Source organism: Pseudomonas fragi, from assembly GCF_025426255.1.
Classification (GTDB): domain Bacteria; phylum Pseudomonadota; class Gammaproteobacteria; order Pseudomonadales; family Pseudomonadaceae; genus Aquipseudomonas; species Aquipseudomonas kulmbachensis.
In genome coordinates this window covers 398,201-513,543 of the sequence record NZ_CP104861.1, presented here as the reverse complement: position 1 = coordinate 513,543, position 115,343 = coordinate 398,201, and the positions used below count along the sequence as shown (strand labels likewise).

The following is a 115,343-nucleotide window of genomic DNA, read 5'->3' as shown; positions in this document are numbered from 1 at the left end:
CGAACGACCCGAGTAGTCAACACGCTTACCGAGCAAGTTCTGACGGAAACGACCTTGCTTACCCTTGATCATGTCAGCCAAGGATTTCAGAGGGCGCTTGTTCGAACCGGTAATAGCGCGACCACGACGGCCGTTGTCGAGCAGTGCGTCGACCGCTTCTTGCAACATACGCTTTTCGTTGCGCACGATGATGTCCGGAGCGGACAGATCAAGCAGGCGCTTCAAGCGGTTGTTACGGTTGATCACTCGACGATACAGATCGTTGAGGTCGGAAGTCGCGAAACGACCACCATCCAACGGAACCAAAGGACGCAGATCCGGCGGCAGAACCGGCAGAACGGTCAGAACCATCCACTCAGGAAGGTTGCCGGAACCCAGGAAGGCTTCCATCAACTTCAAGCGCTTGGACAGTTTCTTGATTTTGGTTTCGGAGTTGGTTTGCGGAATCTCTTCGCGCAGACGGCCAATCTCGTGTTCCAGGTCGATAGCGTGCAGCAGTTCACGGACAGCTTCGGCACCCATACGGGCATCGAAATCGTCGCCGAACTCTTCCAGCGCTTCGAAATACTGCTCATCGTTCAGCAGCTGACCTTTTTCCAGAGTGGTCATGCCTGGATCGATAACGACATAGCTCTCGAAGTAGAGAACGCGTTCGATATCACGCAGGGTCATGTCCATCAGCAAACCGATACGGGACGGCAGCGATTTCAGGAACCAGATGTGTGCAACTGGCGAAGCCAGCTCGATGTGAGCCATGCGCTCGCGACGGACCTTGGCCAGTGCGACTTCAACGCCACACTTCTCACAGATCACACCACGGTGCTTCAAGCGCTTGTACTTACCGCACAGGCACTCGTAATCCTTTACCGGGCCAAAGATCTTGGCGCAGAACAGGCCGTCACGCTCAGGTTTGAACGTACGGTAGTTGATGGTTTCCGGCTTTTTAACTTCACCGAACGACCACGAACGGATCATCTCAGGCGATGCCAATCCAATACGGATGGCGTCGAACTCTTCGACTTGACCCTGGTTTTTCAGCAAATTCAGTAGGTCTTTCAAGGCCTTTCCTCCTGGCGGAGCAGAGAGCGGGCTAAACAGCCCCGCTCTCGATTCGCGTCACGTGTTATTCGGTTTCCAGATCGATATCGATGCCGAGGGAACGAATTTCTTTGATCAACACGTTGAAGGACTCGGGCATGCCCGGCTCCATACGGTGATCGCCGTCCACGATGTTTTTGTACATCTTGGTACGACCGTTCACATCGTCCGACTTCACTGTGAGCATTTCTTGCAGAGTGTATGCCGCGCCGTAGGCTTCCAGCGCCCAGACCTCCATCTCCCCGAAACGCTGACCACCGAACTGTGCCTTACCACCCAGCGGCTGCTGGGTAACCAGGCTGTAAGAACCGGTAGAACGAGCGTGCATCTTGTCGTCTACCAAGTGGTTCAGCTTCAGCATGTACATGTAGCCAACGGTAACCGGACGCTCGAACTTGTTGCCGGTACGGCCGTCAGTCAGTTCCATCTGGCCGCTGTCCGGCAGATCTGCCAAGCGCAGCATTGCCTTGATTTCGCTTTCTTTGGCGCCGTCGAACACCGGAGTAGCCATCGGCACACCGCCGCGAAGGTTCTTCGCCAGATCAAGAATTTCCTGATCGGAGAAGTCGTCCAGGCTTTCTTGACGACCGCCAATTTCGTTGTAGATCTCATGCAGGAACTTACGCAGGTCAGCGACCTTACGTTGCTCTTCAATCATGAGGTTGATCTTCTCGCCCAAACCTTTGGCTGCGAGGCCCAGGTGAGTTTCGAGAATCTGACCAACGTTCATACGCGAAGGTACGCCCAACGGGTTGAGGACCACATCAACCGGGGTGCCATTGGCATCGTACGGCATGTCTTCAACCGGCATGATCACGGAGACCACACCTTTGTTACCGTGACGACCAGCCATCTTGTCACCCGGCTGGATGCGACGACGGATTGCCAGGTAAACCTTGACGATTTTCAGCACGCCTGGAGCCAGGTCATCGCCCTGCTGCAGTTTGCGCTTCTTGTCTTCGAACTTGTCGTCCAGCAGACGACGGCGATCGATGATGTAAGCCTGAGCCTTTTCAAGCTGCTCGTTCAGAGCATCTTCAGCCATGCGCAGTTTGAACCACTGACCATGCTCAAGACCGTCCAGGATTTCATTAGTGATTTCCTGACCTTTCTTCAGACCAGCTCCACCTTCGGCGATACGGCCAACCAGTGCAGAGCGCAGACGTTCGAAAGTGGCGCCTTCAACGATACGGAACTCTTCGTTCAGATCCTTGCGGATCTCGTCCAGCTGGGTCTTCTCGATCGACAGGGCACGAGCATCACGCTCTACGCCGTCACGAGTGAAGACCTGCACGTCGATAACAGTACCTTTGGTACCGGTAGGTACACGCAGGGAAGTGTCTTTAACGTCGCTGGCTTTTTCACCGAAGATTGCACGCAACAGCTTCTCTTCTGGCGTCAGTTGAGTCTCGCCTTTCGGAGTGACCTTACCAACCAGAATGTCGCCAGCGCCAACTTCAGCACCTACATAAACGATACCGGCTTCGTCCAGTTTGTTCAGTGCAGCTTCACCCACGTTAGGGATGTCTGCAGTGATCTCTTCAGGCCCAAGCTTGGTGTCACGTGCCACACAGGTCAGTTCCTGAATGTGGATCGTGGTAAAGCGATCTTCTTGAACAACTCGTTCCGACAAGCAGATGGAGTCTTCGAAGTTGTAACCGTTCCAGGCCATGAACGCGATGCGCATGTTCTGACCCAAAGCCAGTTCACCCATATCGGTGGACGGGCCATCAGCCATGATGTCGCTGCGCTGAACACGATCACCCTTGCGAACCAGCGGACGCTGGTTAATGCAGGTGTTCTGGTTGGAGCGGGTGTACTTGGTCAGGTTGTAGATGTCGACACCGGCTTCGCCAGTTTCAACTTCGTCATCAGCAACACGAACCACAATACGGCTGGCATCAACAGAGTCGATCACGCCGCCACGACGAGCTACGACGCAAACGCCGGAGTCACGAGCTACGTTACGCTCCATGCCAGTACCAACCAGCGGCTTGTCAGCACGCAGAGTAGGTACAGCTTGACGCTGCATGTTGGAACCCATCAACGCACGGTTGGCGTCATCGTGTTCCAGGAACGGGATCAGCGACGCTGCAACCGAAACAACCTGCTTCGGCGAAACGTCCATCAAGGTGACGTCTTCCGGCGCCTTGACGGTGAATTCGTTCAAGTGACGAACAGCTACCAATTCGTCGATCAGCACTTTCTTGTCGTTCATCGTGGCCGAAGCCTGAGCGATCACGTGATCAGCTTCTTCGATGGCAGACAGGAAAACGATCTCGTCGGTAACCAGTGCGTCTTTCACTACACGGTACGGGCTCTCGAGGAAGCCGTACTGGTTGGTGCGCGCATAGGCTGCCAAGGAGTTGATCAGACCAATGTTCGGACCTTCCGGCGTCTCAATCGGGCAAACACGGCCGTAGTGAGTCGGGTGTACGTCACGAACTTCGAAGCCTGCACGCTCACGCGTCAGACCGCCCGGGCCCAGTGCAGAAACACGGCGCTTGTGGGTGATCTCGGACAACGGGTTGTTCTGGTCCATGAACTGAGACAGCTGGCTCGAACCGAAGAACTCTTTCACCGCTGCAGCCACTGGCTTGGCGTTGATCAAGTCTTGCGGCATCAGGCCTTCGCTTTCAGCCATCGACAGACGCTCTTTGACCGCACGCTCAACACGTACCAGGCCAACGCGGAACTGGTTCTCGGCCATTTCGCCTACACAGCGAACACGACGGTTACCCAAGTGGTCGATGTCATCGACGATGCCTTTACCGTTACGGATGTCGACCAGAGTCTTCAGTACGGCAACGATGTCTTCTTTGCACAACACGCCCGAACCTTCGATCTCGGTACGACCGATACGACGGTTGAACTTCATCCGGCCGACCGCAGACAGGTCATAGCGCTCAGGGCTGAAGAACAGGTTGTTGAACAGAGTCTCGGCAGCGTCTTTGGTTGGCGGCTCGCCTGGACGCATCATGCGATAGATTTCGACCAGCGCTTCCAATTGGTTGCTGGTGGAGTCGATCTTCAGAGTGTCGGAAACGAACGGACCGCAGTCGATATCGTTGGTGTACAACGTTTCGATGCGAACAACCTGACCCTTGGCAATTTTTGCCAGGATTTCAGTGGTCAGCTCGGTGTTGCACTCAGCAATGATTTCGCCGGTAGCCGGATGCACGATAGCCTTGGCCGTTGTGCGACCCAGGACATAGTCCAGAGGCATAACGAGCTCTTTGATACCGGCTTTTTCCAGCTGGTTGATGTGGCGAGCAGTAATACGACGACCCTGCTCAACAATCACCTTGCCTTTGTCATCGACGATATCGATGGCCGCGATTTCACCGCGCAGACGATGCGGAACCAGCTCCAGGCTGATGCTCTCACCCTGAACGTGGAACACGTTGGTGGTGTAGAACGCGTCCAGCACTTGCTCAGTGGTATAACCCAGCGCACGCAGCAGTACCGATGCAGGCAGCTTGCGACGACGGTCAATACGCACGAACACGCAGTCTTTCGGATCGAACTCGAAGTCCAACCACGAACCGCGGTAAGGAATGATACGCGCAGAATAAAGCAGCTTACCGGAGCTGTGCGTCTTGCCGCGGTCGTGGTCAAAGAACACGCCCGGGGAACGGTGCAGCTGGGAAACAATTACACGCTCGGTACCGTTGATTACGAAGGTACCGTTTTCAGTCATCAGGGGGATTTCACCCATGTAGACTTCTTGCTCTTTGATGTCCTTGATCGCTTTGTTCGACGATTCTTTGTCGAAAATGATCAGACGAACTTTTACCCGCAAAGGTACGGCGTACGTTACGCCACGCAACACGCATTCTTTGACATCAAACGCCGGCTCGCCCAAGCGATAACCGACGTACTCCAGCGCAGCATTGCCGGAGTAGCTGATGATCGGGAAAACGGATTTGAAGGCCGCATGCAGGCCCACGTCGCGGAACTGATCTTTAGTCGCTCCCGCCTGCAAGAATTCACGATACGAATCCAGCTGGATTGCCAAGAGATACGGCACATCCATGACGTCCGGCAACTTGCTAAAGTCCTTGCGGATACGTTTTTTCTCAGTATATGAGTAAGCCATCAGCGTTCCCCAGCTTGGTCACCTGCTTGTTTGGCCCCTCCCGACGGGAGCAGCCAGAAAATCGTGCAAACCCCTTGGTTTGCTCCACCGCACAGGGTGGTTACAGCACGTTAGAGGCGCCGACCTAGTCGGCTGCCAATAACGGAAAAAGGCCGGTGGCAAGAGCCACCAGCCATCAGCCTCGGCTTAACGCCCGGGCTGGAGACGCAAGGTCGATGCTTACTTCAGCTCGACTTTAGCGCCTGCTTCTTCCAAGGTAGCCTTGGCTTTGTCAGCTGCGTCTTTCGCAACAGCTTCCAGAACAACGCTAGGAGCGCTGTCTACAACTGCCTTGGCTTCTTTCAAGCCCAGACCAGTCAGCTCGCGAACTGCCTTGATCACGTTAACTTTCTTCTCGCCAGCTTCCAGCAGCATGACGTTGAATTCAGTTTGCTCTTCAACAACAGCAGCGGCAGCAGCAGGACCAGCAGAAGCAGCAGCAGCGGAAACGCCGAATGCTTCTTCCATTGCCTTGATCAGCTCAACGATTTCCAGAACGGATTTCGAACCGATTGCGTCGATGATTTCTTGAGTAGTCAGAGACATGACTATAAATTCCTGTATTGGGGTGACAGCCTAGGCGGCTATCGAAATAAACAATAAACGCTGAAAGGAGTCGCTCAGCCTTAGGCTGCAGCAGCTTCTTTCTGGTCGCGAAGGGCCGCCAGAGTACGAGCCAATTTGCTGGTTGCGCCTTGAATCACGCTCATCAGCTGAGAAATTGCTTCGTCACGGGTCGGCAGACTTGCCAGTACGTCGATCTGATTAGCTGCGAGGAACTTGCCCTCGAACGCAGCTGCCTTGATCTCGAACTTATCCTGACCTTTAGCGAACTCTTTGAACAAACGGGCAGCAGCGCCTGGATGTTCGTTGGAGAATGCGATCAAGGTCGGGCCTGTGAACACGTCGTTGAGAACACTGTATTCAGTGTCAGCAACAGCGCGCTTGAGCAGGGTGTTACGTACAACACGTACGTAAACGCCAGCTTCACGAGCCTCTTTACGGAGTCCGGTCATAGCGCCTACTGTCACACCGCGGGCATCAGCCACAACAGCGGACAGGGCAACTTTGGCAGCCTCGTTGACTTCAGCGACGATGGCCTTCTTGTCTTCGAGTTTAATTGCCACGGGTTTAACTCCTGCTTGTTACCGTTTCATCTGGCCGAAGCCGGATGTCGTTTTGGTGTCTGATTCGGTAAGGAACCGGGAGCACCATCTGCGTAGGCTTAAGGTTTAAGGCTTGCGCCGCCTACGGTCTTGGATAGCCCCCGCCAGGCAGGGACCCCAATCTTTCATTGACGCGTTAAAACGCGCCAATTTGTCTTACGCGTCCAAAGAACCTTGGTCGATGACCAAGCCTGGGCCCATAGTGGTGCTCAGGGTAACGCGCTTAACATAAATACCTTTCGAAGAAGCTGGCTTGATACGCTTCAAATCAGCGATCAGGGCTTCAACGTTTTCCTTCAGCTTGACGGCGTCGAAACCGACCTTGCCAACGGAAGTGTGGATGATACCGTTTTTGTCAGTGCGATAACGAACCTGACCAGCCTTCGCGTTCTTAACAGCGGTGGCTACGTCTGGAGTTACAGTACCAACCTTAGGGTTAGGCATCAGACCACGTGGGCCGAGGATCTGACCCAACTGACCTACAACACGCATTGCGTCCGGGGAGGCAATAACTACGTCATAGTTCAGGTCGCCGCCTTTCATTTCGGCAGCCAGGTCGTCCATACCAACGCGATCAGCACCGGCAGCCAAAGCAGCTTCAGCAGCTGGACCCTGAGTGAACACAGCAACACGTACAGTCTTGCCAGTGCCGTGTGGCAGCACAGTAGCGCTACGAACAACCTGGTCAGATTTACGTGGGTCTACGCCCAGGTTAACGGCGATGTCAAAAGACTCGCTGAATTTTACAGTCGACAGCTCAGCCAGCAAAGCAGCAGCGTCTACAAAGTTGTAAGACTTGCCAGCTTCAATTTTACCGGCGATTGCCTTTTGACGCTTAGTCAGCTTAGCCATTACACACCCTCCACGTTAAGGCCCATGCTACGAGCAGAACCGGCGATAGTACGCACGGCTGCTTCCATATCAGCTGCAGTCAGATCCGCGTTTTTGGTTTTCGCGATTTCTTCCAGCTGAGCACGAGTTACTGTGCCAACCTTAACGGTGTTTGGACGAGCGGAACCGCTAGTCAGACCAGCAGCCTTCTTCAGCAGAACCGAAGCAGGGGTCGACTTGGTTTCGAACGTGAAGCTACGGTCGCTGTATACAGTGATGATCACTGGAGTCGGCAGGCCTGGCTCAATACCCTGAGTACGGGCGTTGAAAGCTTTGCAGAATTCCATGATGTTCACGCCGTGCTGACCCAGAGCCGGGCCTACGGGTGGACTTGGGTTGGCCTGAGCGGCCTTCACTTGCAGCTTGATGTAAGCGGTAATCTTCTTAGCCATGAGGCACTCCAATTACGGGTTCAAGCGCCTAAAGAGGCTCCCCGGTTACTTGCGCGTTTATCCCAGTGACGACAAAACCCCACAGCCTAGGCCATGGGGTTGGGATGCGTGTTTAACTAGACCTTCTCGACCTGGCTAAACTCTAGCTCTACCGGAGTAGAGCGACCGAAAATGAGCACCGCCACTTGAATGCGGCTCTTTTCGTAGTTAACTTCTTCGACTGTACCGTTAAAATCAGCAAACGGACCGTCGGTAACACGGACAACTTCGCCCGGTTCGAATAGTGTTTTTGGCTTGGGCTTGTCGCTACCATCAGCAACACGACGCAGAATTGCTTCTGCCTCTTTATCAGTGATCGGAGCCGGTTTGTCGGCAGTCCCACCAATGAAGCCCATTACGCGCGGAGTGTCCTTGACCAAGTGCCAAGTACCTTCGCTCATATCCATCTGAACCAGCACATAACCAGGGAAGAACTTGCGCTCGCTTTTGCGTTTCTGGCCATTACGCATTTCAACCACTTCTTCAGTGGGAACCAGAATTTCGCCGAAGCCTTCTTCCATGCCTGCCAGCTTAATACGCTCAATCAAAGAGCGCATAACATGCTTTTCGTAACCCGAATAAGCATGCACTACGTACCAACGCTTAGCCACGGGACACCCTTAGCCAACAATCAAGGAAACGAGCCAACCGAGCAGGGAATCTAAACCCCACAACAGCAACGCCATAACAAGAACAACAGCCACCACGATCAACGTGGTCTGCGTAGTTTCTTGGCGAGTTGGCCATACGACTTTACGAATCTCAGTACGAGCTTCCTTTACCAGGACAGCGAACGACTTGCCTTTTGCCGTCTGCAAGCCTACATAGGCAGCAACAGCAGCAATCACAAGAAGTGCAATGACACGATACAGGATCGGCGAACCAGAATAATACTGATTCCCAACAACGCCAACCACCACAAGAGCAACCACTACAAGCCACTTGAGGAGATCGAAGCGAGAGCCTTGAACTTCAGCCTTGGGAGTCATCTAAGAGGATCCTGTGAAAAGAAAGCCAGACGCAATGAGCGAATCTGGCAGGTCAGGAGGGAATCGAACCCCCAACCTACGGTTTTGGAGACCGTCGCTCTGCCAATTGAGCTACTGACCTAAAACATTATCGAGCCGCCGATTATGCCGACACGAGAGAGACTTTTCAACAACCTATGCAATTACTTTTGCAATCAACCCTATCAAAGCAGAAAATTGCAGCGAGTAGCAGAATGCGAGCTACCTGCACCGTAACAACCAACCAGGGCAGCAACACCCAAAACAGGTATCACCAGCAAACACCCAGACAGGTTATGCACCTGTTAAAACAAAGGCAGATATTTTCATATCTGCCTTGTTATATGGAGCTCTTGAGCGGATTTGAACCGCTGACCTCACCCTTACCAAGGGTGTGCTCTACCAACTGAGCTACAAGAGCAAAACACATCGCACAAACAGCGAGACTGGAGCGGGTGGCGGGAATCGAACCCGCATCATTAGCTTGGAAGGCTAAGGTTCTACCACTAAACTACACCCGCAAATCTTGCTGTTCTTGCTTAAATATGGTGGAGGGAGAAGGATTCGAACCTTCGAAGTCGTAGACGTCAGATTTACAGTCTGATCCCTTTGGCCGCTCGGGAACCCCTCCAGAGCTAGGCAGAATTCTATATCATTCTAGCCTTATGTCAACCACTTTCTTCAATTAAATCAGGAAGTTAGCAACTTGACTCGCTTCACACCTAGTAGCCTGTTTGGCGTTCACTGTGGAGCGGGCGCCATTCTATGCAAACTATCGGGTACCTGCAAGCCCTCACAGCGCATTTTTTTGTAATTTAACCCATTGAATTCATTGGCAAGGTTACGCAGAGCCGTTTCAGTCACCGCCGCGCTGCTTTGCGACGTGATTTTGAGTACATATCCCACCAAATCATTACGCTCAGCTTCAGCCGGCAGGGACTGCATACCCATATCAGAAAGCCTGCGCTGCACTCTTCGCAAGAGATCCTCACCGGATATACCACTCAGATAGAAGCACTCCACACCGTCCACATGCGCTCCCTGCACATCACTGCCAGCCACCTGAGGCCGAGCCTCACTGAGCAGCCGTATACCTTGCTGACTCCCCTTATACAAAGACAAGGAAACAACCTCCTTGGCCCTAAGCGGCGCCTCTTGCTGATGCCATACGTAATAAAAAATATTCAGAACAACCAGCAGCAGAAACAGCCAACGCATAGGAACCTCAAGGAAGGGGACAAACTACCGCCAAACCGACAAATACAAGGTCTTGAACCAAACGCGCATCAGGCACCATATCCCTCACCAGGCTTGCATCACCACCCGTGAGAAAAACCTCAAAATCCTGCCCCCAATACTCACGCGCCAACTCCAGTTGAGTCAAAACAAATCCCCTCATCATGAGCAAGCAACCACGCTCTACAGCCTCAACCGTCGTACGGCCCGGGGTGCGCTGGAGCAATGCCTGTTCCGCCGACAAGTTGTCATATCTGATTCGCCGGGTGTGCGTGCGCAACTGGTCGCGCATCAATGGCATTCCTGGGCATATAAAACCACCTAGATGCTGTCCGTCGGATGTAACAAAATCTGCCGTTACCGCCGTACCGAAATCCAGAACCAGACACGCACTTTTCGCCAACTCAAAAGCACCAACCACAGCCAGCCAGCGATCCAGGCCCAGCAGGGCAAACTCCTCATATCCGTTGCGAACCCCGGCAACAGCCTTGGCTGGCTTTGCGCACTCCACCGCAACACCAAACGTTGCGGCAATCGATGCGACTAGACTTGATGTTTCATCATCACTACGCACACTAACCAGCCGGCAATGCGTCAAACACAGTGCAGGAGCAGCCAATATTGCGGCTACCAGCCCCGCATCAGAATCAACAACCCCGCCACTCACGACAACTGCGCCATCGAGAGCACGCCACTTAATAAAGCTATTACCGCAGTCCATCTCAAGAATCATGGCGCAACCTCAGACTAAGCTCGCCGCCACTGAACACTTTCTCCTCACCCTCAACTCTCATACGTAGCGCACCCTGCTGATCAATACCCAAGACTGTACCGTCCACTCGGTGCACTCCAGCAATCAAGGATACTTCACGACCTTGCCACAAATGATTTTGCTCCCACTCCGCCTGTATAGCCGAAAAACCCGAGACTTCATGGCGCTTGAGATACATGAGCAGACTATCGTTTAGCCGCGAAACCAATACATTCCGGTTTACCGCAGCCCCGGACTCCAGAAAAACAGAAGTCCACGCCTGATCAACCTCACTGGCCACTCTCATGTTGACGTTGATGCCTATACCAAGAACCACATGACATACGTCGGCCGGATCTCCGACGAGCTCAAGCAAGATGCCGGCAATTTTCTTATTGCCCACCAGGACATCATTTGGCCACTTGAGACCTACGCCTGAAACACCAACATCCCTGAGCGCATTCAGCACTGCCAGGCCAACCACTAGACTGAGCCCCTCGAGCTGACGCATCCCCCCGTCCATCCGAAGAACCAGGCTGTAGTAAATATTCTCTGCGAAAGGGCTCACCCACTTACGGCCCCGACGACCTCTCCCCGCAGTTTGCCGCTCAGCCAGAACCACAAAGGGCGCAGTTACACCACGGTCAACCGCGCGCAGAGCCTCAGCATTAGTGGAATCTAACGAGTGATGAATTGAGACAGGCCAAGGACTGGCGGCCAATTGATCCTGCTCAAGGAGCTCAAGCGGTGCAGCCAGCTGATAGCCACGACCACGAACCTTATGAATTGATAAATTCAAGTCGGACTCCAGGTGCTGGAGCTGCTTCCATATAGCACTGCGACTAACGCCAAGCGCAGCCCCAAGTGCTTGCCCTGAATGGAATCGACCGTCTCTTAAGAGTTTCAACAACGTCAGCATGCAAGTATCGCCTCACAATGAGGCACGCATAATAGCCATGAGCAGTGCGATTGCATAGAAACCCTGTGGCTCCTTGCAAACCAGAACACGACTAAAGCGAAACCTTGATAATCAGAGCGCAGCGCTAGCCGCAACTTTTCTCGGCCCAAAAACAAACCCCCTGTCTGCGTGAGCAGACAGGGGGTTTGGAATTTAATCTTGACGATGACCTACTCTCACATGGGGAAACCCCACACTACCATCGGCGATGCATCGTTTCACTACTGAGTTCGGGATGGGATCAGGTGGTTCCAATGCTCTATGGTCGTCAAGAAATTCGGTAGCCAGGTCGTTTGCCTTTCGGCTTACGCTCCAGCGAATGGGTATGTAATAGAGTGGTGTTTTGTGAGTCGCAAACTTTCGGTTTGTATCGTCTTCACACACCGCAACTTGCAGGCTCTTGTATTCAAGGGCGCAAATTGCTTGGGTGTTATATGGTCAAGCCTCACGGGCAATTAGTATTGGTTAGCTCAACGCCTCACAGCGCTTACACACCCAACCTATCAACGTCGTAGTCTTCGACGGCCCTTTAGGGAACTCAAGGTTCCAGTGAGATCTCATCTTGAGGCAAGTTTCCCGCTTAGATGCTTTCAGCGGTTATCTTTCCCGAACATAGCTACCCGGCAATGCCACTGGCGTGACAACCGGAACACCAGAGGTTCGTCCACTCCGGTCCTCTCGTACTAGGAGCAGCCCCTCTCAAATCTCAAACGTCCACGGCAGATAGGGACCGAACTGTCTCACGACGTTCTAAACCCAGCTCGCGTACCACTTTAAATGGCGAACAGCCATACCCTTGGGACCGGCTTCAGCCCCAGGATGTGATGAGCCGACATCGAGGTGCCAAACACCGCCGTCGATATGAACTCTTGGGCGGTATCAGCCTGTTATCCCCGGAGTACCTTTTATCCGTTGAGCGATGGCCCTTCCATACAGAACCACCGGATCACTAAGACCTACTTTCGTACCTGCTCGACGTGTCTGTCTCGCAGTCAAGCGCGCTTTTGCCTTTATACTCTACGACCGATTTCCGACCGGTCTGAGCGCACCTTCGTACTCCTCCGTTACTCTTTAGGAGGAGACCGCCCCAGTCAAACTACCCACCATACACTGTCCTCGATCCGGATAACGGACCTGAGTTAGAACCTCAAAGTTGCCAGGGTGGTATTTCAAGGTTGGCTCCATGCAGACTGGCGTCCACACTTCAAAGCCTCCCACCTATCCTACACAAGCAAATTCAAAGTCCAGTGCAAAGCTATAGTAAAGGTTCACGGGGTCTTTCCGTCTAGCCGCGGATACACTGCATCTTCACAGCGATTTCAATTTCACTGAGTCTCGGGTGGAGACAGCGCCGCCATCGTTACGCCATTCGTGCAGGTCGGAACTTACCCGACAAGGAATTTCGCTACCTTAGGACCGTTATAGTTACGGCCGCCGTTTACCGGGGCTTCGATCAAGAGCTTCGCGTTAGCTAACCCCATCAATTAACCTTCCGGCACCGGGCAGGCGTCACACCCTATACGTCCACTTTCGTGTTTGCAGAGTGCTGTGTTTTTAATAAACAGTCGCAGCGGCCTGGTATCTTCGACCGGCGTGGGCTTACGCAGTAAATGCTTCACCCTCACCGGCGCACCTTCTCCCGAAGTTACGGTGCCATTTTGCCTAGTTCCTTCACCCGAGTTCTCTCAAGCGCCTTGGTATTCTCTACCCAACCACCTGTGTCGGTTTGGGGTACGGTTCCTGGTTACCTGAAGCTTAGAAGCTTTTCTTGGAAGCATGGCATCAACCACTTCGTTAACTAAAAGTTAACTCGTCATCAGCTCTCGGCCTTAGAATCCCGGATTTACCTAAGATTCCAGCCTACCACCTTAAACTTGGACAACCAACGCCAAGCTGGCCTAGCCTTCTCCGTCCCTCCATCGCAATAACCAGAAGTACAGGAATATTAACCTGTTTTCCATCGACTACGCTTTTCAGCCTCGCCTTAGGGACCGACTAACCCTGCGTCGATTAACGTTGCGCAGGAAACCTTGGTCTTTCGGCGTGGGTGTTTTTCACACCCATTATCGTTACTCATGTCAGCATTCGCACTTCTGATACCTCCAGCAAGCTTCTCAACTCACCTTCACAGGCTTACAGAACGCTCCTCTACCGCATCACCTAAGTGATACCCGTAGCTTCGGTGTATGGTTTGAGCCCCGTTAAATCTTCCGCGCAGGCCGACTCGACTAGTGAGCTATTACGCTTTCTTTAAAGGGTGGCTGCTTCTAAGCCAACCTCCTAGCTGTCTAAGCCTTCCCACATCGTTTCCCACTTAACCATAACTTTGGGACCTTAGCTGACGGTCTGGGTTGTTTCCCTTTTCACGACGGACGTTAGCACCCGCCGTGTGTCTCCCATGCTCGGCACTTGTAGGTATTCGGAGTTTGCATCGGTTTGGTAAGTCGGGATGACCCCCTAGCCGAAACAGTGCTCTACCCCCTACAGTGATACATGAGGCGCTACCTAAATAGCTTTCGAGGAGAACCAGCTATCTCCGAGCTTGATTAGCCTTTCACTCCGATCCACAGGTCATCCGCTAACTTTTCAACGGTAGTCGGTTCGGTCCTCCAGTTAGTGTTACCCAACCTTCAACCTGCCCATGGATAGATCGCCCGGTTTCGGGTCTATTCCCAGCGACTAGACGCCCTATTAAGACTCGCTTTCGCTACGCCTCCCCTATTCGGTTAAGCTTGCCACTGAAAATAAGTCGCTGACCCATTATACAAAAGGTACGCAGTCACCCAACAAAGTAGGCTCCCACTGCTTGTACGCATACGGTTTCAGGATCTATTTCACTCCCCTCTCCGGGGTTCTTTTCGCCTTTCCCTCACGGTACTAGTTCACTATCGGTCAGTCAGTAGTATTTAGCCTTGGAGGATGGTCCCCCCATATTCAGACAAAGTTTCTCGTGCTCCGTCCTACTCGATTTCACTGCAAAGATGTTTTCGCGTACAGGGCTATCACCCACTATGGCCGCACTTTCCAGAGCGTTCCGCTAACATCAATACAGCTTAAGGGCTGGTCCCCGTTCGCTCGCCACTACTAAGGGAATCTCGGTTGATTTCTTTTCCTCAGGGTACTTAGATGTTTCAGTTCCCCTGGTTCGCTTCTTAAGCCTATGTATTCAGCTTAAGATACCTAACTTATGTTAGGTGGGTTCCCCCATTCAGACATCTCCGGATCAAAGTCTGTTTGCCGACTCCCCGAAGCTTTTCGCAGGCTACCACGTCTTTCATCGCCTCTGACTGCCAAGGCATCCACCGTATGCGCTTCTTCACTTGACCATATAACCCCAAGCAATCTGGTTATACTATGAAGACGACATTCGCCGAAAATTCGCATGTTCAATTAAGAACTTATTCACAAATTTTACCTTAGCCTGAATAAACACCAGTGAAAGTGTTATCCAGTCTAACTTTCTATTACATACCCAAATTTTTAAAGAACGATCTAATCAAAAGATCAGAAATCAACATTCACTCTCTTTCGAGAAAATGTTCATTTCTAAGCTTTACGATAGAGAAGCCGTACAACTTAAGTGGCTTCTACCGTCTTTTACAGTGAATCAAGCAATTCGTGTGGGAACTTATGGAGCAGCTGATGTCGTCGATTAAGGAGGTGATCCAGCCGCAGGTTCCCCTACGGCTACCTTGTTACGACTTCACCCCAGTCATGAATCACACCGTGGTAACCGTCCTCCCGAGGGTTAGACTAGCTACTTCTGGTGCAACCCACTCCCATGGTGTGACGGGCGGTGTGTACAAGGCCCGGGAACGTATTCACCGTGACATTCTGATTCACGATTACTAGCGATTCCGACTTCACGCAGTCGAGTTGCAGACTGCGATCCGGACTACGATCGGTTTTATGGGATTAGCTCCACCTCGCGGCTTGGCAACCCTTTGTACCGACCATTGTAGCACGTGTGTAGCCCAGGCCGTAAGGGCCATGATGACTTGACGTCATCCCCACCTTCCTCCGGTTTGTCACCGGCAGTCTCCTTAGAGTGCCCACCATTACGTGCTGGTAACTAAGGACAAGGGTTGCGCTCGTTACGGGACTTAACCCAACATCTCACGACACGAGCTGACGACAGCCATGCAGCACCTGTCTCAATGTTCCCGAAGGCACCAATCTATCTCTAGAAAGTTCATTGGATGTCAAGGCCTGGTAAGGTTCTTCGCGTTGCTTCGAATTAAACCACATGCTCCACCGCTTGTGCGGGCCCCCGTCAATTCATTTGAGTTTTAACCTTGCGGCCGTACTCCCCAGGCGGTCAACTTAATGCGTTAGCTGCGCCACTAAGAGTTCAAGACTCCCAACGGCTAGTTGACATCGTTTACGGCGTGGACTACCAGGGTATCTAATCCTGTTTGCTCCCCACGCTTTCGCACCTCAGTGTCAGTATCAGTCCAGGTAGTCGCCTTCGCCACTGGTGTTCCTTCCTATATCTACGCATTTCACCGCTACACAGGAAATTCCACTACCCTCTACCATACTCTAGCTTGCCAGTTTTGGATGCAGTTCCCAGGTTGAGCCCGGGGATTTCACATTCAACTTAACAAACCACCTACGCGCGCTTTACGCCCAGTAATTCCGATTAACGCTTGCACCCTCTGTATTACCGCGGCTGCTGGCACAGAGTTAGCCGGTGCTTATTCTGTCGGTAACGTCAAGACAGTCACGTATTAGGTAACTGCCCTTCCTCCCAACTTAAAGTGCTTTACAATCCGAAGACCTTCTTCACACACGCGGCATGGCTGGATCAGGCTTTCGCCCATTGTCCAATATTCCCCACTGCTGCCTCCCGTAGGAGTCTGGACCGTGTCTCAGTTCCAGTGTGACTGATCATCCTCTCAGACCAGTTACGGATCGTAGCCTTGGTGAGCCATTACCTCACCAACTAGCTAATCCGACCTAGGCTCATCTGATAGCGCAAGGCCCGAAGGTCCCCTGCTTTCTCCCGTAGGACGTATGCGGTATTAGCGTCCGTTTCCGAACGTTATCCCCCACTATCAGGCAGATTCCTAGGTATTACTCACCCGTCCGCCGCTCTCAAGAGAAGCAAGCTTCTCTCTACCGCTCGACTTGCATGTGTTAGGCCTGCCGCCAGCGTTCAATCTGAGCCATGATCAAACTCTTCAGTTCAAACATCTTTGGGTTTTTAAGAAACCCTAAACTTGGCTCAGCAATCGTTGGTTACATCTTTGATTTCTCGCGGAGTAACTTGTGATGCTGATAATCTTGTTGACTATCAGTCTGACTCCACAAGCACCCACACGAATTGCTTGATTCAGTTGTTAAAGAGCGGTTGGTTAGCTTTCGCTGAACCGAGGCGCGCATTCTACAGCAGCCTCTGTTGCTGTCAAGCGGTTATTTTAAGATGTTTTCAAAGTTTCCTTTGTAACATCAACCACTTGCGCTTTCGATCTCTCGTTAGCGGGAGGCGAATTCTACAGCGTTACACGCTGCTGTCAACACCTCATTTCCTGCTTCGATGACTTGAAGCTGACACTGCCGAAAACCAATCCAACTCATTGAAACCCAAGGAGTTTTCCGTTTCGACTGCGCCGGAAGTGGGCGCATTATAGGCTAATAAAATGCGCCGTCCAGCACTAACATCCGGTTTATTCAGCTTTTAGCGTGATTCGTGCAAAAGCCTTCTTCCCGGCCTGGCAAACGTGAGTGGAACCCAGTGCATATATATAGGTGCGATCAACCACCTCACCATCTATACGCACACCACCCGAACCAAGCAGATCTCGCGCCACCGCAGAGTTCTTCACCAAGCCCGCCTTATTAAGGACAGCTGCAATAGGCATGTCTTCAGCAGCCGTCAGTTCGATCTCTGGCAGATCTTCTGGCAGCTCGCCATCTTTCATCCGGTTACCGGCACCACGATGAGCATTAGCTGCTGCCTCTTCACCATGGAAACGAGCAACAATTTCTTCAGCCAGCTTGATCTTGATATCGCGCGGATTAGCCCCCGCCTCGACCTCAGCCTTGAAAGCAATGATTTCGTCCATCGAGCGAAAGCTCAACAGCTCGAAGTAACGCCACATCAATACATCAGGAATAGACACCAGCTTGCTGTACATCACCCCCGGCGCTTCCTGGATACCCACATAGTTACCCAGGGACTTGGACATCTTCTTGACACCATCCAACCCTTCAAGCAGAGGCATCGTCACAATGCACTGCGCTTCCTGACCGTAGCCACGCTGCAGCTCACGCCCCATCAGCAAGTTGAACTTCTGATCAGTACCACCCAACTCAACGTCGGCCTTCAATGCGACCGAGTCATACCCTTGCACCAACGGATAAAGAAACTCATGGATAGCGATAGGCTGATTAGTGGTGTAGCGCTTATCAAAGTCATCGCGCTCAAGCATGCGAGCAACGGTGTATTGGGACGTCAGACGAATGAAATCGGCAGGACCCATTTGATCCATCCAGGTGGAGTTGAATGCCACCTCGGTTTTCGCCGGATCAAGGATCTTGAACACCTGAGTCTTATAAGTCTCCGCGTTCGCAAGGACCTGCTCGCGCGTCAACGGTGGACGCGTTGCACTCTTGCCGCTCGGATCACCGATCATCCCGGTGAAGTCACCTATAAGGAAGATCACGTGATGGCCCAGTTCCTGGAACTGGCGCAGCTTATTGATGAGCACGGTATGACCCAAGTGCAGATCGGGCGCCGTCGGGTCGAATCCGGCCTTGATACGCAACGGCTGGCCGCGCTTGAGTTTCTCGACCAATTCAGACTCGACCAGTACCTCTTCGGCACCCCGCTTTATTAGCGCTAGCTGCTCTTCAACCGACTTCATATCAGACCCGTAAGGCTCAAATTCAAAGGGAACCAACGATACAAGATCAGGGACTAATTACAAGTTCTGGCCGGCATACGGCTGATATACGCGCGCGAATAGCTCGCGGACTTGCTTCAAGGGCGATTTGGTTATATTTTATACAGTTATTTCATATTCATTGTGCCAGTCATCTTTTCCAATTCATCCTTTATCTCAAAGTCAAAATCATCTATGACCAGTCAACCGCCTAAAGCGCCACCGCTTTATCCGAAGACCCACCTGCTTGCAGCAAGTGGTATCGCCGCTCTCTTAAGCTTGGCCTTGCTGGTATTTCCTTCCAGCGAAGTAGAAGCCAAAAGAACGACTCTGAATCTGGAGTTGGAAACCCCTGCTGAACAACTGACACAAGATCAAGACGCTTCAGAGCTCGTCCAAGCCACAAATGAAGCGAGCCCACCACCATTTGCCCAGATTGAACAGCAGGACAGCGCCCCTGTAGAAACGGCCAAAATCGAGCCACCAAAGGCTCCCAGCCACCGCGAAGTCATCGTCAGCAAGGGTGATACGCTCTCGACCTTGTTCCAGAAGGTTGGCCTGCCTGCGACCTCCGTACATGAAGTACTGGCCAGCGACAAACAAGCCAAGCAGTTCAGCCAGCTCAAGCACGGCCAGAAGCTCGAATTTGAAATGAGCCCCGACGGCCAGCAGTTGAACAAATTGCACAGCCAGGTCAGCGATCTTGAGACGATCACCCTCAACAGAAGCGCCAAAGGCTATACCTTTCGCCGGGTCACCACCCAACCAACCATGCGTTCGGCGTATGTACACGGCGTTATCAGCAGCTCGCTTTCTGTCTCCGGCCAGCGTGCAGGCCTGCCACACAGCATGACGATGGACATGGCCAAAGTGTTTGGTTACGACATCGACTTCGCTCAGGATATTCGCCCAGGCGACCAATTCGAAGTGGTCTACGAGCAGAAAGTGGTCAACGGCAAAGCTGTTGGCACGGGCAATATCCTCTCGGCTCGCTTCACTAACCGCGGTAAAACCTTTACCGCCGTGCGTTACACCAGCAAGCAGGGCATTACCAATTACTACACCGCTGATGGCAACAGCATGCGCAAGGCATTTATCCGTACACCGGTAGACTTCGCCCGCATCAGCTCGCGCTTCTCCTCGGGCCGCAAGCACCCGATCCTGAACAAGATCCGCGCCCACAAAGGCGTGGATTACGCAGCACCGCGCGGCACACCAATCAAGGCAACCGGTGACGGCAAAGTACTCTTGGCTGGCCGTCGCGGCGGCTATGGCAACACCGTCATCATTCAACACGGCAATACCTATCGCACGCTTTACGGGCACATGCAGGGCTTCGCCAAAGGCGTTAAAACTGGCGGTTCGGTCAAGCAAGGCCAAGTGATTGGCTACATCGGTACAACCGGCCTTTCGACCGGCCCGCACCTGCACTACGAGTTCCAGGTCAATGGCGTACACGTTGATCCATTGGGCCAGAAGCTGCCGATGGCCGACCCGATTGCCAAAGCCGAGCGCACTCGCTTCCTGCAACAAAGCCAGCCATTGATGGCCCGCATGAACCAGGAAAAGGCCACCCTCCTGGCCTCGAGCAAGCGCTAAGTCATGGCCCTCTATATAGGTGTGATGTCCGGAACCAGCCTCGACGGTATGGACATCGCCCTTGTTGAGCTGGGGCCGAGCATCACCTTGCTCGCCACCCATTACACCCCCATGCCAGAAGCCTTGCGAAGTGAGCTGCTTGGCTTGTGCGCGAGCGGCCCGGACGAAGTGGCACGCTGTGCAATCGCAGAGAACCATTGGGTCGAGCTGGCTGCACAGGGGGTTAACGCACTCCTCGCGCAGCAACAACTCTCCCCGACAGATATCCGCGCTATCGGCAGTCATGGCCAGACCATACGCCACGAACCCGCCCGGGGCTTTACCGTACAGATCGGCAATCCGGCTCTGCTGGCCGAACTAACCAGCATCTGTGTCGTAGGTGACTTTCGTCGTCGCGATGTGGCTGCCGGAGGCCAGGGTGCACCCTTGGTTCCCGCTTTCCACGAAGCCTTGTTCACGAATGAAATCGGAAACAGGGCAGTGCTGAACGTAGGCGGATTCAGCAATCTAAGCCTGATAACACCTACTGCTCCTGTTGCAGGATTCGATTGTGGCCCAGGAAATGTCCTGCTGGATGCCTGGATACAAGAGCAGCGCGGCGAACTGTACGACCGCAGCGGTCAGTGGGCCGCCAGCGGCAAGATTGAGCCACTGCTGCTCAACGCCCTGCTCAGCGATCCTTTCTTCCAGACCAAGGGCCCAAAAAGCACAGGGCGTGAGGTTTTCAATCTGGCGTGGCTGAAACAGCACCTGTTCCGCCTGCCAACCTTCCCAGCAGAAGATGTTCAGGCAACCCTGCTGGAGCTCACCGCGCAGACCATCGTGCAGTCACTGCGCGCTGCTCAGCCACATACTGATGAACTGCTGGTATGTGGTGGCGGCGCCCACAATGCGGCGCTGATGGCCCGCCTGGCAGACTTGCTGGCGCCAGCCAAGGTAAGCAGCACCCAAGCCAAGGGCGTTGATCCCGACTGGGTTGAAGCAATGGCCTTTGCATGGCTTGCGCACTGTTGCCTGGAAAGCATCCCCACCAACCGCCCCAGCGTCACGGGCGCACGCGGTTTGCGCGTATTGGGCGCCATCTACCCTGCCTGACAAAGTGCAGACAGCAAAACGCCGCGAATCTACGCGGCGTTGAGTTTGAAGCTTTTACAACACAATCAGATCGAGAACGATGATCCGCAACCACAGGTTGTGGTGGCATTCGGGTTCTTGATCACAAAGCGCGAGCCTTCCAGACCTTCCTGATAATCCACCTCGGCGCCCGCCAGGTACTGGAAGCTCATTGGATCGACCACCAGGCTAACGCCTTCGCGCTCAACAAGGGTGTCGTCATCGGCCACTTCTTCATCGAAGGTGAAACCATACTGAAAACCGGAACAACCGCCGCCCGTAACGAATACGCGCAACTTCAAACGATCATTACCCTCTTCATCGACCAGGCTCTTCACCTTGTGCGCAGCACCTTCGGTGAATTGCAAAGCCATGGGGGTGAAGGATTCGACGCTCATGCTGACTATCTCCCGGCGTTATGCCGCCATAATGCGTGATAACGCGCATTATCCGCTTCTCCTAGAAAAGCGGTCAACTATTTGAGGGTAGCGGCAAGCGATCAGCTACAAGCCGCAAGTGAAAAGCTCGCTACTTGCAGCTTATAGCTTGAAACCTGCAGCTGCTTTTAAGGCAGCATCCCTGCGTGCGACAAGCCCAGGCGCTCGTCCAGACCGAACATGATGTTCATGTTCTGCACTGCTTGGCCAGAAGCGCCCTTGACCAGGTTGTCGATGACCGACAACACCACAACCAGGTCGCCGTCCTGCGGCCGATGCACGGCAATACGGCACACGTTGGCGCCGCGTACGCTACGGGTTTCCGGATGGCTGCCCGCTGGCATCACATCCACGAAAGGCTCGTTGGCGTAACGCTTCTCGAACAGTGCCTGCAAATCGACAGAACGATCGACCACGGCCGCATACAACGTGGAGTGAATGCCGCGAATCATCGGTGTCAGATGCGGCACGAAGGTCAGACCCACGTCTTTGCCGGCAGCACGACGCAAACCTTGGCGAATCTCTGGCAGATGACGATGACCTTTAACTGCATACGCCTTCATGCTTTCTGACGTTTCGGCATACAACGAGCCCACGCTTGCACCACGACCGGCGCCGCTCACACCCGACTTGCAGTCCGCGATCAATTGCGCGGTATCAGCCAGGCCCGCTTCCAGCAAAGGAATAAAGCCCAGTTGTGTTGCCGTTGGATAGCAACCCGGCACAGCAATCAGCCGCGCCTGTTTGATTTGCTCACGATTGACTTCCGGCAAGCCGTAAACGGCCTCCCCCAGCAATTCTGGCGCACCATGGGGCTGGCCGTACCACTTGGCCCACTCATCAGCATCCTGCAGCCGGAAATCAGCCGAGAGGTCGATAACCTTGGTACCTGCAGCCAGCAACTCGCCAGCCAACGCATGGGCTACACCGTGTGGTGTTGCGAAAAACACTACATCGCACGCGGCCAGCGTTTGTGTGTCCGGCACGCTGAAGGCCAGACCATCGTAGTGACCGCGCAGGTTGGGATACATATCGGCAACTGGCAGGCCAGCCTCGGATCGAGAAGTGATGACAACCACTTCAGCCTGCGGATGCTGTGCCAGCAAACGCAGCAATTCGACCCCGGTGTAACCCGTGCCGCCGACAATACCGACCTTGACCATAACCTGCCCTCAACGAAACCACTGGAAAGCCTTCGATAATAGGGACACCACGCCCCTGCGACAACCGCCAAGGTGACTCCCGGACGCTCTACTACTACTATTTGATCTACCGTGAACCTGGGAATAACTAAAAATGCTTTATCTATGGCTCAAAGCCTTCCACATCATCAGCATCGTCTGCTGGTTTGCTGGCCTTTTTTACCTTCCGCGCCTCTTTGTTTACCACGCACAAAGCGAAGATTCCGTTAGCAAAGAACGATTCATCATCATGGAGCGCAAGCTGTATCGCGGCATCATGGGCCCGGCAATGATCGCATCCCTGATTTTCGGGGGCTGGTTGCTCATGCTCAACCCTGGCTTTCTCAGCCAAGGATGGATGCACGTCAAACTGACGCTGGTCTTTCTGCTCATCGGTTATCACCACATGTGTGGCGCGCAGCTAAAACGCTTCGCTCGTGGTGAAAACAAGCGCACTCACGTGTTCTATCGCTGGTTCAACGAAGTGCCCGTGGTGTTCTTGCTGGCTATCGTAATTCTGGTGGTGGTCAAACCGTTTTAAACTCACTTCCTGAAGATCCGAGGTTATCCAATGTCACTGCCCGCCCTGCTTGAACAACGCTTGCGCCTGCCGGTAGTTGCCGCCCCCATGTTTCTGATTTCCAACCCTCAACTTGTCCTGGCCTGCTGTCGTAACGGGGTTGTTGGCAGTTTTCCTGCGCTCAACCAACGCGAGAGCAGCGGATTCAAGGCATGGCTTGAAGAAATAGAAGCAGGGCTCGCCACATTGGATAACCCTGCGCCCTACGCCGTAAACCTGATTGTGCACAACAGCAATCCACGGTTGCAGGCAGATCTGGCGATCTGCATTGAACACAAGGTGCCAATCGTCATCACCAGCCTTGGGGCAGTCAAAGAGCTGGTGGATGCCGTCCACAGCTATGGCGGCCTGGTGTTCCACGATGTCACCACCCGGCGTCATGCAGAAAAAGCCGCAGAAGCCGGAGTCGATGGTCTGATTGCCGTCGCCGCTGGTGCTGGCGGCCATGCCGGCACCTGGAGCCCTTTTGCCCTGCTGGCCGAAATTCGTCAGTTCTTCGACAAAACCGTGCTGCTGTCTGGCTGCCTGAACCACGGCCACGAGATTCTGGCGGCACAAGTTCTGGGGGCAGACCTTGCCTACCTCGGCACACGCTTTATCGCTACCCAAGAGAGCCATGCTCCTGACGCCTACAAAGATATGCTGCTGACATCCCGCGCCGCCGATATCATCCACACCCCAGCGGTATCAGGTGTACCCGCCAGTTTTATGCGCCAAAGCCTTGAAAACGCAGGTTTCGACCTCGCCGCACTCCAGGGTAAAAGCGAAACGGGGGCAGGCAATAAACTCAAGCCGCTTACCGATGAAGCCAAAGCATGGAAAACGGTATGGTCTGCCGGGCAAGGTGTCGGGGATATTCACGATCTGCCAACTATCGATCAATTGATCGCGCGCCTGGATGAGGAATACCGCAAGGCGCAAGACCTCACCTCAAGGCTCTCGCAACATTGGCCGCACCACTGACATTGCCAAGCCCGCCATTTTCGGCGGGCTTTTGTTAAACATATCCGGACAAGGATGCCACCATGCCCGAGCTTAGCCTGGACAAAATCCCTCAAGAACCCTATGCGGCACTGGACCCTGTAGGGTTCAGCGGCCGCATCGGGCGTTTAAGGCTGCTGGCCTGGAGCATGGTACTCACCGTCATCGCCATGGTGACGTCGCTTCTGGTTCTGCTCGCAGTCAAGGTGTCGCCCACCCTTGGCATTACCTGCGGGGCTACACTCTCGATGGTCTATTTCATCCTTGGCCTGAGAATGGGTGCCCAGCGTTTGCACGACCTCAATTGGTCCGCCTGGATGCTGTTGCTGCATCTGGTGCCCGTGGCCAACCTGGTTCTGTCCCTGATGATGCTATTGATGCCTGGCACTCCCGGCCCCAATAAATATGGTCCCCCGCCGCCACCGAACAGCCGGGCGGTCAACGTCATCGCCTCGATCACCATCTTTTTGATTGGTCTGAGCATCTGCGCAATGATCGCCCTCTTTGCTTTGGGCCTGTTGACTGCGTTGATCAACGCAGTCAACAGCAACAGCCTGTAGACTGCCCGCCTTAATGAACGCGTTAACGCCAGGGACATCATTGTCACCGGACTGTACCGTTGCAATGGAGAACAGCATGACCCGTTACGCTTTAATCACTGGCGCCTCCAGCGGCATTGGCCTGGCCCTGGCTGAAGCCCTTGCCCGACGCGGGCGCAGTTTGATTTTGGTGGCCCGCCAGCGGGATGCTCTGGAAACCATTGCACTTGAACTGACCCAGCGTTTTGGGGTTGAGGTTTTGTTCCGCGCCTGCGATTTGGGCGAACCCCTGCGTTTGTCAGGTTTCTTGCTGGAGCTAGAAGAAGGTGACCGCCAGATCGACTTGCTGGTCAATTGCGCAGGCATCGGCACCTGCGGCCCTTTTCTGGCTCACGACTGGAGCGCCGAGCAAGACCTGATTGAACTCAACGTTCTGGCACTCACCCGCTTGTGCCATGCCATCGGCAACATGATGGCAGTTCAGGGCGGCGGGCAAATCCTCAATGTGTCCTCGATCGCAGCTTTCCAGCCCGGGCCGTGGCTCAGCACCTACTTTGCCAGCAAGGCGTATGTGCTGCACTTTTCCGAAGGTTTGCGCGAAGAAGTGAAAAAAACCGGCATCAAGGTCTCGGTCCTTTGCCCTGGCATTACCCGAACCGGCTTTTTCGATGCGGCTAAAATGAACACCGACGCCATCAAGCAAAACGCCAGAGCCCTGAGCCCCGAAGAAGTTGCGCTCTACACCGTGCGCGCCCTCGACAAAAACAAGGCGATCATCATTCCGGGTCGACGCAACCGCTGGCTAACGCGTCTCCCACGAGTCTTCTCGCGCTGGATGACGCGGAAAATTGCCGCCTCAGTCAACAAATCCTACTGCCCTCGTTAACGAGACTGGGCGTAACTCACCACCCTGAGTACACTCAGACCGGACTTCACTCACGGAGACACAGCTTTGGATACTCTGTTCACCAAGATCATCAACCGTGAAATACCCGCAAAGATCATTTACGAAGATGATCAAGTGCTCGCCTTTCACGATATAGCCCCACAAGCTCCGATCCATTTTCTGGTCATTCCGAAAAAACCGATACGCACGCTTAACGACTTGACCGAAGAAGACAAACCTCTGGCAGGCCATATCCTGTTCACAGCGCAACGTCTGGCCAAAGAACTGGGTTGCGAAGACGGTTTCCGCGTAGTGATGAACTGCAATGAAAAGGGTGGCCAAACGGTCTACCACATTCACATGCACGTTTTAGGTCAACGCCAGATGAACTGGCCACCGGGCTGATTGGCCAACGATTCTGCCGTGGGAGCTGCAGAGCTCCCACATTCACCCATGATCCAACGCAAACTCCGCCCGCCTGATTGGGGTAAACTGACCACCGTGATTTTTTCCGGAGGTAAGCATGACTACCCAACGTCACTACTCGCCGATTGACCGTCTTCTGTTACAAGCCGATACCGCCTTGCGCACACTGCTGCCTTTCAGCGGTATGCCTCATCGGCCGTCGCCTGCCATCGTCAAACCTGAAAACCCGTTAGACGCCCAGGCCACTCGCCATGTAGCCGGGCTGATGCGTATCAACCATACCGGCGAAGTCTGTGCCCAAGCCTTGTATCAGGGCCAGGCCCTGACTGCCAAGCTGCCCCATGTGCGCGAAGCGATGGAACATGCCGCTGAAGAAGAAATCGACCACCTGGCCTGGTGCGAGCAGCGCATCCGTCAGTTGGGTAGCCACCCAAGCGTACTGAACCCGTTGTTTTACGGGATGTCGTTTGGCATCGGCGCGGCAGCAGGGCTGATCAGCGACAAAGTCAGTCTGGGGTTCGTGGCGGCGACCGAAGATCAAGTGTGCAAACACCTGAACGAACATCTTGAGCAACTGCCGGCTGAAGACGAGAAGTCTCGGGCAATTCTCGAGCAAATGCGTATCGACGAAGAACAACACGCAGAGTCGGCGCTCAATGCAGGCGGCTACCGCTTCCCTGCCCCGGTCAAATTTGGCATGAGCCTGATGGCCAAAGTCATGACCAAAAGCACGTACCGCATCTGATCGCAGCCTCTAACTTTGGGCAGCTACAGTTTGTAGCGGTACTTTGCGCATAAAAAGGGCTGAACTCAGGCCCTTTTTTATGCTGCAACCGTAATGGCGACTCGCTCAGCCCAACTCGATGATTTCGTAGTCGTGGCTAATCGCAACACCTGCAGCGCCCAGCATGATGGATGCCGAGCAATACTTCTCGGCCGACAGCTCGATGGCGCGCTTGACCTGAGCTTCTTTCAAACCTCGGCCCTTGACCACAAAGTGCAGATGGATCTTGGTGAACACCTTTGGATCTTCGGTGGCGCGCTCTGCTTCCAGGAACGCCTCGCAGCTCTCAACCGCCTGACGCGATTTTTTGAGTATGCTGACAACGTCAAAGTTGCTGCACCCACCGAGCCCCAACAACAGCATTTCCATCGGGCGTACGCCCAGATTGCGACCACCACTTTCAGGCGGACCATCCATCACAACGACGTGGCCGCTGCCTGATTCGCCCAGAAACATGGCTTCGCCAGCCCATTGAATGCGTGCCTTCATCGCCCAGACTCCACTGTTTTAAAAGGGGCGCCAGCTTAGCACAGGGCCAGAAACTGATAACTCGCCACACTGAAGCGTTTCTCTGGCATCCGGCGGGGAAAATTCTGCAAACCCAGCAGAACCTGTCTGGTAAGCTGGCGCCAAATCGCTGGCGCCAGCCAGCAAGCGCTCTATATAAAAATAGATCTAACCCTTACTGTGCAAGCTTTTCGGGATACAACCATGGTTGCTCTTTCTCCCATACCCAAAATCAAGAACCTCGACAAGTTTTTGACTTTTTGCCAGCGCAAACGTTATCCGGCCAAGAGCAATATCATCTGCGCAGGCGAGTCCTCACACACACTGTTCTTCATTATCAAAGGTTCGGTAACGGTTTTGATTGAAGACGAGGACGGTCGTGAAATGATCATTGCCTACCTCAATAGCGGAGACTTTATTGGCGAGCTGGGTCTGTTTGAACAACCGGGACAGGAACAGACACGCAGCGCATGGGTTCGGGCCAAGACCGAGTGCGAATTAGCAGAGATCAGCTATTCAAAATTCAGAGAATACACACAGCAAGAGCCAGAAATTCTTTACGCGCTAAGTGGCCAAATCGCTCAACGCCTGCGCAACACCACGCGCAAGGTCGGCGACCTGGCGTTCTTTGATGTCACGGGAAGAGTTGCTCGCTGCCTGCTTGAGCTGTGCAAACAACCTGACGCCATGACCCACCCTGACGGCATGCAAATCAAGATTACCCGTCAGGAAATCGGCAGGATTGTCGGCTGTTCGCGAGAGATGGTTGGCCGCGTACTAAAAGGTCTGGAAGAACAGAACCTGGTGAACGTCAAAGGCAAGACCATGGTGGTGTTCGGTACACGTTAAGGCTTGAGCAAGGGCGCCAGGATCTGTTGATAGCTGGCACTCAGGCGCTCAAAGAAGTCGGGGGCAACAAACGCTTCGTGCAAGGCAATGTGGCTGTCAGCCAAGCAGCGTTGCTCAAGATCGCACAGTTGATTGAAACGATTGACCGCAGCCACCATCGACTCACGCTCGTTATCGACCAGCAATGCACCGTGCACCAGGCCGACAGGTCGCTGCCCACCTTGGCTCTGTCGCCAGCGCTGAGCAGTTCCGACCAGCTTGCGAGCATTGAGATTGACGTTGAAACGACCATCACAAAACGCGCCCTCAACCTCACCCAAAGACGCAGCACCACCCAAGTGAGTCAACAAATCGCAAATGGGCTCGCACAAGCGTCGATACGCGGTTTCGATACGCCCATGGTCACCTTCACTGCGCAAAGGCGCGTAGACCAGAGCGATATTGATCGTCGACGCAGACTGAGGAACCGGCTCGCCACCCGTTTCACGTAACAGAATAGGCCAGCCGCTGGCTGCCAACTCGACACTGGCCTGCTCAAAACCCGGCAAGCGACTCAAGCGGCGCGGCATGACCAACGCCCGATCCGTGGGTTGCCAGAACAGCACTCCAGCCTCCAACTCCCCGGCACAAACCGAGGCCAGCAAATCCTGCTCGGCCTTGAGGCCTGCTTCGACAGTGAGTTGTTTGACCAGCGGCATAAGATTCCTTCCAAACGCAGAACAACAATGACGGTGGGAGCGAGCTTGCTCGCGATGGCATCACCGCATTTACCTGACAGATCGCGTTGCCTGCATCGCGAGCAAGCTCGCTCCCACAGGAAGTTTTGCAGGTCAGTCCAGTGTCGAACCCGTCACCGGTACAACCCGCTCAGGGAAGAACAAGCGCTGCAGTTCGGTACCTGGATTCTCGGCGCGCATAAAAGCTTCGCCAACCAGGAACGAATACACCTCGCTGATTTCCATCAGTTCGACATCCGCACGATTAAGAATCCCGCTTTCGGTAATCACCAAACGGTCACGAGGAACACGTGGCAACAGATCCAGCGTGGTCTCCAGGCTGACTTCAAACGTGTGCAGGTTACGGTTGTTGATCCCCACCAAAGGCGTATCGAGGGTTTTAAGTGCGCGTTCAAGCTCATCGCCATCATGCACTTCAACCAACACATCAAGCCCTACGCTTTTGGCAACGGCAGCCAGTTCGGCCATTTTCACGTCGTCCAGAGCGGACACGATCAACAGCACGCAGTCGGCACCCAACGCACGGGCTTCGACGATTTGATACGGATCGATCATGAAGTCCTTGCGAATTACCGGCAAGGTACAGGCCGCGCGTGCCTGTTGCAGGTACGCATCGGCGCCTTGAAAGTAGTCGATATCGGTCAGCACGGACAAACAGGTCGCGCCGCCCGTTTGATAGCTCTTGGCAATTTCGGCAGGCACGAAGTGCTCGCGAATCACACCCTTGCTGGGTGAAGCCTTTTTAATTTCGGCAATTACCGCGGGCTGTTTCTTCTTGGCTTGTGCCAACAAGGCATTGGCAAAGCCGCGAACCGGATCAGCCTGAGCAGCCAGACGTTCGAGTTCTGCCAGGCTCACGCGAGCACTGCGCTCGGCAACCTCCTGAACTTTACGCGCCAGAATATTCTCCAGAACGGTTGGCACACTCATGCTTCATTCTCCTGCTTGAAAATCGCGGTAAATGCGCCCAGCTCTTCGAGCTTCTCTCGGGCCAACCCGGTGTGCAGCGCGTCATGGGCCAATTCCACACCTTCTTTAAGAGTGTAGGCAAGGTCAGCGGCATACAGTGCAGCACCCGCATTGAGAACAATCATTTCAGCGGCTTTCTGGCCCGCTTCAGTTTTGCGACGACCCAAGGCATCGCGGATCAACTCCAGCGATTGCTCCGGACTGTCGACCACCAGGCCAAACAGGCTTTGGCTCTTGATGCCCAGGTCTTCAGGCTGGACCCAATATTCCTTGATTTCACCTTTATGCAACTCCGCCACATAGGTCGGCGCTGCCAGGCTGAACTCATCCAGGCCGTCTTGCGAATGCACCACCAGCACATGCTTGCTGCCCAGACGCTGCAACACTTCAGCCAAAGGCCGGCACAGTGCCTGATTGAAAACACCCACTACTTGATGCAACACACCAGCCGGATTCGTAAGCGGGCCAAGCATATTGAACAGGGTTCGCAGGCCAAGGTCGCGACGCGGAATGGCTGCGTGTTTCATGGCGCCATGATGACACTGGGCGAACATGAAACCGATACCTACGCTGTCGATGCAACGGCCTACTTGTGCAGGGGTCAGGTTCAGATATACACCCGCTGCTTCGAGCAAGTCCGCACTGCCGCTCTTGCCAGATACCGCACGGTTACCGTGCTTGGCCACGGTGCAGCCTGCAGCCGCAATCACCAGAGCCGAAGCTGTGGATACGTTGAAGATATTCGCGCCGTCACCACCGGTGCCGACAATATCGACCACGCCATCGAGGGTTTTGAGCTCTACCTTGTCTGCCAATTCGCGCATTACGGTCACGGCACCGACGATTTCGTCGATGCTTTCGCTCTTCATGCGCATGCCCATCATGAACGCGCCAATCTGCGCCTCGGTGCATTGACCGGTCATGATGTCGCGCATTACATCGCGCATTTCATCGGTGCTCAGATCGAGATGACCGACGATACGGTTCAGGGCTGTCTTGATATCCATTTGAAGTCCTTAGCGCGTGCCGCCGGTTTGTTTAAGAAAGTTGGCAAACAGTTCATGACCTTGTTCGGTCAGGATCGATTCAGGGTGAAATTGCACCCCTTCAATGTTCAGCGTCTTGTGGCGTAAGCCCATGATCTCGTCGACCGTGCCATCTTCAAGCCGAGTCCAGGCGGTCAGCTCAAGACAGTCAGGCAGGGTTTCGCGCTTGACCACCAGCGAGTGATAACGGGTCACGGTCAACGGGTTGTTCAAGCCCTGGAACACCCCAGTATCGAGGTGATACACCGGGCTGGTCTTACCGTGCATCACTTGTCGGGCGCGAACCACATCACCGCCAAAAGCCTGGCCGATGGACTGATGGCCCAGGCACACGCCCAGAATTGGCAGCTTGCCTGCAAAGTGTTTGATCGCTTCGAGGGAGATACCCGCCTCGTTCGGTGTACACGGGCCGGGCGAGACCACAATACGCTCAGGCTTGAGCGCTTCGATCTGGGCCACGGTCAGTTCGTCATTGCGCACCACCTTGACCTCGGCACCCAATTCGCCGAGGTACTGCACAACGTTGTAAGTAAAAGAGTCGTAATTATCGATCATCAGCAACATGTTGCTAAACCTCTGAATTCACTGACATTCAAAACTGTTTTCAGAACTCTATGCCCGCAGTTTCAGTTGCTGGTTTGAACACACCAACCGAGGGGGAGCCATTCAGGAAAACGCAGGGGGCAGGTCCGGCGGGGCCGGCAGAGAAATATTAGGCGCGCCAACGCCAACGGCCTTGGGCCTTAACAACTCGCATAAAGAGTTTGCTGATGATCAACACAGGAAGGGTCTCATTTCTACGTCATGGCACAGTAACGTAGCCTCGCGACAGGTGCAACATGGGGTAGCGAATACAGGGGAAAACAACCATTAAGTACTTTGTGACTTTGTTTTACACGAAACAATTAATACAGATCGTTTTGTTAATGTCCGCGCTCTTAACAATAAAAAGGGTCGTCCCATGCGCAGGCTTTCACTACTTATCCCTCTGGCGGGATGCATTTTGTCCATCGTCAGCGAACGCGCCATAGCGGCCCCAACTCCCTACTCCACCATGATCGTGTTCGGCGACAGCCTGAGCGATTCGGGGCAATTTCCAGGTGTAGGCAGTGGCATGCGTTTCACCAATCACACCGGGCCCACGTACAAGGAATACAGCGGCGAGGAGTATGTTGCCGTAGCGCCCATGCGGCTGGGCGCAAAACTGGGTATTGCACCCGGTGATCTGGGCCCGTCCACATCGATGACAAATTCCGTCACAGGCTCGCCCGATGGCAATAACTGGGCGGTCGGTGGTTACCGCACGGACCAGATACTCAATTCCGTCACAACTGTTTCAAAAGTCACCGTCCCTGATGACTGGTTTTTAATTGGCGGTTCCGTACTGCGCAGCAAGCCTGGTTACCTTGTGGAGAACAACTTCAAGGCTGACCCCAAGGCGCTGTACTTCATTTCCGGTGGCGGTAATGACTTCATTCAAGGAAAGGTCACCAGTCCCGCTGAAGCAGGCAAAACCGCACAAAGGCTGGCTGCAAGCACCTACGCCCTGCAACAGGCCGGGGCACGCTACATCATGGTCTGGCTGCTGCCCGACCTGGGCCTGACCCCGGCCATTTACGGCACATCTGCCCAAGCGGGTACCAGCTACCTCAGCACCATGTTCAACCATGAGTTGGTACAGCAACTCGAACAGATAGACGCCGAAATCATCCCTCTCAATATCCCGCTGTTGCTGCGTGAAGCCGTTGCCGATCCTGCCCGTTATGGCTTGGCACTTGGACAGGACCTTATCGGTACTTGCTTCAACGGTGATGAATGTGCGGAAAACCCGAAGTACGGCCTCAACAGCTCAACTCCCAACCCGGGCAAACTGCTGTTCAACGACAAGGTGCACCCCACCGAGGTGGGTCAGCAGTTAATTGCCGACTACGCCTATTCATTGCTTGCCGTCCCTTGGGAACTGACTTTGTTACCCGTCATGGCTCAAGGCACGCTAAACGCCCATCAAGACCAACTGCGCAATCAATGGGCTGGCGACAACGGTCAATGGCAAGCCATTGGCCAATGGAGATCCATGGTTGCTGGTGGTGGGCAGCGCCTGGAAATCGACGGACAGGACACCTCCGTGAGTGCAGATGGCAGAGGCTATAACGTCAATATCGGCACCAGCTACAGGGCAGATGAAAACTGGCGTTTTGGAGTAGCAGGCGGGTTTTATCGGCAACACCTGGAAGCAGGCGCCAATGAATCGGATTACAAACTCAATAGCTATCTGGGCAGTGTGTTTGCGCAATACCAACACAATCATTGGTGGGGTGATGCCGCGCTGACGTTGGGAAGGCTGGATTACGACAGCCTAAAGCGAAAATTCGCGTTTGGCATAGGTGAAGGCATGGAGCAAGGGCAAGCTAACGGGCACCTTCGGGCGCTAAGTACTCGCTTGGGTTATGACATCGCACCGGCCTCAGACCTGTGGCACCTGTCGCCTTTTATCAGCGCCGAATATTCGCGGGTGGAGGTTAATCGCTATGAAGAAAAGGGGCGACGTTCGACTGCATTGAACTACGAAGAGCAGACGCTTGTTTCAAATCGCCTTGGTGCGGGTTTGCTCGCCAGTTACCAGGCCACCCCTCAGACGCTGTTGTTTGGCGAAGCCGCCCATGAACATGAGTTCCAGGACCAGACCCAACGCCTGAACATCGCGCTTAACAGCCTGCCCAATAATCGTTTCAAGCTCGAAGGCTATACACCGCCAAGTAACCTTGCCCGTTTGAGCCTGGGGGTCAGCCACAAACTGACCTCCGACCTTATGCTGCGGGCGGCTTATAACGCGAGAAAGAGTGACGGGGTTATGCAGCAGGGGGTGAATGTCGGGGTTAGCCTGAACTTCTAAAATCTCGAGGGCGGGCGTGTGGGAGCGAGCTTGCTCGCTCCCACAAGGGGACGCAATCAATCCCGTGGGGTTTGTTCGGCCAGGGCAACAGCACGGAACATTGCGCGGCGTTTGTTGAGGGTTTCTTCCCACTCAAGGGCCGGGACCGAGTCAGCGACAATGCCGCCACCAGCCTGCACATGCAATTCACCGTCCTTGATCACTGCGGTACGGATCGCAATGGCCGTGTCCATATTGCCGTTCCAGGCAAAATAACCGACCGCGCCGCCATACACACCACGCTTGACCGGCTCCAGTTCATCGATGATCTCCATCGCGCGGATTTTCGGTGCACCGGACAACGTACCCGCTGGCAAAATCGCCCGCAGTGCGTCCATCGCTGTCAGTCCGCTTTTGAGCTGGCCGGTGACGTTGGACACAATGTGCATCACGTTGGAGTAACGCTCGATCACCATCTTCTCGGTGAGCTTGACCGAGCCGATTTCTGACACGCGGCCCGTGTCGTTACGCCCCAGGTCAATCAGCATCAGGTGCTCGGCGATTTCCTTGTCATCACTGAGCAGGTCCTCTTCGAGCGCCAGATCGGCCTCTTCAGTCGCACCCCGAGGGCGCGTCCCGGCAATCGGGCGTACGGTGATCAGGTTGTCTTCAACCCGTACCAGCACTTCAGGCGAACTGCCCACCACGTGGAAGTCACCAAAATTGAAGAAGTACATATACGGCGTTGGGTTGAAGCAGCGCAGCGCACGATACAAATCGATCGGCGCGGCCTTGAAGTCGATAGACATGCGCTGCGACGGCACCACTTGCATGCAATCGCCTGCGAGGATGTAGTCTTTGATCGTGTCGACGGCTTTTTCGTAGTCGTCCTGGGTGAAGCTGGAACGGAACACTGGATCAGCCGCTTGCTGCGCAGTGAAGTCCAGACCTCGGCGCGGCGTAATCGGTTGACGCAGTTGCTCTAGCAGCGCCTCAAGCCGGGCCTGACCCTCTTCATAAGCGTCAGGCCGCGCCGGATCGACCAGCACGATGGCGTGCATCTTGCCAGCCAGGTTATCGAATACCACAACAGCGTCGGACACCATCAGCAGAATGTCCGGCACGCCCAGCGGATCAGGGTTCGGGCACTTGCCCAGACGCTTTTCCACGTAACGCACGCAGTCATAACCGAAATACCCTACCAGGCCACCGTTGAAACGCGGCAAACCGGCAATGGTCGGCACGTTGTAACGAGCCTTGAACTCCTCAACGAAGGTCAACGGATCTTCAGCTTCGAGGGACTCGATCTCGACACCATCGTGGGTCACGCTGACCTGATGATCATGCACACGCAGCACCGTGCGGCATGGCAAGCCGATGATCGAGTAACGGCCCCACTTCTCGCCGCCCTGCACCGATTCCAGCAAATAGGAATTGGGCTGATCGGCCAGCTTCAGATAGATCGACAGCGGTGTGTCGAAGTCGGCCAGGGTTTCGCGTGCAAGGGGGATACGGTTGTAGCCAGCAGCGGCCAAACGCAGGAATTCTTCGCGGATCATGAGGTGCCTCGTGGTCTGAGGGTAAAACGGTCAGGTATGCAAACGTGCCGGCTATGCGGCCAGATTCAAGTCAGGCGCGCCAACGCCAGCGGGCCAGGGCCTTGATAACTTTCATCCAGAGTTTGCGAGTGACCACCACGATGGAATCTCTTCGAGAGGGGGAAACAGAATTGCCCAACGTTATCTCAGGCGCAGAATCTAAGCAACCGGCTATCAGCTCTTGCAGGTTGCCAATCACCATATCCGGTGATTCTTCTTCAATCGGTCGGCCGTGGTTGTAGCCATAACTCAGGGCTACGCAGCGCACACCTGCGGCCTTCGCCGCCAGCACGTCATTCCGCGAATCGCCGATAAACATTGATTGCGCAGGAGTGGTGCCAGCCATCTTCATCACAAACAGCAACGCGGCAGGGTCGGGTTTTTTCTGTGGCATGGTGTCGCCACCGACAATCCAGCGAAAAAACCGCCCCAGCTTCAGCTCATCCAACAAGGGCGCTACGAAGCGCTCCGGCTTGTTGGTGATCAGGGCCATTTCAACGCCCTGTTTTTGCAGCCACTTGAGGCTTTCGCGTACACCGGGATAAACCTTGGTATGTTCATGGCCACCATCGTAGGCCTCCATGAAAATCTCCAGCGCCAGTTCGGCCTCAGTGTCGTCAACACCGCTGCCTTCCATGTTGCCGGCCAAGGCACGGCGCACCAGCATGGGCGCACCGTTGCCGATCCACAGCCGCACGTTCTCAATCCCGGCGGGCGGGCGACCCAACTTGAGCAGCATGGCCTCCACGGCGACGGCCAAATCCGGTACTGAGTCAATCAGGGTGCCATCCAGATCGAACATCACCAGCTTTGGCAGCCGCCCCTGAAGTAGCTGCTCAAAACGGCTCATGGACGGGCCAACGCTAGCTCGGCACGCATTTTTTGAATGACTTCTTCATAGTTTGGCGTGTTGAAAATCGCAGAACCGGCGACAAAGGTGTCAGCACCGGCTTCGGCGATTTCACGGATATTGCCAACGTTCACGCCACCGTCGATTTCCAGGCGAATCTCGCGCCCGGATGCATCGATCAGTGCACGGGCTTCACGCAGTTTATCCAGCGTGCCGGGGATGAATTTTTGCCCGCCGAAGCCTGGGTTTACGCTCATCAGCAAGATCATGTCGACCTTGTCCATCACGTACTTGAGCACATCCAGCGGGGTCGCCGGATTAAACACCAGACCTGCCTTGCAGCCGCCTTCGCGGATCAGTTGCAGGGAGCGGTCGATGTGCTGCGTCGCTTCGGGGTGGAAGGTGATGTAGGTCGCGCCAGCTTCGATAAAGTCGCCGATGATCCGGTCGACCGGGCTAACCATCAGGTGCGCATCGATGGGAGCGGTGATGCCGTACTTGCGCAAGGCAGCGCAGACCATCGGGCCGATGGTCAGGTTGGGTACGTAATGATTGTCCATGACATCGAAGTGAACGATATCAGCACCCGCGGCGAGTACGTTGTCCACTTCTTCGCCAAGACGGGCGAAATCGGCGGAAAGAATCGATGGGGCAATAGCGAAGGGCTGCATGACGCACCTTTTAGTGGGCTAAACACGGTGGCGCGCATTGTATACCGCCCACCGTGACGCGCGCACCGCCTTGCCACGATGATTGGCCATATGCCATGCGTAGCAGCTGCCGAAGGAACGAGGCTGCGTTCGGTTGCGCAGCGACCGCAAATTCTCAATCCCCGTTTACCTGACCCACCGCAATTTCAGGTTTTGCGACGGCTACGCCGTCGAACGCAGCCTCGTTCCTTCGGCAGCTGCTACGCCGGGTGCAATATCCGGTTAAAGGTTGGCTTTGTTACTTGCCGATGGCTGATCTAGCGTTAGTAATCATCAAACCGGAGGGCAAAGGATTGCCAGTTTTAAACAACGCATGCCGCCTGCGTATAGGCCGCTACTCAGAACCGGGTGGTATCTATCTGCTCACCACTGTCACCGACCAACGGCGGCCAGTATTCAATGACTTTCACCTAGGCCGCCTCGTAGTCAACCAGCTCCGGCACGCTCACGACGAAGGCGTCGTCAACTCAATTGCCTGGGTAGTCATGCCCGACCATTGCCATTGGCTGGTCGAGCTACGTCATAAATCGCTGAGCGAGCTGATGTGCCGCATAAAATCACGCAGTAGCGTGGCAGTTAACCACGCAAGCCAATCCAATGGCCGACTGTGGCAAAAAGGCTATTACGACAGGGCACTACGCCATGAAGAGGACCTTAAGGCCGCAGCCCGCTACATCATCAGAAACCCGATCCGTGCACAGCTGGCCACACGGATCGGCGATTACCCCTTGTGGGATGCCTGCTGGTTCTAGGCCTGCGCCGTACGCAGCTTTTCACTGCGCCCACGCAACCACTCAAGGGTCAGCAACAACACCACCGAAAAAGCGATCAGCAAGGTTGCCGCAGCAGCAATGGTCGGGCTGAGGTTTTCGCGGATGCCGCTGAACATCTGCCGTGGCAGGGTCGCCTGCTCGGGCCCGGCCAAAAACAGCGTGACCACCACTTCATCAAACGAGGTGGCGAAGGCAAACAGCGCACCCGAAATAACCCCCGGTGCAATCAACGGCAAGGTCACCCGGCGAAAGGCAGTCAACGGCGATGCACCCAAACTGGCCGCCGCCCGTACCAGATTGTGATTAAAACCCTGCAAGGTTGCTGACACGGTAATGATCACAAACGGCACGCCCAACACCGCGTGCACCACAATCAACGAGATGTAGCTGTTACCCAACCCCAGCGGGGCAAAAAACAGGTAACTGGCCACACCGATAATCACCACCGGCACCACCATCGGCGAGATCACCAACGCCATCACCAATGCTTTGCCGGGGAAGTCACCACGGGTCAGACCAATTGCCGCCAGCGTGCCGAACACCATCGCCAGCACCGTGGCCGCCGGGGCCACGATCACACTGTTTCTCAGGGCACGCATCCATTCGGCCGAAGCAAAGAAGTCCTGATACCAGTGCAGCGAAAACCCCTGCAGCGGATACACCAGGAAACTGCCCGAGTTGAATGACAACGGAATAATCACCAGTACCGGCAAAATCAAAAACAACAGGATCAGCCCGCAAAGAATGCGCAAGCTGTAGAACCAGACCCGCTCAACGGGTGACATGTATGGGCTCAGCATGGCGTTCTCCTTAACTCAAGCGCAGGCGGCTGGCGCCTACCAACCAGTTGTACATCAGGTACAGCACCACGGTAGCCAGCAACAACAAACCACCCAATGCTGTCGCCATACCCCAGTTGATGCTGGTGTTGGTGTAAAACGCCACGAAGTAGCTGACCATCTGGTCGTTCGGGCTACCGAGCAAGGCAGGGGTGATGTAGTAGCCAATGGCGATAATGAACACCAGCAAACAACCCGCCCCTACACCGGCGTAAGTCTGCGGGAAATACACCCGCCAGAAGCTGGCAAACGGATGGCAGCCAAGTGAGATCGCTGCACGCATATAGGTAGGCGATATACCTTTCATCACGCTGTAAATCGGCAGAATCATGAACGGCAACAGAATGTGCACCATTGAGATGTAAACCCCGGTGCGGTTGAACACCAACTCCAGCGGCTTGTCGATCAGCCCCATGCTAATCAGCGCGCTATTGATCAGCCCGCCCGATTGCAGCAACACAATCCAGGACGCAACCCGCACCAGCACCGACGTCCAGAACGGCAACAGCACCAAAATCATCAGCAGGTTGCTTTGCCGGGTCGGCAGGTTGGCCAGCAAGTACGCCAACGGGTAGGCCAGCACCAGACAAATGCAGGTAATCACAAAGCCCATCCAGAAAGTACGGGCGAAGATGTCCAGATAGATCGACTGATCCGGCGTGGCCTGGGCAATTTCACCCAGGTCGTCGATACGGTGATCCACAGCCGCCAGCAGATAAAACGGGGTCACGCTGGAAGTATTGCGCTTGATCGCCTGCCAGTAAGCCGGGTCGCCCCAACGCTCATCAATGACTTCCATCGCATCTTTGTAGGACTCAGGGGCCGCTTTGAATGGCAGCGCCTTGGCGGTTTTCATCAGCAGGCTGCGATAGCCGGCCAATTCCATATTCAGACGCTTGGACAAATCGCCCAAGACTTGATTCTTGCGCGCTTGGGCCAGGTCTTCACTCAGTGCCTGATAAACCGGTTCCGCTGGTAAACCCTTGCCATCCCACCCGGCAACAGCCACGACGGTGCGGGGCAAGCCTTCGACCACTTCCGGGTTACCCACGCTTTTGTAGAGCAGGGCCGCAATCGGCACCAGAAACACCAGCAGCAGAAATATCACCAGGGGCGCAATCAGCGCCTGCGCCTTCCAGCGGTTAATCCGCTCGGCATGTGCCAGGCGTTTCTTCAAGGTGGGGCTGGAGACCTCGTTCAGGGGAACGGCGACGGCCATGGCGAACTCCGAAAATCTTTAAACGATGGCGGCGCGACCCAGTGGGTCGCACCGCATGTCAACGCTGCTTACTTGGCAGCCCAGGCGTTGAAGCGTTGTTCCAGTTGCTCACCGTTATCAGCCCAGAAGCTGACGTCGATCTGCACCTGGTTAGCGATGTTTTGCGGGGCTGTAGGCATATCGGCCTGCACCTCTTTAGGCAGCAGTGGCATCGCTTCCTTGTTGGCCGGACCGTAAGCGATGTTCTGCGAGTACACACTCTGCTGTTGTGGCATCAGCGTGAACGCCATGAACTTCTTGGCGGCGTCCGCCTTGGCTTTGCCCAACCCTTTAGGAATGGCCCATGCATCGAAATCGTAAATGCCGCCATTCCAGACGATCTTCAGATTGCTTTCTTTCTGCACGGCAGCGATGCGACCGTTGTAGGCCGAGCTCATTACCACATCGCCAGAGGCCAGGTACTGGGGTGGCTGTGCGCCCGCTTCCCACCACTGAATGTTCGGCTTGAGTTCATCGAGTTTTTTGAAGGCACGGTTCTGACCGTCTTTGCTCGCCAGCACGGTGTATACATCCTTGGGCGCGACACCGTCGGCCATCAAGGCGAATTCCAGGGTGTACTTGGCGCCTTTACGCAGCCCGCGTTTACCCGGGAAGGTTTTGGTGTCCCAGAAATCGGCCCAACTGGTCGGCGCGGTTTTCAGCTTGTCGGCGTTGTAGGCCAGCACGGTAGACCACACGAAGAAGCCAGCTCCGCAGGATTGAATCGCGCCTTTGACGTATTGCTCGGGATTGCCGAACAGTGCCGGGTCCAGAGGCTCGAACATGTCCTCGTCGCAACCGCGGGACAGTTCCGGGGATTCCACTTCTACCAGATCCCAGGAGATGCTTTTGGTGTCGACCATGGCCTTGATCTTGGCCATTTCACCGTTGTATTCCCCGGCGATGATCTTGCCTTCGCCCTTGGCTTCCCAAGGGGCATAAAACGCTTTGACTTGAGCCGCCTTGTTCGCGCCGCCAAACGACACCACGGTCAGATCGGTTGCGGCCAGAGCATTGGCCGCGAACATCAGGCCCAGACTTAAGGCCGTGAATTTGAAGGATGTATGCATTGTTGTTCTCCGCTGTGCAGGGTTGGTGAAGCCGGGGCGATCAATTCGCCTCTAAGAGAGGGTCCAGCGCACGTACATGTTCGACCTGCCAGCCCAATGGCACGACGTCACCGACGGCCAGGGTGGGGTCCAGCTCGGCAATCGGCTGTTTCACAAAAAAATCGTTCATGCCGCAGACTTCCATACGCACCCGAACGTGATCGCCCAGGTAGATAAATTCTTCAACCCGGCCCGAGAAGCGGTTGGCGCATGACTCACTGGAACCATTGAGGCTAATGCGTTCCGGACGGATCGACAGGGTCACCGGATCACCTGTACGACCGACATTCACCGCCAGCGCCTGGACCTTCTCGCCCCTGCTCAGCTCGACCACACAGCGATCACCGTTCTGACTGTGCAGACGGCCATTGAGGCGGTTGTTTTCGCCGATGAAGTTGGCAACAAAGGTATTTTTCGGCTCTTCATAGAGCATGCGCGGCGGGGCAATTTGCTGGATTTCACCTTGATGAAATACCGCAACGCGGTCAGACATGGTCAGGGCTTCACCCTGGTCGTGTGTCACGTAGACCACGGTCACGCCGAGACGCTGATGCAGGTGTTTGATTTCCATCTGCATGTGTTCACGCAATTGCTTGTCCAATGCGCCCAACGGTTCGTCCATCAGCACCAGCTGTGGCTCGAATACCAGTGCGCGAGCCAGTGCCACGCGCTGTTGCTGGCCGCCAGAGAGCTGGGCCGGATAACGCTGGGCAAAAGCATCGAGTTGCACCATGCTCAATACGCGCTTGACCCGTTCACTGATGTCGGTGCGGTTCAGCCCGCGTACTGACAGCGGAAAGCCGAGGTTTTCGGCCACGGTCATGTGCGGGAACAGCGCATAGTTCTGGAACACCATGCCGATATCGCGCTTGTGCGGAGGCACATTATTGATCGAGCGCCCCGCCAGCAGAATCTCACCCGCGGTTGGGGTCTCGAAGCCGGCCAGCATCATCAGGCTGGTGGTTTTGCCCGAACCGGACGGCCCGAGCAAGGTCAGGAACTCGCCTTTGCGAATCTCCAGATTGAGATCTTTAACGATCAGGTTTTCGCCGTCGTAGCTCTTTTGCACGCCACGAAAGCTGACCAGAATCTCATCCGCCCCAGCGCTTGCACCGACCTCACTCATAACCACACCTTTTTGTTTTGGACTGCCGTAGCCCAAGACTAAAGAAGCGACCACCGCACAGTAATCGGGGGGCAAGAGAGATTCACATCAGGAGGCTGGAAGGGCTTGGGTAGGGATTGCCCTACAGGGATGTCGCGATTGGGATGGTTGCACCGATTAAGCCCTGCATCACGCTGCAGGGTTATGTCATAAGGGTCGTAAACAGATATGTGGGGCATGCCACAATCCCGCAGCTGCCCCCCCGCTTCGAATACGGTTACAACAACTTGTGTTCCATCGCGTACTTCACCAAATCAGCCAGCGAAGTGATATTGAGCTTTTGCATCAGCCGCGCCTTGTGGGTGCTGATGGTCTTGCTGCTCAGCGCCAGCTGTTGGGCAATATCGTTGACGTTAACCCCCTGGGCCAGTCTCTTGAACACCGAAAATTCGCGCTCGGACAGCAAGGCATGCAAAGGGCGTGAATCGGTCAGGCCAACCTCGAACACCATGCGGTCCGCCAGGTCCGGGTCGATATAACGCCCACCTGCCGCCACCTTGCGAATAGCCATCAGCAATAGCGCCGGGTCACTGTCTTTGGTGGCATAGCCCGCCGCACCAAACTTCAGCGCGCGCGCCGCCATTTGTGCTTCGTCGTGCATCGACAACACCAGAATCGCCGGTGGATTGTTCAAGGCGCGAATCCGCGGTATCGCCTCCAGGCCATTGACCCCGGGCATGGAGATATCCAGCAGCACCACCTCACACGGAACATGGCGCAAGGTTTCCAGCAACTGCTCGCCATTACTGGCCTCGCCCACCACCAGCAGGTCTTTGGCCAGGCCGATCAATTGCTTGATCCCTTCACGCACGATGGTGTGGTCTTCTGCTACCAGTACACGAATCACGAGCATTTCCTCATCAACGTTTATCAACCAAAGGCACGCGGACCGTCAGGGTCGTTCCCTCTCCCGGAATGCTGTGCAAAGACAGCGTTCCGCCCAGCATCAAAACCCGCTCGCGCATTCCTACCACGCCGAACGAAGTCGGCCGGCCAGTAGACGGCACAAAGCCCTGCCCATCATCACTGATGCTCAGGCACAGCTCCTTGCCTTCCACGCTCAGGGTCAGCTCAACCGTATGCGCATGGGCATGGCGCATCACATTGGTCAGAGCTTCCTGCAGGATACGAAATAACCCCACTTCCTTGGCCGCGCCAAGCGGCGGCAAGTGTTCCGGCACCTGCACCAGACACGGAATGTGGGTACGCGCTTCAAAGCGTCTGGCCTGCCATTCGATGGCTGAGCTGATACCCGCATCCAGAATCGGCGGGCGCAGTGAAGTGGCCACATCACGCACTAGCTGGAAGAGCTGTGCAATCAGTTTTTTCATGCTGTTGAGCCGTTCATTCAACCCCGGATCGAGCTGCGCATAGGCCAGCTCGCACATCGAGGTTTCCAGCTTGAGCACCGTCAGCATTTGACCTAACTCATCATGAACTTCACGGGCGATGCGCGCCTTCTCTTCTTCACGCACGCTTTCAAGGTGCGCCGACAATTCGCGCAGTTGCCCACGGGAGCTGTCGAGTTCGAGTTCAATGCGTTTGCTTTCGCTGATATCCCAGACAATGCCGTCCCACACTACGGTGCCATCATCCAGACGGCGAGTGATCGCCTTGATTTCAGCCCAACGCTGCTGGCCTTGGCGGGTCAGAATCCGACCTTGCCATGACCAGTCACTGTCGCTGTCCAGCGCCAGATCCTGCACCCGGTGGTAGTCGGCCCGGTCATCAGGATGCACCAGGCTGCGCAAGCCCACCTCGCGCAAGCGCAACGTCGCCGGGGAGAAACCCGCCAGGCTTTCGCTGCCTTCACTGATATAGGGAAAGTCCAGTTCGCCAGTCAGCAATGAGCGCTCCAGACGAAAGACCAACCCTGGCACATTGGCGGCAATGCCCTGCAAACGTGCATCGCTCTCTTGCAGTGCGGCCTGCACCCGGTGCCGTTCGGTGATGTCATTGAGGTACACGACCAGGTATTCCGCCGTCTGAAAGCGCAGAAAACTCAAGGTCACATCCGCCGGAAACTCACTGCCATCGGCCCGCACACAGAGGCTTTCACTGCGGTGCACGCCCTCTTTGCGATTGCGTGCACGCCGCCACATATTCAACCAGCGGTCCATGTTCAGGCCTGGTTCAAAATCGCTCAACGGCCGGTCCAGCACAGCCCCCGGCTGATAGCCGAGCATGTCTTCGGCAGCCCGATTGGCGTAGCGCACATGGCTGTCCCAATTGACCCACAGGATGCCCACCGGGCTTTGGTCGATTGAAAATTGGCTCAAGCGCAAAGCCTCGGCACTGGCAGTATGCAAGACCAAGTCTTCACGTGCGCCGAGCAAGGCGCGCTCCAGAGCCGTCTGCTGACGACGTTGCCACACCACAATGGCCATGCTGGCCAACAGCAACGTACCGATCAATAAACACAGGTTCTGCCAAAAGCCGGGCGATGGCCCAAGGTGCGGATACTTGGGTTGCAGCCAGCGGCTGTGCAGTTGCTCCATGTCCCGCGCCGGAATTGCATGCAACCCACGCTCTACGATACCAGCCAACTGCGGCCAGTCACGGCGCGTCGCAACCCGCAACAATTGCGGCAAGCCAACATCACCCACCACCGCCAGCCCCGCAAACTCTGGCTCGGCAGACAGCCGGCTGAGCTGGGCTTCGTCGATTACTGCGTAAGTGGCTTGCTGGCTGAGCAACAACTGTAGGGCCTGACGCTCCAGCGGCACGCCTTGCAGGTTGAGGCCGGGGTAACTGCTGCGCAAAAAATCGGCCGTGGCGCTGGGCATGCGCACTGCGACACGGGTCTTGCTATCCACTCTCTCCAGGTCGACCGAGCCGGTGCCATTGCGTACGCCAACCAGTAACTGCGGAACCCGCATGTAAGGATCGGAAAACAGCCACAAGCGCAAACCGGCAGGGGTTTGCGTCAACCCCGGCACGAGATCGATCTCTCCCGCTCGGGCGGCCTGCTCAAGCTGTGCAAGGTCCGGGTAGTTACGCCACACCAGTTCAACATCGAGCGCCTGCGCCAGCCACTTCATCAGTTCGACATTGGCGCCCGAGAGCTGCTGAAGCCGTTGATCAAACCTGGCATAGGGTGCCTGCAAGACCAACCCCACCCGCAGCTCTTTATGCTGGGCCAGCCATTGGCGCTGCTCCTGCGACAATTGAGCCGCAGGCACAGGTGCCGCATGGCCCATCAAGGGCAGCCACAACCAGCCGATAACCCACAGATAGCAAAAACGTCTCATCTAAACGCTCACACCCTGACAAATACTGATCAACCCATTACGCTGCCGGGACTACTTCTGGCTTGGAATATCCGATGTTTTCTTATCGTCTGGCGCTACCGGCCTTGTGCCTGTCGCTGATGTTGCCACTCGCCCTGCCAGTATTTGCAGCCGAGACCGAATCCGAGACCAAGCCGCCCGTGCGCGAACCGTTGCCCGAACGCAGCCAGGAAGATGCGGCGGCTCTGCAGCGACAAATTCCGCAACAAGAGCAGCAACAACTGCAGGCCCCGAACGATAGCTTTCTCGCCCTGTGGAAACCTGCCAACAGTAGTGCCGCCAGCGGTGCGGTGATTATCATCCCCGGTGCTGGTGAAACTGCCGACTGGCCATTGGTCGTGGGCCCGTTGCGCAACAAGCTGCCGGACGCCAACTGGGCCAGTCTGAGCCTGAGCTTGCCGGACATGCAAAGCGAGGCCAGCCAGCCGCGGGAGGTCGAACCAGAGAAACCTCCTACGACATTAGCGACAGACAGTAGCAGCAAAGCGGCCAGCACCACAGCCAAACCCATCGAGCAGGCGGCCAGTGCTGGTACAGAAAGCCCGGACTCCGAGACCACGCAAAACCCTGACGAATTGAGCAAGCTCGATGCCGAACGCATCTTCGCGCGCATCGAAGCGGGCATTGCCTTTGCCCAGCAACAGAACATGCGCAGCATTGTTTTGCTCGGGCATGGCTCGGGAGCTTACTGGGCATCACGCTATATCAGTGCTAAGCACCCGGCCCAGATTCAAAAACTGATCATGGTTGAAGCCCACAAGCCCGTTCAGGCCCAGCCTGATTTGAGCCAACTGACGCCCGCCTTGAATATCGCGCTGCTGGATATTTTCTATAAAGACCAACCATTGGCTCGCGAAGCCGCCTTGCAACGGTTACAGGCCAGCAAGCGGGCTAACGGGGCGAATTTCAAACAAGTGGGATTGGTTGCCACCCCGGGAAACCGGGATGGCGAACAGGAGCAGTTGTTCCGTCGAGTGCGTGGCTGGCTCAGCCCGCAGCCTGTGGACAAATGAACGGTGCTAAAAGCCGCGCCGCTCACGAATCAAGGCGTAGGCATGATGCAATTCGCGGGTTTTTTCCGTGGCTTCACGCACCTGAGTCGGGCTGGCTCCGGTGCCAGCTACCTTGTCCGGGTGATGACGGCTGAGCAAACGTCGATAGGCACGTTTGATGTGTGCCGGTTCACAGGTGGCCGTGACCCCCAGCAAGGTCAGCGATTGCTGATAAGTACCGCCACGGGTGGCCAGGGGTTTTCTTTGGGTATCATGTTCACCCCCCAGCAACAGAACCTGTTGCCGGGTCCAACCCAGCCAACTACCCCAAAGCACAATCAGCTCGCGCTCTTGGGGAGCGACTCGGCCGTCCGCCAGAATCATCCGCCAACAGGCACGCAACACCCCTTCTGCCGCATGGGGTTGAACCTTGAGACGACGCAGATAGCCGCGTAATGAATCACTCCCGGACTTGCCACGATTGAACGCGGCAATCGCACGATTCTGCGCAGAGGGTTGCATATCGAGTTGACGCATTTCCAGCCGCGCCTGCTCGATATGTTTATCCACTACACGACCACCGCTTTTCGCCAATCGGCCAAGCAGGAGAAACAGCAGTTCATCGTTGCGCAGCACCGGCCGGGCACCAAGACGTTCAAGCAGATGCGCCCAACTGTGCAGTTGCAAACGCCGATCCAGCGCTTGCCCCAATAAAGCACCGAGCATGGCCCCCGGAATGCTGGCAATGAAAAAGCCCGCTCCGGCTCCAATCAGAGTCCCTGGCCACAACATTTTAGCTGGCGCCCTTGATCAACGACTCGACCTCGGCCAAGCGTTCATGCGTGCCCACATCCACCCAATGCCCCTGCAAACGTTCCCCTGTCACTTGCCCTGCGGCGATCGCCTTGCGTAATAGCGGCGCCAGCTTGAACGCACCCGCAGCGCAACCTTTGAACAGCTCAGGGTCGAGTACTGCGATCCCGCTGTAGGTCAGCATATCGGCACCCGGCAGGCCGTCTTGAACGTATTCGCCGTTAAGGCTGAAATCCCCGCTCGTGTGGTGCGCCGGATTGGCTACCAGCACCAGATGCGCCAGCCCTGTGAGTGGCTGGCGCAAGGCGCCAAAGTCGTAGTCAGTCCAGATGTCACCGTTGACCACAGCAAAAGGTCCATCGCCCAGCAATGGCAGGGCTTTAAAAATCCCGCCACCGGTTTCAAGCGGCTCACCTTCCGGGGAGTACTGGATGCTGACGCCAAACCGCGAGCCGTCGCCAAGGTGGTCTTCAATTTGCTGACCCAGCCAGGCGTGGTTGATCACGATGTTGGTAAAGCCCGCCGCTGCCAGTGCCCGCAAGTGGTACTCGATCAGCGGCACGCCACCCGCGCGAATCAATGGTTTTGGCGTGTGCAGGGTCAGCGGTCGCAAACGCTCGCCCTTGCCTGCTGCCAGAATCATCGCTTTCATGCATCGGCCTCGCTGGCCAGGCCAAGGCTGGCGAACAATTCACTCAGTTCAGCCAACTCGGGACGCCGCGCCAGCACTGTTTCTATATAAGAGAAGAAACGCGGCACATCGGCCAAATAGCGTGGTTTGCCATCGCGATGGCAAATTCGGGCAAAAATACCGATCACTTTCAAATGCCGCTGCACACCCATCAGGTCGCTGGCACGCAGGAACTCTTCAAAGTCGCGTTGCACCGGGATACCCAACGGCAGCGCCAGCTTCCAGTAGTCCTGCAACCACACACGCACACGCTCTTCGGGCCAGCTCAAGAAGGCGTCCTTGAACAGGCACGTGATGTCGTAGGTCACCGGGCCATACACCGCGTCCTGAAAATCCAGCACCCCGGGGTTGGGGATGCTGAGCATCAGGTTGCGCGGCATAAAGTCGCGGTGAACCAGCACCTGAGGCTGTGCCAGGGCACTGTCGATCAGCAGCCCGCTGACCCGTTGCCAGGCGCCCAGTTGCTGTTCATTGAATTCCACGCCCAGGTGAGCGCGCACGTACCACTCGGGGAACAGTTCAAGCTCACGGCGCAGCAAGGCCACGTCATAGCTGGGCAAAGGAGCGGTCATCGGCAACTGCTGAAAGGCCAGCAAGGCTTCGATGGCATCCTTGAACAATTCATCGGCGTTGGTGCTGTTAATCACATCGAGAAAGGTTTTATTACCCAGATCGTTGAGCAAAAGAAAGCCGCGCTCGAGGTCCTGGGCATAAATTTTCGGTACGTTTATCTGGCAGGTTCGCAAGAAATCAGCGATATCGACGAAAGGTTTGCAGTTTTCCTGGGGCGGCGGCGCGTCCATGACGACAAAACTGCGCCCCTCGCCTTCCCAGCGAAAATAGCGTCTGAAACTCGCATCGCTACTGGCAGCAGTCAACGTGGCTGGGGGTACAGGACCCCAACCCTCATTCGAGAACAAGGTTGCCAACTGTTCATCCAGCCAAACTTTCAGGTGTTGCAAGCGTACATCTTGGTCAGGCATTACAAGGGTCTCCGACGGCGCTAGCCGTCAAGCGGGTCATGCTTTATTATCCAGAATCTTTTCCAGACCATCGATAGGCGTGCGGTCCCCCACCGCGGGCTGATGGCACGCAGGAAGCCCGGACTAATAAGATGGCATTGAAATCCCCCGCGTTTCGTAAAAAATTTCCGTTGCTGGTAACCGGCAGTTTGCTGGCCATGCAACCTCTAGCTACGCCGTTCGCTTTTGCCGAGGAACAGTATGACTGTTCCGTGTCGGCTACGGGTGGCTGGGATTGCGCGCCAAAAACCAACGTTGCGCAGTTGCCGCCACGTCCGTCACACAGTGACGGGTCTTTAGGCGCCAACGGTGAAACCGCCGAGCAAGCCGCACAGGCTCCGCTGGTGACTGAAGCCAAAGGCCGCGGGCTCAAGGCTCGCAGTGCTGACTACAGTCACCTCGACTGGGTTCCACGTGAGCAGCTGACAGCCGCGCAACTGGCCGAAACCGGTCCGTACTGCTCCGGGTCTTACGTCGAGCCCAACCGTCCGGGCATGCATGACACCACCAGCAAAAGCGATGCGCCTACGTTTGTGGGCGCCAAAGCCTCCCGCTATCAGCAGGAAGAGCAGGTCGCGACCCTGGCCGGTGACGTCGTCATGCGCCAGGGCAGCATGCAGGTCGAAGCCGACGAAGCCAGCCTGTATCAGGCTGAAAGCCGTGGCGAACTCAATGGCAACGTCCGCCTGCGTGACAACGGTGCATTGATTGTTGGTGATCACGCCGACGTTCAACTGGACACCGGCGCCGCCAAGGTCGACAACGCCGAATACGTGCTGCACAAGTCGCGTATTCGCGGCAGTGCGCTGTACGCCAAACGGGCTGAAGACTCGATCATCCGTCTCAAGGACGGTACGTACACCACGTGCGAGCCGAGCAGCAACGCCTGGCAACTCAAGGGCAACAACATCACGTTGAACCCGGCTACCGGTTTCGGTACGGCGACCAACGTGACGCTACGGGTCAAAGACATCCCGATCTTCTACACCCCGTACATCTATTTCCCGATCGACGATCGCCGTCAGTCCGGTTTCCTGCCGCCGTCTTTCAGCAGCAGTTCCGACACCGGCTTTATGCTCGTGACTCCGTACTACTTCAACCTGGCACCTAACTACGATGCCACGTTGTACCCGCGCTACATGACCAAGCGCGGCTTGTTGATGGAAGGTGAGTTCCGCTACCTGACCGAATCCAGCGAAGGTCAGTTTGGTGCCGCGTACCTCAACGACGACAATGACGACCGCAAACGTCAGACCGACTACACAGACAAGCGCTACATGCTTAACTGGCAGCACAAGGGCGGCCTGGATTCGCGCGTCCTGACCGAAGTTGACTACACCAAGATCAGCGACCCGTATTACTTCCAGGACCTGGAAAGCGACCAGATCGGCGTTGAAAGCCGTGACTACCTGAACCAGCAGGGTGCCGTCAGCTACCGTGGCGATGACTACACCGCCAAGCTGAACGTACAGGCTTATCAGCTGGCCACCGTTACTCAGATCACGCCTTACGACATGCTGCCGCAGCTCACCCTCAATGGTGTCCTGCCGACGCAACCGGGTGGTCTGAATATCGGCTACAACACCGAGCTGGTTCGCTTCGATCGCAACCTCGAAAACGGCAGCTACACCAACGAAGATGGCACGGTAGATCCTCGCCTCGACAACAACGTGGCTGGCCTGGCCCGGGCCAACGGTACGCGTCTGAACCTTGCGCCGAACGTCAGCATGCCGCTGAACTGGAGCTACGGTTACCTGACGCCATCGTTGAAGTACATGTACACCCAGTACGATCTGGATCTGGATGGCATCGGCAAGACAGAAATGGTCAAAGACGGCCAGAAATTCAACAGTTCGGTCAACCGCAGCGTGCCAATCGCCAGCGTCGACAGCGGCCTGTATTTCGACCGTAACACCAACTGGTTCGGCACCGACTACCGCCAAACCCTGGAACCGCGTGCGTTCTATCTGTATGTACCGGAGAAAAATCAGGATGACATCCCGATTTTCGATACCAGCCAGAGCACCTTCAGCTATTCCTCGCTGTGGCGTGACAACCGTTTCACCGGCACCGACCGTGTGGGCGACGAGAACAAGCTGTCGCTGGGCCTGACCAGTCGCCTGATCGAAGACGACGGCTTTGAGCGTCAGCGCATCAGCCTGGGCCAGGCTTACTACTTCCAGGACCGCAAGGTTCAGTTGCCTGGGATTGACGCAAACCGTAAGGACGCAACTTCCAGCGTGTCTCCGTATGCACTGGAATACGCCTACCGCTTCAACCGCGACTGGCGCGCAACAGCCGACTACAACTGGGATCCGGAAACCCACAGCCCGCGCTCGGGCAGTGCGATGCTGCACTACCAGCCTGAAGACAACCCGAACAAGGTTATCAACGTCGGCTACCGCTATCGCGACGACCAGGTCCGCTACGACCAGTACACCGGCAAATGGACTGTGGGCGGCGGCGACTACCTGTCTCCAGGACAACCGGGCTACATCAAGGATTACTACAAAATCCAGCAGCACGATTTCTCGGTTATCTGGCCGATCGTGCCGCAATGGAACGCCATCAGCCGCTGGCAGTACGACTACAACCGCAACCGTACCCTGGAAGCCTTCGGTGGTTTCGAGTACGACAACTGCTGCTGGAAGCTTCGTCTGATCAGCCGTTATTGGGTATCCAACGACGAGTACACCCAAGCAGCCCCTCTTAATGAGAAGGGCGACCATGGTCTCTTCCTCCAAGTTGTGCTGAAAGGTCTCGGTGGCGTTGTTGGCACCAAAGTAGAGAGCTTCCTCGACAAAGGCATCCAAGGTTATCGTGAACGTGAAGATCAAGCTTTCTGAGTGTCTGCGCCCGCTAATGCTGGGCGCGTTGTTCCTAGGTACCGCAGCTAGCGCTGCGGTACAGCCCCTGGATAAGGTGGTGGCCATTGTCGACAACGACGTGATCATGCAGAGCCAATTGGACCAGCGTGTCCACGAAGTTCAGCAAACCATTGCCAAGCGTGGCCAAGGCGTACCGCCTGCCAGCGTTCTGGATCAGCAAGTGCTTGAGCGCCTGATCGTCGAAAACCTGCAACTGCAGATCGGCGAACGCTCAGGTATCCGTATCGCGGATGAAGAGCTGAACCAGGCCATTGGCAGCATTGCCCAGCGCAACGGCATGTCCATCGAACAGTTCCGTCAGGCTCTGGCCCGCGACGGCCTGTCTTATGAAGATGCCCGCGAGCAGGTTCGTCGCGAAATGATCATCAGCCGTGTGCGTCAACGCCGCGTGGCTGAGCGCATTCAGGTAACGGATCAGGAAGTGAAGAACTTCCTGGCCTCTGACCTTGGCAAAATGCAGCTGTCCGAAGAGTACCAACTGGCCAATATCCTGATTCCAACGCCTGAAAGCGCGAATTCGGAAGCCATCCAGAACGCTGCCAAGCAGGCTGAGGACGTCTACAACAAGCTCAAGCAGGGCGCGGACTTTGGCCAAATGGCTATCGCTCGCTCCGGCAGCGATACGGCACTGGAAGGCGGCGACATGGGCTGGCGTAAAGCTGCCCAACTGCCACCTCCTTTCGACCGTATGCTCAGCGAAATGCCTGTGGGTGACGTGACGCCTCCAGTGCGTACGCCTGGCGGCTTCATCATCCTCAAGCTGAATGCAAAACGTGGCGGCGGATCGGTTGTAGTGGACGAAGTTCATGTTCGCCACATCCTGATCAAGCCAAGTGAAATCCGCAGCGAAGCGCAAACCAAAGAGCTGGCAGCCAAAATCTACGACCGCATCACATCGGGCGAAGACTTTGCCACTCTGGCCAAGACGTATTCGGAAGACCCGGGTTCTGCCCTTAACGGCGGCGACCTGAACTGGGTTGACCCCAATTCGCTGGTACCCGAGTTCCGCGAAGCCATGGCCGATACTCCGCAAGGCGTACTGTCCAAGCCGTTCAAGACTCGATATGGCTGGCATGTCCTGGAAGTCCTTGGCCGCCGCGCCACTGACAGCACCACCCAGGCCCGTGAACAGCAGGCAATGAACGCACTGCGTAACCGCAAGTACGACGAAGAGCTGCAAACCTGGCTGCGTCAGATCCGCGACGAAGCCTATGTAGAAATCAAACTTCCTGGCGCTAGCGCAACAGATGGCGCAGGTCAGGCCGCGCAGTGAAAACACAGCGTTTTGCACTGACACCCGGCGAACCGGCAGGTATAGGTCCAGACCTGTGCCTGCTACTCGCCTCGCAACCCCAGCCGCACCCCCTGATAGCAATCACCAGCCGCGACCTGCTCCTTGAGCGGGCCGCGCAGCTCGGTGTGGCTGTCAGCCTGTTACCGGTCGAGCCTGGCAACTGGCCCGAAAAACCTGCCCCAGCAGGCAGCCTGTACGTCTGGGATACCCCACTGAATGCCAAAGTCACTGCCGGCACACTGGACAAGGCCAATGCAGCGTTTGTGCTGCAAACCCTGACCCGCGCCGCGCAAGGCTGTCTGAATGGCGACTTCGCGGGCATGATCACCGCCCCGGTGCATAAAGGCGTGATCAACGAAGCGGGCATCCCGTTCTCCGGGCATACCGAATTCCTTGCTGACTTGACCCAGACCGAGCAGGTCGTGATGATGCTTGCCACCCACGGACTGCGCGTGGCACTGGTAACCACTCACTTGCCACTGCGCCTGGTCAGCGATGCAATCACACCCGAGCGTCTGATGCGGGTTACCCGTATTTTGCACGCCGACCTGCAACAAAAATTCGGCATTGCCCAACCGCGTATCCTGGTCTGCGGGCTCAACCCCCATGCCGGTGAAGGCGGACATTTGGGCCATGAAGAAATAGACATCATCGAACCAACCCTGGAGCGCCTGCGCAGCGAGGGCATGGACCTGCGTGGCCCGCTGCCTGCCGACACTCTGTTTACCCCCAAATATCTGGAACACTGCGACGCAGTGCTGGCGATGTACCACGACCAAGGCCTGCCCGTACTCAAGTACAAGGGGTTCGGTGCCGCAGTCAACATCACCCTGGGCTTACCGATTATCCGCACCTCTGTCGACCACGGCACCGCCCTGGATCTGGCGGGTAGCGGCAAGATCGATACCGGCAGCCTGCAAGTCGCCCTGGAAACCGCCTACCAGATGGCCGAGACCCGTATATGAACGAGCAATACCAACACAAGGCGCGCAAGCGCTTTGGTCAGAACTTCCTGCACGATGCGGGCGTTATTGACCGCATCCTGCGTGCCATCCACGCCAAGGCTGACGATCGCCTGCTGGAAATCGGGCCGGGCCAGGGTGCCCTGACCGAAGGCATTTTGAACAGCGGTGGCCAGCTCGACGTCGTGGAACTCGACAAAGACCTGATCCCGATCCTCAATCGCCAGTTTGCAGGCATGAGCAACTTCACCCTGCACCAGGGTGACGCGCTGAAGTTCGACTTCAAGAGCCTTAATGCAGCACCGCGCACCCTGCGCGTGGTCGGAAACCTGCCGTACAACATTTCCACCCCGCTGATTTTTCACCTGTTGAAAAACGCCGACCTGATCCGCGACATGCACTTCATGCTGCAAAAAGAAGTGGTTCAACGCATGGCCGCTGGTCCTGGCGGTGGCGACTGGGGTCGTCTGTCGATCATGGTTCAGTACCACTGCCGCGTCGAACACCTGTTCAACGTAGGCCCCGGCGCGTTTAATCCACCGCCAAAAGTTGATTCGGCAATTGTCCGCCTGGTGCCGCACGAAGTGCTGCCGCATCCGGCCAAGGACCATCGCATGCTTGAGCGCGTGGTTCGCGAAGCCTTCAACCAGCGCCGCAAAACCCTGCGCAACACCCTCAAAGCCTTGCTCAGCAACGCTGAAATCGAAGCCGCCGGCGTCGATGGCAGCAAGCGCCCAGAGCAACTCGACCTGGCCGCCTTTGTGCGTCTGGCCGACAAGCTCAGCGAACAACCTGTCGAAGCGCCCGCTGCCGACTGACCGCTGAGAAAAAACGGGTACCCGGTCAGACACCACGTCTGGCCTAGTACCCGTTGTTTGGCCTAGACTCAGGCATCAGTTTTATCCCGAACTGTGTCTCCGCTTTCAAGTAAGGCCTTTCGCATGCCCGATCCCCGCTATCTGGTCGACGTCAGCGTCGTCACGCGTTACCTGCCAGAACAATCACAGCCCGAACATCAGCGTTTTGCCTTTGCTTACACCATCACGGTGCGCAACAACGGCTCAGTACCCGCGAAGCTGTTGTCCCGGCACTGGGTGATAACCGACGGCGATGGCCATGTCGAAGAAGTCCGCGGCGCTGGCGTTGTCGGACAACAACCGAAAATCGACCCCGGTAGCGAACACACCTACAGCAGTGGCTCGGTGATCATGACCAAGGTCGGCACCATGCAAGGCAGCTACCTGATGCATGCCGACGACGGTCATGAATTCAAAGCCATCATTGCGCCCTTCCGCCTTGCGGTGCCCGGAGCCCTGCACTGATGACGGTATATGCCGTTGGCGACCTGCAGGGCTGCCTGCAGCCACTCAAGCGCCTGCTGGAGCGCGTAGCGTTCGACCCGGGTAAAGACAAGCTCTGGCTGGTAGGTGATCTGGTCAACCGTGGCCCGCAATCGCTGGAAACCCTGCGGTTTCTATACCGCATGCGTGAATCACTGGTATGCGTACTGGGCAACCATGACCTGCACCTGCTGGCTGTGGGCTATAACATCGAGCGCCTGAAAAAAGGCGACACACTGCGCGAAATCCTCGAAGCACCCGATCGCGATGAGTTGCTGGACTGGCTACGCCAGCAACCGCTGCTGCACCACGACAGTGAGCGCAACATCGCACTGGTGCATGCCGGGATTCCGCCGCAATGGACGCTGAAAAAAGCCCTCAAGTGCGCCAGCGAAGTCGAGCAGGCCCTGCGCAATGACGATCTCATCAGGCCGTATCTCGATGGCATGTACGGTAATGACCCGGCCAAGTGGGACAGCGACCTCACCGGCGTCACCCGTCTGCGGGTTATTACCAACTACTTCACCCGGATGCGTTTTTGTACCCGCGAAGGCAAGCTCGACCTCAAAAGCAAAGAAGGCCTCGGCAGCGCCCCGCCCGGCTATGCACCGTGGTTCAGCTATAAAGAACGCAAAACCCAAGGCCTCAAGATCATCTTCGGGCATTGGGCGGCGCTGGAAGGCAACTGCAAGGAGCCCGGCATTTTCGCACTCGACACAGGCTGTGTTTGGGGTGGAGCCATGACTCTGCTCAATGTCGACACCGGCCAACGCCTGAGTTGCGACTGCGACGGCCCTGGCATTGCCGCACCCTCCATCGTCCCGCAATCAGCCCAACCTTCCCAACCCTTGGGCGCCGGCTAACCGCGCCCGCTGTCAGGCCACAGGAACTTCCCATGACCGAATTCAAACGTATCCCGCCAGAGCAGGCCCAGGCCTTGCGCGAGCAAGGCGCCGTAGTGGTTGATGTACGCGACCCGCAAGCCTTCGCAGCCAGCCATATCAGCGGCGCGAAGCACCTGGACAACCACTCGCTGCACGACTTCATCACCAACGCCGACCTCGACGCACCACTGATCGTCGCCTGCTACCACGGCAACTCCAGTCAAAGCGCCGCAGCGTATTTGGTAAGCCAGGGTTTTAGCGAGGTCTACAGCCTGGATGGCGGCTTCGAGTTGTGGCGTACAACCTATCCAGCCGAAACCGCTCAAAGCACAAACGAATAATATTTTTATTTACGCCAGCCCCCGTGATCAGTGGGCTGGCGCCCTTCCTGACCAACGGTCAAACGCAACAATTCATGCATCGCGCCTTGACCTTGCGGATTACCAACTATCCTTTACCTCAGGCCATCCAAATCTGGGGAGAGCCGGTACACCGGCGAATGGATCATCGGTAGTAACTTCAAGGGCTTAGCCACCTTGATGGTGTCCTGGGGGGTACACAGCAGCTGAAATGCTGCTGCATGCCAGCACTCGAACTGACCGGTCTATCGCCGACTCCACGTATCGAGCGAGGTGACGTCATGAGTATTTTTAGCCACTTCCAACAACGCTTTGAATCCACACGCCAGGAAGAGCTCACGCTCCAGGAGTATCTTGAGCTGTGCAAGCAAGACAAAAGCACTTATGCCTCTGCCGCTGAAAGGCTACTGCTGGCCATTGGTGAACCGGAACTGCTGGACACCTCCAACAACTCTCGCTTGTCGCGAATCTTCTCCAACAAAGTGATTCGCCGCTATCCGGCCTTTGAAGACTTCCACGGAATGGAAGAATGCATCGACCAGATCGTTTCCTACTTCCGCCATGCCGCGCAGGGTCTGGAAGAAAAGAAACAAATCCTCTACCTGCTGGGCCCGGTCGGGGGCGGCAAGTCATCGCTTGCCGAAAAGCTGAAACAACTGATTGAAAAAGTCCCTTTCTACGCAATCAAGGGCTCACCGGTCTTTGAGTCGCCTTTGGGCCTGTTCAACGCCACCGAAGATGGCGCAATCCTCGAAGAAGACTTCGGCATTCCGAAACGCTACCTGAGCACCATCATGTCGCCGTGGGCCACCAAGCGTCTGGCCGAGTTCGGTGGCGATATCAGTCAGTTCCGCGTGGTCAAGCTCTACCCTTCGATCCTCAACCAGATCGCAGTGGCCAAGACTGAACCAGGCGATGAGAACAACCAGGATATTTCGGCACTGGTGGGCAAGGTCGATATCCGCAAGCTCGAAGAATTCCCGCAAAACGACGCAGACGCCTACAGCTATTCCGGCGCACTGTGCCGATCCAACCAGGGCCTGATGGAGTTCGTGGAGATGTTCAAGGCACCGATCAAGGTGCTGCACCCACTGCTGACCGCCACCCAGGAGGGCAACTACAACAGTACCGAAGGCCTGGGCGCGATTCCGTTTACGGGCATCCTGCTGGCCCACTCCAACGAGTCGGAGTGGCACACCTTCCGCAACAACAAAAACAACGAAGCGTTTATCGACCGGATCTACATCGTCAAAGTGCCGTACTGCCTGCGTGTCAGTGACGAAGTAAAAATCTACGACAAACTGCTGTTCAACAGCTCACTGGCCAAAGCCCATTGCGCACCTGACACCCTGAAAATGCTGGCCCAGTTCACCGTACTCTCACGCCTCAAAGAGCCGGAAAACTCCAACATCTACTCCAAAATGCGGGTCTATGACGGCGAGAACCTCAAGGACACCGATCCCAAAGCCAAGTCCATCCAGGAGTACCGCGACAACGCAGGCGTCGACGAAGGCATGAACGGCCTTTCGACCCGCTTCGCGTTCAAGATCCTGTCCAAGGTATTCAACTTCGACCCGCACGAAATTGCCGCCAACCCGGTTCACCTGCTCTACGTGCTCGAACAACAGATCGAACAGGAGCAGTTCCAGCCCGAAACCCGCGAGCGTTACCTGCGTTTCCTCAAAGAATACCTGGCGCCGCGCTACATCGAGTTTATCGGCAAGGAAATCCAGACCGCTTACCTGGAGTCCTACAGCGAGTACGGGCAAAACATCTTCGATCGTTATGTGCTTTACGCTGACTTCTGGATTCAGGACCAGGAATACCGTGACCCGGAAACCGGCGAAATCCTCAACCGCGTGGCGCTCAACGAAGAACTGGAGAAAATCGAAAAACCGGCAGGCATCAGCAATCCGAAGGATTTCCGCAACGAAATCGTCAACTTCGTACTGCGTGCCCGTGCCAACAATAACGGCAAAAATCCGACCTGGCTCAGCTACGAAAAGCTGCGCGTAGTCATCGAGAAAAAAATGTTCTCCAACACCGAGGACCTGCTGCCGGTTATCAGCTTCAACGCCAAAGCGAGCAAGGAAGACCAACAGAAACACAACGACTTTGTCACTCGAATGGTCGAACGCGGCTACACCGACAAACAAGTACGACTGCTCTCCGAGTGGTACCTGCGAGTCCGTAAGTCGCAGTAAGGCAGCTGTAAGCCACCAGCGGCAGCTGCAAGAAGAGCCCGTGTGCGTGCTTTTTCTTGCAGCTTGCAGCTCACAACTTGAAGCTGCCCGGAGGGCTCCATGAGCTATGTGATCGACCGACGCCTCAATGGCAAAAACAAGAGCACGGTAAACCGTCAGCGTTTTCTGCGGCGCTACCGTGACCACATCAAGAAGGCCGTAGAAGAGGCCGTGGGCCGCCGTTCCATTACTGACATGGAGCATGGCGAGCAAATCAGCATCCCTGGCCGCGATATCGACGAGCCGGTGTTGCACCATGGGCGCGGTGGCAAACAGACAGTGGTTCACCCTGGCAACAAGGAATTCACCAGCGGTGAGCACATCCCCCGACCTCAAGGCGGAGCGGGAGGTGGTGGTGGTCCTGGCAAGGCGGGCAATTCCGGCGAAGGCATGGACGAGTTCGTATTCCAGATCACCCAGGAAGAGTTCCTCGAATTCATGTTCGAAGACCTCGAGTTGCCCAACCTGGTCAAACGCAACCTGACCGGTACCGACACTTACAAAACTGTACGCGCCGGTATCAGCAACGAAGGCAACCCGTCTCGCATCAATATCATCCGCACCTTGCGCTCAGCTCACGCGCGGCGCATTGCCTTGTCCGGCAGCAGCCGGGCAAAACTCAGGGAAGCCAAAGCCGAACTGGAACGGCTAAAACGCGATGAGCCAGACAATTTCGGCGATATTAAAGAAATCGAAGCAGAAATCGAGAAGCTCAGCGCGCGTATTCACCGCATACCATTTCTCGATACTTTTGACCTGAAGTACAACTTGCTGGTCAAGCAGCCCAATCCCAGCTCAAAAGCCGTCATGTTCTGCCTGATGGACGTTTCAGGCTCCATGACCCAAGCCACAAAAGACATCGCCAAACGCTTTTTCATCTTGCTGTACCTGTTCCTGAAACGGAACTACGACAAGATTGAAGTTGTGTTTATTCGCCATCACACCAGTGCGCGCGAGGTCGATGAGGAGGAGTTTTTCTACTCCAGAGAAACTGGCGGCACCATCGTCTCAAGCGCACTCAAGCTGATGCAGGAGATCATGGCCGAACGCTACCCTACCAACGAGTGGAATATTTACGCAGCGCAAGCTTCTGACGGGGATAACTGGAACGACGACTCACCCATTTGCCGCGACATACTGATCAACCAGATCATGCCATTCGTGCAGTACTACACTTATGTAGAGATAACCCCGCGCGAACATCAGGCCCTCTGGTACGAGTACGAACGTATCAGCGAGGTGTTTTCCGACACCTTCGCCCAACAGCAACTGGTCTCGGCCGGCGATATTTACCCGGTCTTCCGTGAACTCTTCCAGCGCAGGTTAGTGACATGACCGCCAAAGAGAATAAACGCCATCCCATCTCCACGGGCTCAGAGTGGACCTTTGAACTGATCCAGGCTTACGACCGTGAAATCGGCCGCCTGGCGGAACGCTATGCACTGGACACCTACCCCAACCAGATCGAAGTCATTACCGCCGAACAGATGATGGATGCCTACGCCTCTGTGGGCATGCCGCTGGGCTATCACCATTGGTCCTACGGCAAACACTTCTTGAGCACCGAGAAGTCCTACAGTCGCGGCCAGATGGGGCTGGCCTACGAAATCGTCATCAACTCTGACCCGTGCATTGCGTATCTGATGGAAGAAAACACCATTTGCATGCAAGCACTGGTGGTGGCCCATGCCTGCTATGGCCATAACAGCTTCTTCAAGGGCAATTACCTGTTCCGCACCTGGACCGACGCCAGCTCGATCATCGATTACCTGGTGTTTGCCAAGCAGTACATCATGCAATGCGAAGAGCGCCACGGCATCGACGCGGTCGAAGACTTGCTCGACTCTTGCCATGCCCTGATGAACTACGGCGTAGATCGTTACAAACGGCCCGATCCGATTTCAGCCGAAGAAGAACGCCGTCGGCAAAAGGAACGGGAAGAGCATCTGCAAAAACAGATTAATGATCTGTGGCGCACCATCCCTAAAAGCGCGGACAAATTCAGCGAAAAGGACAACGCGCGCTTCCCCGACGAGCCTCAGGAGAACATCCTCTACTTCATCGAAAAACACGCACCACTGCTGGAGCCCTGGCAGCGCGAAGTCGTGCGTATCGTGCGCAAGATAGCCCAGTACTTTTACCCACAACGGCAAACACAAGTGATGAACGAGGGGTGGGCAACTTTCTGGCACTACACCTTGATGAACGACCTCTACGACGAAGGCCTGGTGACCGAGGGCTTTATCATGGAATTCCTCATTTCACACACCAGTGTGGTGTTCCAGCCCGGCTTTGACAGCCCTTACTACAGCGGCATCAACCCCTACGCGCTGGGTTTTGCGATGTATTGCGATATCCGGCGCATGTGCGAGCACCCTACCGACGAGGATCGTTACTGGTTCCCGGACCTGGCTGGCAGCGACTGGCTATCGAGTATCAAATTCGCCATGAGCAGCTTCAAGGACGAGAGTTTTATCCTGCAATACCTGTCACCCAAAGTGATCCGCGACCTGAAGCTGTTCAGCATCATGGACGACGATCAAAAAGACGACTTGCTGGTGCCTGCCATTCACGACGAAAACGGCTACCGCATCATTCGTGAAACCCTGGCCGCGCAGTACAACCTGGGTAATCGTGAACCCAACATACAAATCTGGAGCATCGACCGGCGTGGCGACCGCTCACTGACCCTGCGCCATCAGCAACATGACCGTAAACCGCTAGGCGACTCAACCGACGAAGTCCTCAAGCACCTGCACCGTTTGTGGGGGTTCGACATCCATCTCGAGACACTGCAAGGCGACCAGATAATGAAAGTCCACCATGTGCCGCCAAAAGGCGATCACGGTGATTCTGACCGCGGGCGCCTGGATATGGGCGCCATCCACCTGTAACACACCCAAGCCTCCGTTCACGCGACACAAGGGTTATCCTGTCGCGCTAACGGAGGCTTTTTTATGCAGATCTATAAAGTTGGCGGCGCCGTACGTGATCGCCTGCTGGGCAAGCCCGTCACCGATATTGACTGGGTGGTGGTCGGCGCAACTGCCGAACAGATGCAGGCCTTGGGGTATCGCCCTGTAGGCTCGGATTTCCCGGTATTTCTACACCCCAAAACCGGCGACGAATATGCGCTGGCACGCACCGAGCGCAAAAGCGGTCATGGCTATGGCGGTTTTATCTTTCATGCCAGCCCCGATGTCACCCTCGAGGACGACCTGATTCGCCGCGACCTGACCATCAATGCGATGGCGGAGGACGATGCAGGCAATGTGACGGACCCGTACCACGGCCAACGCGATCTTGAAGCCCGAATTCTGCGCCACGTTTCCCCCGCATTCGCCGAAGATCCTCTCAGAGTTCTGCGGGTTGCCCGCTTTGCAGCGCGCTACGCCAGCCTCGGTTTCACAATCGCGCCCGAAACCCTGGAGTTGATGCGCCAACTATCCAGGTCTGGCGAACTGCAAGCCCTGACTGCGGAGCGCTGCTGGAAGGAAATATCCCGCGCCTTGATGGAGGATCAGCCACAGGTTTTTATTGAAGTGCTGCGCAGTTGCGACGCGCTTGAAGTGCTGCTGCCCGAGGTGAACGCTCTGTTTGGAGTGCCACAACCGCCGCTCCATCACCCGGAAATCGACAGCGGCGTACACACTCTGAGCGTGCTGGAACAGTCCGCGCTGCACAAGCAGCCGCTAACTGTTCGCTGGGCCTGCCTTCTGCACGATCTGGGCAAGGGGCTTACTCCGGAAAAAGACTGGCCAAGACACATTGCCCACGAGCACAAAGGGCTGCGTCTGATCAAAGTCGTCAATGATCGCTACAAGGTTCCGCGAGATTGCCAGGAGCTGGCATTGCTGGTGAGCGAATATCACACCCACGGTCATCGCGCCCTTGAACTCAAGGCTTCGACGCTACTGGAGTTACTGCAGCGCTTTGACGTGTACCGTAGACCACAGCGGTTCGAGGAATTTATCGTCGCGTGCGAGATGGACGCCAAAGGCCGCCTTGGACTGGAAAGCCGCCCATATCCGCAAGCCGACTACTTGCGCGGCGCGGCGAAGGCCGCCCAGGCAGTGGCGGTGCAACCATTGCTGGAGCAAGGCTACAAAGGTCCGGAACTGGGCGAAGCGCTGAAGCGCGAACGGCTCAAGGCACTGCAAGCCTACAAGGATGCGGAAAAGCCTGATACCGAGCTTGTGTAGCCTCTGCCGCAGGCTGCGATGCGCCGCAGGACCTTCAAGAAAGGGCCGCTGTGCTGCCCATCGCAGCCTGCGGCAGCGGCTACAGAGATACTTCAAACGTGGGAGCTTGACCTGGAACAGAGTATCTACAAAGGTAAAAGCAGCTCTACCGGCGTCAACTGCTCACCCCGCCACTCAAACGCGGCAGGCGCGAGCACTTGATCAATCTGCGCCTCTGCCCACATTTGAGAAAGGGTCTTACCCACACCTGGATGCACTTTGTCGGGCGCTATCAACGACAGCGGCCACAACACAAAAGCGTTCTTGAGAATCTCGGCACGGGGCAAGGTCAACCCGTCAAAATTTCCCACCAGATCGCCGTAGAACAACACGTCGATATCCAGAGGCAAGCCCTTGCGATCCTGAGCATAACGCCCGTTATCCGCCTCGATCAGCTTCAATCGTCGGCTTAAATCAATCAGCGACAAATCGGTTTTCGCCGACACGACCAGATTGAAAAAAGGCCCGCTTTTGATCCCCACCGGCTGACTTTCAAACACTGCCGAGCAACGCATATCCCGCAAAAAACCGGTCAATGCGTCCAGCCCCGCCAGCAAATGCTTTTCGCGCTCGACATTGCTGCCCAGCCCGAGATAAACCTGAGTTAGCGACATCCGCGCTCAATCTCCACGCCCACCCCAGTGGCCGCTGCAACGGCTCCGGGCTTGGTCAGTTTGAGGTGCAGCCAGGGAATATTGAACTCACTCATCAGCACTTGCGCCAGACGCTCTGCGAAAGTTTCGACCAGCTGGAATTGAGCCTGCTCGGCAAACGCCTGAATTCGCGACGAAACACTCGCATAATCCAGTGCCAGCGTCAGATCATCACCAGCCGCAGCCGGCCGGTTATCCCACGCGAAACTCAGATCCAGGCGCAGGCACTGACGGATGCCACGCTCCCAGTCATAGGCACCAATCACGGTGTCAACTTCCAGGCCTTCGATAAACACTCTGTCCAAGCACTCTTCTCCGCAGCACGACAAGGGCGCAATGCGCCGTTAGAATCAGGGCGTCCTCGCCCGGAATAGTTAGCATGTTTTGGTTACTGGCGATCCTCGCCTACCTGCTCGGCTCTCTGTCCTTTGCCATTTTGCTCAGCCGCCTGACGGGAAACCCCGATCCGCGAATGAGTGGCTCGGGCAATGCGGGTGCAACCAACATGTTGCGCCTGACCGGCAAAAAACTTGCCGCCCTGACCTTGCTCGGCGACCTGTGCAAGGGGTTTTTAACCGTCCTGCTGGCCGACCAACTCGATTTTTCGCTCCAGGATCAGGCCTGGGTTGGCGTCTGCGCCGTGGTAGGGCACATGTACCCCATCTACTTTCGCTTTCGGGGCGGCAAGGGTGTCGCCACGGCTGCCGGCATGCTGCTGGGGCTTTACCCTCCAGCAGCACTGCTGGCTGTCGCCGCGTGGCTACTGACCTTCCAGCTGACCCGCACCAGCTCTCTGGCGGCACTGATCGCCACACCCCTGACCCTGCCATTACTGGCCTGGCAAGAGCCCGCTGCCCTGCTGCCAATGAGCGCCTTGACCGCACTGATTGTCTGGCGCCACCGCGGCAATTTACGCGACCTGATGGCTGGGCGCGAACGGCATTTCTGAATCAACCGTATGAAAAATCTTCACGCTCGACCCAGCCCCTGCTTTCACAGGGGCTTCAATTGCTCCATTGGCCAGCGCGCCTGAACACTGATGGCCAAGCTTTCATGCTGGCCTGCCTGCAAACGCTGGCAACCGGCAAACGCAATCATCGCGCCATTGTCGGTACAAAACTCCGGTCGGGCGTAGTAAACATTGCCATTCATATCGCCCAGCATTTTTTCGAGCGATACGCGTAAAGCCTTATTCGCACTGACCCCGCCTGCAATCACCAGACGCTTCATGCCTGCATGCTTCAGCGCGCGCTTGCACTTGATGGTCAACGTCTCAACCACGGCCTGCTGGAACGCCAGCGAGATATCGCAACGGGTTTGCTCAGTATCGTCTCCGGCCGCCACACAACGCTGCCATGTGTTCAAGGCGAAGGTTTTAAGGCCGCTGAAGCTGAACTGCAGCCCCGGACGATCGGTCATGGGCTTGGGGAACACAAAACGCCCTGCAACCCCCTGAGCCGCCAACCGCGCAATCTCAGGGCCGCCAGGATAGTTGAGCCCCATCATCTTCGCGGTCTTGTCGAACGCTTCGCCCGCAGCATCATCGAGAGTCTCGCCCAACAACTCGTATTGACCGATACCATCGACGCGAACCAGCTGCGTATGACCACCCGACACCAACAAAGCGACGAACGGGAATTCTGGAGGCTGCTCCTCCAACATTGGGGCCAATAAATGGCCTTCCATGTGATGCACGCCAAGGGCCGGTATGCCCCAGGCGAATGCCAACGCCTGAGCGCAAGAAGCCCCAACCAACAGGGCTCCAACCAATCCCGGGCCCGCCGTGTAGGCAATCGCATCAATCTCCGTAGGCACACAGTCGGCCTCGGCCAGCACCTGACGAATCAAGGGCAGCATTCGCTTTACGTGATCCCGTGAAGCCAGCTCCGGAACCACACCGCCATAAGCACGGTGCAGGTCGATCTGACTGAACAGCGCATCGGCCAAAAGCCCGCGTTCACTGTCGTATAGCGCGACGCCGGTTTCGTCGCAGGAGGTTTCTAATCCCAGTACTAGCATGGGTTTACGCCTTGTAGAGGCTAAATTCGAAGGCGCGCATAATAGTCGCCACTCCCGCCCCCGGCCAGCGGTTTTCGATCAGAGGCTTTGCATTCCGGGCGATGAGGGGTTAACATCCGCAACCCTTAAAAACCGACGTCTTCCAACGCGATTTTGCCTTGAGACGTTGACCCCGGTAATGAATGAAGGTAGCTCTGGATGCCAGCCGTCAAAGTAAAAGAGAACGAACCCTTCGACGTAGCTCTGCGTCGTTTCAAGCGCTCCTGCGAAAAAGCCGGTGTTCTGGCTGAAGTTCGCAGCCGCGAATTTTACGAGAAGCCGACTTCCGAGCGTAAGCGCAAAGCAGCAGCTGCTGTTAAGCGTCACGCGAAGAAAGTTCAGCGCGAGCAGCGCCGCGCCGTTCGTCTGTACTAATACACAGACGTTCGTTGCACGCTTCTGCCAAGCCCGGCCTAAAGCCGGGCCGTAGGCAGTTGTTGCAAGTTACATGCTTTATCGTCAAGGCCGCAGATGCGACCGCGACAAGCGTTACATCACGTCAGACCTGGCCTAATAGCCAGCGGTGCACGTCTTTACTGACGAGCCTTCCAAGGCTACCGACGAGCACACCCCTCTGATTTTCCTTAAAGACGATCAGCCCAAGGCACCTCTCCAGTGCCTGCTTATGAGCTATCCGAGACCAACCATTGGTCAGCGCCGGACTCAGAGCGTGACACTTATCGATCCCATCGACTCTGATTAAAATGAGTTGAGCAGGTTTCGACAGATACACTTCCCCGAAATAATTGAGCAGACGTCCCACGATCGAGCAGAGCTTTCGCCTGCACGCACGATGACCAAGCCCTTTAGACGGACCCAATTCTGCGCAGTGATGACGAGAACGCCATGGCCGGGTTAATCCCCCAGAGCTTTATTGACGACCTTCTGAACCGTACCGATATCGTCGATGTCGTTAGCTCGCGCGTGCAAATGAAGAAAGCCGGCAAGAACTACACTGCCTGCTGCCCCTTCCATAAAGAAAAAACTCCGTCTTTCAGCGTCAGCCCCGACAAGCAGTTCTATTACTGCTTTGGTTGCGGCGCAGGCGGTAACGCCCTCGGCTTCATCATGGACCACGACAACCTGGACTTCCCCCAGGCTGTCGAAGAACTGGCCAAAGCCGCCGGCATGGAAATCCCTCGAGAAGAAAGCGGTCGCCCACATAAACCACGGCAACCGACCGACTCTCCGCTGTACCCACTTCTGACTGCGGCAGCCGACTTTTACCGCCAGGCCTTAAAAAGCCATCCGGCACGCAAAGCAGCCGTGGAATACCTGAAGGGCCGCGGCCTGACCGGCGAGATCGCCCGCGATTTCGGCCTGGGTTTCGCACCGCCAGGCTGGGACAACCTGTACAAGCACTTGAGCAGCGACACCCTTCAGCAAAAAGCCATGATCGATGCTGGCCTGCTGGTGGAAAACGCCGAGACCGGCAAACGCTACGACCGCTTTCGCGATCGCGTGATGTTTCCGATCCGCGACAGTCGCGGCCGCATCATCGCCTTTGGTGGTCGAGTGCTGGGTGACGACAAGCCCAAATACCTGAACTCCCCGGAAACTCCGGTCTTTCATAAAGGCCAGGAGCTGTACGGGCTGTTCGAAGCGCGCAAATTCAATCGTAGCCTCGACGAAATCATCGTGGTCGAGGGCTATATGGACGTTATCGCCCTGGCCCAGCAAGGCTTGCGCAATGCCGTCGCAACACTGGGCACCGCCACCAGCGAAGAGCACATGAAACGCCTGTTTCGCGTGGTGCCCAGTGTCTTGTTCTGCTTTGACGGCGACCAGGCAGGCCGCAATGCCGCCTGGCGCGCACTCGAAGCCACATTGCCCTGCCTGCAGGATGGACGGCGCGCGCGCTTCCTGTTTTTGCCTGAAGGCGAAGATCCAGACACCCTGGTGCGCTCAGAAGGCACCGACGCCTTCAAGGCCCGCATCAACCAGCACGCACAACCGCTGGCCGATTACTTCTTCCAGCAACTGACCGAAGAAGCCGACCCGCGTTCACTTGAAGGCAAGGCCCATATGGCCACGCTGGCCGCACCGCTGATCGACAAAGTTCCGGGCGCCAACCTGCGCACCCTGATGCGTCAGCGCCTGAGCGAAATCACCGGCCTTACCAGCGAAACAGTCAGCCAGCTGGCGCAAAGCGCGCCCGCCAAGGCCCAGGCACAACCCGCGTACGACCCAGGCATTGATTACGATGCGATGCCCGACTACAGCGACTTCCAGCAACCGGACATGTACATCCCCCAACAGGAATGGACCCCGAAAAAGCCTGGCGCTGGCGGCAAAAAGTGGGAAAACAAACCCTGGGACAAAAAAGGCAAGCGTGGCGGCGAACGCGAGCAGGCCTGGATCCCCGTGGGCGTTGAACCGCCTACACTGACAGCTCTGCGGACTTTGCTGCACCACCCACAACTGGCCAAGAAAGTTGAAGATGCCGGGCACTTTGCAGCTGAAGACCAGACTAATAATCAGCTATTGATTGCTCTGGTAGAGGCCGTACAGAAAAATCCTAAGCTAAGCTCTATACAGCTACTGTCCCGCTGGCACGGCACCGAACAGGGCCGTTTACTGCAAAGACTGCTGGAAAAGGAATGGCTAATTGATGCTGACAACCTTGAACAACAATTTTTTGACACCATAACTAGCCTGTCAGCTCGTCAACGCGAGCGAAATCTAGAGCAACTTCTTCGAAAAGCACGTCAAGGCGAGCTAAGTACCGAGGAAAAAAATCAGTTACGCGACCTTTTAAGTCGCAATAATCCTGCATCGAACCCGACCTCAACTGGCGCGTGAGGTCATAGCTAAGGTATAATCCTCGGCTTGTTTTTTGCCCGCCAAGACCTTCAGTGGATAGGGTGTTATGTCCGGAAAAGCGCAACAGCAGTCTCGTATCAAAGAGTTGATCACCCTCGGCCGTGAGCAGAAGTATCTGACTTACGCAGAGGTCAACGACCACCTGCCCGAAGATATTTCAGATCCGGAGCAAGTGGAAGACATCATCCGCATGATTAATGACATGGGGATCCCCGTACACGAGAGTGCTCCGGATGCGGACGCCCTTATGTTGGCCGATGCCGACACCGACGAAGCAGCGGCTGAAGAAGCGGCTGCAGCGTTGGCGGCAGTAGAGACCGACATTGGTCGTACTACCGACCCAGTGCGCATGTATATGCGTGAAATGGGCACGGTAGAACTGCTGACACGTGAAGGCGAAATCGAAATCGCCAAGCGTATCGAAGAAGGCATCCGTGAAGTGATGGGCGCAATTGCGCACTTCCCTGGCACGGTTGACCATATTCTCTCCGAGTACACTCGCGTCACCACCGAAGGTGGTCGCCTGTCCGACGTTCTGAGCGGTTATATCGACCCGGACGACGGTATTGCACCACCCGCAGCCGAAGTGCCGCCTCCTGTCGATCCCAAGGTGAAAGCCGAAGGTGATGACGAAGAGGACGATAAGGAAGAAGCTGCCGAGGAAGAGGAAGAGGTCGAAAGCGGCCCCGATCCGATCATCGCGGCTCAGCGTTTTGGCGCTGTTTCCGATCAGATGGAACTCGCTCGCAAGGCACTGAAAAAGCACGGTCGTGGCAGCAAGCAGGCAATTGCCGAGCTGGTTGCACTGGCTGAGCTGTTCATGCCGATCAAACTGGTCCCGAAGCAATTCGAAGGCCTGGTTGAGCGTGTTCGCAGCGCCTTGGAGCGTCTGCGTGCACAAGAGCGCGCCATCATGCAGCTGTGTGTACGTGATGCACGCATGCCGCGTACCGATTTCCTGCGCCTGTTCCCGGGCAACGAAGTCGACGAAAGCTGGAGCGATGCGCTGGCCAAAGGCAAAAGCAAATACGCTGAAGCCATTGGTCGCCTGCAACCGGACATCATCCGTTGCCAGCAAAAGCTGTCTGCTCTGGAAGCCGAGACCGGCTTGAAGATTGCCGAGATCAAGGACATCAACCGTCGCATGTCGATCGGTGAGGCCAAGGCCCGCCGCGCGAAGAAAGAGATGGTTGAAGCCAACTTGCGTCTGGTGATCTCCATCGCCAAGAAGTACACCAACCGTGGCTTGCAGTTCCTCGATCTGATCCAGGAAGGCAACATCGGCTTGATGAAAGCGGTAGACAAGTTTGAATACCGCCGCGGCTACAAATTCTCGACTTATGCCACCTGGTGGATCCGTCAGGCGATCACTCGCTCGATCGCCGACCAGGCCCGCACCATCCGTATTCCGGTGCACATGATCGAGACGATCAACAAGCTCAACCGTATTTCCCGCCAGATGTTGCAGGAAATGGGTCGCGAACCGACCCCGGAAGAGCTGGGCGAACGCATGGAAATGCCTGAGGATAAAATCCGCAAGGTATTGAAGATCGCTAAAGAGCCGATCTCCATGGAAACCCCGATCGGTGATGACGAAGACTCCCATCTGGGTGACTTCATCGAAGACTCGACCATGCAGTCGCCAATCGATGTTGCTACCGTTGAGAGCCTTAAAGAAGCGACACGCGACGTACTCGGCGGCCTCACGGCACGTGAAGCCAAAGTACTGCGCATGCGTTTCGGTATCGACATGAATACCGACCACACCCTTGAGGAGGTTGGTAAGCAGTTCGACGTTACCCGTGAGCGTATTCGTCAGATCGAAGCCAAGGCGCTGCGCAAGCTGCGCCACCCGACGAGAAGCGAGCATTTGCGCTCCTTCCTCGACGAGTGATAACAAAACCCCCGGCCCTGCCGGGGGTTTTGCTTTATAGCTAAAAAACCTCCTGCCCCCACCCCCGCAATTGCCCGACTACACTGCATGCATCCAAGCGCACTGAAGGGACGCGCATGTCACGCTTGCTGCCCATCCTGCTTCTGTCGCTTGTCGCCTGGACCTCCGGCACCTGTGCCCTGACGTTCACCGATGAAGAACAGCAGTGGCTTAAAAATCATCCTGAACTGCTCCTCGGCATCGATACCACGTGGCCGCCATTCGAGTTCCTTAACCATGAGGGTGTCTATACCGGCTTGGCTGCCGACTATGTGCGCCTGATTAAAAACCGGCTGGGGGTCACCACCAAACCGGTTAAAGCCTCGAACTGGGGTGAAGTATTAGAGCAGGCTAAAGAAGGGCGCATCGACTGGCTGCCCGGCGTCATGTCGACCCCTGAGCGCCAGAAACGCCTTGCGTTTACCCGCTCGTACCTGGACTTCCCCATCGTCATCCTGGCCCACAAGGGAGGCGCTGCCCCGAAAGACCTTGAAGAGCTATATGGCCTCAGAGTAGGCGTAGTCGAGAACTACGCCCCCCACGAACTGCTGCGCACTCAACACCCTGACCTGAACATCGTCGCACTGCCCAACGTCAGCTCGGCGCTTCAAGCATTGGCCACCGACCAAGTGGACGCCATGGTCGGCGATCTGGCTTCAAGCGTCTGGAGTTTGCGTCAGCTCAAGCTCGATGGCCTCTACGTCAGCGGGGAAACGCCTTATCGCTTTCAATTGGCCATGGCCGTTCCGAAAAGTCAGACGGTCTTGCTTGGACTGCTCGACAAAGTACTGGCCGACATAAGCCCAAGTGAAGCCGAAAGCCTTCAGCAGCACTGGACCGGCGACACCACTGACTATCGAGCACTGTGGCGACCCTTGCTGCTGTATGTCCTTCCCGGCGCGCTACTATTGCTCATCGTTCTGCTCGTGGTCATCCGCATCAACCGCCGCCTGAGCTCCGAAATCTCACGGCGGACGGCGCTCGAACAGGAACTGCGCAGCAGCGAATATCACTACAGGGGCATGATAGAAAGTCTTTCAGCTATCGCATGGGAAGCGCCTCTGGATGGCGATACCTACACCTACGTCTCGCCCCAGGCCGAAGCCTTGCTCGGCTACCCGATCGCAGACTGGGTAAGCCCTGGGTTCTGGAACAAGATTTTGCACCCCGACGACCTGGCCCGCACCAAGGCCTGTCGCGCCAGGGAAATCAGTGCAGGCCACGACCACAGCATTGACTATCGCGTGATTACCGCTGACGGCAACATCCTGTGGCTACGCGACATTGCCAGCATCACAACCCACCATCAACAGGCCCTACTGCGCGGCCTGATGATCAACATCAGCGAGACCAAACAGATCGAAGAGGCCTTGCGCCTCTCCGAGGAAAAATTTGCCAAGGCATTTCATGCATCCCCTGATGGCCTGGTATTGAGTCGACAAAGCGATGGCCTGCTGATCGAGATAAATGAAGGGTTTTGCCACCTCAGCGGCTATGACAGTGCCAGTGCCCTGCTTCACTCGACACTGGAGCTGCAACTGTGGGCCGATCTGCAACAACGCCTCGAACTGCTGACACGTTTGGAGAAAGATGGCTTTGTGCGTGATTTCAAATGCAATATTCGCCACAAGGACGGACGAATTCGGCTCTGTGAAATATCCAGTTGCCCACTGATGATCGGAACCGAAAACTGCATACTGACCATCGCCCGCGATATCACCGAACGCCACCAGATGCAGGAAAAACTGCTGCAAACGGCCACCGTATTTGACAGCACGGCAGAAGGCATCGTTTTTACCGACCCCCAACAAAAAATCACCGCAGTGAACCGGGCTTTCACCGAAATCACCGGTTACAGCGAGAGTGAAGTCCTGGGTCGCACCCCGCGCATCCTGGCTTCCGGCCAACACGACAGCGCATTCTTTACTGCCATGTGGTACCAGCTCTCGACCGGTGGCAACTGGCAGGGGGAGATCAGCAACAAACGCAAAAATGGCGAAATCTACCCCAACTGGATGACCATTAGCGCGGTGCGCGACAGCGATAATCTGGTCACCCACTTTGTCGCCGTTTTCTCTGATATATCCACCCTCAAACACGCCCAGGCACGCCTTGATCACCAGGTACACCATGATCCACTGACCAACCTGCCCAACCGTTTACTGTTCGAAAACAGGCTGCGCCAGGTGCTCGCCAATCAGCGTCGTAATGGCCAATACAGCGCCGTATTGTTTCTGGACCTTGATCGCTTCAAAAACATCAATGACAGCCTCGGCCACCCGGTAGGCGATCTTTTATTAAAATGCATCGCCATCCGCCTGAAAGAACAACTTCGCGACATAGATACGGTTGCCCGCTTGGGCGGCGATGAATTCATCATCCTGCTGCCAGGCCTCAAACAGCCGGACGATGCACAGATGGTTGCCGAGAAATTGCTGGCCAGTTTTAACGCGCCCTTCCTCGCAGGCGAACACGAGCTATTTATCAGCGCCAGCATCGGCACCAGCGTCTACCCGGATGATGGCAGCGACGTGGCTACACTCGTCAAAAATGCCGATATCGCGATGTACCACTCCAAACTCAAAGGGCGTAACCGTGTAGAACGCTACAGCCACGATCTGAACTCCCAAGCCAGTGCACGGATTTTGCTGGGGCAAGAACTGCGCCGCTCCCTTGAACGCGGCCAGGTGTCACTGCGATATCAGCCAAAAATCCGTCTGCGCGACCACACTCTGGCCGGTGCTGAAGCACTGTTGTACTGGAACCACCCACTACTCGGTGAAATCTCGCACGAGCGCTTGATTCATCTGGCCGAAGAAAACGGAATGATCATACAAATTGGGGACTGGATGCTCGAGCGTGCATGCCAGCAACTGCATTCATGGAATCAGCTGTACAAACCCTTTGGACCGATTTCAGTCAACCTCGCCAGCGCTCAACTGTACCAACCGGGGCTAATGGAGCACATCCGGCAACTGCTAGAAACCTGCGAGCTCAAACCCGACAGCCTGAAGCTGAAGATCACCGAAACCTTCATCACCGGTCAGACAGAACAAGCTTTTGAAGCCCTGCATCGACTCGAGCAGCTGGGCGTAAAACTGTCCATCGACAACTTCGGCACCGGAAACTCGTCCCTCAGCTACCTCAAGCGTTTGCCGCTGGACACGTTGAAAATCGACCCATCATTTGTACACGGCCTCCCCGACGACACCCATGATGCCGCGATCGTACACGCCATCATTGCACTGGGGCACAGCATGCACTTCACCATCATTGCCGACGGTGTTGAAACCCGGGAGCAACAAGCATTCCTGACGCAGGCAGGCTGCGAACTGATCCAGGGTGACCTCGTCAGCCCCCCGTTACTTCCCGAAAAATTCGCAGCGACCTTCCTTCGCAGCTCTATTTCAGATTTTTCGGATAGCACTACCGAGAAACCGTCGCTATAATCCGCGACCTACTGAGGGCCTATAGCTCAGTTGGTTAGAGCAGGGGACTCATAATCCCTTGGTCGTAGGTTCGAGTCCTACTGGGCCCACCATACTCAAAGCCGCGCACTGCGCGGCTTTCGTGTTTCTGGAGCCTCCTCGTGCCTGACACCCGCCCTCCCGCACTGGACGAAATCGACCGTCAACTGATCGCGTCCTTGCAGCTCAATGCCCGTGAAAGCGTGGCGATGCTGGCACGCCAGTTGGGGATTGCGCGCACCACCGTGACGTCACGGCTGGCGCGGCTGGAGAAAACCGGGGTAATTACTGGCTACGGGGTTCGCTTGGGGCAGCGCCTGATTGATGGCGGTTTGCAGGCCTATGTCGGGATTACCGTGCAGCCACGCTCCGGCAAAGAGGTGGTACGGCGCTTGAGCGCAATGGCCCAGGTGCAGCAACTGTGCGCGGTCAGTGGCGAATTCGATTACGTGGCCTGGCTGCGTAGTGACTCTCCCGAGCAACTGGATCAATTGCTCGATCAGATCGGTAGCGTCGAAGGCGTCGAGAAAACCACCACTTCAATCATCCTCAGCAGCAAAGTAGATCGTGGATAAGTCATTTTGAGCGCTATGTTCGTCACATCGACTAAATAAAAGCCATAACGACGACAATTTGCGTCTTATTAACGTCTTCTACGCTCCCTATCATGGTGCCTGTCTTTTCCTATACTCAAGGTAATGCTTGGGTCGCCAGCAAGGTCAGCCATGAACAAGAATAATCGCCACCCTATCGACGGAAAAAAGCCCATCACCATCTTCGGCCCGGACTTTCCGTTTGCCTTCGATGACTGGATCGAACACCCCGCGGGCCTGGGCAGCATTCCGGCTGACAAGCTGGGCTCTGAGGTGGCGATTGTCGGGGCCGGGATGGCCGGAATGGTGGCCGCTTATGAACTGATGAAGCTGGGCCTCAAACCCGTAGTCTATGAAGCCTCGAAAATGGGCGGACGGTTGCGCTCGCAAGCCTTTGAAGGCAGCGAAGGGGTGATCGCCGAGCTGGGCGGAATGCGCTTCCCGGTGTCCTCCACGGCGTTTTACCACTACGTCGACAAGCTGGGGCTGGAGACCAAACCCTTTCCCAACCCGCTGACGCCCGCTTCGGGCAGTACCGTGATCGACCTCGAAGGCCAAACCTTCTACGCACAAAAACTGGCGGATCTGCCTGCACTGTTCCAGGAAGTAGCCGACGCTTGGGCTGACGCTCTGGAAGAAGGCTCGCGCTTTGGCGATATCCAGCAAGCTATCCGTGACCGTGACGTGCCCCGTCTTAAAGAGCTGTGGGATACGCTGGTTCCGCTGTGGGACGACCGCACGTTCTACGACTTTGTAGCCACGTCCAAGGCCTTCGCCAAGCTCTCGTTCCAGCACCGTGAAGTGTTTGGCCAGGTTGGCTTCGGCACCGGTGGTTGGGACTCGGACTTCCCCAACTCGATGCTCGAAATCTTCCGCGTGGTGATGACCAACTGCGACGACCATCAACATCTTGTCGTCGGTGGTGTCGAACAAGTGCCGCTAGGGATCTGGCGCCACGCCCCCGAGCGTTGCGCCCATTGGCCTGCTGGCACCAGTCTCAGTTCGCTGCACCACGGCGCACCACGTACCGGGGTCAAAGCTATTTCTCGTACGCCAGACGGGCTGTTTTCTGTTACCGACATTCTCGGTGTCACGCGCCCTTATGAGGCCGTGCTGGTCACCTGCCAAAGCTGGCTGCTGACCACTCAGATCGATTGCGAAGAGTCGTTGTTCTCACAGAAGGTGTGGATGGCGCTGGACCGCACGCGCTACATGCAATCATCGAAAACCTTCGTCATGGTCGACCGCCCGTTCTGGAAAGACAAAGACCCGGAAACCGGCCGCGACCTGATGAGCATGACCCTCACCGACCGCCTGACTCGAGGGACTTACCTGTTCGACAACGGCGACGACAAACCGGGGGTGATTTGCCTGTCGTACTCATGGATGAGCGATGCGCTGAAAATGCTCCCGCACCCTGTCGAAAAACGCGTGAAGCTGGCCCTCGACTCGCTGAAAAAGATTTACCCGAAAGTGGATATCGCCAGCCGCATCATCGGCGATCCGATCACCGTATCGTGGGAAGCAGACCCGCACTTTCTTGGCGCGTTCAAGGGTGCGTTGCCGGGACATTACCGCTATAACCAGCGGATGTACTCGCACTTCATGCAACAGGAAATGCCGGCTGAGCAACGCGGTATTTTCATTGCCGGCGATGACGTATCGTGGACTCCGGCCTGGGTTGAAGGTGCGGTACAGACCTCATTGAACGCGGTATGGGGCATCATGACCCACTTCGGCGGCAGCACCCCTGCCGAGAACCCTGGCCCGGGGGATGTGTTCCACGAAATCGGCCCGATTGCCTTGCCGGATTGATAAACACCACCTGTAGCCGCTGCCGCAGGCTGCGAAAAGGGCCGCAGGACCTTGGCTTTAAAAAACCAGCCCTGCGGTCTCCATCGCAGCCTGCGACAGCGGCTACAGCGTTGATTAACAGGAGAGCCCCATGCGCGTCGCCCTTTACCAATGCCCGCCTCTACCGCTGGATGTCGCGGGCAACCTGCAACGCTTGAGTGAAATTGCCCGGCGAAGCAAGGACGTCGACCTGCTGGTCCTACCCGAAATGTTCCTCACCGGCTACAACATCGGCGTGCAGGCGGTGACCAGACTTGCGCAAGCCAACGACGGCGAAGCAGCACGGCAGATCGCCGAACTGGCCAAAGCCACTGGCATGGCAATTGTGTATGGCTACCCCGAGCGCGGCGAAAACGGGCATATCTACAACAGCGTGCAGTTGATTGATGCCCACGGCAAAAGCCTGTGCAATTACCGTAAAACCCACCTGTTCGGCGAGCTCGACCATTCGATGTTCACCAAAGGCCCCGACGCCTTCCCGGTTTTCGAACTCAATGGCTGGAAGCTTGGCCTGCTGATTTGCTACGACATCGAGTTCCCGGAAAACACCCGCCGCCTGGCCTTGGCCGGAGCCGAACTGATCGTGGTACCTACCGCCAACATGGCGCCGTACGACTTTATTGCCGATGTCACTGTGCGTTGCCGAGCCTTCGAGAACCAATGCTATGTGGCCTATGCCAACTATTGCGGGCGCGAAGGCAGCATTCATTACTGCGGCCAAAGCAGTATCGCCGCCCCCAACGGCTTGCAAGTTGCGCTGGCCCAACAAGACGAAGCCCTGATAACCGCCACCCTGGAACGCCAACAGTTGCTGGATGCCAAAACTGGAAATTTCTACCTGGCAGACCGTCGCCCCGAGCTTTATCGCGAGCTGAGCACGCGCTAAATCCGCTAGCATGAGCGCTTCTCTGTTCCGGAAGTGCCCATGCCTGCGCTGAACCACCCTCACACCCAACGTTTGACCTGTAAATCCGGTCTGACTCTTTGCGTGCGCCATGAGCCGCGCCTTAAGCGCTGCGCGGCCGTTTTACGGGTTGCCGCAGGCAGTCACGACGTGCCCGCAGCCTGGCCCGGCCTGGCACACTTTCTGGAGCACTTGCTGTTTTTGGGCACCGAGCGCTTCCCGGCACCAGACAGCCTGATGGCTTACGTGCAGCGCCACGGCGGCCAAGTGAATGCCAAAACCTGCGAACGACACACCGACTTCTTTTTCGAACTGCCGACCGCAGCCTTTGATGGCGGTGTTGAGCGCTTGTGCGACATGCTCGCCCACCCGCGCATGAATCTGGATGAACAACTACGCGAACGTGAAGTGCTACATGCCGAATTTATTGCCTGGGCCCGTGAGACTTCGGCACAGCGCGAGATGAAACTTTTCCAGCCCCTGAACCCGGCTCACCCGTTACGGGCGTTCCATGCGGGCAACCGGTATAGCTTGCCAGTACCGCGTGCGAGTTTTCAGCAGGCTCTAAAGGACTTTTACCAGCAGTACTATCAGACCGGGCAAATGACCTTGAGCCTGGCTGGCCCGCAATCAGCGCAAGACCTGATTGCCCTGGCTGAACGCTATAGCGCCGCACTGCTGCGCGGCGACCGCGTTCAACAGGCCAGTGCACCGACCCTGATGGCCAGCACCGAACCGCACTATCAACACATCGACGGCCCGCGCCTGAACCTGATGTTCGCCCTCGAACAGTTGCCGCTCGCGTGCGCTAAAGCCCTGGAGTTTCTGTGCCACTGGATCAATACCGACAAAACCGGCGGTCTCCTCGCACACTTGCGCCAGCAGCAACTGATCGACACCCTGAAGGCCACGCCGCTCTATCGCTTCAATGGCCAGGCCCTGCTGCACGTTGAGTTCACTGCCGCTACCGACATTGCTCAACATGCCTCGCAAATCCGCGACACTTTCCATGACTGGCTGGCGTTTTTCAGCGCACAACAGGATTGGCCAGCGCTGCGTGAAGAGTTCCGCCTACTGCAACAGCGCCAGCAAGATGTCAGCAGTGCACTGGAACTGGCCCGCAGCGATTGTGAGGATCGCACACCCGGCCTGTCAGACCAGGACACATCTACCCTCAAGACAGTACTGGAACAGATGCAGCCAAGCGCAATGCCGTCATCGCAATATGACTGGCAACTGCCTGCACCCAATCCGTTTCTGCACGCGGCGAAAGAACCGCTCAATGCCGGTCTGATTCGCGGACAAACCAGCGCTCACCGAGGCTTGCGAACCTTTGCGCAGGATCGTTTGCGCAGTCGCCGTGACGTGTCCGCCATGAGTTTCAGCACGGCTATCCCCGGCCATAACGGCGAGGCCGCGATTTACCTGCGCTGGCGGTTGTCCGCAGCCCCTGCCATCAGCCTGCTGAGAGCGCTGCAAACAAGCCTGCGCTCGCTTGTACTTGATGCTCGCGAAGCCGGGGTCGAACTTTCGCTCACTGGCGCGGGTAATGACTGGCTACTTAAAATGCACGGTTTCCATGAGCCGATGCCCGCCATTCTGGAACACGCGTTGCGCACACTCAGCGCGCCTGCAAATGAACAGCCAAGCTACACGCCACCTGCCGCACCCTTGATGCCGATTCGCCAACTGCTTGAGCGCCTGCCCGAGCTATGCCAGCCCGTTAGCGGGTCTGCCGTCAGCGACCTGCAACACTGCTGGGGCCAGGCACGCTGGGACGGGCTGGCGGTAGGGCTGCCAGCCGCCACGCACGCCCTGATCACACCCGTACTGAATAAGGTCCCCGGTACTCCGGATGCGCAGCTTGTACAGCACTCTGAACCGCGGACCCAACGCCATTGGCACACCGAAAACTGCGATTCCAGTGAACAGGCACTCATCCTGTTTTGCACCGTTCCAGCAGCAACACTGGCTGACGAAGCCGCCTGGCGCCTGCTCGCCCAAGTGGCGCAAACCCCGTTCTACCAACGCCTGCGAGTCGAGCTGCAATTGGGTTATGCGGTATTCAGTGGCCTGCGCCAAATCAATGGCCAAACCGGCCTGCTGTTCGGCGTGCAATCGCCCCACGCATCTACGGCGCAAATCCTTGATCACATCCGAAATTTCCTCGCCAATTTGCCGAGTCTGATCTCGGCACTGGATGAAACAACTTTCACACAGACCCGCTCAGCCTTGGCACAACAATTCTCGACCGAGGCCCTGGGCGTGCTTCAGGCCAGTGAATTGGTATGGCAAGCAAAGTTGGCAGGCCACCCGTCGGATTACCTGACGGGTCTCTACACTGCACTTATGACGATGGATACAGGCACTACACTGAAAGCTGCCGAGCAAATTAACTCGCCCGCCAGCCGCTGGCTGTATCTTGCAACAAGTCCACCAACTGAAACGTTTTATCAAGGGAGAAGCTGATCGTTACCAACCCTGTAATTAGCTTTCTCCGACATTGGGCGTTCAAAAACAGTTAAATTTAGTAATATTGCTCCCTAAGCTTTTGAACAACTCCTTAGGGAGCTGGACTAATCAAGAGACACCCATTCACCCACCCGCTGAAGGAGTCACCTAATGGCTTGGACTAAACCCGCTTACACCGATCTGCGAATTGGCTTTGAAGTCACCATGTACTTCGCAAGCCGTTGATCTGCCTGTCTCTTGAATAAAAGAGCCAAGCAGGGCAACCCAACGCCTCGGTTCGCCGGGGCGTTTTTATTTTCAGCTTCGCAAGAGAACACCTCATGTTCGTCCAGATTCTAGGTTCCGCCGCTGGCGGCGGATTCCCGCAGTGGAACTGCAATTGCGTCAACTGCTCGGGTTTTCGTGATGGCAGCCTGCGCGCCACCGCCCGCACCCAGTCCTCCATTGCGATTTCCGATGACGGCGTGAACTGGGTTCTATGCAACGCCTCGCCCGATATTCGCGCCCAGCTGCAAAGCTTCGCCCCGATGCAACCGGGCCGCGCCCTGCGTGATACCGGGATCAGCGCGATCATCCTGATGGACAGCCAGATCGACCACACCACTGGTCTGCTCAGCCTGCGCGAAGGCTGCCCACATGATGTGTGGTGCACTGATATGGTCCACGAAGACCTGAGCACCGGCTTCCCGCTGTTCACCATGCTCAAGCACTGGAACGGGGGCCTGAACTGGAACCGCATCGAGCTTGAAGGCTCGTTCACCATCCCGGCCTGCCCCAACCTGCGTTTCAGCACGCTGCCATTGCGCAGTGCAGCACCGCCTTATTCGCCGCACCGTTTCGACCCGCACCCAGGTGACAACATTGGCCTGATCGTCGAAGACCTGCGCACCGGTGGCAAGCTGTTCTATGCGCCTGGACTGGGCAAGGTTGATGCGCCGCTGCTCGAAATCATGGCCGGCAGCGACTGCCTGCTGGTGGACGGCACAATGTGGGATGACGACGAAATGCAGCGCCGTGGCGTCGGCACCCGTACCGGCCGCGAAATGGGCCACCTGGCGCAAAACGGTCCCGGCGGCATGCTCGACGTGCTTGAGCAACTGCCGGAGCAGCGCAAAGTACTTATTCACATCAACAACACCAACCCGATCCTCGACGAAGACTCTGCCGAACGTGCCGAACTGGTGCGCCGGGGGGTTGAAGTGGCCTTTGATGGCATGAGTATCGAGTTGTAATTGAACCATCCAACTTTTTAGCCGCTGCCGCAGGCTGCGATGGCTGCCTAGCGGCCTCGTCGTTATGAAGGGTCTACGGCCCTTATCGCAGCCTGCGGCAGCGGCTACAAAAGCATTTTTTGGAGGCGCCCGATGACCCAAGTCCCACTCTCAACCGCCGAATTCGAGGCCGCCCTGCGTGCCAAAGGCGCCTATTACCACATCTACCACCCCTATCAGGTGGCAATGTACGAAGGCCGCGCGACCCGCGAGCAGATTCAGGGCTGGGTCGCCAACCGCTTCTACTATCAGGTCAATATCCCGCTCAAGGACGCCGCCATCCTGGCCAACTGCCCGGATCGCGAAGTACGTCGCGAATGGATTCAACGCCTGCTCGACCACGACGGCGCCCCCGGTGAAGACGGCGGCATCGAAGCCTGGCTGCGCCTGGGCCAAGCAGTCGGCCTGGACCCGGACCAACTGCGCTCCCAGGAGCTGGTACTGCCCGGCGTGCGCTTCGCGGTGGACGCTTACGTAAACTTCGCCCGCCGCGCCAGTTGGGAGGAAGCCGCCAGCAGCTCGCTGACCGAGATGTTCGCGCCGCAAATCCACCAGTCGCGACTCGACAGCTGGCCCCAGCATTACCCGTGGATCGACCCGGCCGGCTATGAGTACTTCCGCACTCGCCTGGGCCAGGCCCGACGCGACGTGGAGCACGGGCTGGCGATCACCCTGCAGCACTACACCACCTACGCGGGCCAGCAGCGCATGCTGGAAATTCTGCAGTTCAAACTCGACATCCTTTGGAGCATGCTCGATGCCATGACCATGGCCTACGAACTGGACCGCCCGCCTTATCACAGCGTGACCAGCGAACGGGTCTGGCATAAAGGAATCACCTTATGAACTTCGATCGCAGCAAAATCCCCACCTGGCGTACCGGCTACCGGTTTCAGTACGAACCCGCGCAAAAAGGCCATGTGCTGCTATACCCCGAAGGCATGATCAAACTCAATGAAAGCGCCGCACTGATCGGCGGCCTGATCGATGGCCAACGCGATGTCGCGGCCATTATTGGTGAACTGGACAAACAGTTCCCCGGCGTACCTGAGCTCGGTGCCGACATCGAGCAATTTATGGAGGTCGCTCGTGCAGAGCACTGGATCGAACTCGCCTGACCGCCTGACGCCGTTGCCCCCCAAGCCCGACGTGGGCCTGCCGCTGTGGCTGCTGGCCGAGTTGACCTATCGTTGCCCGCTGCAATGCCCGTATTGCTCCAACCCGCTGGACTTCGCCCAGCAAGGCAAAGAGCTAAGCACTGAGCAGTGGATCAAGGTCTTTCGCGAAGCACGGGAGATGGGCGCCGCTCAGCTTGGGTTCTCCGGTGGCGAGCCGCTGGTGCGTCAGGACTTGGCAGAGCTGATCGGCGAGGCCCGCACGCTTGGCTTCTACACCAACCTGATCACCTCGGGCATCGGCCTGACCGAGCAAAAAATCAGCGACTTCAAAAAAGCCGGGCTGGACCATATCCAGATCAGTTTCCAGGCCAGCGACGAGCAAGTGAACAACCTGCTGGCGGGCTCGAAAAAGGCCTTCGCGCAAAAGCTCGAAATGGCCCGCGCCGTAAAAGCCCACGGCTATCCGATGGTGCTGAACTTCGTCACCCACCGGCACAACATCGACAAGATCGACCGCATCATCGAGCTGTGCATCGCCCTTGGGGCCGACTTTGTCGAGCTCGCCACCTGCCAGTTCTACGGCTGGGCCCAGCTCAATCGCGTTGGCCTGCTGCCGACCAAGGAACAGCTTGTCCGGGCTGAGCGCATCACCAATGAATACCGGGCCAAGCTTGAAGCCGAAGGGCATCCCTGCAAGCTGATTTTCGTCACTCCGGACTATTACGAAGAGCGCCCCAAAGCCTGCATGAACGGCTGGGGCAGCATCTTTTTGACCGTGACACCTGACGGCACGGCACTGCCGTGTCATGGTGCACGGCAAATGCCGGTCGAGTTTCCCAATGTGCGCGACCACAGCATGCAGCACATCTGGTACGACTCGTTTGGCTTCAACCGTTTTCGCGGTTATGACTGGATGCCCGAGCCCTGCCGCTCGTGCGACGAGAAAGAAAAGGACTTCGGCGGGTGTCGTTGCCAGGCCTTTATGCTCACCGGAGACGCCAGCAATGCCGACCCGGTCTGCAGCAAATCGCCACAACACGACCTGATTCTCAAGGCGCGCGAAGAAGCCGAGCACGCCACCCAGACCATCGAACAATTGGCCTTCCGAAATGAACGAAACTCGCGCCTCATCGCTAAAAGCTGAACCATTCAGCGCCGCACTCGCCGTTGCCGCCGGGGTCGATTTCGCAGAGTTGCGAGTCGGCCCACAGGGCCTGTTCTGGAATGAATATCGCCCACAAGACGCCGCCTCCCGCATCTGGCACTGGCGCGATGGCCTGGCACATTGCCTGACGCCCAGCGGTTTCAGCGCACGCAGCAGGGTGTACGAGTACGGCGGTGGCGCGTTTTGCCTGAGCGATGAGGCCGTGGTGTTCGTCAACGAAGCCGATCAACAACTGTACTTGCAACCTCTGGACGGCACCGCCCCACAAGCGCTGACCCAAGGCACATGCCGCTACGGCGGCCTGCAGTTTGCTGCCGGGCTGGTGCTGGCCGTCGAAGAGAATATTGATCAGCATCGACTGGTCAGCATCAACCTCAGTACCCTTGAGCGCCGGGTATTGGCCGAAGGTGCCGACTTCTATGCAGCGCCCGCGCTGAGCCCTGACGGCCAACGCCTGGCCTGGGTTGAGTGGAGCCGCCCGCATCAGCCGTGGACATCGACCCGCCTGATGCTGGCCGAAGGCCAAAACGCAGGTCTCTGGAATACCGCGCAATGTCTGGCCGGTGATCTGGCCGAAGAATCGCTGCAACAGCCGCGCTTCGACGAACACAACCGCCTGCATTGCCTGACCGACCGTGCAGGTTTCTGGCAGCCGTGGGCTGAGTCCGGCGAAGGCCTGGTGCCCGCACCCGGGGCTCGCGCCGATCACGCCCCGGCTCCCTGGCAGTTAGGTACCTGTACCTGGCTGCCCCTGGGTGAACAGACCTATCTGGCCAGTTGGACCGAAGCCGGTTTCGGACATTTGGGCATCCGCTCGGCTGACGGTAACCTTGAAGACTTCACCGGCGATTACAGTCATTTTCGCAGCCTGGCGCTGGATGACGAGTTTATTTACTGCATCGCCGCATCACCGGTACGCCCTTCAGCGGTGGTCCGTATTCGCCGCGCCGACCACCAGGTGGACGTGCTGGCCGGTGGCGCGGCGCCGTTGCCACCCGAGCGCATCAGCCGTCCGCAAACCCTGCGCTATCCTTCGGGCGGTGGCCAGGCTCACGGGTTTTTCTACCCGTCGATGCACGGCGAAAGCAAACCGCCATTGCTGGTATTTATTCACGGCGGACCGACTTCTGCCTGCTACCCGATGCTCGACCCGCGTATTCAGTACTGGACCCAGCGCGGCTTTGCCGTGGCCGACCTCAACTATCGCGGCAGCAGCGGCTATGGCCGCGAATATCGCCAAGCCCTGCATCTGGAATGGGGAGTGGTGGATGTCGAAGATGCCTGCTCAGTTGTCAGTTATCTCGCCGAACAGGGACTGATTGATCCCGACAACGCATTTATTCGCGGCGGTAGCGCGGGCGGTTACACCACCTTGTGCGCACTTGCGTTCAACCAGGTGTTCCGCGCAGGCGCCAGCCTGTATGGCGTCAGCGACCCGATTGCACTGACGCGCGCTACCCACAAGTTTGAAGGCGACTACCTGGACTGGCTGATTGGCGATCCCGAGCGCGACGCAGCACGCTACGCGGCGCGTACTCCATTGCTGTTCGCCAGCCAGATCAGCGTGCCGGTGATTTTCTTCCAAGGCGAACTGGACGCCGTCGTGGTGCCGCAACAAACCCGCGACATGCTCCAGGCCCTGCAAGACAACGGCATCCCGGCCCAAGCGCATTACTACCCTGACGAACGCCACGGTTTTCGCAAAGCCAGCAATCAGGCCCACGCGCTGGAGCAGGAATGGTTGTTTTACAGCCAGGTGATGCAAGCTGATGAATAACTTGTAGCAGTTGCCGAAGGAACGAGGCTACGTCCGGCTGCGCAGCAGTCGTAAACTAGTCAGCCTTGGTGTTACAGATGTATCGCGCTAACCGGGTTTGCGACGATTGCATCGTCGAACGCAGCCTCGTTCCTTCGGCAGCTGCTACAGATATCTACAGTCTTAAAGATTAGCGCTTGGCGATAATCCACACCGCGTGCACGATCCCCGGGATGTAACCGCATAGGGTCAGCAGAATATTCAGCCAGAACGCCCCGGCAAAACCCACTTGCATAAACACGCCCAGTGGCGGGAGCAGGATGGCGAAGATGATTTTAATAAGGTCCATACAGTCAGCTCCCTAATAATGGTGGGCTCAATCAAGCCCTGCCATTAATCGACTCTGAGCGCGGACCAAAGGTTCACTCAGACTTATCCACAACCCAAAAAAAACGCCCTGTGCGGAAGGAATCAGGCACAGGGCGACGCGTTATACCGCGAGACGGTTCTTTAAATTCTGTATGGCGGCGGCAATCAGACGGCGACCCCGCGACGGCACTGCAATTGCGCCGTTCGTACCCGAGCAAATGCCCGGGCCAGACGCAGCAACATCTCATCGACATTGCCTTTGCTCACGCACAGGGCCGGAGTAAAGCGCAGGCAGTCGGGCTGCGGCGCGCTGATCAGCAAACCCTCGTACAGGGCAGCCTTGACCACCGCTTCTGCTGAGTCATCCGACAAGGTCAGCCCCCACAACAAGCCCTGTCCGCGCAATTCACCCTGTGCATAACTATTGGCCAACCGGCCCAAGCCCTCGCGCAGGTGCTGCCCCGTGTCGCGTACTTGTTGCAAAAAGCTTTTTTCCAGCAGCGTGTCGAGCACCGCCAAACCAGCGGCGCTCATCAGCGCGTTGCCGTGATGAGTGCCACCCAACTCACCAGGCTCCAGACAGCACGCCTTGCCCCTGGCCAGCAACGCGGCCAGTGGCACACCGCCGCCCAGGCCTTTGCCCAGAGTGATGATGTCGGCACGAATGCCGTAGTTCTGTTCCGCCAACAAGGTGCCGCAACGCCCCATACCGGTCTGGACTTCATCCAGGATCAGCAGAATTCCCAGCTCGCGGCACAACCGCTCAACACCCTTGAGGTAATGCTCGGTCGCCGGGATCACACCGGCCTCGCTTTGCACCGGCTCCAGCATGATGGCCACGGTCTGTGCATCGACCGCCGCATGCAACGCGGGCAAATCGTTAAACGGCACATTGATAAAGCCCGGCAATTGCGGCTCGAAACGGTTATCCAGCGTCGCACTGCCCGAGGCCGACATCGCACCAAAGCTGCGGCCGTGGCAGCTGCGGCTGGCGGTGATAATCCGATGGGCGCCACCGCGATGCAGTTGTCCCCATTTGCGCGCCAGCTTGATCGCGCCCTCGTTGGCTTCAGCTCCGGTATTGAGTAAATGCACCTGATCGCTGCCAGTGCTTTCGCACAAACGCTGCGCCAGGTTCAGCATCCCGCGGTTTAAAAAGCCCGCCCCCGGATTCATCAACGATTGCGCTTGATCGGCCAACGCCTTGACCACAGCCGCCGGACTGTGGCCCAGGCTATTGGCCGCACCGCCCTGGGTGAAATCCAGATACGCACGGCTGTCGCTGTCCCACATCCACGACCCCTGCCCCCGCACAAACACTTGAGCTTCGCGCTCAACGCAGGGCATCAGGTACTCACGGGCAGGGTGGTTGCCAGAAATGGACGGCGCAGAATGCGCAGCCATCTCTTCAAGGCTGGGGGAGTGACGACGCAGGTTAAACAGGTTCATGCACGCGGACCTTGTGACCATAAACAGATTCGATTTGCAACTACTGGCAGTTCACTCGGAAGGTAAACCTCTTGATGGGTTTATTGCCTTGCCTATGTAAAACACCGCTACAAATCAGCATCTCAGGCTCGATGAGCCTTCTAGAATGGGCGTAGACTAGGCGCCTGCGGGCCGTTGAGCCATTTCGTTTTTTAAGTATTTTCGATAAGTAAAACTTATGGATTTCAAGCAACTGCGTTATTTCGTCGCGGTCTATGAAGAAGGCCATGTTGGACGCGCTGCCGAGCGGCTTTCTATCTCGCAGCCAGCATTGTCGCAGCAGATTCGCCAGCTCGAACACACGCTTGATGTCAGCCTCTTTGAGCGCAGCAGCAAACGACTGTTGCCCACCCTGGCGGCGCACACGCTGTACAACCACGCACTGCCACTGCTCGACGGTTTACAGCGGGCCAAAGAGGCCCTGCACAACTTCCAGGGCCAGGCCCTGCGCACTATTGCCATCGGTGTTCTGCAAACCGTGCATACCAGCCTGGTGCCGCAAATGCTTGAGCGAGTACGACAGGCTCAACCCCACTTGGTGGTACAGATTTACGAACTGACCGGGATCGAGATCGAACGACGCCTGCTCAATGGTTCACTCGACATCGGTATCAGCTACCTGCCGCCACGACAGCCGGGGCTGCACGGGATGATGCTGTACGAAGACGAACTGCAACTGGTGATCCCTGCCGATCATCCATTGCGCGAATTCAAGAAAGTCTCGCTGAGTCAGGCCGCTGAACTACCGATGTTGCTGCTGGGGGAAGAGTTTCAGGTACGCCAGATCTGGCAAACCCAGCTCGCCAACCTGGGCCGACGACCGCAGGTTCAGGCCGAGCTGAACACCATGGCCGGGATTCTCGACAGCCTGCCTCACAGCAAACTGGCCACCGTACTGCCGGGACGCTCGCGTCAGCAACATGACGACAAGGCTCTACTGTGGAAACCGCTGAGTGAGCCGAGGGTGCCGCTAAAGGTGGGGTTGGTGTGCCGCGATGTGCAGCGTCAGCAGGCAACATTGGGGTTGTTGCGCACACTGCTTGAGGATGTGATGCATCCACAGGCCACCACGATGTAAATGTGGGAGCGGGATATGTTGAAACCCGATCAAACAGAAAATACTGACGCACAAAAAAGAAAACCCCGCCGAGGCGGGGTTTTGCAGACTGTTTCCCTGACTTCCTTTTCAATCCGCCATCCTGGCAGAATCCTACGTGTCCGTGTTGTTGCTTTGAGCTTCCTGCTCTACGTCCATGAGAAGTAGATTACCCATGGATCCAATCTGGCGATATGGGCGATTGGCAGCATGTTATGTAAGCAAATGCTTACAACGTACTAAACAGGTTAAAAATGTGCTTCATCCAGCAGATAAAGCGACTCACTGCCCGCCTTCACCGAAGCGCTCAAGGAGTGGATACGCGGCAGCAAACGTGCGAAATAGAAGCGTGCAGTCCCCAGTTTGCTGACATAGAACGCTTCATCGGACTCTTTACCTAACGCAGCCTTGGCCATCAGCGCCCACATATATGCATACGCGGTGTAACCAAAAACCTGAAGGTACTCGACAGAAGCTGCACCGATCTCGTTCGGGTTGCTCTGCGAACGGTCCAGGACCCAGGCGGTCAACTGATCAAGTGTGTCCAAAGCTGCAGCCAATGGCTGGGTGAACTCATTCAAGTCGCTGCTTGCAGAGGCGATGAACTGACGAATCTCATCGGCAAATAAACGGTAGTAAACACCGCGATTACCAACGATCTTGCGCCCCACCAGATCCAGCGCCTGGATACCGTTGGTGCCCTCGTAAATCTGGGTGATGCGCACATCACGCACCAGTTGCTCCTGGCCCCACTCACGAATATAGCCATGACCGCCGAACACTTGCTGACCATGCACGGTGGTTTCAAGGCCCAGGTCGGTCAAGAAGGCCTTGGCGACCGGGGTCAACAACGCGACCAGATCATCCGCCCGCTCACGCGCAGCCGGGTCTTCGCTGAACTTGGCGATATCCAGTTGATTGGCAACGTAGGTCGAAAAAGCCCGCCCGCCTTCGTTCGAGGCCTTCATCGTCAACAGCATGCGCCGTACGTCAGCGTGCACGATGATCGGATCAGCCACTTTGTCTTTGGCCTGAGGGCCGGTAGCTGCGCGCCCTTGCAGACGGTCACGGGCATATTCCACAGCGTTCTGATATGAACGCTCACCCGAGGCCAGGCCCTGAATCCCAACGCCCAGACGCTCGTAGTTCATCATGGTGAACATTGCGGCCAGGCCGCGGTTGGGCTCACCTACCAGATAGCCCACAGCTTCGTCGAAGTTCATCACGCAGGTGGCCGAAGCCTGAATACCCATTTTGTGCTCGATCGAGCCGCAGGTAACCGGGTTGCGATCACCCAGGCTGCCATCGGCATGGACCATGAACTTGGGCACCAGGAACAGCGAAATACCTTTAGGCCCGGCCGGCGCATCCGGCAGTTTGGCCAGCACCAGATGGATGATGTTTTCCGTCAGGTCGTGCTCGCCGCCGGTGATGAAGATTTTGGTCCCGCTGACCTTGTAAGAACCATCTGCTTGAGGCTCGGCCTTGGTGCGAATAATCCCCAGGTCCGTACCGGCATGGGGCTCGGTCAAGCACATGGAACCGGCCCAAACACCCGAGTACATATTCGGCAGATAAGTGGCCTTCAATTCGTCGCTGGCGTGGGCGTTGATAGAGACACAGGCCCCGGCTGTCAGCATCGGGTACAAGCCGAACGACAGGCTGGAGGAGTTGATCATTTCTTCGACCTGGGCCGATACCGCCTTGGGCATGCCCATGCCGCCGAACTCGGGGTCACCCCCCACGCCAACCCAACCGCCTTCAGCGTAGGTGCGATAGGCATCGACGAAACCGGCCGGGGTGGTTACCGCGCCATTGTCCCAGTGGCAACCTTCTTCATCGCCGCTACGACTCAGCGGTGCGATGCTTTTAGCGGTGACCTTGCCCGCTTCTTCGAGTATGGCTTCAACCGTTTCAGCATCTACGGTCTCTGCCAACGCAGGCAATTGCGCCCAAAGTGTAGCGACCTCGAAGACTTCATTGAGGACGAAGCGCATATCGCGCAGGGGCGCTTTGTAGTCAGCCATGGCAAACCTCGTAATCTGTAAACGGCGATTAATGTAGGACCTAGTCTATCTTAACGACGATGTCGATACATAGGGTCATGCTGTGACCAATACAAAGATAGAAGTCACGCGGATATGTATTGCAGGCTCGCTCCCACAGATGGTTTCTTGAGGAGTGCCCGAAAGAAAAAAAGCTGCGAACCCCATGGGAACGCAGCTTTTTAAATGACCCGCCGAGGCTTAGTAGCCCAGGTCGAAGTCTTCTTCTTTCATGTCCATCAGGTTGGCAGCGCCCGACAGCATGGTGGCAACGTGTGCGCGAGTGCGCGGCAAGATGCGCTGGAAGTAGAAGCGCGCAGTTTGCAGCTTGGCTTTGTAGAAGGCTTCTTCCGAAGTACCTGCCGCCAGCTTTTCAGCCGCCAGACGGGCCATGTCAGCCCAGAAGTACGCCAGGCACGCATAACCGGAATACATCAGGTAATCGACCGAGGCCGCACCTACTTCTTCACGGTCTTTCATGGCTGCCATACCGACCTTCATGGTCAGCTCGCCCCATTCCTTGTTCAGTGCAGCCAGCGGAGTCACGAATTCCTGAACGGCTTCGTTGCCTTCGTTGGTCTGGCAGAACTTGTGCACGATCTTGGTGAAGCCCTTAAGCGCTTCGCCTTGAGTCATCAGCACTTTACGGCCCAGCAGGTCGAGTGCCTGGATACCGGTGGTGCCTTCGTACAGCATCGAAATGCGGCTGTCGCGAACGTTCTGCTCCATGCCCCACTCGGCGATAAAGCCGTGGCCGCCGTAGATTTGAACGCCGTGGTTGGCGGACTCAAAACCGACTTCAGTCATGAACGCTTTAGCGATCGGAGTCATGAAAGCCAGCAGTGCGTCGGCTTTCTTCTTCTCTTCTTCATCAACACCGTATTTGACGATGTCGACTAGCTTGGCGGTGAAGTAAACCATCGCACGGTTGCCTTCGGCGAAAGCCTTCATGGTCAACAGCATGCGGCGAACATCCGGGTGAACGATGATCGGGTCAGCTGCCTTTTCAGGTGCTTTAGGGCCGGTCAACGAACGCATTTGCAAACGGTCGCGAGCATATTTCAAACCGCCCTGGAAACCGATTTCTGCGTGGGACAAGCCCTGCAGGGCGGTGCCCAGACGTGCGGTGTTCATAAAGGTGAACATGCAGTTCAGGCCTTTGTTCGGCGGGCCGATCAGGAAACCTGTAGCGCCGTCGAAGTTCATCACACAGGTAGCGTTACCGTGGATGCCCATTTTGTGCTCAAGCGAGCCACAGGACACGGCGTTGCGCTCACCGATGCTGCCATCGGCGTTAGCCTTGAACTTGGGCACGATAAACAGCGAAATGCCTTTGGTCCCAGCCGGTGCATCCGGCAGGCGGGCCAGTACGATATGGACGATGTTGTCGGCCATGTCGTGTTCGCCGGCCGAGATAAAGATCTTGGTGCCTGAAATCTTGTACGAGCCGTCAGCCTGAGGTTCAGCCTTGGTGCGCAGCAGGCCGAGGTCCGTACCACAGTGCGATTCGGTCAGGCACATGGTGCCGGTCCATTCGCCGGTCACCAGCTTGCTCAGGTAGGTCTCTTGCTGCTCGGCAGTGCCGTGCTCGGAGATGGTGTTCATCGCGCCATGAGACAGGCCTGGGTACATACCCCACGACCAGTTGGCAGCGCCGACCATTTCACTTACCGCCAGGCCCAAAGACTCCGGCAGGCCTTGGCCACCGTGCTCTACGTCGTGCGCCAGGCTTGGCCAGCCGCCTTCAACGAATTGCTTGTAGGCTTCTTTAAAACCGGTAGGGGTTTTAACCCCGGATTCACTCCAGGTGCAGCCTTCGATGTCACCCACGCGGTTCAGAGGTGCCAGCACCTGCTCACAAAACTTGGCGCCTTCTTCAAGAATGGCGTCAACCATATCTGGAGTAGCGTCCTGGCAAGCCGGCAGGCTCTGATAGTGCGCTTCGTAACCGAGCAGTTCGTCACGAACGAAGCGAATATCACGCAAGGGGGCCTTGTAGTCAGGCATAGCGATAAACCTCTGCTGATGAATCCGGGAGATGAACAACCGCGTGGATTTGTTATAGCGGTCAAACAGTTGTTTGAAACATACGTTTACGCCTATTTATTGTCAAGCAGCGCGAAGCCGCCGTTCGTCGTAGGTCGGATTTGTCAGATAAAAGGAAAAGGAATGGTGGGAGCGAGCCTGCTAGCGATACAGGCGACGCGGACGGTCTGTCAGACCGAGCCGATGCCATCGCGGGCAAGCCCGCTCCCACAATAGATCGTGGTCTGAATTGGAGCGGCTTTCAGTCCAGCAAATCGAGTTGCAGGTATTCAGCCACGGACTGTGCCGACGCTGATTTCAACTTTGGCACCCGCCCTAGGCAGGGTGCGGGCAAGCGTTCCGCCAGGGTGGCGAGGTTTTCTTCCAGGCGTGAAGTTTTCGGGCCAATGATATTGGCCACCCAGCCAGCCAGTTGCAGGCCATCCCGGGCAATCGCCTCGGCCGTCAATAATGCATGGCTGATACAACCCAAACGCACGCCCACCACCAGAATTACCGGCAGGTCCAGGGCCTGCGCCAGGTCCGACAAACTGTCTTGCCCTGACAGTGGCACGCGCCAGCCGCCAGCGCCTTCAATCAAGGTGAAATCTGCCTGTTTGGCCAGGATCTGCTGCATGGGCGTCAGCAACGAGCGCACCGTCAACACCACCCCGGCTTCACGCGCAGCAATATGCGGGGCGATTGCCGGTTCGAACGCGACCGGGTTGACCTCGGCATAACTCAGTTCGATGGTGCTTTCAGCCATCAGCGCCAGCGCGTCCGCATTGCGCAAACCCTGTGGCGTGACTTCACAGCCAGACGCCACCGGTTTGCCCGCTGCCGTGCTCAGCCCTGCGGCGCGTGCGGCATACAACAAACCTGCTGCCACCGTGGTTTTGCCCACATCCGTATCTGTACCGGTAATGAAGTACGCAGGGCTCATCGCGCTTTCTCCAAAATGCCGTAGACCACCTGATACGTCGCCGGTAGCCCGAGCGGTTGACGAAACTGCTCATAGGCGCCAATCAACCCCTGAAGCCGTGCCCTTCCGGTCAATCCTTCGGGGCGCCCTGGATTCAGATTGTGAGCCCCAAGAGCTTTCAGTTCATGAGTCAACTGGCGAACTTGCGGGTAGTGCAGCACATGCGCCTGATTGTGCAAGCTGGCAACGTGCAACTGGCTGTCTGCACACAACTGCTGATAAGTCTCGAACTCACGAAAGCGATTGACGTGAACCTGACCATCAACCGCCCGCCAACTGTCGCGCAGCTCACCCAAAGTGCCCACGCACAAACTGGCAAATGCCAACACACCACCGGGCTTGAGCACACGATGGGCTTCGCTCAGAACCGCTCTGAAATCAGCGCACCATTGCAACGCCAGACTGGAAAAAATCACGTCGCAACTGTTCGACTGCAGCGGCAGGCTTTCGGCATCGCCGGCAATAAAATGCTGCGCCCCACCCAAGGGCCGGGCATACGCCAGCATGCCTTGGGCGATATCCAGCGCCAGCCCTTGGCTATTGGCAAAACGCTGGCCCAACTCACGGCTGAAATAGCCCGTACCACTGCCCAGATCCAGCCAGCGTTGCGGGGTTAGCCCTGGCGGTAAACGGGTAATCAGTTCGTGGCCAACGGCACGTTGCAACTCGGCGACACTGTCGTAGCTGCTCGCCGCACGGGAAAACGAAACCGCCACCTGACGCTTGTCCGGCAAGCTGGCCGCAAGCATCGCAATACTCAAATCATTCATCGCCCGACTCGTGTAAAAAAGCCTGGATTGCCGCCGCCAGTTCATGGGGGGCTTCCAGCAAAAATGCATGACAGGCCTGTTCGATCAGGCCCACTTCGACATCGGGTAATAACGCCAGCACATCGGATGCAGCCTGTACCGGCACCAGGGCATCGAGCCCGGCATACAGATGCAATTGCGGTCCGTTGAACCGCTGCAAGGCGGCCCGCGTGTCCAGCTTGCCCAGCAATTCAAGACCCGCCAACAGAGTGTCCGGCTGGGCTTTCGGCGCAGCGCCCAATAGCAGCCCGGCCAGTGCCCGAGACTCATGTGAACCTTGGCTGCACAGCAGGCAAAAGCGCTTCAGGGTGGTGTTGGGGGCATCGCGAAAACCGCTCAGGAACGGCTCAAAAGTAGACGCGGGCATCGCGCTTGGCCAATCCTCGCGACTGACAAAGCTCGCGTTACTGGCCAATGTCACCAGCCCGCAACACCGATCGCCCCGACGCGCCGCCAGCTCGCTGGCGAGCATCCCGCCCAGCGACCAGCCGCCCAGCCAGACGTTGTCGGGCAGGGTCGAGTCGAGCTCATCGAGCCAGTCGTCAAGATCGGCGGACAACAGCACCGGCAGCGGTTCGATTTCAACCCGCAAGTGCTCGTCCAGCCCACGCAAAGCCACAGCCAGCGGCTCCAGGGGTGAAACCCCCAGGCCCCAGCCCGGCAGCAGAATCAAACGATCACGCATGATCTCGCTCCAACGTACGCCAACAGTCGTCGAGTGCACTTAACAATAGCTGCACCTGGGCCTCTGTGTGGGCAGCCGACAAGGTCACACGCAAGCGTGCGCTGCCTGCAGGCACCGTGGGCGGGCGAATGGCGGTCACCAGCAAGCCGCGCTCGCGCAGCATCTGCGACAAGCGAATAGCCCGGCCACTGTCGCCAATCATGATGGGTTGGATTGGGGTAAAGCTGTCCATCAATTGCAGGCCGATTTGCTCGGCGCCACGACGGAATTGACCGATCAAGGTGTTCAAGTGCTCACGGCGCCAGTGCTCGGTGCGCAACAGCTCAAGGCTTTTCAACGTGGCACAGGCAAGTGCTGGCGGCTGGCTAGTGGTGTAAATGTAAGGGCGGGCGAACTGGATCAGGCTTTCGATCAGTTCTTCGCTGCCCGCTACAAATGCACCGCTGGTGCCAAATGCCTTTCCCAACGTACCGACCAGCACCGGCACATCGTCCATGCCCAAGCCGAAGTGTTCGGCGATTCCGCCGCCATTGGCGCCTAACGGGCCAAAGCCGTGGGCATCGTCCACCATCAGCCAGGCACCCTTGGCCTTTGCTTCAAGGGCCAGTGCGGGCAGATCGGCCAGGTCGCCGTCCATGCTGAACACGCCATCGGTGACCACCAGCGTGTTGCCGCAGGCCTTCTCCAGACGTTTAGCCAAGCTGACCGCATCGTTATGCAGATAGCGGCTGAACCGCGCACCGCTCAACAGACCCGCATCCAGCAACGAGGCATGATTGAGCCGGTCTTCGAGCACCGTATCGCCCTGCCCCACCAGCGCCGTGACGGCACCCAGATTGGCCATATAGCCGTTGCTGAACAGCAGTGCCCGCGGGCGGCCAGTGAATTCGGCCAGGGCTTCTTCCAAAACGTGATGCGCAGTGCTGTGACCGATAACCAGATGCGACGCACCGCCGCCCACGCCCCAGCGCGACGCACCGGCCTGCCAGGCTTCGATCACCTGCGGGTGATTGGCCAGCCCCAGATAGTCGTTATTGCAGAACGCGAGCAGAGGCTGCCCGTCGACCACCACCAGCGGCCCTTGCGGGCTTTCCAGCAGCGGGCGCTGACGATACAGGTTATCGGCACGGCGAGCGGCCAGACGGGCGCTTAAATCAAAAGACATGCTGGCCTCGATGAGCGTTCGTAGCAGCTGCCGAACGCAGCCTTCGGCAGCTGCTACGGGGATATGTGATTTAAACCGCAGCGTTATAGAACTGCTCGCTGGATTTCTGATCGCGCAGCGCGTGTTCGATCACCGCCTGATGCACTTCGTCTGCGTGATCTTCGCGGGCTTCGGGCAAGATCCCCAGGCGGCTGAACAGTTGCATGTCCTTGTCCGCCTGCGGATTGGCCGTGGTCAGCAATTTGTCACCGTAGAAAATCGAGTTGGCCCCGGCAAAGAACGCCAACGCCTGCATTTGCTCGTTCATTGCCTCACGCCCGGCCGACAGGCGCACATGGCTGTGCGGCATCATGATCCGCGCCACGGCCAGCATGCGGATGAAATCAAACGGGTCGATGTCTTCGGCGTTTTCCATTGGCGTACCGGCCACTTTCACCAGCATGTTGATCGGCACCGACTCCGGGTGCTCCGGCAGGTTGGCCAGTTGGATCAGCAGGTTGGCGCGGTCGTCCAGCGACTCGCCCATGCCCAGAATCCCGCCGGAGCAGATTTTCATCCCGCTATCGCGCACGTAACTCAGGGTTTGCAGGCGCTCGCTGTACGTACGAGTGGTGATGATGCTGGTGTAGAACTCGGGCGAGGTGTCGAGGTTGTGGTTGTAGTAATCGAGACCGGCGTGGGCCAGTGCGGCAGTCTGCTCCTGATCGAGCTTGCCCAGGGTCATGCAGGTTTCCAGGCCCATGGCCTTCACGCCTTTGACCATTTCCAGCACGAAGGGCATGTCTTTGGCCGACGGGTGCTTCCAGGCCGCGCCCATGCAAAAGCGGGTGGCACCGATGGCCTTGGCGCGCTGTGCTTCTTCGAGCACCTTTTGCACTTGCATCAACTTCTCTTTCGCCAGGCCAGTGTTGTAGTGGCCCGACTGCGGACAATATTTGCAATCTTCCGGGCAAGCGCCGGTCTTGATCGACAGCAGCGTCGAAACCTGTACCCGATTGGCATCGAAATGCTTGCGGTGAACGGTCTGCGCCTCGAAAAGCAGGTCGTTGAAAGGCTGGGTAAACATCGCCCGGACTTCGGCTAAAGACCAATCATGTCGCAAGTTGGCAAGGCTGCTGGCGCTCATCGGCGTTTCTCTTGGTTATGCTTTGACTAGAACCTGAGGCAATCGCCCAGGCACGGCACGGATGTCGGCATGTTTAAGGATGTGACATGAACTGTCAACCACAATGGATTAGGCAGGTTTACATCTGGTTATTTAATAACCAGACATGTTTGTTATGCGATGAACGCAGCTACACACTGCACCCGCTGTGCGTTGCCTGCGAGCTGGAGCTGCCCTGGCTGGGCGACAGCTGTCAGCGCTGCGCCTTGCCACTGCCAATGGCTGGGCTGATGTGCGGTCATTGCATCAAGCAACCGCCCGCTTTCGAGCGCGTGCATGCACCCTGGGTATATGGATTTCCGGTCGACAGCCTGATCATCCGCTTCAAGCACCACAGCAAATGGCCATATGGCCGACTGTTGGCCGAACTTCTCAGCCAATCACTGCTCGATGGCTTCAATTCAGGCGATCCCCGGCCCGACTTTCTGCTACCGGTGCCCCTGTCCATCAAGCGCCTGCGTCAGCGCGGCTATAACCAGGCCACCATGCTCGCGCAATGGCTCAGCACTGCACTGAACATCCCTCAGCGCGAGCACTGGCTGCTGCGCATCCAAGACACCGCTGCACAGCAGGCTCTGGATGCCAAAACCCGCAAGCGCAACTTGCTGCACGCATTCAGCCTCGCGCCTGGGGTGCAGGTTGGCGGATTGCATCTGGCGCTGGTCGATGACGTGCTGACCACCGGCGCCACGGCGCAAAGCCTGGCGCGCTTGTTGATCAGGACCGGGGCACGGCGAGTAGACGTGTATTGCCTGGCCCGAACCCCAAAACCCGACGGGCCTCCTTGACTCACCCCGGCGGAGCAGGCACTTTCCGGGCACGTCCCACCTTGCGAATCTGCCGTTATGCACCTGCCCACCTTGCTCGCTCAACACATCGTCCGCCGCCCGCAACGCATCGCCCTGTTGCAGCATATTGCCGAACAGGGCTCGATCACCGCTGCGGCCAAAAGTGCGGGCATCAGCTACAAAGCCGCATGGGATGCGATTGATGAACTGAACAACCTGGCGCAAACCCCCTTGGTGGAGCGCAGCATCGGCGGCAAAGGGGGAGGCGGTGCTCGACTGTCCGTGGCCGGTGAGCGGGTGCTGCGGCTTTATCAGCGCTTACAAGCATTGCAGAATCAGGTGCTGGACGCTGCCGAAGACTCCCAAGACCTTGATCTGCTGGGCCGCCTGATGTTGCGCACCAGCGCCCGTAACCAGTTGCATGGCACCGTGATTGCCATCCATGGGCATGGCCACAACGACCTGATCCAGCTTGAACTACCCGGCGGCCTGACCCTCCACGCGCAAATCACCCACGACAGCACCCAACGCCTGGAACTGGCGATCGGCAGCCCGGCGGTGGCGCTGATCAAAGCAGGCTGGCTGCAACTGACGAGCGCCGCGCAACTGCCCGGCCCTGATCACAATCATCTGCACGGCCAGATCGAACAGATCGTGCACACCGACAATGGCCCCAGCGAAGTACGCATCAGTCTGCCCAATGGCCAGACCTTGTGCGCCCTTACCGAGCCGCAACACCTTGAAACATTAGAGTTACACGTTGGCGACGAGACTCAGGTGCAGTTTTCGCCATCGATGGTGTTACTGGGAACGGCCTTGTAACACTCGATGCCACCCTGTGGCAGCGGGCTTACTCGCGATGCAGGCGACGCTGTGTCTGTGCATAATCGCGAGCTCGCCTGCTCCCGCACACCTCCCTGCTAACACTTGAAACATCCTTGTCATACCTGCTGCTTATGGTGTCTGCCAAAACCGTCCAGAGCCGAGCCAGCCATGAGCCTATTAGAAGAAAACCAACCCACCGACCTTGAGCAGATCATCGGCCTGAGTCGACGTGGCTTTATCAGCGCGGGCGCCTTGTGCGGCGCAGCTATGTTTCTGGGTGGCGGCCTGCTCAGTCGAAGCGCCCTGGCGGCCGGTGTCAGTACTGCCAACAGCAACCTGCTGGGGTTCGACAGTATCAACGCCGCCACCACCGATACCATCAGCCTGCCGCCCGGCTATCGCGCCTCGGTACTTATCAGCTGGGGCCAACCGCTACAGGCCAAAGGCCCGGCGTTTGACCCTTCCGGCAACGGCACTGCCCGCGAACAGGAAGTGCAGTTTGGCGACAACAATGACGGCATGAGCCTGTTCGCCTTCGCCGATGACCCGAACCGCGCACTGATGGCGATCAACAACGAATACACCAACTATCGCTACCTCTACCCCCACGGCGGTTCACCGACATCGCTTGAAGAAGTGAACAAGGCCCAGGCCTCTGAAGGCGTATCGGTCATCGAGATTCAGCGCAAGGACGACGGCTGGCAGTTTGTTCAGGGTTCACCCTTTAACCGCCGCATCCACGGCAACACACCCATCCAGCTGAGCGGCCCCGCAGCCGGCCATGCTTTGCTGCGCACCCAGGCAGATGCCAGCGGCACCCGCGCACTGGGCACCTTCCAGAACTGCGCCAACGGTAAGACCCCGTGGGGCACCTACCTGACCTGCGAAGAAAACTTCACCGACTGCTTTGGCAGCTCCGACCCCAAACAGACCTTTGACGCGGCACAAAAGCGCTATGGCGCAGTCGCTGCCAGCAAAGATATCAACTGGCACCAGCATGACCCGCGCTTCGACTTGGCACTCAACCCCAACGAACTCAATCGTCACGGCTGGGTGGTGGAAATCGACCCGTTCGACCCGCTTTCGACACCGGTCAAACGCACTGCACTGGGCCGCTTCAAACACGAAAACGCCGCACTGGCCGAAACGGGCGACGGCCGCGCCGTGGTCTATATGGGCGACGATGAGCGCGGCGAGTTCATCTACAAATTCATCAGCCGCGACAAGATCAACCACCAAAATCCGAAGGCCAATCGCGACCTGCTCGACCACGGCACCCTCTATGTGGCGCGCTTCGACGGTGGCGACAGCAACCCTGATCGCCCCAAGGGCCACGGCCAATGGGTTGAACTGACTCACGGCAAAAACGGTGTAGAGGCCAGCAACGGGTTTGCCAGCCAGGCCGACGTGCTGATTCACGCCCGCATGGCTGCCAGTACCGTCGGCGCCACCCGCATGGATCGCCCGGAATGGATTGTCGTCAACCCCAAGGATGGCCAGGTCTATTGCACCCTGACCAACAACGTCAAACGCGGCGAAGACGGGCAACCGGTCGGCGGCCCCAACCCGCGCGAGAAGAACGTCTACGGCCAGGTCCTGCGCTGGCAAGCAGGTAATGGCGATCATGGCGCAGACACCTTCGACTGGGACCTGTTTGTGGTGGCCGGCAACCCGGCAGTTCACGGCAAAACTGCCAAAGGTGGCTCGGCCAACATTACCCCGCAGAACATGTTCAACAGCCCCGACGGCCTGGGCTTTGACGATGCCGGGCGCTTGTGGATTCTGACCGACGGTGACTCCAGCAACAGCGGCGACTTTGCCGGCATGGGCAATAACCAAATGCTCTGCGCCGACCCGGTCAGCGGTGAAATCCGCCGCTTTATGGTCGGCCCGATTGGCTGCGAAGTGACCGGCATCAGCTTCTCACCCGATCACAAAACACTGTTCGTGGGCATTCAGCACCCAGGCGAGAACGGCGGTTCTACCTTTCCAGAGCACCTGCCCAACGGTAAACCGCGCTCCTCGGTCATGGCCATCAGCCGGGAAGACGGCGGCATCGTCGGCGCATAACAAAAAGTCTTGTGGGAGCGAGCCTGCTCGCGATTGCATCACTGCGGTGATCCAGAAACACCGCGTCGCATGCATCGCGAGCGAGCCCGCTCCCACAAGGGGGCCAGACTATATTCAATCGCCCTCAGCCACCCGGTCTGCGTTAACATGCATGGCCGGACGCGGCAGCCTGCTGCGCGCAGGAGTCAGCATGTCTCATCCGTTTGCAACACTTACCCCTGATCTGGTGCTCGACGCCGTCGAGAGCATCGGTTTCTTGAGCGATGCCCGCGTGCTGGCGCTCAATAGCTACGAAAACCGCGTGTATCAGGTCGGTATTGAAGACTCGCAACCGCTGATCGCCAAGTTCTACCGCCCCCAGCGCTGGACCAACGAGGCGATCCTCGAAGAACACCGCTTCACCTTTGAACTGGCCGAGTGCGATGTACCTGTCGTGGCGCCGATGATTCATAACGGTGAAAGCCTGTTCGAGCACCAAGGTTTCCGCTTCACCCTGTTTCCTCGCCGTGGCGGCCGTGCGCCGGAGCCAGGCAATCTCGATCAGCTGTATCGCCTCGGCCAACTGCTCGGTCGCCTGCATGCCGTGGGCGCCACCAAGCCGTTTGAACATCGCGAAGCGCTGGGCGTGAAGAACTTCGGTCACGACTCGCTGACCACCCTGCTTGAAGGCAACTTCATTCCGCGCAGCTTGCTCCCGGCCTACGAGTCAGTCGCCCGCGACCTGCTCAAGCGCGTCGAAGACGTATACGCCGCCACCCCGCACACCAATATCCGCATGCACGGCGACTGCCATCCCGGCAACATGATGTGCCGCGACGAAGTGTTCCATATCGTCGACCTCGACGACTGCCGCATGGGCCCTGCGGTGCAGGACTTATGGATGATGCTGGCCGGTGATCGTCAGGAATGCCTGGGCCAGCTGTCCGAACTGATGGATGGTTACAGCGAGTTCCATGATTTCAACCCACGTGAACTGGCGCTGATCGAACCGCTGCGCGCCTTGCGTCTGATGCACTACAGCGCATGGCTGGCGCGACGTTGGGACGACCCGGCATTCCCCCACAGTTTTCCGTGGTTTGGCACTGAACGTTATTGGGGCGACCAGATCCTGGCGCTGCGCGAACAATTGTCGGCGCTCAATGAAGAACCGCTGAAGCTGTTCTGATCAGCCCTCATTGTTGCTCTCGTGGGAGCGGGCTTGCTCGCGATTCAGGCGACGCGGTGCCCCTGGATAATCGCGGTGATGCAATCGCGAGCAAGCCCGCTCCCACAAATGGAAAAACCTGCTTACACTCTTGGCTTCTTCCGTGTCCGTTAGTTGCCTAAGCAAGGATTCTGCATGCAAGCCGCCAACCCGCGTCGCGGGTATATTTTAGGCCTTAGCGCCTATGTCATCTGGGGCATCTTCCCGCTCTATTTCAAACTACTGGCCAGCGTCCCGGCCGCCGAAATTATCGTGAACCGGGTGCTCTGGTCCGCGCTGTTCGGCTCACTGTTGCTGCTGGTATGGAAACATCCCGGCTGGTGGCAAGAACTGCGCGACAACCCCAAACGCATTGGCGTGCTGACCATCAGCGGCCTGCTGATCGCCGTCAACTGGCTGACCTACGTGTGGGCGGTGAACAACGACCGCATGCTTGAAGCCAGCCTGGGGTACTACATCAACCCGCTGGTCAACGTGCTGCTCGGCATGTTGTTGCTGGGCGAACGCCTGCGCCGCCTGCAGTGGATTGCGGTGGGTCTGGCCGCCGCCGGAGTGGCGCAACAAGTGTGGCAAGTCGGCAGCCTGCCGTGGGTCTCGCTGGTGTTGGCGCTGAGCTTCGGGTTTTACGGCCTGATCCGCAAGCAGGCGCCGGTCAAGGCGCTACCGGGACTGGTGGTCGAGACCTGGATCCTGGTCCCCGTCGCCATCGGCTGGCTGCTGCTGCACCCTGAGGCCAACAGTGCCCATAGCGAATTCTGGAGCAGTTCAGAAGCTTGGTTGCTGGTGGCTGCCGGCCCGGCAACGCTGATACCGCTGGTGTGTTTCAACGCCGCCGCACGGCATTTGCCTTACACCACGCTGGGTTTTATGCAGTACATCGCGCCGACGCTGGTATTGATCCTGGCGATAACGGTGTACGGCGAGCACTTGTCCGACAGTACCCTGCTCGCCTTCGTATTTATCTGGGCCGGTCTGGTGGTGTACAGCCTCGATGCCTGGTTCAGCATGCGCCAGCGCGGTTGAAGCTTAGTCCTCGGTGCTGAACTTAAGATCAACCACCAGTTCATCCGCCAAGGTTTCCAGACGTTTTTGCAGTACGTCCAGGGACAAGGTCAGAGGCACCGCCAAAATCGCCTCGGCATGAAACAGCGGCTCGTTGCTCATCGGCGCGGGCCGCACATCTGTCACCAGCCGCTCCAGATTCACCCCCTGCTCCGTCAGCACCCGGGTAATGTCGCGCACAATACCGGGGCGGTCGTTACCTACCAGCTCCATGGCGATGGGCTTCCAGGTGCAGGATTGCTCGATGCCACTTTCGGCAATCAATACCCGAATCCCTTCCTTGGCCAGACCGTGCAGTGCATCGACCAGCTCATCGTGGGCCTCGGCGGGCACACCTACGCGCAAGATCCCGGCAAATTGCCCGGCCATTCGCGACATTCGACTCTCCAGCCAATTACCCCCATGCTCGGCGATGCATTGGGCAATACGCTCGACCTGCCCGGCCTTGTCCTGGGCAAAGACCGTAATCACAAGATGGTTCATGGCGGGGGGCTCTCTTATTAGGGGGGTCGGTTGAGTATAGGCCGCTATGAAATACCTGTAGCCGCTGCCGAAGGCTGCGATGGGTTTGGATTTTTGAAGGCCCTACGGGCCTTATCGCAGCCTGCGGCAGCGGCTACACCCGTCAAAACCAAATCACCACGGATTAAATTGTGTACTGTTTTTAGAATTATCCGGGACAACCTGCATATTTCTTGAGAACATCTTGTTCTTCTGTGTGACCGATAGCGTAAAAACGGTCGCAGAACGACGTGATCAGTCTGATTTTCACATCTGCAATTGATCATGTAGTATGCCTCGGCGACCACTACATAATTTGCAACACGGTCCGTCAAGGCGTCTGCAATAACCCGCACCACCCCGCCCGCATGAGCCAAGGCGGTGTCAGGCTTTAAATAAAAATGAGTGAGGCAAGCAATGACTGAACACGTTCACGTCGGTGGCCTGCAGGTCGCCAAAGTCCTGTTCGACTTCGTAAACAACGAAGCTATTCCCGGTACCGGCCTCACCGCCGATCAGTTCTGGGCAGGTGCCGATAAGGTCATCAATGACCTGGCGCCCAAGAACAAAGCACTGCTCGCCAAACGCGATGATTTGCAGGCGCGGATCGACGCCTGGCACCAGGCTCAGGCCGGCAAGGCCCATGACGCCGTGGCTTATAAAGCCTTCCTCCAGGATATTGGGTATCTGCAGCCAGAAGCCGCAGATTTCCAGGCAACGACGCAAAACGTCGATGACGAAATCGCTCGCATGGCTGGCCCGCAATTGGTAGTACCAGTCATGAATGCGCGCTTTGCCCTCAACGCCTCGAACGCCCGCTGGGGTTCGCTGTACGACGCGTTGTACGGCACCGATGCCATCAGCGAAGCCGATGGTGCCGAGAAGGGTAAAGGCTACAACAAGGTCCGTGGCGACAAGGTCATTGCCTTCGCCCGCGCCTTTCTCGACGAAGCCGCGCCTCTGGCCAGCGGCACTCACGTTGACTCCAACAGCTACGCCATCGTTGACGGCGCCTTGCAGGTTACCCTCAAGGACGGCGCCAGCACCGGCCTGCGCGACGCCGCGCAACTGATCGGTTACCACGGTTCAGCAGCAGCGCCGACCGCCGTGCTGCTCAAGCACAATGGCCTGCACTTCGAAATCCAGATCGACGCATCGAGCCCGGTCGGCCAGACCGACGCTGCAGGCGTTAAAGACGTGCTGATGGAAGCGGCCCTGACCACCATCATGGACTGCGAAGACTCGGTTGCCGCCGTCGATGCCGATGACAAGGTAGTGATTTACCGCAACTGGCTCGGCCTGATGAAGGGCGATCTGAGCGAGCAAGTGTCCAAGGGCGGCCAGACCTTCACCCGCACCATGAACCCGGACCGCGAGTACACGGCGCCCAACGGCGGCACCGTCAGCCTGCACGGCCGCTCGCTGCTGTTCGTGCGCAACGTCGGTCATTTGATGACCATCGATGCGATCCTCGACAAAGATGGCAACGAAGTGCCAGAAGGCATTCTCGACGGTCTGCTGACCAGCCTCGCAGCGATCCACAGCCTTAACGGTAAAGCCACGCGCAGCAACAGCCGCACCGGCTCGGTCTACATCGTGAAGCCGAAGATGCACGGCGCTGAAGAAGCGGCGTTCACCAACGAACTGTTTGGCCGCATCGAAGACGTGCTCAAGCTGCCACGCAACACGCTCAAAGTCGGGATCATGGACGAAGAGCGGCGCACCACGATCAACCTCAAGGCGTGCATCAAGGCTGCCAGCGAGCGCGTGGTGTTTATCAACACCGGCTTCCTGGACCGCACCGGCGACGAGATCCATACCTCGATGGAAGCCGGGCCGATGGTGCGCAAGGCCGACATGAAAGCCGAGAAGTGGATTTCGGCCTACGAAAACAACAACGTCGATGTCGGCTTGAGCACTGGCCTGCAAGGCCGTGCGCAAATCGGTAAAGGCATGTGGGCCATGCCCGACCTGATGGCCGCGATGCTGGAGCAAAAAATCGCTCACCCGCTGGCCGGTGCCAACACCGCCTGGGTGCCATCACCGACCGCCGCGGCCTTGCACGCGCTGCATTACCACAAGGTTGACGTGTTCGCCCGTCAGGCCGAACTGGCCAAGCGCACTCCGGCCTCGGTGGACGACATCCTGACCATCCCGCTGGCGGTGAACCCGCAGTGGACCCCGGAGCAGATCCAGAACGAACTGGACAACAACTCCCAGGGCATTCTGGGCTATGTGGTGCGCTGGATCGACCAGGGCGTGGGTTGTTCGAAGGTGCCGGATATCAACGATATCGGCCTGATGGAAGACCGTGCAACGCTGCGTATTTCCAGCCAGCACATCGCCAACTGGCTGCGTCATGGCATCGTCAGCCAGACCCAGGTCATGGAAAGCCTAAAGCGCATGGCGCCTGTGGTTGACCGCCAGAACGCCAACGACGCGTTGTACCGTCCATTGGCGCCGAACTTCGACAGCAACATCGCCTTCCAGGCGGCAGTCGAGCTGGTGATCGAAGGCACCAAACAGCCGAACGGCTATACCGAACCGGTACTGCACCGTCGTCGTCGCGAGTTCAAAGCCAAAAACGGCCTGTAACCCGCACCCAATAAAAAGCCCCGGCCATGTGCCGGGGCTTTTTTGCATCTGCTGTTCCAATCTTGTGGCAGAGGGCTACATCCCCAATTCCTGCCTGATCAGCGCCAGCAACTTGTCGGTATCAATCGGCTTGAGCAAAAAATCCACCACATGCAAGTGCATGGCATCGATGGCATCAAGCACATTCGCATCACCCGACATGATGATGATCGGCAAGGTGGCCCGTTCCGATTCGCGGACTTTGCGTATCAGGTGCAAGCCATCGTGGGGCAGCATGCGCAAATCGGTGAGCATCAGGTTAATCGGCTGTTCGGACTCCAGGAGCGCCAGCGCCTGCTCTTCGTTACTTGCTGTCAGGCACTCGATCGCGTTCAGCTCCAAAAACTCCGCCAACAATTCGCGAGCCAATGGATCGTCATCAACAATCAACACACAGGACGAAGCCGAAGCAGGTGCCTGCATCACCTCGTGCAAGGCCTCGCGTTCGGCGTCGGTCAAAATGTCATGTTCAGTCATATGTTTCTCGAAAACTGCCCTGTAGGTTAATTGTCCCTACGGTGTAGTCCGTTATTCCTCACCGTCCGCCAATGTGCACTTAGGCGCGTGCATTTCCAAGCCTTGCAGTAGCCGAAATGTACAAAATAAATACACGCCTTTTCGAAGATATCAGCATAGCGCGACTCCATAGACTTACGTCCAATGGGCACCCGCGCGCAGACCGCCGAGCATGAGGGATAGAAACACGCAGTGGGGCCCAGCCCTGTCCAGTCATAACAACAATGGTTCACCACCCACAACGCGGTATCAGTAATGAGCAAATCGGATGCGTTTCTCCAGGCAGGGAAGACCGCGGTGCTGCAGAACATTCACGGCACCATGCAGTTTTTGCAGCGATTCCCGCCCTTTAACCAGATGGAAAACACTCACCTGGCGTATCTGGTCGAACAGTGCCAACTGCGCTTTTATGCTCCGGGCGAAAGCATCATCCGGCCGACCGACGGCCCGGTTGAGCACTTCTATATCGTCAAACAGGGCCGAGTGGTGGGTGAGCGGACTCATACCGGTCGAGAAGAAGCCCAGACCACCTTTGAGATCACTACCGGCGAGTGCTTCCCCCTCGCCGCATTGCTGGGCGAGCGCGCCACCCGCACCGAACACCGCGCCGCTGAAGATACGTTCTGCCTGCAACTGAACAAGGCCGCGTTTATTAAACTGTTTGCCCTGTCCGACGAGTTCCGTGACTTTGCCTTGCGCGGCGTCAGTAGCCTGCTCGACAAGGTCAATCAGCAGGTTCAGCAAAAAGCCGCTGAAACTCTCGGCACCCAATACTCGCTCAACACCCGCTTGGGTGAGCTGGCCATGCGTCACCCTGTGACCTGTTCGCCAAAAGCCGCGCTGCGCGAAGCCGTGCGCCTGATGCACGAACAGCAAGTGGGCAGCATCGTCGTGGTCGACGAACACAAGGCACCGCTGGGTATTTTCACCCTGCGCGACCTGCGTCAGGTGGTCGCCAATGGCCTGGAGAATTTCGACCAGGCCATTGACCTGCACATGACCCCAGGGCCGTTCTACCTGAGCCCCGACCACAGCGCCTTCGACGCAGCCATTGCCATGACCGAACGGCACATTGCCCATGTGTGTCTGGTTAAGGATCAGCGCCTGTGCGGCGTGGTGTCGGAGCGTGACCTGTTCTCCCTGCAACGGGTCGATCTGGTTCATTTGGCGCGCACCATCCGTCACGCGCCACGGCTGGACACCCTGATCAACCTGCGTGGCGAAATCGGCCAACTGGTAGAGCGCATGCTGGCCCACGGCGCGTCCTCCACGCAGATTACCCACATCATCACCCAGCTCAACGACCACACCGTGTGCCGGGTTATCGAGCTGGTACTGGCCGACAAGGGCGACCCTGGCGTGCCATTTACCTGGCTGTGTTTTGGCAGCGAAGGGCGACGCGAGCAAACCCTGCACACGGATCAGGACAACGGCATTCTGTTCGAGGCCAAAGACGCTGCCCAGGCCGCCGAAATCCGCCAGCGCCTGCTGCCCATCGCACAGCAGATCAACCATCATCTTGCGGCCTGCGGCTTCACTCTGTGCAAGGGCAACATCATGGCCGGTAACCCCGAGCTATGCCTGTCGCGTGGCGAATGGGGCCGACGCTTTGCCGCCTTTATCCGCGAAGCCACCCCCGAAAACCTGCTGGCTTCCACTATCTATTTCGACTTGCGGGTGGTCTGGGGCGATGAACAGGGCTGCGCGCAACTGCGCCGCAGCATGCTTGAGCAAGTGGCCGACAACCGCCTGTTCCAGCGCATGATGGCCGACAACGCACTGCGCCATCGCCCGCCAGTGGGACGCTTTCGCGAATTTGTGCTGGAGCGCAAAGGCAGCGACAAGGCCACCCTCGACCTCAAGGTCCAGGGCCTTACGCCCTTTGTTGATGGCGCACGCTTGCTGGCGCTGGCCAACGGCGTTGAAGCCAACAACACCCTTGAGCGCCTGCGCCAGCTGGTGACCCTTGAAGTTATCGAACCACTGGACGGCGCCGCGTATGAAGAGGCCTATCACTTCATCCAGCAGACCCGCATGCAGCAGCACCAATTGCAAACCCGCGAGAACCGTCCGTACTCCAACCGCGTAGACCCGGACAGCCTTAACCAGCTGGACCGGCGCATCTTGCGTGAAGCCCTGCGCCAGGCCCAGCGCCTGCAAAGCAGCCTGGCCCTGCGGTATCAGCTATGAGCCTGTTGTCATGGTTGTTACCGCGTAAAAAACCGGTCCTGGGCCTTGAACAGCAACAGCGCCTGCTGCAACTGCCTACCGCCTCGGGATTGAGCGACGCACCGCTCCGCGCGCAGCGCTGGGTGGTGGTCGATCTGGAAACCAGCGGTTTGCACCTCAATCGTGATCAGGTGTTGTCGATTGGTGCGGTGGTGATTGAAGACGGCGCCATTGACCTGAGCCAGGCGTTTGAACGCACGCTGCTGCGCCCCAACAGCCCTCTCAACCCCAGCGTGCTGCTACATGGGTTGGGGCCAGCCGCCATTGCCGCAGGCAGCGAACCGGTAGATGCCCTGCTCGACTTCATGGCATTTGTGGGTGACAGCCCCTTGCTGGCGTTCCATGCGCCGTTTGACCAGCACATGCTCACCCGAGCCCTCAAAGACAGCCTGGATTACCGTTTGCAGCATACGTTTATGGATGTTGCGGCACTGGCACCGATGCTTTGCCCGCAGGTCAATCAGCGCGAAGCCGGGCTTGACCAGTGGATCAATCACTTCAACCTCCAGGTCGAAGACCGCCACAACGCCAGTGCCGACGCCCTGGCCACCGCCGAACTGGCGCTGATCCTGTTCAGCCGCGCCCGGGTCCAGGGCATCGACAGCCCTCAGGCCCTGCAACAGCGGCTGAACCAGTGGCAACGGCGCAAACAGGTGCACAGCTTTTAACCTACGTACCCTTTGTAGCCGCTGCCGCAGGCTGCGATAAGGCCCGCTGGACCTTCGCTCTTTAAAAGACACGACCCCTTCGGGCTCGATCGCAACCTGCGGCAGCGGCTACAGGCTCTTTATCCTCATCCGATGAGCGTCAATTGCGTAGGACCATTCGCTCTGACACAATCGCGAATAATTATCGTTAGTTAAAACTTGCAGTCGGTGATGTCTTTGTCGTCAGTCCAAAACCCACACAGTGAGCTGGTTGGAGCGCTATATCGCGACCATCGCGGCTGGCTGCTGGCGTGGTTGCGGCGCAACGTTGCCTGCCCGCAGCGGGCTGAAGACCTCAGCCAGGACACCTTCGTGCGCCTGCTGGGCCGCACCGAACTGCAAGCCCCCCGCGAACCCCGGGCGTTTTTGGCGGCCATCGCCAAGGGTCTGCTGTTTGACTACTTTCGCCGCGCAGCTCTGGAGCAGGCCTGGCTCAACGAACTGATGCTGATCCCCGAGGCCGAGCACCCCTCGCCCGAAGCCCAGCAAATGATCCTTGAAGACCTCAGGGCCATCGACCGCCTGCTCAGCAAGCTCTCGAGCAAGTCCCGCGCAGCCTTCCTCCATAGCCGCCTCGATGGCCTGACCCACGCTGAAATCGCCGAGCGCCTGGGCGTGTCAGTGCCCCGTGTGCGCCAGTATCTGGCCCAGGGCATCCGCCAGTGCTACGTCGCCCTGTATGGCGAGCCGACATGAGCCAAGCCAACACCAAGCCGGTCTCGGCCCAGGTGCTGGACGCCGCCATCGCCTGGCAGCTGTGCCTGGATTGCGGCAACGGCAGCGCCGTGGAACAAGCCGAGTTTGCCAAGTGGTACAGCGCCAGCGAAGAACACGCCCGCGCCTGGCTGCAACTGGGCATGCTCGATCAGCGCTTCAGCAATACTGGCGTTCCGGCACGCAACGCACTGCTCAATGCACGCAATGGCGTGCAGCAGCGGGTGCGTAAAATCAGCAGTAACCTGGCCAGTATCGCCCTGGTGTGCGGGTTGGCCTTGTTCGCCGGTAAAAGCTATCTGCCTATTGATTACTGGATGGCCGACCAGCGCACCGCCACCGGCGAACAACGTCAGCTGCGTCTGGCTGACGGCACGCTGCTCAACCTCAATACCCACAGCGCAGTCGATGTGCGCTTTGATGACACTACCCGGAGAATCATCCTGCAAGAAGGTGAAATCATGGTCGAAACAGGCCATGGCGACCCTCGCCCCTTTATCGTGCAAACCCGCGATGGCAGCCTGCGTGCGCTGGGCACACGATTCATGGTCAAGCGCGAAGACGACGGCACACGCCTGAGCGTGTTGCAATCGCGGGTCGAGGCGCATCCTGAAAACAGCGCCGAACAAACCATCTACAGCGAAGGCCAGCAAGTGCTGATGTACAGCGACCGCCTTGGTCAAATGCTCGCCGTAAGCCCTGGCGCAGACGCCTGGACACGCGGCATGCTGGTGCTCGACAACGTGCGCTTGGCCGACATGGTCAGCGAACTCAATCGTTATCATCGCGGCCACTTGGGCGTTGACCCGCAAGTGGCCGACCTGCGCATCACCGGCAGCTTCCCGCTGAACAATGTCGAACTGGCGCTCAATGCCCTGATGCCGACCTTGCCGGTACAGATCCAGCAGCGCACCCCGTGGTGGGTCACCGTTAGCGCCAAGCCCCAAAAGAACTGAATCTAAATTATTTTCAATCAGCCCTATCACTTTTGCGATCTCGTGCGGCAGATAGGCATTGAGAAACATTTCCATTCAGGAACCCGCCGAATGTCCCGCACCCTCGACACGTTTTTGCGCCCCAGCCTGTTGGCCGTAGCCATTGCCCTTTGTGCCCCGTTGACCAGCACCACGCTGATCGCCGCCGAACAGGCATCCAGCGCACGCAGCTACAACCTGCCTGCCGGACCTTTGGCGGCCACCCTGAACCAGATCGCCAGCCAGGCCGGCATCACCCTGGCCATCGACTCGTCCCTGCTGGCGGGCAAAACCTCGGCGCCGGTACAAGGCACGTTCGAGGCAACCACGGCGTTGCGTGAGGCGTTGCAGGGGAGTGGGTTGCAGTTGCAGAGCACTGGCAACGGCTCCTACACCCTGATGCCCATCGTCGAAGGCGCACTGACCTTGGGCGACGTCAACATCAACGGCGCTGCCGTCGCTGAAGGGTCGGAAGCAGCAGGTTACGTCAGCGAAAACCTGAATAATGTCGGCGCACTGGGTGGGATGAAACTGCAAGACACCCCCTACTCCATGAGCGTGACCTCCCAGGCTTTGCTCAAAAACATGCAAGCCACATCTCTGGATGACGTGTTCAAGCGCAACCCTTTCACTCAGCTGTTTTCCCCAACCGGCGCGGGTTATGCCAGCGCGGTAAACATTCGCGGTTTCAGTGGCGCGGGTAACCTGAACATTGCCAACGATGGCCTGCGCTTCAGCACACTCGCCGACGCGGGTAACTTTCTGGAAGAAACCGAGCAACTGGAAGTTATCACCGGCCTGACCGGCTTTTTGTATGGCCCCGCGTCTCCGGGCGGTTTAGCCAACTACGTACTGAAACGCCCGACCTATCAAAATTATCGTAGCGTGACCTTGGGCAATGCCGGCGGGGAAAACTATTACCTGCACGGCGACTTTGGCGGCAAGATCGACGACGAAGGCAAATTCGCCTATCGCCTGAACCTGCTGACCCAGGATGGCGAAACCGCCATCGACATGCAGAAACGCCGCCGCGAGATGATCAGCCTGGCCGTGGACTGGAACGTCAGCGACGACCTGCAAATCCAGTTCGATGCATCACACAAGAAAACTCAAATCCGGGGAGTCACCAGTTACTGGTACTTCGGTGATCAGGCGCTGCGCCCCCGTGCCTCGCAGTTGGATAACAACAAACTGTACAGCCAGAAATGGGCATTCTCGGATAACGAAACCGACAAAGGCGGCGTAAGGGCCAAGTGGCGCCTGAACGACACCTTCACCCTGCGCGGCGCACTCGCCACTCAGAAGTTCACCGAACAGAACACCTACACCGGCCCGACCGTTTACAGCCCTGGGGTTTACACCCAACCGCTGTATGCCTTTGCGCCCATTGAGCATGTGGAGAACTCTGCATACCTGTTTCTGGATGCCGCCTTTGCGACAGGCACCGTTGGCCACAAAATGACCATGGGCTATCAGGGTAATGACACACGCGTACGCATGTACGAGGACCACATCCCTTCGAACGGCACACAGTATGGCGACGTCGGCGGCGGCCCGATCCCTTTCGGCAACAGCCAACAAGTCGACAAGCCGGGTTACTCGGTTGGCCATGGCGATCAGCGTTTGGCGAGCACCTCACAAAACAATAACTTCCTGATCGGCGACGTCATTACCTTCAATGATCAATGGTCGAGCATCCTCGGTGTGACCCGCACCCAGATCAAGTCTTATGCCAATGACTTCATCTACTCCACACCCGAGAAGAAAACCCGCTACGACGAAAGCAAAACCTCGCCCAGCGTTTCGCTTATCTACAAACCGGTCCCTTGGCTGACCACCTATGCCACCTACATCGAAGGCCTACAGGCAGGCGGCACGGCACCTTACAACGCGAGCAACGCTGGTCAAATCTTCGCGCCGCAAGTCAGCAAGCAGTACGAAGTGGGCGCCAAAGCTACCGTGGGCGACACATTATTTACCCTGGCCTTGTTCAACATCGAAAAGCCTAATGGTTTCCTCAACGAGACCATGACCTACACCGAAAGCGGCAAGCAGGTTAACAACGGCCTGGAGTTCAGCGTGACCGGTAAGGTCACCCCGGAACTGACAGTTGTAGGCGGTTTTACCTTGCTTGATCCAAAGGTCAAGGACGCAGACAACAAGGCCAACGATGGCAATGCCCCGGTCGACGTTGCCAAGCAACTGGCCAAGGTTTACGCCGAATACGACATCAATACCGTACCCGGTTTGGCCCTGACCGGTGGCGCGTTCTACACCGGCAAGCAATACACCGACGTCAACAACGACTATCAATTGCCGTCGTTCACCACCTTTGATGCCGGTGCACGCTACCGCATGAAAGTTTCGGAAAATGATCTGACCTTGCGTATGAACGTCAGCAACCTGGCCAACAAAGACTACTGGCTCAACAGTCATTACCTGGGCGACCCGCGCACCGTGCAGTTCTCGGCGCAGCTGGAGTTCTAAACAAACCGTTGGCGCATCACCTCCCCCTGTGGGAGCGGGCTTGCTCGCGATAGCATCACCTCGGTATTTTCAGATACACCGGGTTGTCTGCATCGCGAGCAAGCCCGCTCCCACAGGGTGTTGTTGCAATTGGGAAAGTCATGAAAAGCAAAACCATCCGCCGCTGGTCCTTTATCCATACCTGGACCAGCCTGATTAGCACCGCTTTTTTGCTGCTGTTGGCACTCACCGGTCTGCCGTTGATTTTTCATCATGAAATCGACCATCTACTGGGCGATGCGCCACAAGTCAAAGAACTGCCCGCCGATACCCCGACCCTTGACCTGCAACAACTGGTACGCGCCGCCGAGGCTCATCGGCCGGGCGAGGTCATGCAGTATTTCGGCTGGGAAGAAGACGAACCCAACGCAGTCCTGACCATCATGGCGCCCACCGCAGGCACCGAGCCCAACTCGTCCCACACCTTTATGCTCGATGCGCGTACCGGCGAGGCGATAGAAGTGCCGTCAGCCAATGGCGGGATCATGATGGTCATGCTGCGCCTGCACGTGGACATGTTTGCCGGGCTACCCGGCAAGCTGCTGCTGGCATTTATGGGGCTGCTGTTTGTGCTGGCGATCATCTCCGGCACGGTGCTGTACTTGCCGTTTATGCGCCGCCACGAATTCGCGACCGTGCGTACCGACAAGTCCACCCGCTTGCGCTGGCTCGACCTGCATAACCTGATTGGCGCCGTGACCTTGACCTGGGCCCTGGTGGTGGGAGTGACCGGTGTTATCAGCGCCTGTGCCGACCTGATCATCGCCGCCTGGCGCAATGACAGCCTCAGCGCCATGATCGAGCCTTACCGCGATGCCCCACCGCTGACTCACCTCGCCCCAGCCAGCCAACTCCTGGAAATCGCAGCCAAGGCCGCACCCGACATGCGCCCGGACTTTATCGCCTTCCCCGGCACCCGGTTCTCCAGCGAGCACCATTACGCGGTCTTCATGAAAGGCAGCACACACCTGACCTCACACCTGCTGACCCCGGTTTTGATTGACGCCAGCACCCTTGAAGTCACCGCCGTGGCGGGTCGCCCGTGGTACATGGACGCGATGGGCATGTCGCAGCCGCTGCACTTTGGCGACTACGGCGGCATGCCGATGAAAATCCTCTGGGCAGCCCTCGACCTGCTGACCATTGTGGTGCTCGGCAGCGGGTTGTACCTATGGTGGGTGCGCAGACGCGCGGCCAAGGAGAGTGCTCGATGAGGCCACGGCAGTCGAACTTCTGGAAGGTATTTGCGATCCCGCTGGCGATTGGACTCGTCAGTGTGACGGGATTGTTCAGCGCGCTATTGGGAG

The 115,343-nt window shown here is 57.1% G+C and carries 97 protein-coding genes, 5 tRNA genes and 3 rRNA genes (2 of these 105 running past the window's edge); 53 read left to right on the top strand and 52 right to left on the bottom strand.

Annotation, left to right across the window (positions count from 1 at the left end):
- From rpoC to tyrS, 19 genes are all read right to left on the bottom strand, one after another.
- Positions 1-1,059, bottom strand: partial view of a DNA-directed RNA polymerase subunit beta' gene (rpoC, locus tag N7D90_RS02440; protein WP_261740737.1) — the start only. Its footprint begins 3,141 nt before the window's first position; the window shows 1,059 of its 4,200 coding nt (coding positions 1-1,059); its start codon is at positions 1,057-1,059; its stop codon lies beyond the left edge, outside the window.
- A gap of 64 nt (positions 1,060-1,123) precedes the next feature.
- Positions 1,124-5,197 (bottom strand): DNA-directed RNA polymerase subunit beta, encoded by a 4,074-nt coding sequence (gene rpoB / locus N7D90_RS02435; RefSeq protein ID WP_261740736.1) that lies wholly within the window; start codon positions 5,195-5,197, stop codon positions 1,124-1,126.
- Positions 5,198-5,416: 219 nt separating this feature from the next.
- Entirely contained in the window at positions 5,417-5,782 is a 366-nt protein-coding gene (rplL, locus tag N7D90_RS02430; protein WP_060696753.1) for a 50S ribosomal protein L7/L12, read from the bottom strand.
- 80 nt (positions 5,783-5,862) lie between these two features.
- Entirely contained in the window at positions 5,863-6,363 is a 501-nt protein-coding gene (rplJ, locus tag N7D90_RS02425) for a 50S ribosomal protein L10 (protein WP_003444392.1), read from the bottom strand.
- Positions 6,364-6,558: 195 nt separating this feature from the next.
- Entirely contained in the window at positions 6,559-7,254 is a 696-nt protein-coding gene (gene rplA, locus N7D90_RS02420) for a 50S ribosomal protein L1 (protein WP_261740735.1), read from the bottom strand.
- The gene (gene rplK / locus N7D90_RS02415; RefSeq protein WP_008008888.1) at positions 7,254-7,685 is read right to left on the bottom strand and encodes a 50S ribosomal protein L11; all 432 of its coding nucleotides are present in this window, start codon (positions 7,683-7,685) and stop codon (positions 7,254-7,256) included. The genes rplA and rplK overlap by 1 nt, the downstream gene beginning before the upstream one ends.
- A gap of 116 nt (positions 7,686-7,801) precedes the next feature.
- On the bottom strand, positions 7,802-8,335 hold the full coding sequence (gene nusG / locus N7D90_RS02410) for a transcription termination/antitermination protein NusG (protein WP_003444397.1): 534 nt from the start codon (positions 8,333-8,335) through the stop codon (positions 7,802-7,804).
- A 9-nt stretch (positions 8,336-8,344) separates the two neighbouring features.
- Positions 8,345-8,713: a preprotein translocase subunit SecE gene (secE, locus tag N7D90_RS02405; RefSeq protein ID WP_016779165.1), complete on the bottom strand. Its 369-nt coding sequence runs from the start codon at positions 8,711-8,713 to the stop codon at positions 8,345-8,347.
- 45 nt (positions 8,714-8,758) lie between these two features.
- A tRNA-Trp gene (locus N7D90_RS02400) sits at positions 8,759-8,834 on the bottom strand.
- A 242-nt stretch (positions 8,835-9,076) separates the two neighbouring features.
- A tRNA-Thr gene (locus N7D90_RS02395) sits at positions 9,077-9,152 on the bottom strand.
- Between the two features lie 26 nt (positions 9,153-9,178).
- Positions 9,179-9,252 (bottom strand) — tRNA-Gly (locus N7D90_RS02390).
- A 25-nt stretch (positions 9,253-9,277) separates the two neighbouring features.
- Positions 9,278-9,362 (bottom strand) — tRNA-Tyr (locus N7D90_RS02385).
- A gap of 110 nt (positions 9,363-9,472) precedes the next feature.
- Entirely contained in the window at positions 9,473-9,949 is a 477-nt protein-coding gene (locus N7D90_RS02380; protein WP_261740734.1) for a hypothetical protein, read from the bottom strand.
- Between the two features lie 7 nt (positions 9,950-9,956).
- The gene (locus tag N7D90_RS02375; protein ID WP_261740733.1) at positions 9,957-10,700 is read right to left on the bottom strand and encodes a pantothenate kinase; all 744 of its coding nucleotides are present in this window, start codon (positions 10,698-10,700) and stop codon (positions 9,957-9,959) included.
- Positions 10,690-11,637, bottom strand: coding sequence for a bifunctional biotin--[acetyl-CoA-carboxylase] ligase/biotin operon repressor BirA (gene birA / locus N7D90_RS02370; protein ID WP_261740732.1), 948 nt, complete (start codon positions 11,635-11,637; stop codon positions 10,690-10,692). The genes N7D90_RS02375 and birA overlap by 11 nt, the downstream gene beginning before the upstream one ends.
- Before the next feature lie 196 nt (positions 11,638-11,833).
- Positions 11,834-11,949, bottom strand: a 5S ribosomal RNA gene (gene rrf / locus N7D90_RS02365).
- A 161-nt stretch (positions 11,950-12,110) separates the two neighbouring features.
- Positions 12,111-15,002 (bottom strand): 23S ribosomal RNA (locus tag N7D90_RS02360).
- A 327-nt stretch (positions 15,003-15,329) separates the two neighbouring features.
- Positions 15,330-16,866, bottom strand: a 16S ribosomal RNA gene (locus N7D90_RS02355).
- The 16S, 23S and 5S rRNA genes sit together here, the layout of an rRNA operon.
- A gap of 479 nt (positions 16,867-17,345) precedes the next feature.
- Positions 17,346-18,545 (bottom strand): tyrosine--tRNA ligase, encoded by a 1,200-nt coding sequence (gene tyrS / locus N7D90_RS02350; RefSeq protein ID WP_261740731.1) that lies wholly within the window; start codon positions 18,543-18,545, stop codon positions 17,346-17,348.
- A 213-nt stretch (positions 18,546-18,758) separates the two neighbouring features.
- Here tyrS and N7D90_RS02345 point away from each other — a divergent pair, with 213 nt between their 5' ends.
- Both N7D90_RS02345 and N7D90_RS02340 read left to right on the top strand, forming a co-directional pair.
- Positions 18,759-20,162 carry a peptidoglycan DD-metalloendopeptidase family protein gene (locus N7D90_RS02345; RefSeq protein WP_261740730.1) on the top strand — a complete coding sequence of 468 codons (1,404 nt, stop codon included), beginning with the start codon at positions 18,759-18,761 and terminating at the stop codon, positions 20,160-20,162.
- A gap of 3 nt (positions 20,163-20,165) precedes the next feature.
- Positions 20,166-21,257, top strand: coding sequence for an anhydro-N-acetylmuramic acid kinase (locus tag N7D90_RS02340; protein ID WP_261740729.1), 1,092 nt, complete (start codon positions 20,166-20,168; stop codon positions 21,255-21,257).
- Positions 21,258-21,322: 65 nt separating this feature from the next.
- On the opposite strand, the gene erpA is transcribed toward N7D90_RS02340, so the two are convergent.
- On the bottom strand, positions 21,323-21,673 hold the full coding sequence (gene erpA / locus N7D90_RS02335; RefSeq protein WP_016782396.1) for an iron-sulfur cluster insertion protein ErpA: 351 nt from the start codon (positions 21,671-21,673) through the stop codon (positions 21,323-21,325).
- A gap of 167 nt (positions 21,674-21,840) precedes the next feature.
- Entirely contained in the window at positions 21,841-22,875 is a 1,035-nt protein-coding gene (argC, locus tag N7D90_RS02330) for an N-acetyl-gamma-glutamyl-phosphate reductase (protein ID WP_261740728.1), read from the bottom strand.
- Positions 22,876-23,008: 133 nt separating this feature from the next.
- Between argC and hemJ the strand changes: the two genes are divergently transcribed.
- The 6 genes from hemJ to coq7 all read left to right on the top strand — a co-directional run bounded on the left by hemJ (position 23,009) and on the right by coq7 (position 27,050).
- A complete protein-coding gene (gene hemJ, locus N7D90_RS02325) occupies positions 23,009-23,434 on the top strand; it encodes a protoporphyrinogen oxidase HemJ (protein WP_261740727.1) in 426 nt (141 codons plus the stop codon).
- 30 nt (positions 23,435-23,464) lie between these two features.
- Positions 23,465-24,436 (top strand): NAD(P)H-dependent flavin oxidoreductase, encoded by a 972-nt coding sequence (locus N7D90_RS02320; protein ID WP_261740726.1) that lies wholly within the window; start codon positions 23,465-23,467, stop codon positions 24,434-24,436.
- Between the two features lie 62 nt (positions 24,437-24,498).
- Positions 24,499-25,014 carry a DUF805 domain-containing protein gene (locus N7D90_RS02315; RefSeq protein WP_261740725.1) on the top strand — a complete coding sequence of 172 codons (516 nt, stop codon included), beginning with the start codon at positions 24,499-24,501 and terminating at the stop codon, positions 25,012-25,014.
- A gap of 76 nt (positions 25,015-25,090) precedes the next feature.
- A complete protein-coding gene (locus N7D90_RS02310; protein WP_261740724.1) occupies positions 25,091-25,879 on the top strand; it encodes an SDR family NAD(P)-dependent oxidoreductase in 789 nt (262 codons plus the stop codon).
- Between the two features lie 66 nt (positions 25,880-25,945).
- Positions 25,946-26,284 carry a histidine triad nucleotide-binding protein gene (locus N7D90_RS02305; RefSeq protein WP_083369746.1) on the top strand — a complete coding sequence of 113 codons (339 nt, stop codon included), beginning with the start codon at positions 25,946-25,948 and terminating at the stop codon, positions 26,282-26,284.
- 118 nt (positions 26,285-26,402) lie between these two features.
- Positions 26,403-27,050 (top strand): 2-polyprenyl-3-methyl-6-methoxy-1,4-benzoquinone monooxygenase, encoded by a 648-nt coding sequence (coq7, locus tag N7D90_RS02300; protein WP_261740723.1) that lies wholly within the window; start codon positions 26,403-26,405, stop codon positions 27,048-27,050.
- A 105-nt stretch (positions 27,051-27,155) separates the two neighbouring features.
- Here coq7 and N7D90_RS02295 read toward each other — a convergent pair whose 3' ends face one another.
- Entirely contained in the window at positions 27,156-27,578 is a 423-nt protein-coding gene (locus N7D90_RS02295; RefSeq protein WP_003444470.1) for an OsmC family protein, read from the bottom strand.
- Positions 27,579-27,800: 222 nt separating this feature from the next.
- Here N7D90_RS02295 and crp point away from each other — a divergent pair, with 222 nt between their 5' ends.
- Positions 27,801-28,445 (top strand): cAMP-activated global transcriptional regulator CRP, encoded by a 645-nt coding sequence (gene crp, locus N7D90_RS02290; RefSeq protein ID WP_261740722.1) that lies wholly within the window; start codon positions 27,801-27,803, stop codon positions 28,443-28,445.
- Here the strand turns inward: crp and N7D90_RS02285 are convergent.
- The 4 genes from N7D90_RS02285 to N7D90_RS02270 form a co-directional block, all read right to left on the bottom strand.
- A complete protein-coding gene (locus N7D90_RS02285; protein ID WP_261740721.1) occupies positions 28,442-29,143 on the bottom strand; it encodes a biotin/lipoate A/B protein ligase family protein in 702 nt (233 codons plus the stop codon). The two genes, crp and N7D90_RS02285, sit on opposite strands and share 4 nt — an antisense overlap.
- A 132-nt stretch (positions 29,144-29,275) precedes the next feature.
- The gene (gene trpC, locus N7D90_RS02280) at positions 29,276-30,112 is read right to left on the bottom strand and encodes an indole-3-glycerol phosphate synthase TrpC (protein WP_261740720.1); all 837 of its coding nucleotides are present in this window, start codon (positions 30,110-30,112) and stop codon (positions 29,276-29,278) included.
- Positions 30,109-31,158: an anthranilate phosphoribosyltransferase gene (gene trpD, locus N7D90_RS02275; protein ID WP_261740719.1), complete on the bottom strand. Its 1,050-nt coding sequence runs from the start codon at positions 31,156-31,158 to the stop codon at positions 30,109-30,111. Before trpD ends, trpC begins: the two co-directional genes overlap by 4 nt.
- Before the next feature lie 9 nt (positions 31,159-31,167).
- Complete coding sequence (locus N7D90_RS02270; RefSeq protein ID WP_261740718.1) at positions 31,168-31,761, bottom strand: aminodeoxychorismate/anthranilate synthase component II; 594 nt, start codon at positions 31,759-31,761, stop codon at positions 31,168-31,170.
- 397 nt (positions 31,762-32,158) lie between these two features.
- On the opposite strand from N7D90_RS02270, the gene estP reads away from it, so the two are divergent.
- Positions 32,159-34,090 carry an esterase EstP gene (gene estP, locus N7D90_RS02265; protein ID WP_261740717.1) on the top strand — a complete coding sequence of 644 codons (1,932 nt, stop codon included), beginning with the start codon at positions 32,159-32,161 and terminating at the stop codon, positions 34,088-34,090.
- A 56-nt stretch (positions 34,091-34,146) separates the two neighbouring features.
- Here estP and trpE read toward each other — a convergent pair whose 3' ends face one another.
- The 3 genes from trpE to rpe form a co-directional block, all read right to left on the bottom strand.
- Positions 34,147-35,628 (bottom strand): anthranilate synthase component I, encoded by a 1,482-nt coding sequence (gene trpE, locus N7D90_RS02260; protein ID WP_261740716.1) that lies wholly within the window; start codon positions 35,626-35,628, stop codon positions 34,147-34,149.
- A gap of 70 nt (positions 35,629-35,698) precedes the next feature.
- Complete coding sequence (locus tag N7D90_RS02255; RefSeq protein WP_261740715.1) at positions 35,699-36,517, bottom strand: phosphoglycolate phosphatase; 819 nt, start codon at positions 36,515-36,517, stop codon at positions 35,699-35,701.
- Positions 36,514-37,188 (bottom strand): ribulose-phosphate 3-epimerase, encoded by a 675-nt coding sequence (rpe, locus tag N7D90_RS02250; RefSeq protein ID WP_019823117.1) that lies wholly within the window; start codon positions 37,186-37,188, stop codon positions 36,514-36,516. The genes N7D90_RS02255 and rpe overlap by 4 nt, the downstream gene beginning before the upstream one ends.
- 332 nt (positions 37,189-37,520) lie before the next feature.
- On the opposite strand from rpe, the gene N7D90_RS02245 reads away from it, so the two are divergent.
- Positions 37,521-37,979, top strand: a complete 459-nt coding sequence (locus N7D90_RS02245; protein WP_261740714.1) for an REP-associated tyrosine transposase — start codon at positions 37,521-37,523, stop codon at positions 37,977-37,979.
- Here N7D90_RS02245 and N7D90_RS02240 read toward each other — a convergent pair.
- The 6 genes from N7D90_RS02240 to N7D90_RS02215 all read right to left on the bottom strand — a co-directional run bounded on the left by N7D90_RS02240 (position 37,976) and on the right by N7D90_RS02215 (position 45,622).
- Positions 37,976-38,800 carry an ABC transporter permease gene (locus tag N7D90_RS02240; RefSeq protein ID WP_261740713.1) on the bottom strand — a complete coding sequence of 275 codons (825 nt, stop codon included), beginning with the start codon at positions 38,798-38,800 and terminating at the stop codon, positions 37,976-37,978. The genes N7D90_RS02245 and N7D90_RS02240 overlap by 4 nt on opposite strands.
- Positions 38,801-38,810: 10 nt before the next feature.
- On the bottom strand, positions 38,811-40,058 hold the full coding sequence (locus tag N7D90_RS02235; RefSeq protein ID WP_261740712.1) for an ABC transporter permease: 1,248 nt from the start codon (positions 40,056-40,058) through the stop codon (positions 38,811-38,813).
- A gap of 68 nt (positions 40,059-40,126) precedes the next feature.
- A complete protein-coding gene (locus tag N7D90_RS02230; RefSeq protein WP_261740711.1) occupies positions 40,127-41,167 on the bottom strand; it encodes an ABC transporter substrate-binding protein in 1,041 nt (346 codons plus the stop codon).
- A 40-nt stretch (positions 41,168-41,207) separates the two neighbouring features.
- A complete protein-coding gene (locus N7D90_RS02225) occupies positions 41,208-42,332 on the bottom strand; it encodes an ABC transporter ATP-binding protein (RefSeq protein WP_261740710.1) in 1,125 nt (374 codons plus the stop codon).
- 256 nt (positions 42,333-42,588) lie between these two features.
- Positions 42,589-43,224 (bottom strand): response regulator transcription factor, encoded by a 636-nt coding sequence (locus N7D90_RS02220; protein ID WP_261740709.1) that lies wholly within the window; start codon positions 43,222-43,224, stop codon positions 42,589-42,591.
- A 7-nt stretch (positions 43,225-43,231) separates the two neighbouring features.
- Positions 43,232-45,622, bottom strand: coding sequence for a PAS domain S-box protein (locus N7D90_RS02215; protein ID WP_261740708.1), 2,391 nt, complete (start codon positions 45,620-45,622; stop codon positions 43,232-43,234).
- Between the two features lie 74 nt (positions 45,623-45,696).
- Here N7D90_RS02215 and N7D90_RS02210 point away from each other — a divergent pair, with 74 nt between their 5' ends.
- Positions 45,697-46,674, top strand: coding sequence for an alpha/beta hydrolase family protein (locus N7D90_RS02210; protein ID WP_261740707.1), 978 nt, complete (start codon positions 45,697-45,699; stop codon positions 46,672-46,674).
- Between the two features lie 6 nt (positions 46,675-46,680).
- Here the strand turns inward: N7D90_RS02210 and N7D90_RS02205 are convergent, their stop codons facing one another.
- Genes N7D90_RS02205 through N7D90_RS02195 form a run of 3 tightly spaced genes read right to left on the bottom strand, consistent with a single transcriptional unit; the run spans position 46,681 to position 49,140 of the window.
- Complete coding sequence (locus N7D90_RS02205; RefSeq protein ID WP_261740706.1) at positions 46,681-47,445, bottom strand: DnaJ domain-containing protein; 765 nt, start codon at positions 47,443-47,445, stop codon at positions 46,681-46,683.
- Position 47,446: 1 nt separating this feature from the next.
- Positions 47,447-48,118 carry an N-acetylmuramate alpha-1-phosphate uridylyltransferase MurU gene (gene murU, locus N7D90_RS02200; protein ID WP_261740705.1) on the bottom strand — a complete coding sequence of 224 codons (672 nt, stop codon included), beginning with the start codon at positions 48,116-48,118 and terminating at the stop codon, positions 47,447-47,449.
- The gene (locus N7D90_RS02195) at positions 48,115-49,140 is read right to left on the bottom strand and encodes an aminoglycoside phosphotransferase family protein (RefSeq protein ID WP_261740704.1); all 1,026 of its coding nucleotides are present in this window, start codon (positions 49,138-49,140) and stop codon (positions 48,115-48,117) included. The genes murU and N7D90_RS02195 overlap by 4 nt, the downstream gene beginning before the upstream one ends.
- 131 nt (positions 49,141-49,271) lie before the next feature.
- Here N7D90_RS02195 and N7D90_RS02190 point away from each other — a divergent pair, with 131 nt between their 5' ends.
- From N7D90_RS02190 to N7D90_RS02140, 11 genes are all read left to right on the top strand, one after another.
- Positions 49,272-52,025 carry an LPS-assembly protein LptD gene (locus tag N7D90_RS02190; protein WP_261740703.1) on the top strand — a complete coding sequence of 918 codons (2,754 nt, stop codon included), beginning with the start codon at positions 49,272-49,274 and terminating at the stop codon, positions 52,023-52,025.
- A complete protein-coding gene (gene surA, locus N7D90_RS02185; protein ID WP_261740702.1) occupies positions 52,000-53,340 on the top strand; it encodes a peptidylprolyl isomerase SurA in 1,341 nt (446 codons plus the stop codon). Before N7D90_RS02190 ends, surA begins: the two co-directional genes overlap by 26 nt.
- Positions 53,337-54,326, top strand: coding sequence for a 4-hydroxythreonine-4-phosphate dehydrogenase PdxA (gene pdxA / locus N7D90_RS02180; RefSeq protein WP_261740701.1), 990 nt, complete (start codon positions 53,337-53,339; stop codon positions 54,324-54,326). Before surA ends, pdxA begins: the two co-directional genes overlap by 4 nt.
- On the top strand, positions 54,323-55,141 hold the full coding sequence (gene rsmA, locus N7D90_RS02175; RefSeq protein ID WP_261740700.1) for a 16S rRNA (adenine(1518)-N(6)/adenine(1519)-N(6))-dimethyltransferase RsmA: 819 nt from the start codon (positions 54,323-54,325) through the stop codon (positions 55,139-55,141). Before pdxA ends, rsmA begins: the two co-directional genes overlap by 4 nt.
- 123 nt (positions 55,142-55,264) lie before the next feature.
- On the top strand, positions 55,265-55,645 hold the full coding sequence (apaG, locus tag N7D90_RS02170) for a Co2+/Mg2+ efflux protein ApaG (protein ID WP_261740699.1): 381 nt from the start codon (positions 55,265-55,267) through the stop codon (positions 55,643-55,645).
- Complete coding sequence (locus N7D90_RS02165) at positions 55,645-56,526, top strand: symmetrical bis(5'-nucleosyl)-tetraphosphatase (protein ID WP_261740698.1); 882 nt, start codon at positions 55,645-55,647, stop codon at positions 56,524-56,526. Before apaG ends, N7D90_RS02165 begins: the two co-directional genes overlap by 1 nt.
- A gap of 32 nt (positions 56,527-56,558) precedes the next feature.
- A complete protein-coding gene (gene glpE / locus N7D90_RS02160) occupies positions 56,559-56,888 on the top strand; it encodes a thiosulfate sulfurtransferase GlpE (RefSeq protein WP_261740697.1) in 330 nt (109 codons plus the stop codon).
- Positions 56,889-57,187: 299 nt separating this feature from the next.
- Positions 57,188-59,110: a PrkA family serine protein kinase gene (locus N7D90_RS02155; protein ID WP_261740696.1), complete on the top strand. Its 1,923-nt coding sequence runs from the start codon at positions 57,188-57,190 to the stop codon at positions 59,108-59,110.
- Between the two features lie 99 nt (positions 59,111-59,209).
- Complete coding sequence (locus N7D90_RS02150; protein WP_261740695.1) at positions 59,210-60,484, top strand: YeaH/YhbH family protein; 1,275 nt, start codon at positions 59,210-59,212, stop codon at positions 60,482-60,484.
- Entirely contained in the window at positions 60,481-62,043 is a 1,563-nt protein-coding gene (locus N7D90_RS02145; protein ID WP_261740694.1) for a SpoVR family protein, read from the top strand. The genes N7D90_RS02150 and N7D90_RS02145 overlap by 4 nt, the downstream gene beginning before the upstream one ends.
- A 63-nt stretch (positions 62,044-62,106) precedes the next feature.
- The gene (locus N7D90_RS02140) at positions 62,107-63,351 is read left to right on the top strand and encodes a multifunctional CCA addition/repair protein (protein ID WP_261740693.1); all 1,245 of its coding nucleotides are present in this window, start codon (positions 62,107-62,109) and stop codon (positions 63,349-63,351) included.
- A gap of 125 nt (positions 63,352-63,476) precedes the next feature.
- Here the strand turns inward: N7D90_RS02140 and folK are convergent, their stop codons facing one another.
- Positions 63,477-64,004 carry a 2-amino-4-hydroxy-6-hydroxymethyldihydropteridine diphosphokinase gene (folK, locus tag N7D90_RS02135; protein ID WP_261740692.1) on the bottom strand — a complete coding sequence of 176 codons (528 nt, stop codon included), beginning with the start codon at positions 64,002-64,004 and terminating at the stop codon, positions 63,477-63,479.
- Positions 63,995-64,348 carry a dihydroneopterin aldolase gene (folB, locus tag N7D90_RS02130; RefSeq protein WP_261740691.1) on the bottom strand — a complete coding sequence of 118 codons (354 nt, stop codon included), beginning with the start codon at positions 64,346-64,348 and terminating at the stop codon, positions 63,995-63,997. The genes folK and folB overlap by 10 nt, the downstream gene beginning before the upstream one ends.
- 74 nt (positions 64,349-64,422) lie before the next feature.
- Between folB and plsY the strand changes: the two genes are divergently transcribed.
- Positions 64,423-64,992, top strand: coding sequence for a glycerol-3-phosphate 1-O-acyltransferase PlsY (gene plsY / locus N7D90_RS02125; protein ID WP_261740690.1), 570 nt, complete (start codon positions 64,423-64,425; stop codon positions 64,990-64,992).
- 44 nt (positions 64,993-65,036) lie between these two features.
- Here plsY and tsaD read toward each other — a convergent pair whose 3' ends face one another.
- The gene (gene tsaD / locus N7D90_RS02120; protein ID WP_261740689.1) at positions 65,037-66,062 is read right to left on the bottom strand and encodes a tRNA (adenosine(37)-N6)-threonylcarbamoyltransferase complex transferase subunit TsaD; all 1,026 of its coding nucleotides are present in this window, start codon (positions 66,060-66,062) and stop codon (positions 65,037-65,039) included.
- A 198-nt stretch (positions 66,063-66,260) separates the two neighbouring features.
- Between tsaD and rpsU the strand changes: the two genes are divergently transcribed.
- From rpsU to N7D90_RS02045, 15 genes are all read left to right on the top strand, one after another.
- Positions 66,261-66,476, top strand: coding sequence for a 30S ribosomal protein S21 (rpsU, locus tag N7D90_RS02115; protein WP_002551877.1), 216 nt, complete (start codon positions 66,261-66,263; stop codon positions 66,474-66,476).
- A 471-nt stretch (positions 66,477-66,947) separates the two neighbouring features.
- A complete protein-coding gene (dnaG, locus tag N7D90_RS02110; protein ID WP_261740688.1) occupies positions 66,948-68,903 on the top strand; it encodes a DNA primase in 1,956 nt (651 codons plus the stop codon).
- Between the two features lie 67 nt (positions 68,904-68,970).
- Positions 68,971-70,818: an RNA polymerase sigma factor RpoD gene (rpoD, locus tag N7D90_RS02105; protein WP_261740687.1), complete on the top strand. Its 1,848-nt coding sequence runs from the start codon at positions 68,971-68,973 to the stop codon at positions 70,816-70,818.
- A 116-nt stretch (positions 70,819-70,934) separates the two neighbouring features.
- Entirely contained in the window at positions 70,935-74,306 is a 3,372-nt protein-coding gene (locus tag N7D90_RS02100; RefSeq protein ID WP_261740686.1) for a bifunctional diguanylate cyclase/phosphodiesterase, read from the top strand.
- A 15-nt stretch (positions 74,307-74,321) separates the two neighbouring features.
- A tRNA-Ile gene (locus N7D90_RS02095) sits at positions 74,322-74,398 on the top strand.
- A gap of 48 nt (positions 74,399-74,446) precedes the next feature.
- Positions 74,447-74,899, top strand: a complete 453-nt coding sequence (locus N7D90_RS02090) for an Lrp/AsnC family transcriptional regulator (protein ID WP_261740685.1) — start codon at positions 74,447-74,449, stop codon at positions 74,897-74,899.
- A gap of 150 nt (positions 74,900-75,049) precedes the next feature.
- A complete protein-coding gene (locus N7D90_RS02085; protein ID WP_261740684.1) occupies positions 75,050-76,732 on the top strand; it encodes a flavin monoamine oxidase family protein in 1,683 nt (560 codons plus the stop codon).
- Positions 76,733-76,862: 130 nt separating this feature from the next.
- Entirely contained in the window at positions 76,863-77,657 is a 795-nt protein-coding gene (locus N7D90_RS02080) for a carbon-nitrogen hydrolase family protein (RefSeq protein ID WP_261740683.1), read from the top strand.
- Between the two features lie 39 nt (positions 77,658-77,696).
- Positions 77,697-80,144, top strand: a complete 2,448-nt coding sequence (gene pqqF / locus N7D90_RS02075) for a pyrroloquinoline quinone biosynthesis protein PqqF (RefSeq protein WP_261740682.1) — start codon at positions 77,697-77,699, stop codon at positions 80,142-80,144.
- Between the two features lie 153 nt (positions 80,145-80,297).
- Complete coding sequence (gene pqqA, locus N7D90_RS02070) at positions 80,298-80,372, top strand: pyrroloquinoline quinone precursor peptide PqqA (protein WP_003444522.1); 75 nt, start codon at positions 80,298-80,300, stop codon at positions 80,370-80,372.
- A 95-nt stretch (positions 80,373-80,467) separates the two neighbouring features.
- Complete coding sequence (gene pqqB, locus N7D90_RS02065) at positions 80,468-81,379, top strand: pyrroloquinoline quinone biosynthesis protein PqqB (RefSeq protein WP_261740681.1); 912 nt, start codon at positions 80,468-80,470, stop codon at positions 81,377-81,379.
- Positions 81,380-81,511: 132 nt separating this feature from the next.
- Positions 81,512-82,264 (top strand): pyrroloquinoline-quinone synthase PqqC, encoded by a 753-nt coding sequence (pqqC, locus tag N7D90_RS02060; protein ID WP_261740680.1) that lies wholly within the window; start codon positions 81,512-81,514, stop codon positions 82,262-82,264.
- Positions 82,261-82,536, top strand: a complete 276-nt coding sequence (pqqD, locus tag N7D90_RS02055) for a pyrroloquinoline quinone biosynthesis peptide chaperone PqqD (RefSeq protein ID WP_261740679.1) — start codon at positions 82,261-82,263, stop codon at positions 82,534-82,536. Before pqqC ends, pqqD begins: the two co-directional genes overlap by 4 nt.
- Positions 82,508-83,680: a pyrroloquinoline quinone biosynthesis protein PqqE gene (pqqE, locus tag N7D90_RS02050; protein ID WP_410012025.1), complete on the top strand. Its 1,173-nt coding sequence runs from the start codon at positions 82,508-82,510 to the stop codon at positions 83,678-83,680. Before pqqD ends, pqqE begins: the two co-directional genes overlap by 29 nt.
- Positions 83,646-85,478: a S9 family peptidase gene (locus N7D90_RS02045; protein WP_261740678.1), complete on the top strand. Its 1,833-nt coding sequence runs from the start codon at positions 83,646-83,648 to the stop codon at positions 85,476-85,478. The genes pqqE and N7D90_RS02045 overlap by 35 nt, the downstream gene beginning before the upstream one ends.
- Before the next feature lie 169 nt (positions 85,479-85,647).
- On the opposite strand, the gene N7D90_RS02040 is transcribed toward N7D90_RS02045, so the two are convergent.
- Positions 85,648-85,806 (bottom strand): YqaE/Pmp3 family membrane protein, encoded by a 159-nt coding sequence (locus tag N7D90_RS02040; protein ID WP_004419451.1) that lies wholly within the window; start codon positions 85,804-85,806, stop codon positions 85,648-85,650.
- 185 nt (positions 85,807-85,991) lie between these two features.
- Positions 85,992-87,275 carry an aspartate aminotransferase family protein gene (locus N7D90_RS02035; RefSeq protein ID WP_261740677.1) on the bottom strand — a complete coding sequence of 428 codons (1,284 nt, stop codon included), beginning with the start codon at positions 87,273-87,275 and terminating at the stop codon, positions 85,992-85,994.
- Positions 87,276-87,492: 217 nt separating this feature from the next.
- Here N7D90_RS02035 and N7D90_RS02030 point away from each other — a divergent pair, with 217 nt between their 5' ends.
- Entirely contained in the window at positions 87,493-88,392 is a 900-nt protein-coding gene (locus tag N7D90_RS02030) for a LysR family transcriptional regulator (RefSeq protein WP_261740676.1), read from the top strand.
- A 266-nt stretch (positions 88,393-88,658) separates the two neighbouring features.
- Here the strand turns inward: N7D90_RS02030 and N7D90_RS02025 are convergent, their stop codons facing one another.
- From N7D90_RS02025 to bioB, 7 genes are all read right to left on the bottom strand, one after another.
- A complete protein-coding gene (locus N7D90_RS02025) occupies positions 88,659-90,437 on the bottom strand; it encodes an acyl-CoA dehydrogenase C-terminal domain-containing protein (RefSeq protein WP_261740675.1) in 1,779 nt (592 codons plus the stop codon).
- A gap of 219 nt (positions 90,438-90,656) precedes the next feature.
- A complete protein-coding gene (locus N7D90_RS02020; RefSeq protein ID WP_261740674.1) occupies positions 90,657-92,462 on the bottom strand; it encodes a phenylacyl-CoA dehydrogenase in 1,806 nt (601 codons plus the stop codon).
- A 280-nt stretch (positions 92,463-92,742) separates the two neighbouring features.
- A complete protein-coding gene (gene bioD / locus N7D90_RS02015; RefSeq protein ID WP_261740673.1) occupies positions 92,743-93,423 on the bottom strand; it encodes a dethiobiotin synthase in 681 nt (226 codons plus the stop codon).
- Positions 93,420-94,232, bottom strand: coding sequence for a malonyl-ACP O-methyltransferase BioC (gene bioC, locus N7D90_RS02010; protein ID WP_261740672.1), 813 nt, complete (start codon positions 94,230-94,232; stop codon positions 93,420-93,422). The genes bioD and bioC overlap by 4 nt, the downstream gene beginning before the upstream one ends.
- Positions 94,225-94,956, bottom strand: coding sequence for an alpha/beta fold hydrolase (locus N7D90_RS02005; protein ID WP_261740671.1), 732 nt, complete (start codon positions 94,954-94,956; stop codon positions 94,225-94,227). Before N7D90_RS02005 ends, bioC begins: the two co-directional genes overlap by 8 nt.
- Positions 94,949-96,121, bottom strand: a complete 1,173-nt coding sequence (bioF, locus tag N7D90_RS02000) for an 8-amino-7-oxononanoate synthase (protein ID WP_261740670.1) — start codon at positions 96,119-96,121, stop codon at positions 94,949-94,951. Before bioF ends, N7D90_RS02005 begins: the two co-directional genes overlap by 8 nt.
- A 70-nt stretch (positions 96,122-96,191) precedes the next feature.
- Complete coding sequence (gene bioB / locus N7D90_RS01995) at positions 96,192-97,247, bottom strand: biotin synthase BioB (RefSeq protein WP_261740669.1); 1,056 nt, start codon at positions 97,245-97,247, stop codon at positions 96,192-96,194.
- Positions 97,248-97,333: 86 nt separating this feature from the next.
- Here bioB and N7D90_RS01990 point away from each other — a divergent pair, with 86 nt between their 5' ends.
- From N7D90_RS01990 to rarD, 5 genes are all read left to right on the top strand, one after another.
- Positions 97,334-98,074 carry a ComF family protein gene (locus tag N7D90_RS01990; RefSeq protein ID WP_261740668.1) on the top strand — a complete coding sequence of 247 codons (741 nt, stop codon included), beginning with the start codon at positions 97,334-97,336 and terminating at the stop codon, positions 98,072-98,074.
- A 57-nt stretch (positions 98,075-98,131) separates the two neighbouring features.
- Positions 98,132-98,896, top strand: coding sequence for a TOBE domain-containing protein (locus N7D90_RS01985; RefSeq protein ID WP_261740667.1), 765 nt, complete (start codon positions 98,132-98,134; stop codon positions 98,894-98,896).
- A gap of 171 nt (positions 98,897-99,067) precedes the next feature.
- Positions 99,068-100,969, top strand: coding sequence for a PhoX family protein (locus N7D90_RS01980; RefSeq protein ID WP_261740666.1), 1,902 nt, complete (start codon positions 99,068-99,070; stop codon positions 100,967-100,969).
- Between the two features lie 190 nt (positions 100,970-101,159).
- Positions 101,160-102,134, top strand: a complete 975-nt coding sequence (locus N7D90_RS01975; protein ID WP_261740665.1) for a serine/threonine protein kinase — start codon at positions 101,160-101,162, stop codon at positions 102,132-102,134.
- Between the two features lie 174 nt (positions 102,135-102,308).
- The gene (gene rarD / locus N7D90_RS01970) at positions 102,309-103,196 is read left to right on the top strand and encodes an EamA family transporter RarD (RefSeq protein ID WP_261740664.1); all 888 of its coding nucleotides are present in this window, start codon (positions 102,309-102,311) and stop codon (positions 103,194-103,196) included.
- A gap of 3 nt (positions 103,197-103,199) precedes the next feature.
- On the opposite strand, the gene N7D90_RS01965 is transcribed toward rarD, so the two are convergent.
- The gene (locus N7D90_RS01965; protein WP_261740663.1) at positions 103,200-103,718 is read right to left on the bottom strand and encodes a glycine cleavage system protein R; all 519 of its coding nucleotides are present in this window, start codon (positions 103,716-103,718) and stop codon (positions 103,200-103,202) included.
- Positions 103,719-104,153: 435 nt separating this feature from the next.
- Here N7D90_RS01965 and N7D90_RS01960 point away from each other — a divergent pair, with 435 nt between their 5' ends.
- A complete protein-coding gene (locus tag N7D90_RS01960) occupies positions 104,154-106,331 on the top strand; it encodes a malate synthase G (protein ID WP_261740662.1) in 2,178 nt (725 codons plus the stop codon).
- Positions 106,332-106,406: 75 nt separating this feature from the next.
- On the opposite strand, the gene N7D90_RS01955 is transcribed toward N7D90_RS01960, so the two are convergent.
- Complete coding sequence (locus tag N7D90_RS01955) at positions 106,407-106,847, bottom strand: response regulator (RefSeq protein ID WP_261740661.1); 441 nt, start codon at positions 106,845-106,847, stop codon at positions 106,407-106,409.
- A gap of 294 nt (positions 106,848-107,141) precedes the next feature.
- On the opposite strand from N7D90_RS01955, the gene N7D90_RS01950 reads away from it, so the two are divergent.
- The 7 genes from N7D90_RS01950 to N7D90_RS01920 all read left to right on the top strand — a co-directional run.
- Positions 107,142-109,076, top strand: coding sequence for a putative nucleotidyltransferase substrate binding domain-containing protein (locus tag N7D90_RS01950; protein ID WP_261740660.1), 1,935 nt, complete (start codon positions 107,142-107,144; stop codon positions 109,074-109,076).
- Positions 109,073-109,783 carry a PolC-type DNA polymerase III gene (locus N7D90_RS01945; protein ID WP_261740659.1) on the top strand — a complete coding sequence of 237 codons (711 nt, stop codon included), beginning with the start codon at positions 109,073-109,075 and terminating at the stop codon, positions 109,781-109,783. Before N7D90_RS01950 ends, N7D90_RS01945 begins: the two co-directional genes overlap by 4 nt.
- A gap of 210 nt (positions 109,784-109,993) precedes the next feature.
- The gene (locus N7D90_RS01940) at positions 109,994-110,518 is read left to right on the top strand and encodes an RNA polymerase sigma factor (protein ID WP_261740658.1); all 525 of its coding nucleotides are present in this window, start codon (positions 109,994-109,996) and stop codon (positions 110,516-110,518) included.
- Entirely contained in the window at positions 110,515-111,492 is a 978-nt protein-coding gene (locus N7D90_RS01935; protein ID WP_261740657.1) for a FecR family protein, read from the top strand. The genes N7D90_RS01940 and N7D90_RS01935 overlap by 4 nt, the downstream gene beginning before the upstream one ends.
- 90 nt (positions 111,493-111,582) lie before the next feature.
- On the top strand, positions 111,583-113,997 hold the full coding sequence (locus tag N7D90_RS01930; RefSeq protein WP_261740656.1) for a TonB-dependent receptor: 2,415 nt from the start codon (positions 111,583-111,585) through the stop codon (positions 113,995-113,997).
- A 140-nt stretch (positions 113,998-114,137) separates the two neighbouring features.
- A complete protein-coding gene (locus N7D90_RS01925; RefSeq protein ID WP_261740655.1) occupies positions 114,138-115,250 on the top strand; it encodes a PepSY-associated TM helix domain-containing protein in 1,113 nt (370 codons plus the stop codon).
- Positions 115,247-115,343 carry the 5' portion of a hypothetical protein gene (locus N7D90_RS01920; protein WP_261740654.1) on the top strand. The gene runs 80 nt beyond the window's last position, so 97 of the gene's 177 nt are visible here — the first part of the coding sequence; its start codon is at positions 115,247-115,249; the stop codon falls past the right edge of the window. The genes N7D90_RS01925 and N7D90_RS01920 overlap by 4 nt, the downstream gene beginning before the upstream one ends.

Coding starts and splice junctions, on each gene's coding strand:
- N7D90_RS02165 (WP_261740698.1), top strand. CDS start 55,645: ATGACGGTATATGCCGTTGGCGACCTGCAGGGCTGCCTGCAGCCACTC.
- plsY (WP_261740690.1), top strand. CDS start 64,423: ATGTTTTGGTTACTGGCGATCCTCGCCTACCTGCTCGGCTCTCTGTCC.
- N7D90_RS01985 (WP_261740667.1), top strand. CDS start 98,132: ATGCACCTGCCCACCTTGCTCGCTCAACACATCGTCCGCCGCCCGCAA.
- N7D90_RS01975 (WP_261740665.1), top strand. CDS start 101,160: ATGTCTCATCCGTTTGCAACACTTACCCCTGATCTGGTGCTCGACGCC.
- pqqC (WP_261740680.1), top strand. CDS start 81,512: ATGACCCAAGTCCCACTCTCAACCGCCGAATTCGAGGCCGCCCTGCGT.
- pqqF (WP_261740682.1), top strand. CDS start 77,697: ATGCCTGCGCTGAACCACCCTCACACCCAACGTTTGACCTGTAAATCC.
- N7D90_RS01940 (WP_261740658.1), top strand. CDS start 109,994: ATGTCTTTGTCGTCAGTCCAAAACCCACACAGTGAGCTGGTTGGAGCG.
- rsmA (WP_261740700.1), top strand. CDS start 54,323: ATGAACGAGCAATACCAACACAAGGCGCGCAAGCGCTTTGGTCAGAAC.
- rpsU (WP_002551877.1), top strand. CDS start 66,261: ATGCCAGCCGTCAAAGTAAAAGAGAACGAACCCTTCGACGTAGCTCTG.
- N7D90_RS01925 (WP_261740655.1), top strand. CDS start 114,138: ATGAAAAGCAAAACCATCCGCCGCTGGTCCTTTATCCATACCTGGACC.
- N7D90_RS01935 (WP_261740657.1), top strand. CDS start 110,515: ATGAGCCAAGCCAACACCAAGCCGGTCTCGGCCCAGGTGCTGGACGCC.
- N7D90_RS02040 (WP_004419451.1), bottom strand. CDS start 85,806: ATGGACCTTATTAAAATCATCTTCGCCATCCTGCTCCCGCCACTGGGC.
- N7D90_RS02100 (WP_261740686.1), top strand. CDS start 70,935: ATGTCACGCTTGCTGCCCATCCTGCTTCTGTCGCTTGTCGCCTGGACC.
- bioB (WP_261740669.1), bottom strand. CDS start 97,247: ATGAGCGCCAGCAGCCTTGCCAACTTGCGACATGATTGGTCTTTAGCC.
- N7D90_RS02205 (WP_261740706.1), bottom strand. CDS start 47,445: ATGTTGTGGCCAGGGACTCTGATTGGAGCCGGAGCGGGCTTTTTCATT.
- N7D90_RS01990 (WP_261740668.1), top strand. CDS start 97,334: ATGAACTGTCAACCACAATGGATTAGGCAGGTTTACATCTGGTTATTT.
- N7D90_RS02375 (WP_261740733.1), bottom strand. CDS start 10,700: ATGATTCTTGAGATGGACTGCGGTAATAGCTTTATTAAGTGGCGTGCT.
- N7D90_RS02030 (WP_261740676.1), top strand. CDS start 87,493: ATGGATTTCAAGCAACTGCGTTATTTCGTCGCGGTCTATGAAGAAGGC.
- folK (WP_261740692.1), bottom strand. CDS start 64,004: ATGTCGCTAACTCAGGTTTATCTCGGGCTGGGCAGCAATGTCGAGCGC.
- N7D90_RS02315 (WP_261740725.1), top strand. CDS start 24,499: ATGCCCGAGCTTAGCCTGGACAAAATCCCTCAAGAACCCTATGCGGCA.
- N7D90_RS02240 (WP_261740713.1), bottom strand. CDS start 38,800: ATGCTGAGCCCATACATGTCACCCGTTGAGCGGGTCTGGTTCTACAGC.
- N7D90_RS02255 (WP_261740715.1), bottom strand. CDS start 36,517: ATGAGCCGTTTTGAGCAGCTACTTCAGGGGCGGCTGCCAAAGCTGGTG.
- N7D90_RS02220 (WP_261740709.1), bottom strand. CDS start 43,224: ATGCTCGTGATTCGTGTACTGGTAGCAGAAGACCACACCATCGTGCGT.
- N7D90_RS01965 (WP_261740663.1), bottom strand. CDS start 103,718: ATGAACCATCTTGTGATTACGGTCTTTGCCCAGGACAAGGCCGGGCAG.
- N7D90_RS02025 (WP_261740675.1), bottom strand. CDS start 90,437: ATGGCTGACTACAAAGCGCCCCTGCGCGATATGCGCTTCGTCCTCAAT.
- rpoD (WP_261740687.1), top strand. CDS start 68,971: ATGTCCGGAAAAGCGCAACAGCAGTCTCGTATCAAAGAGTTGATCACC.
- rplA (WP_261740735.1), bottom strand. CDS start 7,254: ATGGCTAAGCTGACTAAGCGTCAAAAGGCAATCGCCGGTAAAATTGAA.
- N7D90_RS02005 (WP_261740671.1), bottom strand. CDS start 94,956: ATGCGTGATCGTTTGATTCTGCTGCCGGGCTGGGGCCTGGGGGTTTCA.
- N7D90_RS02045 (WP_261740678.1), top strand. CDS start 83,646: ATGAACGAAACTCGCGCCTCATCGCTAAAAGCTGAACCATTCAGCGCC.
- N7D90_RS02225 (WP_261740710.1), bottom strand. CDS start 42,332: ATGAGTGAGGTCGGTGCAAGCGCTGGGGCGGATGAGATTCTGGTCAGC.
- bioF (WP_261740670.1), bottom strand. CDS start 96,121: ATGTCTTTTGATTTAAGCGCCCGTCTGGCCGCTCGCCGTGCCGATAAC.
- N7D90_RS02310 (WP_261740724.1), top strand. CDS start 25,091: ATGACCCGTTACGCTTTAATCACTGGCGCCTCCAGCGGCATTGGCCTG.
- rpoB (WP_261740736.1), bottom strand. CDS start 5,197: ATGGCTTACTCATATACTGAGAAAAAACGTATCCGCAAGGACTTTAGC.
- N7D90_RS01955 (WP_261740661.1), bottom strand. CDS start 106,847: ATGACTGAACATGACATTTTGACCGACGCCGAACGCGAGGCCTTGCAC.
- estP (WP_261740717.1), top strand. CDS start 32,159: ATGCGCAGGCTTTCACTACTTATCCCTCTGGCGGGATGCATTTTGTCC.
- murU (WP_261740705.1), bottom strand. CDS start 48,118: ATGAAAGCGATGATTCTGGCAGCAGGCAAGGGCGAGCGTTTGCGACCG.
- tsaD (WP_261740689.1), bottom strand. CDS start 66,062: ATGCTAGTACTGGGATTAGAAACCTCCTGCGACGAAACCGGCGTCGCG.
- N7D90_RS02320 (WP_261740726.1), top strand. CDS start 23,465: ATGTCACTGCCCGCCCTGCTTGAACAACGCTTGCGCCTGCCGGTAGTT.
- rplK (WP_008008888.1), bottom strand. CDS start 7,685: ATGGCTAAGAAGATTACCGCTTACATCAAGCTGCAAGTGAAGGCCGCT.
- tyrS (WP_261740731.1), bottom strand. CDS start 18,545: ATGAAGTCGGTTGAAGAGCAGCTAGCGCTAATAAAGCGGGGTGCCGAA.
- dnaG (WP_261740688.1), top strand. CDS start 66,948: ATGGCCGGGTTAATCCCCCAGAGCTTTATTGACGACCTTCTGAACCGT.
- N7D90_RS02285 (WP_261740721.1), bottom strand. CDS start 29,143: ATGCCGCTGGTCAAACAACTCACTGTCGAAGCAGGCCTCAAGGCCGAG.
- N7D90_RS01960 (WP_261740662.1), top strand. CDS start 104,154: ATGACTGAACACGTTCACGTCGGTGGCCTGCAGGTCGCCAAAGTCCTG.
- N7D90_RS01980 (WP_261740666.1), top strand. CDS start 99,068: ATGAGCCTATTAGAAGAAAACCAACCCACCGACCTTGAGCAGATCATC.
- erpA (WP_016782396.1), bottom strand. CDS start 21,673: ATGAGCGTCGAATCCTTCACCCCCATGGCTTTGCAATTCACCGAAGGT.
- rpe (WP_019823117.1), bottom strand. CDS start 37,188: ATGCAGCCCTTCGCTATTGCCCCATCGATTCTTTCCGCCGATTTCGCC.
- bioD (WP_261740673.1), bottom strand. CDS start 93,423: ATGAGCCCTGCGTACTTCATTACCGGTACAGATACGGATGTGGGCAAA.
- hemJ (WP_261740727.1), top strand. CDS start 23,009: ATGCTTTATCTATGGCTCAAAGCCTTCCACATCATCAGCATCGTCTGC.
- N7D90_RS02035 (WP_261740677.1), bottom strand. CDS start 87,275: ATGAACCTGTTTAACCTGCGTCGTCACTCCCCCAGCCTTGAAGAGATG.
- N7D90_RS02080 (WP_261740683.1), top strand. CDS start 76,863: ATGCGCGTCGCCCTTTACCAATGCCCGCCTCTACCGCTGGATGTCGCG.
- glpE (WP_261740697.1), top strand. CDS start 56,559: ATGACCGAATTCAAACGTATCCCGCCAGAGCAGGCCCAGGCCTTGCGC.
- N7D90_RS02340 (WP_261740729.1), top strand. CDS start 20,166: ATGGCCCTCTATATAGGTGTGATGTCCGGAACCAGCCTCGACGGTATG.
- N7D90_RS01950 (WP_261740660.1), top strand. CDS start 107,142: ATGAGCAAATCGGATGCGTTTCTCCAGGCAGGGAAGACCGCGGTGCTG.
- N7D90_RS02085 (WP_261740684.1), top strand. CDS start 75,050: ATGAACAAGAATAATCGCCACCCTATCGACGGAAAAAAGCCCATCACC.
- trpD (WP_261740719.1), bottom strand. CDS start 31,158: ATGGATATCAAGACAGCCCTGAACCGTATCGTCGGTCATCTCGATCTG.
- N7D90_RS02215 (WP_261740708.1), bottom strand. CDS start 45,622: ATGAGACGTTTTTGCTATCTGTGGGTTATCGGCTGGTTGTGGCTGCCC.
- N7D90_RS02145 (WP_261740694.1), top strand. CDS start 60,481: ATGACCGCCAAAGAGAATAAACGCCATCCCATCTCCACGGGCTCAGAG.
- coq7 (WP_261740723.1), top strand. CDS start 26,403: ATGACTACCCAACGTCACTACTCGCCGATTGACCGTCTTCTGTTACAA.
- crp (WP_261740722.1), top strand. CDS start 27,801: ATGGTTGCTCTTTCTCCCATACCCAAAATCAAGAACCTCGACAAGTTT.
- trpE (WP_261740716.1), bottom strand. CDS start 35,628: ATGATCCGCGAAGAATTCCTGCGTTTGGCCGCTGCTGGCTACAACCGT.
- argC (WP_261740728.1), bottom strand. CDS start 22,875: ATGGTCAAGGTCGGTATTGTCGGCGGCACGGGTTACACCGGGGTCGAA.
- N7D90_RS02195 (WP_261740704.1), bottom strand. CDS start 49,140: ATGCCTGACCAAGATGTACGCTTGCAACACCTGAAAGTTTGGCTGGAT.
- N7D90_RS02345 (WP_261740730.1), top strand. CDS start 18,759: ATGACCAGTCAACCGCCTAAAGCGCCACCGCTTTATCCGAAGACCCAC.
- N7D90_RS02380 (WP_261740734.1), bottom strand. CDS start 9,949: ATGCGTTGGCTGTTTCTGCTGCTGGTTGTTCTGAATATTTTTTATTAC.
- secE (WP_016779165.1), bottom strand. CDS start 8,713: ATGACTCCCAAGGCTGAAGTTCAAGGCTCTCGCTTCGATCTCCTCAAG.
- N7D90_RS02235 (WP_261740712.1), bottom strand. CDS start 40,058: ATGGCCGTCGCCGTTCCCCTGAACGAGGTCTCCAGCCCCACCTTGAAG.
- N7D90_RS01945 (WP_261740659.1), top strand. CDS start 109,073: ATGAGCCTGTTGTCATGGTTGTTACCGCGTAAAAAACCGGTCCTGGGC.
- N7D90_RS02020 (WP_261740674.1), bottom strand. CDS start 92,462: ATGCCTGACTACAAGGCCCCCTTGCGTGATATTCGCTTCGTTCGTGAC.
- rarD (WP_261740664.1), top strand. CDS start 102,309: ATGCAAGCCGCCAACCCGCGTCGCGGGTATATTTTAGGCCTTAGCGCC.
- N7D90_RS02230 (WP_261740711.1), bottom strand. CDS start 41,167: ATGCATACATCCTTCAAATTCACGGCCTTAAGTCTGGGCCTGATGTTC.
- trpC (WP_261740720.1), bottom strand. CDS start 30,112: ATGAGTGTGCCAACCGTTCTGGAGAATATTCTGGCGCGTAAAGTTCAG.
- apaG (WP_261740699.1), top strand. CDS start 55,265: ATGCCCGATCCCCGCTATCTGGTCGACGTCAGCGTCGTCACGCGTTAC.
- N7D90_RS02295 (WP_003444470.1), bottom strand. CDS start 27,578: ATGAAGGCACGCATTCAATGGGCTGGCGAAGCCATGTTTCTGGGCGAA.
- pqqB (WP_261740681.1), top strand. CDS start 80,468: ATGTTCGTCCAGATTCTAGGTTCCGCCGCTGGCGGCGGATTCCCGCAG.
- pqqD (WP_261740679.1), top strand. CDS start 82,261: ATGAACTTCGATCGCAGCAAAATCCCCACCTGGCGTACCGGCTACCGG.
- bioC (WP_261740672.1), bottom strand. CDS start 94,232: ATGAATGATTTGAGTATTGCGATGCTTGCGGCCAGCTTGCCGGACAAG.
- N7D90_RS02270 (WP_261740718.1), bottom strand. CDS start 31,761: ATGTTGCTGATGATCGATAATTACGACTCTTTTACTTACAACGTTGTG.
- birA (WP_261740732.1), bottom strand. CDS start 11,637: ATGCTGACGTTGTTGAAACTCTTAAGAGACGGTCGATTCCATTCAGGG.
- N7D90_RS02140 (WP_261740693.1), top strand. CDS start 62,107: ATGCAGATCTATAAAGTTGGCGGCGCCGTACGTGATCGCCTGCTGGGC.
- N7D90_RS01930 (WP_261740656.1), top strand. CDS start 111,583: ATGTCCCGCACCCTCGACACGTTTTTGCGCCCCAGCCTGTTGGCCGTA.
- N7D90_RS02210 (WP_261740707.1), top strand. CDS start 45,697: ATGTTTTCTTATCGTCTGGCGCTACCGGCCTTGTGCCTGTCGCTGATG.
- N7D90_RS02190 (WP_261740703.1), top strand. CDS start 49,272: ATGGCATTGAAATCCCCCGCGTTTCGTAAAAAATTTCCGTTGCTGGTA.
- N7D90_RS02155 (WP_261740696.1), top strand. CDS start 57,188: ATGAGTATTTTTAGCCACTTCCAACAACGCTTTGAATCCACACGCCAG.
- rplL (WP_060696753.1), bottom strand. CDS start 5,782: ATGTCTCTGACTACTCAAGAAATCATCGACGCAATCGGTTCGAAATCC.
- N7D90_RS02150 (WP_261740695.1), top strand. CDS start 59,210: ATGAGCTATGTGATCGACCGACGCCTCAATGGCAAAAACAAGAGCACG.